Annotated in this window: 89 protein-coding genes and 7 tRNA genes; 47 read left to right on the top strand and 49 right to left on the bottom strand. The window is 75.3% G+C overall.

Translation table 11 applies throughout. The features are described from left to right. Nucleotides 1-217: 217 nt before the first annotated feature. Nucleotides 218-553 carry a DUF3039 domain-containing protein gene (locus tag ACPCUX_RS13400; protein WP_021482851.1) on the top strand — a complete coding sequence of 112 codons (336 nt, stop codon included), beginning with the start codon at nt 218-220 and terminating at the stop codon, nt 551-553. After that, nucleotides 550-2,403 carry a DEAD/DEAH box helicase gene (locus tag ACPCUX_RS13395; RefSeq protein WP_137280244.1) on the top strand — a complete coding sequence of 618 codons (1,854 nt, stop codon included), beginning with the start codon at nt 550-552 and terminating at the stop codon, nt 2,401-2,403. Before ACPCUX_RS13400 ends, ACPCUX_RS13395 begins: the two co-directional genes overlap by 4 nt. A gap of 55 nt (nt 2,404-2,458) precedes the next feature. Here ACPCUX_RS13395 and ACPCUX_RS13390 read toward each other — a convergent pair whose 3' ends face one another. Continuing rightward, nucleotides 2,459-3,889: a nicotinate phosphoribosyltransferase gene (locus tag ACPCUX_RS13390; protein WP_423388958.1), complete on the bottom strand. Its 1,431-nt coding sequence runs from the start codon at nt 3,887-3,889 to the stop codon at nt 2,459-2,461. Between the two features lie 113 nt (nt 3,890-4,002). Between ACPCUX_RS13390 and clpS the strand changes: the two genes are divergently transcribed. From clpS to rdgB, 6 genes are all read left to right on the top strand, one after another. After that, the gene (gene clpS, locus ACPCUX_RS13385) at nt 4,003-4,290 is read left to right on the top strand and encodes an ATP-dependent Clp protease adapter ClpS (RefSeq protein WP_423388960.1); all 288 of its coding nucleotides are present in this window, start codon (nt 4,003-4,005) and stop codon (nt 4,288-4,290) included. Continuing rightward, a complete protein-coding gene (locus ACPCUX_RS13380; protein ID WP_114553667.1) occupies nt 4,287-4,970 on the top strand; it encodes a DUF2017 family protein in 684 nt (227 codons plus the stop codon). The genes clpS and ACPCUX_RS13380 overlap by 4 nt, the downstream gene beginning before the upstream one ends. Nucleotides 4,971-5,058: 88 nt before the next feature. Further along, nucleotides 5,059-5,862 carry a glutamate racemase gene (gene murI, locus ACPCUX_RS13375; protein WP_031316087.1) on the top strand — a complete coding sequence of 268 codons (804 nt, stop codon included), beginning with the start codon at nt 5,059-5,061 and terminating at the stop codon, nt 5,860-5,862. Then, the gene (locus ACPCUX_RS13370; protein WP_034655785.1) at nt 5,862-6,692 is read left to right on the top strand and encodes an MBL fold metallo-hydrolase; all 831 of its coding nucleotides are present in this window, start codon (nt 5,862-5,864) and stop codon (nt 6,690-6,692) included. The genes murI and ACPCUX_RS13370 overlap by 1 nt, the downstream gene beginning before the upstream one ends. Nucleotides 6,693-6,784: 92 nt before the next feature. Further along, a complete protein-coding gene (gene rph / locus ACPCUX_RS13365) occupies nt 6,785-7,555 on the top strand; it encodes a ribonuclease PH (RefSeq protein WP_423388957.1) in 771 nt (256 codons plus the stop codon). Continuing rightward, a complete protein-coding gene (gene rdgB, locus ACPCUX_RS13360; RefSeq protein WP_423388956.1) occupies nt 7,552-8,238 on the top strand; it encodes an RdgB/HAM1 family non-canonical purine NTP pyrophosphatase in 687 nt (228 codons plus the stop codon). The genes rph and rdgB overlap by 4 nt, the downstream gene beginning before the upstream one ends. On the opposite strand, the gene ACPCUX_RS13355 is transcribed toward rdgB, so the two are convergent. Beyond that, nucleotides 8,227-8,676, bottom strand: coding sequence for a DUF3054 domain-containing protein (locus ACPCUX_RS13355; protein ID WP_081896078.1), 450 nt, complete (start codon nt 8,674-8,676; stop codon nt 8,227-8,229). The genes rdgB and ACPCUX_RS13355 overlap by 12 nt on opposite strands. Before the next feature lie 111 nt (nt 8,677-8,787). Between ACPCUX_RS13355 and ACPCUX_RS13350 the strand changes: the two genes are divergently transcribed. Next, on the top strand, nt 8,788-10,419 hold the full coding sequence (locus ACPCUX_RS13350; protein WP_423388955.1) for an ABC-F family ATP-binding cassette domain-containing protein: 1,632 nt from the start codon (nt 8,788-8,790) through the stop codon (nt 10,417-10,419). 66 nt (nt 10,420-10,485) lie between these two features. Here the strand turns inward: ACPCUX_RS13350 and ACPCUX_RS13345 are convergent, their stop codons facing one another. The 5 genes from ACPCUX_RS13345 to ACPCUX_RS13325 form a co-directional block, all read right to left on the bottom strand. Beyond that, nucleotides 10,486-11,028 (bottom strand): flavodoxin domain-containing protein, encoded by a 543-nt coding sequence (locus tag ACPCUX_RS13345; RefSeq protein ID WP_194522404.1) that lies wholly within the window; start codon nt 11,026-11,028, stop codon nt 10,486-10,488. Between the two features lie 144 nt (nt 11,029-11,172). Beyond that, nucleotides 11,173-11,835: a Pr6Pr family membrane protein gene (locus ACPCUX_RS13340; protein ID WP_255438214.1), complete on the bottom strand. Its 663-nt coding sequence runs from the start codon at nt 11,833-11,835 to the stop codon at nt 11,173-11,175. Continuing rightward, nucleotides 11,832-12,401, bottom strand: coding sequence for an NUDIX hydrolase family protein (locus ACPCUX_RS13335; protein WP_009863909.1), 570 nt, complete (start codon nt 12,399-12,401; stop codon nt 11,832-11,834). Before ACPCUX_RS13335 ends, ACPCUX_RS13340 begins: the two co-directional genes overlap by 4 nt. Before the next feature lie 71 nt (nt 12,402-12,472). Further along, nucleotides 12,473-14,074, bottom strand: coding sequence for a pyridoxal phosphate-dependent decarboxylase family protein (locus ACPCUX_RS13330; protein WP_423388954.1), 1,602 nt, complete (start codon nt 14,072-14,074; stop codon nt 12,473-12,475). Continuing rightward, nucleotides 14,067-15,551, bottom strand: a complete 1,485-nt coding sequence (locus ACPCUX_RS13325; protein ID WP_423388953.1) for an MFS transporter — start codon at nt 15,549-15,551, stop codon at nt 14,067-14,069. Before ACPCUX_RS13325 ends, ACPCUX_RS13330 begins: the two co-directional genes overlap by 8 nt. A gap of 113 nt (nt 15,552-15,664) precedes the next feature. Here ACPCUX_RS13325 and trxA point away from each other — a divergent pair, with 113 nt between their 5' ends. After that, the gene (gene trxA, locus ACPCUX_RS13320; protein ID WP_043652553.1) at nt 15,665-16,048 is read left to right on the top strand and encodes a thioredoxin; all 384 of its coding nucleotides are present in this window, start codon (nt 15,665-15,667) and stop codon (nt 16,046-16,048) included. Nucleotides 16,049-16,300: 252 nt separating this feature from the next. On the opposite strand, the gene ACPCUX_RS13315 is transcribed toward trxA, so the two are convergent. Continuing rightward, nucleotides 16,301-16,382: transfer RNA gene (locus tag ACPCUX_RS13315), tRNA-Leu, on the bottom strand. A 94-nt stretch (nt 16,383-16,476) separates the two neighbouring features. Then, complete coding sequence (bcp, locus tag ACPCUX_RS13310) at nt 16,477-16,953, bottom strand: thioredoxin-dependent thiol peroxidase (protein ID WP_423388952.1); 477 nt, start codon at nt 16,951-16,953, stop codon at nt 16,477-16,479. 73 nt (nt 16,954-17,026) lie between these two features. Here bcp and ACPCUX_RS13305 point away from each other — a divergent pair, with 73 nt between their 5' ends. The 4 genes from ACPCUX_RS13305 to ACPCUX_RS13290 all read left to right on the top strand — a co-directional run bounded on the left by ACPCUX_RS13305 (nt 17,027) and on the right by ACPCUX_RS13290 (nt 21,877). Next, a complete protein-coding gene (locus tag ACPCUX_RS13305; protein ID WP_423388951.1) occupies nt 17,027-17,407 on the top strand; it encodes a GroES family chaperonin in 381 nt (126 codons plus the stop codon). 105 nt (nt 17,408-17,512) lie between these two features. Further along, nucleotides 17,513-17,588, top strand: a tRNA-Lys gene (locus ACPCUX_RS13300). 124 nt (nt 17,589-17,712) lie between these two features. Further along, nucleotides 17,713-17,785, top strand: a tRNA-Lys gene (locus ACPCUX_RS13295). 351 nt (nt 17,786-18,136) lie between these two features. Next, nucleotides 18,137-21,877, top strand: coding sequence for a hypothetical protein (locus tag ACPCUX_RS13290; RefSeq protein ID WP_423388950.1), 3,741 nt, complete (start codon nt 18,137-18,139; stop codon nt 21,875-21,877). Between the two features lie 117 nt (nt 21,878-21,994). On the opposite strand, the gene ACPCUX_RS13285 is transcribed toward ACPCUX_RS13290, so the two are convergent. Next, nucleotides 21,995-22,756 (bottom strand): SDR family NAD(P)-dependent oxidoreductase, encoded by a 762-nt coding sequence (locus ACPCUX_RS13285; RefSeq protein WP_024842147.1) that lies wholly within the window; start codon nt 22,754-22,756, stop codon nt 21,995-21,997. A gap of 294 nt (nt 22,757-23,050) precedes the next feature. Here ACPCUX_RS13285 and ACPCUX_RS13280 point away from each other — a divergent pair, with 294 nt between their 5' ends. The 7 genes from ACPCUX_RS13280 (at nt 23,051) to ACPCUX_RS13250 (ending at nt 30,692) form a co-directional block, all read left to right on the top strand. After that, a complete protein-coding gene (locus ACPCUX_RS13280) occupies nt 23,051-24,370 on the top strand; it encodes a TrpB-like pyridoxal phosphate-dependent enzyme (RefSeq protein ID WP_085388190.1) in 1,320 nt (439 codons plus the stop codon). Nucleotides 24,371-24,427: 57 nt separating this feature from the next. Beyond that, nucleotides 24,428-25,243, top strand: coding sequence for a tRNA (guanosine(46)-N7)-methyltransferase TrmB (gene trmB / locus ACPCUX_RS13275; protein WP_423388949.1), 816 nt, complete (start codon nt 24,428-24,430; stop codon nt 25,241-25,243). 184 nt (nt 25,244-25,427) lie between these two features. Then, nucleotides 25,428-25,778, top strand: a complete 351-nt coding sequence (locus ACPCUX_RS13270) for a DUF485 domain-containing protein (protein ID WP_171467711.1) — start codon at nt 25,428-25,430, stop codon at nt 25,776-25,778. Next, the gene (locus tag ACPCUX_RS13265; protein WP_021482756.1) at nt 25,775-27,421 is read left to right on the top strand and encodes a solute symporter family protein; all 1,647 of its coding nucleotides are present in this window, start codon (nt 25,775-25,777) and stop codon (nt 27,419-27,421) included. Before ACPCUX_RS13270 ends, ACPCUX_RS13265 begins: the two co-directional genes overlap by 4 nt. A 112-nt stretch (nt 27,422-27,533) precedes the next feature. Next, nucleotides 27,534-28,094, top strand: coding sequence for an AAA family ATPase (locus ACPCUX_RS13260; protein ID WP_253705834.1), 561 nt, complete (start codon nt 27,534-27,536; stop codon nt 28,092-28,094). Between the two features lie 52 nt (nt 28,095-28,146). Beyond that, nucleotides 28,147-29,706 (top strand): dihydrolipoyl dehydrogenase family protein, encoded by a 1,560-nt coding sequence (locus ACPCUX_RS13255; RefSeq protein ID WP_423388948.1) that lies wholly within the window; start codon nt 28,147-28,149, stop codon nt 29,704-29,706. Between the two features lie 59 nt (nt 29,707-29,765). Then, nucleotides 29,766-30,692, top strand: a complete 927-nt coding sequence (locus tag ACPCUX_RS13250; RefSeq protein ID WP_043654090.1) for an ATP-grasp domain-containing protein — start codon at nt 29,766-29,768, stop codon at nt 30,690-30,692. 69 nt (nt 30,693-30,761) lie between these two features. On the opposite strand, the gene ACPCUX_RS13245 is transcribed toward ACPCUX_RS13250, so the two are convergent. The 4 genes from ACPCUX_RS13245 to ACPCUX_RS13230 form a co-directional block, all read right to left on the bottom strand. Next, nucleotides 30,762-31,685 (bottom strand): ABC transporter substrate-binding protein, encoded by a 924-nt coding sequence (locus tag ACPCUX_RS13245; RefSeq protein ID WP_085388186.1) that lies wholly within the window; start codon nt 31,683-31,685, stop codon nt 30,762-30,764. A gap of 79 nt (nt 31,686-31,764) precedes the next feature. Beyond that, nucleotides 31,765-32,496 (bottom strand): ABC transporter permease, encoded by a 732-nt coding sequence (locus tag ACPCUX_RS13240; RefSeq protein WP_423388947.1) that lies wholly within the window; start codon nt 32,494-32,496, stop codon nt 31,765-31,767. Continuing rightward, nucleotides 32,493-33,134, bottom strand: a complete 642-nt coding sequence (locus tag ACPCUX_RS13235) for an ABC transporter permease (protein ID WP_021482821.1) — start codon at nt 33,132-33,134, stop codon at nt 32,493-32,495. The genes ACPCUX_RS13240 and ACPCUX_RS13235 overlap by 4 nt, the downstream gene beginning before the upstream one ends. Beyond that, nucleotides 33,131-33,964: an ABC transporter ATP-binding protein gene (locus ACPCUX_RS13230; protein ID WP_034654058.1), complete on the bottom strand. Its 834-nt coding sequence runs from the start codon at nt 33,962-33,964 to the stop codon at nt 33,131-33,133. The genes ACPCUX_RS13235 and ACPCUX_RS13230 overlap by 4 nt, the downstream gene beginning before the upstream one ends. Before the next feature lie 251 nt (nt 33,965-34,215). Here ACPCUX_RS13230 and ACPCUX_RS13225 point away from each other — a divergent pair, with 251 nt between their 5' ends. After that, on the top strand, nt 34,216-34,857 hold the full coding sequence (locus tag ACPCUX_RS13225) for a LysE family translocator (protein WP_232322589.1): 642 nt from the start codon (nt 34,216-34,218) through the stop codon (nt 34,855-34,857). 87 nt (nt 34,858-34,944) lie between these two features. On the opposite strand, the gene ACPCUX_RS13220 is transcribed toward ACPCUX_RS13225, so the two are convergent. From ACPCUX_RS13220 to ACPCUX_RS13210, 3 genes are all read right to left on the bottom strand, one after another. After that, nucleotides 34,945-35,020 (bottom strand) — tRNA-His (locus ACPCUX_RS13220). 92 nt (nt 35,021-35,112) lie between these two features. Next, nucleotides 35,113-35,826: an oligoribonuclease gene (gene orn, locus ACPCUX_RS13215; RefSeq protein ID WP_171467715.1), complete on the bottom strand. Its 714-nt coding sequence runs from the start codon at nt 35,824-35,826 to the stop codon at nt 35,113-35,115. A 134-nt stretch (nt 35,827-35,960) separates the two neighbouring features. Further along, on the bottom strand, nt 35,961-36,101 hold the full coding sequence (locus ACPCUX_RS13210) for a hypothetical protein (RefSeq protein WP_157446647.1): 141 nt from the start codon (nt 36,099-36,101) through the stop codon (nt 35,961-35,963). A 236-nt stretch (nt 36,102-36,337) separates the two neighbouring features. On the opposite strand from ACPCUX_RS13210, the gene ACPCUX_RS13205 reads away from it, so the two are divergent. From ACPCUX_RS13205 to ACPCUX_RS13195, 3 genes are read left to right on the top strand one after another with little or no spacing between them, the layout of a single operon-like run. Next, nucleotides 36,338-37,063, top strand: coding sequence for a phosphatase PAP2 family protein (locus ACPCUX_RS13205; RefSeq protein ID WP_409141084.1), 726 nt, complete (start codon nt 36,338-36,340; stop codon nt 37,061-37,063). Nucleotides 37,064-37,110: 47 nt separating this feature from the next. Then, complete coding sequence (locus ACPCUX_RS13200; protein WP_409141085.1) at nt 37,111-37,734, top strand: ArsR/SmtB family transcription factor; 624 nt, start codon at nt 37,111-37,113, stop codon at nt 37,732-37,734. After that, nucleotides 37,731-39,029 carry an MFS transporter gene (locus ACPCUX_RS13195; protein WP_423388946.1) on the top strand — a complete coding sequence of 433 codons (1,299 nt, stop codon included), beginning with the start codon at nt 37,731-37,733 and terminating at the stop codon, nt 39,027-39,029. The genes ACPCUX_RS13200 and ACPCUX_RS13195 overlap by 4 nt, the downstream gene beginning before the upstream one ends. 97 nt (nt 39,030-39,126) lie before the next feature. Here ACPCUX_RS13195 and ACPCUX_RS13190 read toward each other — a convergent pair whose 3' ends face one another. The 5 genes from ACPCUX_RS13190 to ACPCUX_RS13170 form a co-directional block, all read right to left on the bottom strand. Next, on the bottom strand, nt 39,127-39,726 hold the full coding sequence (locus ACPCUX_RS13190; protein ID WP_085388179.1) for an energy-coupling factor transporter transmembrane component T family protein: 600 nt from the start codon (nt 39,724-39,726) through the stop codon (nt 39,127-39,129). Then, entirely contained in the window at nt 39,723-40,403 is a 681-nt protein-coding gene (locus tag ACPCUX_RS13185) for an energy-coupling factor ABC transporter ATP-binding protein (protein ID WP_061268581.1), read from the bottom strand. Before ACPCUX_RS13185 ends, ACPCUX_RS13190 begins: the two co-directional genes overlap by 4 nt. A 104-nt stretch (nt 40,404-40,507) precedes the next feature. Beyond that, complete coding sequence (locus ACPCUX_RS13180; protein ID WP_423388945.1) at nt 40,508-41,719, bottom strand: thiolase family protein; 1,212 nt, start codon at nt 41,717-41,719, stop codon at nt 40,508-40,510. Then, nucleotides 41,716-43,113: a class I adenylate-forming enzyme family protein gene (locus ACPCUX_RS13175; RefSeq protein ID WP_423388944.1), complete on the bottom strand. Its 1,398-nt coding sequence runs from the start codon at nt 43,111-43,113 to the stop codon at nt 41,716-41,718. The genes ACPCUX_RS13180 and ACPCUX_RS13175 overlap by 4 nt, the downstream gene beginning before the upstream one ends. A 20-nt stretch (nt 43,114-43,133) precedes the next feature. After that, the gene (locus ACPCUX_RS13170) at nt 43,134-43,847 is read right to left on the bottom strand and encodes a biotin transporter BioY (RefSeq protein WP_423388943.1); all 714 of its coding nucleotides are present in this window, start codon (nt 43,845-43,847) and stop codon (nt 43,134-43,136) included. Nucleotides 43,848-44,185: 338 nt separating this feature from the next. Between ACPCUX_RS13170 and ACPCUX_RS13165 the strand changes: the two genes are divergently transcribed. Further along, on the top strand, nt 44,186-44,671 hold the full coding sequence (locus tag ACPCUX_RS13165; protein WP_369824872.1) for an Hsp20/alpha crystallin family protein: 486 nt from the start codon (nt 44,186-44,188) through the stop codon (nt 44,669-44,671). Nucleotides 44,672-44,678: 7 nt separating this feature from the next. On the opposite strand, the gene ACPCUX_RS13160 is transcribed toward ACPCUX_RS13165, so the two are convergent. The 13 genes from ACPCUX_RS13160 to ACPCUX_RS13100 all read right to left on the bottom strand — a co-directional run bounded on the left by ACPCUX_RS13160 (nt 44,679) and on the right by ACPCUX_RS13100 (nt 59,863). Beyond that, nucleotides 44,679-45,647: an FHA domain-containing protein gene (locus ACPCUX_RS13160; RefSeq protein WP_423388942.1), complete on the bottom strand. Its 969-nt coding sequence runs from the start codon at nt 45,645-45,647 to the stop codon at nt 44,679-44,681. Next, on the bottom strand, nt 45,644-46,927 hold the full coding sequence (locus ACPCUX_RS13155) for a VWA domain-containing protein (protein WP_021483252.1): 1,284 nt from the start codon (nt 46,925-46,927) through the stop codon (nt 45,644-45,646). Before ACPCUX_RS13155 ends, ACPCUX_RS13160 begins: the two co-directional genes overlap by 4 nt. Before the next feature lie 70 nt (nt 46,928-46,997). Then, on the bottom strand, nt 46,998-48,296 hold the full coding sequence (locus tag ACPCUX_RS13150) for a PP2C family serine/threonine-protein phosphatase (protein WP_423388941.1): 1,299 nt from the start codon (nt 48,294-48,296) through the stop codon (nt 46,998-47,000). Beyond that, on the bottom strand, nt 48,293-50,644 hold the full coding sequence (locus ACPCUX_RS13145; RefSeq protein WP_076406678.1) for a serine/threonine-protein kinase: 2,352 nt from the start codon (nt 50,642-50,644) through the stop codon (nt 48,293-48,295). The genes ACPCUX_RS13150 and ACPCUX_RS13145 overlap by 4 nt, the downstream gene beginning before the upstream one ends. Further along, nucleotides 50,641-51,747 carry a hypothetical protein gene (locus tag ACPCUX_RS13140; RefSeq protein WP_363375395.1) on the bottom strand — a complete coding sequence of 369 codons (1,107 nt, stop codon included), beginning with the start codon at nt 51,745-51,747 and terminating at the stop codon, nt 50,641-50,643. Before ACPCUX_RS13140 ends, ACPCUX_RS13145 begins: the two co-directional genes overlap by 4 nt. Next, entirely contained in the window at nt 51,744-52,784 is a 1,041-nt protein-coding gene (locus ACPCUX_RS13135) for a glutamate ABC transporter substrate-binding protein (protein WP_423388940.1), read from the bottom strand. The genes ACPCUX_RS13140 and ACPCUX_RS13135 overlap by 4 nt, the downstream gene beginning before the upstream one ends. Continuing rightward, a complete protein-coding gene (locus ACPCUX_RS13130; protein ID WP_423388939.1) occupies nt 52,781-54,139 on the bottom strand; it encodes a hypothetical protein in 1,359 nt (452 codons plus the stop codon). The genes ACPCUX_RS13135 and ACPCUX_RS13130 overlap by 4 nt, the downstream gene beginning before the upstream one ends. Then, nucleotides 54,136-55,833 carry an AAA family ATPase gene (locus tag ACPCUX_RS13125; protein WP_423388938.1) on the bottom strand — a complete coding sequence of 566 codons (1,698 nt, stop codon included), beginning with the start codon at nt 55,831-55,833 and terminating at the stop codon, nt 54,136-54,138. Before ACPCUX_RS13125 ends, ACPCUX_RS13130 begins: the two co-directional genes overlap by 4 nt. Beyond that, nucleotides 55,830-56,396: a hypothetical protein gene (locus tag ACPCUX_RS13120; protein ID WP_061268560.1), complete on the bottom strand. Its 567-nt coding sequence runs from the start codon at nt 56,394-56,396 to the stop codon at nt 55,830-55,832. The genes ACPCUX_RS13125 and ACPCUX_RS13120 overlap by 4 nt, the downstream gene beginning before the upstream one ends. Nucleotides 56,397-56,449: 53 nt before the next feature. Continuing rightward, nucleotides 56,450-57,667, bottom strand: a complete 1,218-nt coding sequence (locus ACPCUX_RS13115) for a toxic anion resistance protein (RefSeq protein ID WP_423388937.1) — start codon at nt 57,665-57,667, stop codon at nt 56,450-56,452. A gap of 387 nt (nt 57,668-58,054) precedes the next feature. After that, nucleotides 58,055-58,426 carry a hypothetical protein gene (locus tag ACPCUX_RS13110; RefSeq protein WP_423388936.1) on the bottom strand — a complete coding sequence of 124 codons (372 nt, stop codon included), beginning with the start codon at nt 58,424-58,426 and terminating at the stop codon, nt 58,055-58,057. A 752-nt stretch (nt 58,427-59,178) separates the two neighbouring features. Continuing rightward, nucleotides 59,179-59,568 carry a hypothetical protein gene (locus ACPCUX_RS13105; protein WP_423388935.1) on the bottom strand — a complete coding sequence of 130 codons (390 nt, stop codon included), beginning with the start codon at nt 59,566-59,568 and terminating at the stop codon, nt 59,179-59,181. A gap of 219 nt (nt 59,569-59,787) precedes the next feature. Beyond that, nucleotides 59,788-59,863 (bottom strand) — tRNA-Arg (locus ACPCUX_RS13100). Between the two features lie 132 nt (nt 59,864-59,995). Between ACPCUX_RS13100 and ACPCUX_RS13095 the strand changes: the two genes are divergently transcribed. The 8 genes from ACPCUX_RS13095 (at nt 59,996) to ACPCUX_RS13060 (ending at nt 71,721) form a co-directional block, all read left to right on the top strand. Next, entirely contained in the window at nt 59,996-61,678 is a 1,683-nt protein-coding gene (locus ACPCUX_RS13095; RefSeq protein WP_423388934.1) for a GTPase, read from the top strand. Further along, nucleotides 61,675-63,261: an ABC transporter gene (locus ACPCUX_RS13090; protein ID WP_378224323.1), complete on the top strand. Its 1,587-nt coding sequence runs from the start codon at nt 61,675-61,677 to the stop codon at nt 63,259-63,261. The genes ACPCUX_RS13095 and ACPCUX_RS13090 overlap by 4 nt, the downstream gene beginning before the upstream one ends. A 44-nt stretch (nt 63,262-63,305) precedes the next feature. Continuing rightward, nucleotides 63,306-63,986, top strand: a complete 681-nt coding sequence (locus ACPCUX_RS13085) for a single-stranded DNA-binding protein (protein ID WP_423388933.1) — start codon at nt 63,306-63,308, stop codon at nt 63,984-63,986. Between the two features lie 135 nt (nt 63,987-64,121). Further along, a complete protein-coding gene (gene ettA / locus ACPCUX_RS13080) occupies nt 64,122-65,804 on the top strand; it encodes an energy-dependent translational throttle protein EttA (protein ID WP_021483138.1) in 1,683 nt (560 codons plus the stop codon). A 268-nt stretch (nt 65,805-66,072) separates the two neighbouring features. Further along, a complete protein-coding gene (locus ACPCUX_RS13075) occupies nt 66,073-67,026 on the top strand; it encodes a phosphotransferase family protein (RefSeq protein WP_423388932.1) in 954 nt (317 codons plus the stop codon). Nucleotides 67,027-67,170: 144 nt separating this feature from the next. Further along, nucleotides 67,171-69,285, top strand: coding sequence for a dynamin family protein (locus ACPCUX_RS13070; RefSeq protein WP_423388931.1), 2,115 nt, complete (start codon nt 67,171-67,173; stop codon nt 69,283-69,285). Further along, entirely contained in the window at nt 69,282-71,036 is a 1,755-nt protein-coding gene (locus ACPCUX_RS13065; RefSeq protein ID WP_085388165.1) for a GTPase, read from the top strand. Before ACPCUX_RS13070 ends, ACPCUX_RS13065 begins: the two co-directional genes overlap by 4 nt. A gap of 187 nt (nt 71,037-71,223) precedes the next feature. Next, on the top strand, nt 71,224-71,721 hold the full coding sequence (locus tag ACPCUX_RS13060; RefSeq protein WP_043658693.1) for an acyl-CoA thioesterase: 498 nt from the start codon (nt 71,224-71,226) through the stop codon (nt 71,719-71,721). Between the two features lie 34 nt (nt 71,722-71,755). Here ACPCUX_RS13060 and ACPCUX_RS13055 read toward each other — a convergent pair whose 3' ends face one another. The 5 genes from ACPCUX_RS13055 to ptsP form a co-directional block, all read right to left on the bottom strand. Beyond that, the gene (locus tag ACPCUX_RS13055; RefSeq protein WP_423388930.1) at nt 71,756-73,336 is read right to left on the bottom strand and encodes an SDR family oxidoreductase; all 1,581 of its coding nucleotides are present in this window, start codon (nt 73,334-73,336) and stop codon (nt 71,756-71,758) included. Further along, the gene (locus ACPCUX_RS13050) at nt 73,333-74,322 is read right to left on the bottom strand and encodes a DNA topoisomerase IB (RefSeq protein WP_423388959.1); all 990 of its coding nucleotides are present in this window, start codon (nt 74,320-74,322) and stop codon (nt 73,333-73,335) included. The genes ACPCUX_RS13055 and ACPCUX_RS13050 overlap by 4 nt, the downstream gene beginning before the upstream one ends. Before the next feature lie 33 nt (nt 74,323-74,355). Beyond that, the gene (locus ACPCUX_RS13045) at nt 74,356-75,204 is read right to left on the bottom strand and encodes an acyl-CoA thioesterase (protein WP_232322803.1); all 849 of its coding nucleotides are present in this window, start codon (nt 75,202-75,204) and stop codon (nt 74,356-74,358) included. 142 nt (nt 75,205-75,346) lie between these two features. Further along, nucleotides 75,347-75,778, bottom strand: coding sequence for a globin (locus tag ACPCUX_RS13040; RefSeq protein ID WP_044144497.1), 432 nt, complete (start codon nt 75,776-75,778; stop codon nt 75,347-75,349). 117 nt (nt 75,779-75,895) lie between these two features. Beyond that, nucleotides 75,896-77,599: a phosphoenolpyruvate--protein phosphotransferase gene (gene ptsP / locus ACPCUX_RS13035; protein WP_423388929.1), complete on the bottom strand. Its 1,704-nt coding sequence runs from the start codon at nt 77,597-77,599 to the stop codon at nt 75,896-75,898. Between the two features lie 207 nt (nt 77,600-77,806). On the opposite strand from ptsP, the gene ACPCUX_RS13030 reads away from it, so the two are divergent. Continuing rightward, entirely contained in the window at nt 77,807-78,088 is a 282-nt protein-coding gene (locus tag ACPCUX_RS13030; RefSeq protein WP_255181276.1) for a glucose PTS transporter subunit EIIB, read from the top strand. Between the two features lie 69 nt (nt 78,089-78,157). On the opposite strand, the gene ACPCUX_RS13025 is transcribed toward ACPCUX_RS13030, so the two are convergent. Beyond that, complete coding sequence (locus ACPCUX_RS13025; RefSeq protein WP_423388928.1) at nt 78,158-79,276, bottom strand: mechanosensitive ion channel family protein; 1,119 nt, start codon at nt 79,274-79,276, stop codon at nt 78,158-78,160. A gap of 90 nt (nt 79,277-79,366) precedes the next feature. Between ACPCUX_RS13025 and malQ the strand changes: the two genes are divergently transcribed. Then, the gene (gene malQ / locus ACPCUX_RS13020) at nt 79,367-81,544 is read left to right on the top strand and encodes a 4-alpha-glucanotransferase (RefSeq protein ID WP_114553362.1); all 2,178 of its coding nucleotides are present in this window, start codon (nt 79,367-79,369) and stop codon (nt 81,542-81,544) included. A 186-nt stretch (nt 81,545-81,730) separates the two neighbouring features. On the opposite strand, the gene pepN is transcribed toward malQ, so the two are convergent. Next, nucleotides 81,731-84,310, bottom strand: a complete 2,580-nt coding sequence (gene pepN, locus ACPCUX_RS13015) for an aminopeptidase N (protein WP_423388927.1) — start codon at nt 84,308-84,310, stop codon at nt 81,731-81,733. 207 nt (nt 84,311-84,517) lie between these two features. On the opposite strand from pepN, the gene ACPCUX_RS13010 reads away from it, so the two are divergent. After that, complete coding sequence (locus tag ACPCUX_RS13010; protein ID WP_369824871.1) at nt 84,518-85,162, top strand: DsbA family protein; 645 nt, start codon at nt 84,518-84,520, stop codon at nt 85,160-85,162. A 119-nt stretch (nt 85,163-85,281) separates the two neighbouring features. On the opposite strand, the gene ACPCUX_RS13005 is transcribed toward ACPCUX_RS13010, so the two are convergent. Next, on the bottom strand, nt 85,282-85,626 hold the full coding sequence (locus tag ACPCUX_RS13005; RefSeq protein ID WP_086151411.1) for a hypothetical protein: 345 nt from the start codon (nt 85,624-85,626) through the stop codon (nt 85,282-85,284). On the opposite strand from ACPCUX_RS13005, the gene ACPCUX_RS13000 reads away from it, so the two are divergent. Further along, entirely contained in the window at nt 85,613-86,557 is a 945-nt protein-coding gene (locus tag ACPCUX_RS13000; RefSeq protein ID WP_423388926.1) for a hypothetical protein, read from the top strand. The genes ACPCUX_RS13005 and ACPCUX_RS13000 overlap by 14 nt on opposite strands. A 69-nt stretch (nt 86,558-86,626) precedes the next feature. On the opposite strand, the gene ACPCUX_RS12995 is transcribed toward ACPCUX_RS13000, so the two are convergent. Continuing rightward, nucleotides 86,627-88,681: a M13 family metallopeptidase gene (locus ACPCUX_RS12995; protein ID WP_144722785.1), complete on the bottom strand. Its 2,055-nt coding sequence runs from the start codon at nt 88,679-88,681 to the stop codon at nt 86,627-86,629. Between the two features lie 60 nt (nt 88,682-88,741). Here ACPCUX_RS12995 and ACPCUX_RS12990 point away from each other — a divergent pair, with 60 nt between their 5' ends. Both ACPCUX_RS12990 and ACPCUX_RS12985 read left to right on the top strand, forming a co-directional pair. Then, entirely contained in the window at nt 88,742-89,203 is a 462-nt protein-coding gene (locus tag ACPCUX_RS12990; protein WP_021482425.1) for a ribose-5-phosphate isomerase, read from the top strand. 1 nt (nt 89,204) lies between these two features. After that, entirely contained in the window at nt 89,205-90,215 is a 1,011-nt protein-coding gene (locus ACPCUX_RS12985) for an Fpg/Nei family DNA glycosylase (protein WP_423388925.1), read from the top strand. 37 nt (nt 90,216-90,252) lie between these two features. Here the strand turns inward: ACPCUX_RS12985 and ACPCUX_RS12980 are convergent, their stop codons facing one another. Then, nucleotides 90,253-91,593, bottom strand: coding sequence for a GNAT family N-acetyltransferase (locus tag ACPCUX_RS12980; protein WP_423388924.1), 1,341 nt, complete (start codon nt 91,591-91,593; stop codon nt 90,253-90,255). A gap of 67 nt (nt 91,594-91,660) precedes the next feature. Between ACPCUX_RS12980 and ACPCUX_RS12975 the strand changes: the two genes are divergently transcribed. After that, nucleotides 91,661-92,053 carry an MGMT family protein gene (locus ACPCUX_RS12975; protein WP_423388923.1) on the top strand — a complete coding sequence of 131 codons (393 nt, stop codon included), beginning with the start codon at nt 91,661-91,663 and terminating at the stop codon, nt 92,051-92,053. A gap of 19 nt (nt 92,054-92,072) precedes the next feature. Here the strand turns inward: ACPCUX_RS12975 and ACPCUX_RS12970 are convergent, their stop codons facing one another. The 4 genes from ACPCUX_RS12970 to ACPCUX_RS12955 form a co-directional block, all read right to left on the bottom strand. After that, entirely contained in the window at nt 92,073-93,122 is a 1,050-nt protein-coding gene (locus ACPCUX_RS12970) for an LLM class F420-dependent oxidoreductase (protein ID WP_423388922.1), read from the bottom strand. 180 nt (nt 93,123-93,302) lie between these two features. Continuing rightward, nucleotides 93,303-93,932 carry a serine O-acetyltransferase EpsC gene (gene epsC, locus ACPCUX_RS12965; protein WP_051028395.1) on the bottom strand — a complete coding sequence of 210 codons (630 nt, stop codon included), beginning with the start codon at nt 93,930-93,932 and terminating at the stop codon, nt 93,303-93,305. A 1-nt stretch (nt 93,933) separates the two neighbouring features. After that, the gene (gene cysK / locus ACPCUX_RS12960; RefSeq protein ID WP_021482934.1) at nt 93,934-94,869 is read right to left on the bottom strand and encodes a cysteine synthase A; all 936 of its coding nucleotides are present in this window, start codon (nt 94,867-94,869) and stop codon (nt 93,934-93,936) included. Nucleotides 94,870-95,323: 454 nt separating this feature from the next. Then, a tRNA-Gly gene (locus ACPCUX_RS12955) sits at nt 95,324-95,394 on the bottom strand. 188 nt (nt 95,395-95,582) lie between these two features. Between ACPCUX_RS12955 and ACPCUX_RS12950 the strand changes: the two genes are divergently transcribed. The 6 genes from ACPCUX_RS12950 to ACPCUX_RS12925 all read left to right on the top strand — a co-directional run. Continuing rightward, a tRNA-Pro gene (locus tag ACPCUX_RS12950) sits at nt 95,583-95,656 on the top strand. A gap of 83 nt (nt 95,657-95,739) precedes the next feature. Continuing rightward, the gene (locus ACPCUX_RS12945; protein WP_083712041.1) at nt 95,740-96,696 is read left to right on the top strand and encodes a DMT family transporter; all 957 of its coding nucleotides are present in this window, start codon (nt 95,740-95,742) and stop codon (nt 96,694-96,696) included. A 167-nt stretch (nt 96,697-96,863) separates the two neighbouring features. Further along, nucleotides 96,864-98,273: a trigger factor gene (tig, locus tag ACPCUX_RS12940; protein WP_043659777.1), complete on the top strand. Its 1,410-nt coding sequence runs from the start codon at nt 96,864-96,866 to the stop codon at nt 98,271-98,273. A 242-nt stretch (nt 98,274-98,515) separates the two neighbouring features. After that, on the top strand, nt 98,516-99,163 hold the full coding sequence (locus ACPCUX_RS12935) for an ATP-dependent Clp protease proteolytic subunit (protein WP_044144211.1): 648 nt from the start codon (nt 98,516-98,518) through the stop codon (nt 99,161-99,163). Between the two features lie 37 nt (nt 99,164-99,200). Next, complete coding sequence (locus ACPCUX_RS12930; RefSeq protein ID WP_423388921.1) at nt 99,201-99,917, top strand: ATP-dependent Clp protease proteolytic subunit; 717 nt, start codon at nt 99,201-99,203, stop codon at nt 99,915-99,917. A gap of 202 nt (nt 99,918-100,119) precedes the next feature. After that, nucleotides 100,120-100,447 (top strand): ClpX C4-type zinc finger protein (locus ACPCUX_RS12925; protein WP_043659774.1); only part of this gene is annotated, 328 nt, incomplete at its 3' end.

Raw genomic sequence — 100,447 nt, 5'->3', positions numbered from 1 at the left:
GACCCGACGGGTCGACGACACCTCGCGGGAGCTCCCGCGACACCGAGCCGCCCGTCGGCGCGCGGTCCACGCCCCTGGACCGTGCGTCGGCGGGCTTCGTCGTCTCCCGTCCCCACGGCACGCGGCACGCGGTCCGCGCGGCGCGTGCCGCACGGCGCGCGGACCGGCGCGTCGACGGCCGCCCGACGTGTGGGCGTCGCGACGTAGACTTCACTCCATGATCGAACTCCGCGCGAGCACGCCACCCGGGGGTCCCGAGGACCCGTTCCGGACTCCTGCGACCGAGCCGACGACCGGCACGTCGACCGGGGTGCTCGAGCGCGAGGAGACGCGCGAGCAGACCGAGCCCGGCGACCACGAACGCTTCGCGCACTACGTGCGCAAGGAGAAGATCATGCAGTCGGCGCTCTCCGGCAAGCCGGTGATCGCGCTGTGCGGCAAGGTCTGGGTGCCCGGCCGCGACCCGAACAAGTTCCCCGTGTGCCCCACGTGCAAGGAGATCTACGAGGGACTGCGAGACCCGCAGGACGGCGAGGGTGACTCCGGCAAGTGAGCGCGGAGCACCACACGACGTCCACCGGTCACTCCGCCCCCGACTCCCGTAGCAGGACCTCGCCGCCGGCACCCCAGAGCCCGTCCTCCGCGGCGGCGTCGCACCTCTCGCCCGCGTTCCCGCGGCGCGCCCCGTGGGGCTCGGCGTCCAAGCTGCGCGCCTGGCAGGCCGAGGCGCTCGAGCTGTACCGCACGCGCGCGCCGCGCGACTTCCTCGCCGTCGCGACGCCCGGCGCGGGCAAGACGACGTTCGCGCTGCGTGTCGCGACCGAGCTCCTGGAGCAGGGCGTGGTGCGGCGCGTGACGGTCGTCGCCCCGACCGAGCACCTCAAGCACCAGTGGGCCGACGCGGCGGCGCGCGTCGGCATCCGGATCGACCCGAACTTCCGCAACAGCCAGGGCCGGCACGGCGCGCACTACGACGGCGTCGCGCTCACGTACGCGCAGATCGCCGCGAAGCCGGCGCTGCACGCGGCGCGCACGACGGCCGACCGCACGCTCGTCATCCTCGACGAGGTGCACCACGGCGGCGACGCGCTGTCGTGGGGCGACGCGGTGCGCGAGGCGTTCGAGGACGCGACCCGGCGCCTCGCGCTCACGGGCACGCCCTTCCGCTCGGACACCGCGGCCATCCCGTTCGTCGAGTACGAGCGCGGTCCCGACGGCATCCGACGATCACGCGCCGACTACACCTACGGGTACGGCGACGCGCTGCGCGACCACGTCGTGCGTCCGGTGCTGTTCCTGTCCTACTCGGGCAACATGCGCTGGCGCACGAAGGCCGGCGACGAGGTGAGCGCGCGTCTCGGCGAGGCGCTCACCAAGGACATGACGGGCCAGGCGTGGCGCACCGCGCTGGACCCGAACGGCGAGTGGATCCCGTCGGTCCTCGCGGCCGCGGACAAGCGGCTGACCGAGGTCCGGCGGGCGATCCCCGACGCGGGCGGCCTCGTCATCGCGACCGACCAGACGGACGCGCGCGCGTACGCAGGCCACCTCGCGCGCATCACCGGGAAGTCGCCGACGGTCGTCCTCTCCGACGACGACGGCGCGAGCAGCCGCATCGAGGAGTTCTCCGACGGCGACGCGCGCTGGATGGTCGCCGTCCGCATGGTGTCGGAGGGCGTCGACGTCCCGCGGCTCGCGGTCGGCGTGTACGCGACCTCGACCGCGACGCCGCTGTTCTTCGCGCAGGCCGTCGGACGGTTCGTGCGTGCCCGCAAGCGCGGCGAGACGGCGTCGGTGTTCCTGCCCAGCGTGCCGCACCTGCTCGAGCTCGCGAACGGGCTCGAGATCGAGCGCGACCACGCGCTGGACCGGCCGCTCACGGCGGAGGAGCAGGGGGAGGGGTTCAACCCCGAGGACGCGCTGCTCGCCGAGGCGAACCGCGAGGACAAGGCGTCGGGCGAGCTCGTCCAGGGCTCGTTCGAGGCGCTCGAGGCCCAGGCGTCGTTCGACCGCGTGCTGTTCGACGGCGGCGAGTTCGGCACGGGCGCGGACGTCGGCTCGGACGAGGAGCTCGACTTCCTCGGGCTGCCCGGGCTGCTCGACGCGGACCAGGTCACGACCCTCCTGCGCCAGCGGCAGGCCGACCAGATGAGCGCGCGTTCGCGCACCACCCAGTCCGCGGAGCGCGAGCGCGCCGAGATGGACCACCGGCGCGCCGCGGAGCTCCGCAAGGAGCTCCAGCAGCTCGTCTCCGCGTGGGCGCGCCGCAGCGGGCAGCCGCACGGGTCGGTGCATACCGAGCTCCGGCGCCGCTGCGGCGGGCCCGAGGTCCCGCTCGCGACGGTCGAGCAGCTCGACGCCCGGGTCGCGACGGTGCGCGGCTGGTTCGTCGGGAAGCGGTAGCCCCGGCGGCCGGACGCGCCCGCCCGGCCGCGACCGGGTCGCGGCCCGGGGAGAGTCAGGACAGCGTGTGCACGACCGTCGGGATCGCCGGGTCGCCGGCGGAGAGGCGGCGCGCGCCGCGGGGCAGCTCGGCGCGGGCCTCGCGGTGGCGGTGCGCGGCGTTCTCCACGCCGTACGACCCGACCCAGCGCGAGTCGACGGCGCCGTCGACGACGAGGGGCACCTGGAGCCGGCGCAGGTCGACGTCGTCGGGCTCCCACTCCTGCACGGCGAGGTCGGCACCCGTGACGACGACCTCCTCGACCGCGCGCCCGTCGGCGTCGTAGCGGCGGGCGGCGCACTTGCGTCCGCCCGTGCTCGTCTTGGCGGTCGACGCCTTGGCGACGGGCTGGAGCACGCCGCTGGAGTCGGCGCGGGCGACGAGCTTGTAGACCATGCCGCACGTGGGGGCGCCGGAGCCGGTGACCAGGGACGTGCCGACGCCGTAGGAGTCGACGGGCGCGGCGGCGAGCGACGCGATGGCGTACTCGTCGAGGTCGGAGGTCACGGTGATCTTCGTGTCGTGCGCGCCGAGGGCGTCGAGCTGGCGGCGCACCTCGACGGCGAGGACGCCGAGGTCGCCGGAGTCGAGGCGCACGGCACCGAGGTGGCCGCCGGCCGCCTCGACGGCGTTCTCGACGCCGCGGCGCACGTCGTAGGTGTCGACGAGCAGCGTGGTGCCGGGGCCGAGGGACGCGACCTGCGACGCGAAGGCGGACCTCTCGTCGTCGTGCAGGAGCGTGAACGCGTGCGCGGCGGTGCCGATGGTCTCGAGGCCGTACCGGCGGCCCGCCTCGAGGTTCGACGTCCCGGCGAAGCCGCCGACGACGGCGGCCCGCGCCGCGGCGACGGCCGCCTGCTCGTGCGCGCGCCGCGCGCCCATCTCGAGGCACGGGCGCTCGACGGCGGCGCTCGTCATGCGGGACGCGGCGGACGCGACGGCCGAGTCGTAGTTGAGGATCGACAGGACGAGGGTCTCGAGCAGCACCGCCTCGGCGAACGTGCCCTCGACCGTCATCACCGGCGACTGGGGGAAGAAGACCTCGCCCTCGGGGTACCCGGTGATCGTGCCGGTGAAGCGGTAGCCGGCGAGGAACTCGAGGGTGCGGTCGTCGACGACGGACTGCGCGTGCAGCCAGTCGAGCTCGGCCGCGGAGAAGCGGAACGACGACAGCGCCTCCAGGACCCGCCCGGTCCCGGCGAGGACTCCGTACCGCCGACCCGGCGGGAGGCGGCGCGTGAAGACCTCGAACAGGCAGTGCCGGCCCGCGGTGCCGTCGGCGAGCGCCGCCTGGAGCATCGTCAGCTCGTAGCGGTCGGTGAGGAGCGCGGTCGACGCGCCGGGCTGGTACGTCGGCTGGTACGACACCCGCTGCGTCGGCGAGGCGGAGGGGGCAGCGCTGTCGGTCGCGGGGAGGGCGACGCTGCCCGGGTCGGCGAGGCTCATGCGGAATACCGTAGGGCAGCGACCGCCGCGGTGGGCGCCGACAGGCCCGCGAATAGAGTGGTGACGTGAGACCCCACCCGATCTTCACCCGCCCCGCTGCCGCGCAGGCGTCCCTGACCGTGCCCGAGGAGGCGGTCCGCACCGAGGAGGGGACCCGGCTCGACAGCCCGTGGGTCACCGTCGTGTGGAACGACCCGGTCAACCTCATGAGCTACGTCGCGTACGTGTTCGAGTCGTACTTCGGGTACTCCACCGCGCGCGCCCACGAGCTGATGATGCAGGTGCACCAGGAGGGCCGGGCCGTCGTGTCGACGGGCGACCGCGAGCGGATGGAGGTCGACGTGCAGGCGATGCACTCGTTCGGGCTGTGGGCGACGCTCCAGAAGGACGGCGAGCAGTGAGGCCGTTCCGCGCGGAGGCGCACGGGTACGTCGCCGAGCTCGAGCCGTCGGAGCGGATCGTGCTGGCGCAGCTCGCGGGCGACGTCGCGCAGATGCTCCAGGAGGGCGTCCCCGGGCGGGCGTCGGACGCGCCGGGCCGGTCCGGGCCCGACGACGCGTGGTCGCCCCCGGGCTGGACGGGCCCGACGCCCGGTGGGGGCGGTTCGGACGCGACGCCGCCCCCGGACCCGGCCGTGCGCCGTCTGCTCCCGGACGCGTCGGACGACGTCGAGGTGGCGCGCGAGTTCCGGCGCTTCACGCAGGACGACCTCGCGGCGCGCAAGGTCGGTCGGCTGGTGCTGCTCGCCCGGATGCTCGTGGACTCCGAGCCGGCCGAGGCGGCGCCGTTCGTCGTCGGACGCGAGGAGGCGCAGGACGTCGCGGGCGCCCTGACCGACGTGCGCCTCGTCCTGGCCGAGCGCCTGGACCTGCGCACCGACGAGCAGGTCGAGGGCCTGTACGACGAGCTCGACCGGGAGGGCGACGACGGCCCGGACGACGGCGAGGTGGGGGGTGCGCCGCGCCGCTTCCTCGTGAGCGTGTTCCTCCTCACGGGGCTGCTCCAGGAGTCGCTCGTCGACGGCATGCTCGCGGACCTGCGGGCGGGGCGGGGCGGTCCGCGCCCCGAGCCGCGGGGCTGAGCGTGCCGCGGACCTGTGGGCGCTGCCACAGCGGCGTGCGCGTGGTTCGAGGCGCCTCGCGCGGGGCGGCGACAGTAGGCTCGGCCGGGTGAACGACGCTCCCATCGGGATCTTCGACTCGGGCGTGGGTGGCCTGACCGTGGCACGCTCGATCCTCGACCAGCTCCCGAACGAGGCCCTCCTCTACATCGGGGACACCGCGAACAGCCCGTACGGGCCGAAGCCGCTCGCGGCGGTCCGGGCGATGGCGCTGGCGATCATGGACCAGCTCGTCGACGACGGCGTGAAGATGCTCGTCATCGCGTGCAACTCCGCGTCGTCCGCGGTGCTGCGCGACGCGCGCGAGCGGTACACGCAGCGCCACGGGCTCCCGGTCGTCGAGGTGATCCTCCCGGCGGCACGTCGGGCCGTGGCCGCGACGCGGTCGGGCCGCATCGGCGTCATCGGGACGCGGGCCACGATCACGTCGCGCTCGTACGAGGACGCGTTCGCCGTGACCCCGGGCCTGACCCTGACGACGCAGGCGTGCCCCGAGTTCGTGCCGCTGGTCGAGCAGGGCGTGACGTCGGGCCCCGAGGTGCTGGAGGTCGCGCACCGCTACCTGGACCCGGTGAAGGCCGCGGGCGTGGACACGCTCGTGCTCGGGTGCACGCACTACCCGCTGCTGACGGGCGCGATCTCGTACGTGATGGGCGACGAGGTCACGCTCGTGTCGAGCGCGGAGGAGACCGCGAAGGACGTGTACCGCACGCTCGTCGCGCACGACCTCGAGCGCTCGCGCGACGCCGGGCCGCCGCGGCACCGGTTCCTCGCGACGGGGAGCGCGGAGCCGTTCGAGCACCTCGCGCGCCGGTTCCTCGGTCCCGAGGTGCTGAGCGTGGAGGCGGCCTGATGCGTCTCGTCACGGTCGGGTGCTCGGGGTCGTTCGCCGGCCCGGCGTCGCCCGCGTCGTCGTACCTCGTCCAGGTGCCGGCCGCGGAGGCCGCGGCCGCGGGGCTCGAGGCGCGCGACTGGAACGTCGTGCTGGACCTGGGCAACGGGTCGCTGGGCGCGCTGCAGCGGTTCGTCGACCCGCTCGACGTCGACGCCGTCGGCCTGTCCCACCTGCACCCCGACCACTTCGTCGACGTGTGCGGCCTGTACGTGTACCTGCGCTACCACCCGGTCCGCGGCTCGACCCGCACGGGCGTGCCGAGCCGGCTCACCGTGCTGGGCCCGGCGGGCACGGCCGCCCGCATCGAGGCGGCGTACGGCGCGGAGCCGGGCGACGGCGTGACGGAGGAGCTCGACGTGCGCGCGTGGGAGCCGGGCGCGCCGGTCCGGGTCGGCCCGCTCGTCCTCGAGCCGTACCGCGTGTTCCACCCCGTCGAGGCGTACGGGGTGCGCGTCACCGGGCCGTCGACGCTGCGCCCGGGGGAGAGCGCCGTCCTCGCGTACACGGGGGACACGGACGCGTGCGACGGCGTGGTCGAGCTCGCGCGCGACGCCGACCTGCTCCTTTCGGAGGCGGCGTTCCACGAGGGCCGCGACGACGGCGTCGAGCGGGGCATCCACCTCACGGGGCGACGCGCGGGCGAGGTTGCCACCGCGGCCCGCGCGCGCCGGCTCGTGCTCACGCACCTGCCCGCGTGGAACGACCCCGAGCGCTCGCGCGCCGAGGCGCGCGAGACGTACACCGGCCCGGTCGACGTCGCCACGACGGGCGCGGTCTTCGACCTCTGACCGCTGAGCGCGGGGACGAGCCGCCGTCGGCTCCGGAAGACGTGACCATCCACCGCGCTCAGCGGTGGGCCGGGGGTCGGTAGGGTGGCGGCATGACCATCCCCTCCTCGTCTCCGGGCACGGCCGCGCCCCTCCGCGCCGACGGCCGCACGCCCGACCAGCTCCGCCCCGTGACCATCACCCGCCACTGGCTCGACCAGGCCGAGGGCAGCGTGCTCGTCGAGTTCGACCGCACGCGCGTGCTGTGCGCGGCGTCGTTCACCGAGGGCGTGCCGCGCTGGCGCAAGGGGTCGGGCGAGGGCTGGGTCACCGCCGAGTACGCGATGCTGCCGCGCGCGACGAACGAGCGCAGCCAGCGCGAGTCGGTCAAGGGCAAGATCGGGGGGCGCACGCACGAGATCTCGCGCCTCATCGGCCGGTCCCTGCGCGCGATCATCGACGTCTCCGCGCTCGGCGAGAACACGATCGTGCTCGACTGCGACGTCCTCCAGGCCGACGGCGGCACGCGCACCGCCGCGATCACGGGCGCCTACGTCGCGCTCGCCGACGCCGTCGCGTGGGGCCAGCGGCACGGCCACATCAAGGGCGGCAAGCCCGTGCTGACCGACTCCGTCGCGGCCGTGAGCGTCGGGATCATCGACGGCACGCCCATGCTCGACCTCCCGTACGTCGAGGACGTCCGCGCCGAGACGGACATGAACGTCGTCGTCACGGGCTCCGGGACGTTCGTCGAGGTGCAGGGCACCGCGGAGCACGCCCCGTTCGACCGCGCCGAGCTCGACGCGCTGCTCGACCTCGCGGTGGCCGGCACCGCCGACCTCACCGCGATCCAGCGCGCGGCGCTCGCGGCGGACCCTCGATGAGCGGCACGTCCGAGACGGCAGGCGTCGTCGTGCCCGACGGCGCACGCCTCGTCCTCGCGACGCACAACCCGGGCAAGATCGCCGAGCTGCGCGCGATCCTCGCGGCCGAGCTCGACGCGCACCCGGGGCTCGAGCTCGCGCCGGAGGCGATCGTCGGCGCGGGCGACGTCGGCGCGCCCGAGCCGGTCGAGGACGGCGTGACGTTCGCCGAGAACGCGCTCATCAAGGCGCGCGCCCTCGTCGCGGCCACCGGGCTGCCGGCCGTCGCGGACGACTCCGGCCTCGCCGTCGACGTGCTGGGCGGCGCGCCGGGCATCTTCTCGGCGCGCTGGGCGGGGCGGCACGGCGACGACGTCGCGAACCTCGAGCTCCTGCTCGCGCAGCTCGGCGACGTGCGTGCCGAGCACCGCGCGGCCGGTTTCGTGTGCGCGGCGGCGCTCGTCACGCCCGACGGCACCGAGGTCGTGCGGACGGGGGAGATGCGCGGGACCCTGCTCACCGCGCCGCGCGGCGCGAACGGGTTCGGCTACGACCCGATCCTCCTGCCGGAAGAGCAGCCCGGTGCGGGGACGGCCCGCTCGGCGGCCGAGCTGAGCCCGGCGGAGAAGAACGCGATCAGCCACCGCGGCAAGGCGTTCCGCGCTCTGGCGCCGGACGTCGTCGCGGCGCTCTCAGCGCGGTAGGGGGCGGCCGGCGAGCTCGCGCTCGCGGCGTCGGCGGTCGCCCGGCCGCAGCACGCCGACGAGCGCGACCACGCCGCGCCAGCCGAGCATCGTCACCGCGAGGAACCCGAACGACACGAGCTGGAACGCCGGGGCCACGCCTTGGTCGGTGAGCACGCGCAGCAGGACGCCCAGCGCCCAGGTGCAGCCCCAGACCACGACGCCCGTCGGCCACAGGGCCCACGGGCGGCGCCACGCGCGCGTGACGAGCCAGCCCAGCGCGGCGCCCGCGGCGAACGGCCACGCCACGACGAGCAGCCGGGTCAGACCCTCGTCGGCGGAGTGCGTCGCGAGGCCGCCGGTCGCGAGCGCAAGGACGCACGCGACGTCGGCCAGCGCGGCGAGCACGACGAGCCCGGGGCGACGAGGACGCGGTCCGGTGGGCGCGAGGTCGGTCATGCTCCCGACGGTACCCCGCCCGCGGGACCGTCCCCGCACGGCCCGGACCGGCCCCGGCGGGTCGATCCCGGGACGCGGAGGGTCGATCCCCTGGAACATAGGGTGGTCCCCGTGCACCTCGCCGCCGACGACCTCGCCTTCGCCTACCCAGGACGCCCCGTCCTCGACGGGGTCGGGCTGCGCGTCGCCGCGGGGACGCGGCTCGGGGTCGTGGGGGAGAACGGCACGGGCAAGTCGACGCTCCTGCACGTGCTCTCCGGCGACCTCGCACCCGCCCGCGGGGAGGTGCGCCGCGCGGGCTCGCTCGCGCTCGTCGAGCAGGAGCTCGCCATCACGCCGGGCCAGACGGTCGGCACGCTCGTCGCCGCGACGCTGAGCGGGCTGCGGGCGGTCGCCGCCGAGCTCGAGGCGGCGGCCCGGGACTTCGACCACGAGGCGGGCGACCTCGCCGAGCTCACGGAGATCCTCGCCCGCGCCGAGCACCTCGCCGTGTGGGACGCGGACCGCCGGGTCGACGTCGCGCTCTCGCGCCTCGGTGCGTGCCGCGACCGGGACCGCGAGCTCGCGACCCTGTCCGTCGGCGAGCGCTACCGCGTGCGGCTCGCGTGCCGGCTCGCCGAGCGCGCCGACCTGCTCCTCCTCGACGAGCCGACGAACCACCTCGACACCGGCGGGATCGACTTCCTCACCGGCGAGCTCGTCGCGTGGCGGGGCGGCGTGGTGATGGTCACGCACGACCGGCAGCTGCTCGACGACGTCGCGACCGAGATCCTCGACCTCGACCCGGCGATGGACGGGAAGCCGGTGCTCTACGGGCAGCCGGGGTACCTCTCCTACCGGTTCGCGAAGAACCAGGCGCTGCACCGGTGGCGGCAGCGGTTCCGGGCGGAGCAGAAGCGCGCGGAGAAGCTCGCCGCGGTGCTCGACGCGTCGTACGAAGGGCTGTCCGACGAGTGGCGCCCGCCCAAGGGCAGCCAGAAGCACCGCCGCGCGACGCGCGCCCGGATCCACGTCAAGGCCGCGGACCGGCGCCTCCAGCAGCTCGAGGCCGAGGCCGTCGAGGTGCCCGTGCCGCCGCTCCAGCTCGTGTTCCCCGAGCTCCCCGCGATGTCGCCCGGTTGGGAGCCGGGCGACCCGGTGCTCGAGCTGCGCAGCCCGCGCGTCGGGCCCGACGGCGGCGCGCGCCTCGACCTGCCCGGAACCCGGGTCGCGCTCCCGCCCTCGGGGCGCCTGCTCGTGACCGGGCCGAACGGCAGCGGCAAGTCGACGTTCCTCGCCGCGCTCGCGGGCCTGGTGCCGCTCGACCGCGGCACGCGGTCCGTGGTCGACGGCGCGCGCCTGGGCGTCGTCGCGCAGGAGGGCCCGGCGCTGCCCCCGGAGGCGGAGGACCGTACCGGGTTCGACGAGTACGCGCGCGAGGCGCTCGACCTGCTCGACGCGGGCCGCCTCGACCCGGAGCACCTCGTCCCCGTCGCGTTCCTGGGCCTGCTCACGGAGGAGGACCTGGACCGGCCGCTGCGCGAGCTGTCCGCGGGGCAGCGCCGGCGGTTCGACCTCGCCCGCGCGCTCCTCGCGGCGCCGCACGTGCTGGTCCTCGACGAGCCGACCAACCACCTGTCGATCGACCTCGTCGACGAGCTCACCCAGGCGCTGCGCGTCACGCCCGCGGCGGTCGTCGTGGCGACGCACGACCGCCGCATGCGCGAGGACCTCGACGACTGGCCCCGGCTCGAGCTCGGCTGACCCGCAGCGCCCTCAGCGCCGGACCGGCCGGAGCGTCGTGGCCAGGGTGCGGGCGGGACCGGCTGGTCAGCGGCCCTCGGCCGGGCTCTCCGCCGGGACGAGCACCTTGCCCAGCGCGCGGCCCCACGCGCGCGCCCGGTCGAGCTCGCCGTCGTCCAGGGGTCCCTCGACGTCGCCGACGTAGAACGACGCGGACGGGACGACGAGCCGGAACCCCGCGCGGCGCATCGCCCTGGCGGCACCGCGGGCCGCCGAGCCCGGGAGCGAGCGGACCTTCGTCGCGCGCGTGTCGAACGTCGCGGCGAGCCGCTCCTCGTCCTGCGGCGGGAGGGACTCCACCCACTCGCGCAGCCCGGTCGCCCGGTCGGAGACCGGGCCCGTCGCACGCTGCACTGCTTCGGCGCGGGTCGCGGGGCGCGTCATGCCCAGGGCGTGGGTCGGGCCGCCGGCGACCACCAGCTGCACGTGGCGCAGGGCGTCCGGGTGGGCGGCCGGGTCGGTCACGTCGACGACCTCGACGCGCACCGTCTCGCACAGGCCCTCCGCGATGGCCTGCGCGACGCGCTCGCTGTTGCCGTACATCGACTCGTAGACCACTGCGGCGTCCATCGCGCTCACCCCTTCGTCGACCGCCCGTCCGGACCGGACGGGTCCCCTCCCTCCAGCGTCCGGCTCCGAGGGCGCGACGCCCAGGGCCGACGGGAACGAGCGTGCGGGCCCTTGGTCCCGGGGTTCCCGGCCGGGGCGAGAGGGTCAGGGCGCGGGGCGCAGGCGGGAGTCGACGACGCGCACGAGCCACGCGAGGGCGAGGAAGACGACCGCCACGACGCCCGTGTTGACGAGCGCCCGGCCGAGGCCGAGCTCGCCCACGTCGAGGAACGGGTAGGGGTACCAGCCCACGACGGCGCCCCGGACGAACGTGTACGCGATCCACGCGAGCGGGTACGCGACGGACCACCAGACCGTCGCGGTGTCGACCCGCGGGCGCGGGCCCACGAGTCCCCACGCGGCCACCGCGAGCAGCGGCGCGACGAGGTGCAGCAGGAGGTTCGAGACCTGGCCGGCGCTCGTCAGGTCCTGCAGGCCGCGCAGCACCGTGTTGTAGACGATCCCGGTCACCGCGATGCACAGCAGCGCGTCGAGGCGCGCGACGCGGAAGACGGTCCCGTCGCGCGCGGGTCGCGCCGCGAGCAGGACGGAGACGACCCCGACGAGCAGGTTCGACTGGATCGTGAAGTAGGAGAACAGGCGCACGAGGCGCTCGGCCTGGCTCGGGGCCGTGCCGGGACCGTCGACGAGCGCGATCGCGACCTCCAGGACGACGCCCGTGAGCGCCGCGACGGCGACGAGCGCGTGCAGGGTGCGGGCCACGACGTGCCGGCCCGCGTCGGCCCGGACGCGCGGCGCGTCGGTCACGGCAGGCGGCCGACGTACGCCATCGCCTGGCGCAGCAGCACCCCCTGGCCGCCGCGCATCTCGAGCTGGACCTCGTCGCTGCACGCCTGCTCGGGCGTGAGCCACGCGAGCTCGAGGGCGTTCTGCTGCGGCCGGCAGTCGCCCGTCACCGGCACGACGTACGCGAGCGAGACCGCGTGCTGGCGGGGGTCGTGGTAGGACGTGATGCCCGGCGTCGGGAAGTACTCGGCGACCGTGAAGGGCTGCGGGGACGCGGGCACCTGCGGCAGCGCGACCGGGCCGAGGTCCTTCTCGATGTGGCGCAGCAGCGCGTCGCGGATGCGCTCGTGGAACATGACCCGCCCGGAGACGAGGGCCCGCGTCATCATGCCCTCGGGCGTCACGCGCAGCAGGAGGCCGACCGCGACGACGTCGCCCGAGTCGTCGACCCGGACGGGGACGGCGTCGACGTAGACGAGCGGGAGCTGGGCGCGTGCGACCGCGATCTCCTCGGCGCTGAGCCAGCCCGCGGGGCGCGGGTTGTCGTGGGAGAAGTCGTCGGGCGGGAAGTCGGCGGTGTCGGTCACGCGACTGTTCTACCCCGAGCGGTGCGGCGGGGCGAGTCCGCCCCGGGCGCCGGGGCCCGGGCGTACGGCCGTCACGCCGTGCCGGGCGCCTCGGCGTGCGGCTCGGAGACGCGCGCCACGATCTCGACGAGCGCCTGCTCCGCGACCGGTGCGGGCAGCACTTCCATGAGGGCCATGAGCGGGGCGAGGCGGTCCGGCAGGACCGACGTGCGCGGGCTCGGGTCGTCGTCGCCCTCGGGCCCGCCGTCGTCCGCGGCGAGCACCCCGACGAGCGCGCCCCACATCTCGTCGGCGGTGGGGGCGCCGGCCCCCGGTGCGAACGCCCCGGCGAGCGCGGCGAGCACCCCGCTCACGTCGGGGCGCCCGGCGCCGCGGACGGCGTCGGCGCCCGCGCCGAGCGCGGCGACGAGGCCGTCGATACCGGCCTCGGTGACGGGCGTGACCGTGAGGTGGGTCGTGTGCGGGAGGCGCGTGCCCTCGTCCTGCACGAGCCCCGGCTGCGGCTGGAGCACCCACCCGAGGGACCGGACGGCGTCGGCCCAGAGGTGCGGGTCGACGCGCCGCTCGGGCGGCACGGACCCGTCGGTCGCCACGGCGACGAGCGGTCCGGTGGGGCGACCGACGACGCGGAGCCCGTCGATCGCGTCCACCGCCGCGCGCAGGGCGTGGGTCGCGCGCACGCACCGCGCGGTGAGGGCCGTGTACCCCGCGGTGCCGAGGGCCTGGCTCACGGCCCACGCGGCGGCGAGCGGCGCGGCGGAGCGCGACCCGGACAAGGTGGGGTTGACGACCGGGTAGCCCGGCCAGCCCGTCGTCGCGAAGAACTGCCGGCGCTGGCGGTCGCGCCCGCGCACGAGCAGGACGGACGCGCCCTTGGGCGCGTAGCCGTACTTGTGCACGTCCGCGGAGATGCTCGTCACCCCCGGTACGGAGAAGTCGAACGGCGGCACCTCCTCGCCCCCCGCCGCGGCCCAGAACGGCAGCACCCAGCCGCCGACGCACGCGTCCACGTGCACGGGCACGCCGCGCGCCGCGGCGGCCTCGGCGACCTCGGCGACCGGGTCGACGACGCCGTGCGGGTACGACGGCGCGGACACGACGACGAGCGCGACGTCGTCGGCGTCGAGCGTCGCGACGAGGTCGGCGGCGGCGGGTGTCCCCGTCGCCGGGTCGACGGGGACGAGCGTGAGGTCCACGTCGAGGTGCTGCGCGGCCTTGCGGAACGCCGCGTGCACGCTCACGGGGGCCACGACGCGGGGCCGCACGTCCGGGTGCTCGGCGCGGAACCCCTCGCGCGCGATCTTCACCGCGAGCAGGCAGCTCTCCGTCCCGCCGGACGTCACCGAGCCCACGACGGCGTCGGGCCCGTCGGCCGGGCCGTGCAGCATCGTGCGCGCGAACCCGAGGAGCTCGCCCTCCATGACGGCGACCGACGTGAACGTCGTGGGGTCGAGCCCGTTGACCGGCTGGACGGCCCGCGCGGCGGCGGCGGCGAGCTCGTCGAGCTCGGCGAGACCGGGGTCGTAGACGTAGGACAGGACGCGTCCGCCGTGCGTCGGGGCGTCGGCCGCGCGGAGCGCGGCGAGCCGGTCGAGGATCCCGTCGGTGCGCAGCGGCACCTCGTCGGCGGGCCGCGGCAGGGCGCCGGGGGCGGTCGATCGCGCGTCAGTCACGGGCTCGGTCGGTCGGGGCGTGGTCACGCGGCAGCTCCGGTGCTGTGTCGTCGATGTCCCCCCTGCGCAGACCGTATCGCACGAGCGGGACGAGGCTCAGCAGGACGAGCGCGGCGGGCACGACCGAGAAGGAGAGCGCGATCCCGTCCACCGCGGCGGCCGGCTGGGCGACCGTCTCGCCCGCCCGCGTGGACACGTACCCGGTGATCCCGAGGACGAGCGAGAGCACCGCGGCGCCGAGCGCCATGCCCGTCGTCTCGCCCGCCGTCCACACGCCGCCGAAGGCGCCGCCGCGGCCCTCGCCGTGCGCCCGCGCGTCGTGCGCGATGGCGTCGGGGAGCATCGCGAGCGGCAGCGCCTGCATGCCCGCGTACGCGACGCCGGCGAGCGCGGTGGGGACGTAGACCCACGCGCCCGGCGCCCACACGAGCGGGACCATCCCGAGCGCGGCGACCGCGAAGAGCACGGTCGCGACGACGAACCCGCGCTCCTTGCCGTCGCGGCGCGCGAGCCGGGTCCACAGCGGCATGCAGAGCAGCGCGGGCGCGACGAGCGCCGCGAAGAGGTAGCTGACGGCCGCCTCGTCGCGCAGCACGTACCGCGCGACGTACGCCGCTCCGGCGAGCATGAGCCCCGTCGCGACGGCCTGGAGCACGAACGCGGCGAGCAGGGTGCGGAACGGGCGCGAGCGGCGCAGGGCGTCGACCGCCTCGCGCACCGCGAGGGTCCAGGCGCGCGACGCCGAGGCCGGCGCCGTCGAGCCCGTGGTGGTGTCGGGTGAGGCAGTGGTCGCTCCGGTCGAGGCGGTGGTCGCGCCGGCCGGGGGAGCGGGCGTGCCGGCACCGCGCGGTGCGCGCGGGGCGACCCGCGCGGCGACGAGCATCCCGGTGCCGATGACGACGCCCGACACGATGCCCATGACGAGGTACCCCGACGTCGAGTCCCCGCCCCCGCGCAGCGCCGGTCCGCCCGCCCCGAAGAGGAGGATCGCGAACGCGAGCGTCGCGACGCGCCACGCGAGCAGGCGGGTGCGGCCGTCGTACGTGGGATCGAGCTCCGCGGGCAGCGCGATGTACGGCACCTGGAAGAGCGAGAACGCCGTCGCGGCGAGCAGGAACGCGACGAGCACCCAGATCGCGGCGGCGGTCGGCCCCGCGGCCGCCGGGACGGCGAACGTGAGCGCGAAGAGCACGGGCAGGGTGAGGGCGCCCACGGTCATGAAGCGACGGCGCGACCCGGTGCGGGCCAGGTCGCGGTCCGACCCGTAGCCGATGAACGGGTCGACGACGACGTCCCACACCTTGGCGCCCGTGACGATGAGCCCGGCGGCCGCCGCCGGCACCGCGAGCGCGTCGGTGAGGTACACGAGCAGGACCAGGCCGGGGAGGGTGCCGAACCCGCCGGTGCCGACGGACCCGGCGGCGTAGCCCGCGATCGTGGTGCGCGAGAGCCGGTGCGCGGAGGTGTCGTGCGTCACAGGGGCAGCGTAGAGGGTGCGCGGGTCGGGCCTGCGCGGTCGTGCGCGGGGAATACTCCGGGCAGGGTGTGTGCTCTACCTAGCAGACCCCCAAGCCCCCAGGAGGAACATCCATGGCCACGCAGACGCTCACCGAGTCCACGTTCGAGCAGACGATCAAGGAGAACGACATCGTCCTGGTCGACTTCTGGGCCGACTGGTGCGGACCGTGCAAGATGTTCGCGCCCGTCTTCGAGGCGTCCTCGGAGGAGAACCCGGACGTCGTGCACGGCAAGATCGACACCGAGGCCGAGCGCGGCCTGGCCGCCGCCGCTAACATCACGTCGATCCCGACGCTCATGGCGTTCCGCGAGGGCATCCTCGTGTTCTCCCAGCCCGGCGCGCTCCCGGCCCCGGCGCTCAAGCAGGTCGTCGACGCCGTGAAGGGCCTCGACATGGAGGACGTGCGTCGTCAGATCGCCGAGGCGAGCGACGGCTCCCCGGCGCAGGACGCCTGAGTCGGCACGACACCACGACGGCCCGGCACCCTCGGAGGGTGCCGGGCCGTCGTCGCTGTCGCAGGCCGTCACGCGCGCTGCGTGGCGGGTGTGGAGCCGGTGCCCGTACCGGCAGGGGGCAAGTGGTGCGGGCACCGGCTCTGCCACCACGGTAGACACCGAACTGGACGGTCGTCCAGATGGGGTGCGGGTGAATCCGGGGCGCGCTGCCGCGCCGTCACGACGGGGGGACTCCGGCAGGGCCGGGGAGGGTGCGCGAGGCGGGACTCGAACCCGCACGTCCGAGGACACCAGGACCTAAACCTGGCGCGGCTGCCAGTTACGCCACTCGCGCGCGGTGGTCAGTCTACGGCGCGGGCGGCGCGGCCCCGGCGGCCGGTGCGCGTCGCTCGACGCGCACCGGGCCAGGACCGAGCCGCCCGGGTGCGCTACTTCGGGTCGATGCCGAGGTCGCGACGGAGCTTCGCGACGTGTCCCGTGGCCTTGACGTTGTACTGCGCGAGCTCGACCTTGCCCTCCGGGTCGACGACGACCGTCGAGCGGATGACGCCCACGACCGTCTTGCCGTAGAGCTTCTTCTCGCCCCACGCGCCGTACGCCTCGAGGACGGACCTGTCCTCGTCCGACACGAGCGGGAAGGTCAGGTGCTCCGCCTCGACGAACGCGGCGATCTTGTCGACCGGGTCGGGGGAGACGCCGACGACCGAGTACCCCGCGCCCTGGAGCGAGGCGAGGTTGTCGCGGAAGTCGCAGGCCTCCGTCGTGCAGCCGGGCGTGCCGGCGGCGGGGTAGAAGTAGACGACGACGTGCTTGCCGCGCAGGTCGGAGAGCGTGACGGCGCTGCCGTCGGCGGCGGGCAGGGAGAAGTCGGGAGCGGTGTCGCCGACGGTGAGGCGCGTGGACATGGATCTCCTTCGGTCCGGCCAAGGTGTGGTTCGAGCGTAGGTGAGGGTGGGCGGCACCGGTAGCGTTGTCGCTGTGAGCAAGACGACGTCCGCCCCCGCCACCGCCTCGTCCCGCCCGTCGCCGTCCCGGCCGGCCGCCCGCGACCTCCCGATCCGGATGCTGCACGACCGCCTGCTCGTGGACCCGGAGGTCGACGCGAGCGAGCGGCAGAGCTCGGCGGGGCTCGTCATCCCCGCGACGGCCGTGGGCCCGAAGCGGCTCGCGTGGGCCGTCGTCGTCGCGGCCGGTGAGCACGTGCGACAGGTCGCGGTGGGGGACCGCGTGCTGTTCGACCCGGACGAGCGCGCCGAGGTCGAGCTCGGCGGCAAGGACCTCGTGCTGCTGCGCGAGCGTGACGTGCACGCCGTCTCGCAGGAGGTCGAGAAGGACGGCCCGACGGGGCTGTACCTCTAGCCGAGGCCGCCGCGCGGGCTCGCCGGGCCGTGTCGCCGACGTCACACGAGGGCGGGCGGAACGGATTTTCCCGGCGCGCCCGCGGCTGCTAGTGTTTTCTCTCGCGCGCCATTAGCTCAATTGGCAGAGCAGCTGACTCTTAATCAGCGGGTTCGGGGTTCGAGTCCCTGATGGCGCACCACCACCGATCGGGCCGTCCGCATGCGGGCGGCCCGAGCCGTGCCGGTCGAGAGCCGGCGCGGCGGGCGGGCCCGGTCTCCTCGCGGAGATCGACGGTCCTGGCCGCTGGTAGTGTTCCCTCTCGCGCGCCATTAGCTCAATTGGCAGAGCAGCTGACTCTTAATCAGCGGGTTCGGGGTTCGAGTCCCTGATGGCGCACCCTTCCTGACCAGGCCGTCCACCTCCGGGTGGGCGGCCTTCGTCGTCCGCCGCCCGGGCGATCCGCCCTTCCGCTCCACCCGTGCCGGTCGCCCGCCGCAACCGTCGCCGTCCGTTTCGCCGGAGTTCGCTCGGCACCGACCTCGCGTTCACCCCCGCCGGGAAGGGTCCGGTGCGGGCGTCGTCGCCGCTCGGCAGCGTCGCCCGTCGACCCGTTCGCCACGGAAGGGAACCACGATGGACACGTCCGTGCCCACGCACAGGACTTCGCGACGCACCGAGAGACGCACCCAGAGACGGACCGACGGCGGGGCGCGGCGCCGCGCCGCGGTCGCCGGGGCGCTCGGAGCGGTGCTGGTCGCCGGCCTGCTCGCGCCCGCCGCCGCCGCCGCGACCGCCCCGGGAGCCTCCCCGACCCTCGACCGGACGGCCGCCCGGTCCGCCGGGGCCGCCCCGGAGACGCGGCCGGTGCTGAGCCCGACGACCGGCACGTTCCTCGACGGCACGGTGCGCGTCGCGGCCGACCCCGTCCGCGCGGGCGACGCCGTCACGGCGCTCGCGGTCGACGGCACCGCCCTCGACGCCTCCGCGACGCCCGCGACGGCGCGCCTGCTGTTCGACGTCGGCAGCAACTCGATCGAGAAGCGGTACGGCAGCCACGTGCTCGTCAACGGCGAGCGCCTCGAGCTCGACCGGGACATGGTGTCCGAGCGCGTCGCGCTCGACGTGCCCGCGCAGTGGCTCGTGCCGGGCGAGAACCGGGTGCGGTTCGTCGTCGGCGCGGTCACGACGTCGTGCGGGACGAACTACGACGACTACGACCTCACGGACGTGTCGCTCGAGCTCCTGGGCGAGACGGCCGACGGCTCCGCCAACGGCTTCTCCTACGCGTTCGGCGACGGCTCGTGCGGCACGAACACGTCGCGCGTCCTCTCGGCGGACCTCACGTTCGACCTCGACCAGGACCCGGCCGCCACGACCGGCCTCGCCGCGGAGCTCGACACCACGACGCTCGAGAACGGCGCCCACACGCTCACCGCGACGACCGCGTCGGGCGCGACCGCGACGAGCGCGGTCACCGTGAACAACGGCGCCCCGGGGGCGCCCGTGATCCTCCCTGCGGACGGCGCGCTGCTGCACGGCCCGCAGACCGTGCTCGCCACGCCGCCCGCCGGGGGCGACGCTCCCGCCGGCATCGAGCTGGACGGCGCCCCGCTGACCACCGTCGCGACGCTCGGCACCGGCTCCTCCCGGTTCGTCTTCACCGTGGGCTCGAACTCGATCGAGGCCCGCTACACCAACCACCTGCTCGTCAACGGGCAGCGCATCGACCTCGTGGACCGCGACTACGTGAGCGAGACGGTGCGGATCGACGTCCCGAACGCCTTCCTGTCCCCGGGCCGCAACGTCGTGCGGTTCGTCACGGGCACGTACCCGACGGCGTGCGGCGACAACCGCGACGACTTCGCGATCTCCGGGATCGCGCTCGACGTGACGGACGGCACGGCGACCGGCGTGGGCATCGCGCCGTCGTACTCGATGGGCGACGGCGACTGCGGCACGAGCACGACGAAGCCGCGCGAGGTCGACCTCGCGTTCGACGTGACGCGCGACGCCGACGCGCCCGCGACCGGCCTGCGGGCCGACGTCGACACGACGACGCTCGCCGACGGCGAGCACACGATCACGTCGGCGACCGCCGCCGGTGCGGCCGCGCGCCGGACGGTGACCACCGACAACACCGGTCCGGCGATCGTGTCCAGCACGCCGGCGGCGGGGGCGGAGCTCGCGAGCGCGACGAGCCTCGCGGTCGAGCTCGCGGACGCGTCCGGCGTCCTGTCCGGCCCCGACGTCACGCTCGACGGCGAGCCGCTCGAGCTCGGCGCGCCCGTCGGCCCGGGTCTCGCCCCGGGTGCGCACACGCTCGTCGTCACTGCGACGGACGTGCTCGGGAACGCGAGCACGCACGAGATCGCGTTCACGAGCCTCGGCGTGCCGGACGTCCCGACCGACCTCGCGCCCGCGCACGGCACGCGCGACGTCGCGGGGAGCGTCGACCTGTCCGCGCGCGTCGCAGCGCCCGGCGGCGGCGACGTCACCGCGACGTTCTCCCGCGCCGACGTCACCGCCCCCGCGCTCGTCGCGCAGGGCGAGTCGGCCGAGGTCCCGACGACGCTCCCGGTCGAGGGCGAGCAGCCCGCCGCGGCGGACGCGCTCGCACCGGGCGACGACCTGACGCTCGACTCGCCCCAGAGCCGCGACGTCACCTACCAGCGCTTCGAGCTGCCCGCCGAGGGCTCGACCGCCGGCCAGGTCGTGCGCTGGGAGGGCGTCGTCGACCCGCAGCGGCTCGCGACGCTGCACGTGTGGGACGGGGAGCGGTGGGAGCCGCTCGCGTCCGCGCGCGGCGCGGTCGAGGGCACGACGTCCCTGAGCACCGTGCTCCGCGACGGCGCCGCCACCGGCGGGACCGTGCACGTCCTCGTGACGGGCACCGACCCCTTCGCCGACGACATCGCCGCGGGCGGGTCGCGCGACGAGACCGACTTCGCGCCCCGCGAGGACTACGACTTCTCCCTCGTCCACCTCACCGACACGCAGTACCTCACCGAGGGCGCGGTCGAGCAGGAGACTGCCGAGGAGCGCGCGGTGTGGGCGCAGGCCTACACGGACCTCACGCAGTGGGTCGTGGACAACGCCGAGGAGCGCGGGATCGCGTACGTCGGCCACACGGGCGACGTGAACGAGAACTACACGCGCCTGCCCGCCGACGACGCGATGGCCGCCCAGATCCGGGGCGAGTACGCGTTCTCCTCGTCCGCGCAGCAGATCCTCGACGACGCGAACATCCCGAACGGAGTCCTCGCCGGCAACCACGACAACCTCACGGGCCAGGACAACGGGCCCGGGGCGCTGTTCAACGAGTTCTACGGCCCCGAGCGCTACGAGGCGCTTTCCGCGGGGTGGGAGAACGCGTCCTACGGCGGCCCGTGGCGCGAGGGCGACAACCAGAACCACTACGACCTGTTCAGCGCGGGCGGGCTCGACTTCGTCGCTGTCTACCTGTCGTACGGGGTGACGGACGAGGAGGCCGCGTGGGCGGACGGCGTCCTCAAGCAGTTCCCCGACCGCAACGCGGTCGTGCTCACGCACGACTACCTCGTGCCGAGCTCGAACCCCGACGGTCGGGACTCCGAGATCTCGACGCCCGACGGCCGCCTCGTCCACGCCAAGGTCGTCGAGCCCAACCCGAACGTCTTCCTCGTCCTCGCGGGGCACCGGCACGGCGTGGGCATCAACGTGCGCCAGGACGTCGGCACGCCGGGCAGCGGCGTCGTCGAGCTGCTGGCCGACTACCAGTTCTACGAGGTCACGGCCGAGGAGGCGGGCCTCACCGAGATCGGCGGCTACGCGCCCGACGAGGGCCTGCGGCTCGGCGCGAGCTTCCTGCGCCTGCTCCAGTTCGACGTCGACCGCTCCGAGATGATCGTCGACACCTACTCACCGTGGCTCGAGAACTTCGGCGCCACCGAGTACGACGACGAGCAGCGCTACGACGGCCGCGAGGACGACTTCACCGTCCCCGTCGACCTCACCTCGCGCGTCACGAGCCTGGCGACCGACGCCGTGTCGCTCTACGCGCCGGGCGAGGAGGTCGGCAGCGTCACGGTGCCGTCGGGCGAGGTCGCGACCGTCACGTGGGACGGGCTCGAGCCGGGCGCCGCGCACGCGTGGACCGTCACGGTCACCAGCGCGGGCGGCGGCACCGCCGTCTCGCCGGTGAGCACGTTCACCACCGCGCCCGCCGAGGACGGCCTCGTCGTCGAGACGACGGCGCGCACGCAGTGCCTCGGCGGCACGGCCTACGTCGCCGTCCGGGCCCGCAACGCGGACACCGTCCCGGTCGACGTCACGCTCAGCACGCCGTTCGGCGAGCGCACCGTCACGGGCGTGCGCCCTGGCGCGTCGGCGTACCAGGCGTTCTCCGTCCGGGCGGCCGACGTCGCGGCGGGCACCGCGCACGTCGCCGCGAGCGGGGACGGCCGGTCGTTCGCCGCCGACGTCGCGTACGACGCGCTGGCGTGCGGCTGACGTGCGCTGACCGGCCGGCGTCGCGCCCCTGACGCGGTGCCGACGGCACGACGGCGGCCCCCGGACCGGACGGTCCGGGGGCCGCTGCGTCGCCCGCCCGGTCGGGGAGCGGGACGGTCAGACGGCGGCCCACCCGCCGTCGCTGTGCAGGACGGCGCCCGAGACGTTGGCCGAGTCGTCCGACAGGAGCCACGTGATCGCCGCGGCCAGCTCCTCGGCGCTCGCGGCCGGCGGGACGGTCGTCGCCATGACCGGGCCGAGCCGCTCGCCCGCGTACTGCGAGCGGAAGGGCGCCTCGATGCTCGTCGCGACGGCCCCGGGGGCGACGACGTTCGCCCGCACGCCCCGGGGCGTGTAGAAGAACGCCGTGCTCTTCGTGAAGCCGACGATCGCGTGCTTCGACGTCGCGTACGCGGTGCCCGACGCCGACGCGCGCGAGCCCGCCTCCGACCCGACGTTGACGATCGAGCCCTTCCCCGCCTCGAGCATGAGGGGCAGGACCGCGCGCGTGAGGCGCATGACCGCGGTGACATTGACGGTCATGACGAGGTCCCACGTCGCGTCGTCGAGCTCGGCGGTCGGCAGGAAGCCGTCCATGATCCCGGCGACGTTGGCGAGGGCGTCCACCCGGCCGCCCGCGGCGGCGACCACCGCGTCGACCGTGGTCTGCGCGCTCACGTCGCCCGCCACGGTGACGAGAGCGTCCGTGCCGACGTCGGCGACGAGCTTGTCGAGGCGGTCCTCCCGGACGTCGGTGGCGACGACGCGTGCGCCCTCCGCGAGCAGCCGCTCGACCGTCGCGCGGCCGATGCCGGCGCCCGCGCCGGTGACGATCGCCGTGCGGCCCTCGAACCTGCCCGGGACGTGGTTGCTGACCATGACGGCTCCTTCCGTCCGCGCCGGCACTGCCGTCGACCGGCGTCTGCTCCCATCCCAGCGCCCGCGCGCCCGCGCGCGCGAGAGCCGATCGTCCTCACCTGGGCGCCGGTGGTCCCGAGCGTGCGGACGGGGGTAGGGTCGGCGTCGTGACGCACCCGTCCGTGACCCCCTGGTGGCCGGCCGCCTGACGGCCGGTGACCTCATCCGGCCGTGCCCCGACGACGTGGGCGGCCTCGGTGAACCCGGTGCACGCGTCGTCGGCCCAGCGGCCGTCCCCCTGAGCTGGAGCCGAGCATGACGACACCGCAGACCCCGCCGACGGCCCTGCCCGTCCGGTCCCTCGAGCCGACGGGCGCCGAGGTGCCCTCGACCGTCCCGACGCACTGGTACAACCTCGCGGCCGACCTCCCCGAGCCCGTGCCCCCGCACCTGCACCCGGGCACGCGCGAGCCCCTCACGCCCGACGACCTCGCGCCGTTGTTCCCGCTCGCGCTCGTCCAGCAGGAGGTGACGACGGAGCGCTACGTCGAGATCCCGCAGACGATCCGCGAGATCTACGCGCTGTGGCGGCCGTCGCCGCTCGTGCGCGCGCGACGCCTCGAGCGGGCCCTGGGCACGCCGGCCCGCATCTACTACAAGTACGAGGGCGTGAGCCCGGTCGGCTCGCACAAGCCGAACACCGCCGTCGCGCAGGCGTACTACAACGCGCTCGAGGGCACCACAAGGCTGACGACCGAGACCGGCGCGGGCCAGTGGGGCGCCTCGCTGTCGTTCGCGGGCGCGCTGCTCGGGCTCGACGTCGAGGTGTGGCAGGTGCGCGCGTCGTACGACGCCAAGCCGTACCGGCGCGCGCAGATGGAGGTCTACGGCGGGATCTGCCACCCGTCGCCGTCGGACCTCACGGAGGCGGGGCGCGCGATGCTCGCCGCGGACCCCGAGACGACCGGCTCGCTGGGCATGGCGATCAGCGAGGCGGTCGAGACGGCCGCGAAGGACCCCGCGGCGCACTACGCGCTGGGCAGCGTGCTCAACCACGTGATGCTGCACCAGAGCGTCATCGGCCAGGAGGCGCTCGTCCAGCTCGACGAGGCGGGCGAGGGCGCGCCGGACGTCGTGTTCGGCTGCGCGGGCGGCGGGTCGAACCTCGCGGGCCTGACGTTCCCGTTCCTCGGCCGCAACCTGCGCGAGGGCACGACGACGCGGCTCGTCGCGTGCGAGCCGGCCGCGTGCCCGTCGCTCACGCAGGGCGAGTACCGCTACGACTTCGGCGACGTCGCGGGCCTCACGCCGCTGCTCAAGATGCACACCCTCGGCAAGGACTTCGTCCCGCCGGCGATCCACGCGGGCGGCCTGCGGTACCACGGCATGTCGCCGATGGTGTCGCACGCGGTGCACCTCGGGCTCATGGACGCCGTCGCCGTCGACCAGGACGAGGCGTTCACGGCCGGGACGCTGTTCGCGCGCAGCGAGGGCATCATCCCCGCGCCGGAGTCGACGCACGCCGTGGCGGCGGCGGTCGCGCACGCGCGCGCGGCGACGGAGCCCGAGGTGATCGTCCTCGGGCTGTCGGGCAACGGGGTGCTCGACCTGCCCGCGTACGCGGCGTACGTCTGACGGGCCGGGCGCCTCGCGCGGCACGACCCCCGCGCGAGGCGCCCGTACCCTGGTGCGGTGCCCGAACCGACCCCCGAGACCCTCGACGAGCCCGTGACCGGCGCCCCCTCCGCGACCCCGGGGACCGGCGACGCCCGACCGCGCTACCGCACCCAGCCCGTGTCGTTCGTGCGGCGCAGCGGTCGCCTCGCGCCGCGCCAGCAGCGTGCGTGGGACGCGTACCGGGACCGCTACGTCGTCGACGTGCCGCGCGACGTCGCGCGGACGTCCGTGGACCCGGACCACGTGCTCGACGTCGCCGCCACCTTCGGACGCGACGCGCGCCTCGTCGTCGAGATCGGCTCGGGCCAGGGCGAGGCCGTCGTCGCCGCCGCCGAGCGCGAGCCGGGCACGGACTTCCTCGCCGTCGAGGTCTACGCGCCCGGGCTGGCCCAGACCGTGCTGCGCGCGTCGCAGCGCGACCTGACGAACGTGCGGCTCGTCCAGGCGAACGCGGCCGAGGTCCTCGCCACCACGCTGCCCGCGGGGAGCGTCGACGAGCTCTGGGTCTTCTTCCCCGACCCCTGGCACAAGTCCCGCCACCACAAGCGCCGCCTCGTGACGCCGTCGTTCGCGGTGCTCGCCGAGCGCGTCCTGCGCGCGCCGGGGGAGGGCGACGACGGCCGCACCGGCGGGACGCTGCGGCTCGCGACCGACTGGGCCGAGTACGCGGAGCAGATGCTCGAGGTGCTGGACGCCGCGCCGGGGCTGCGCAACGTGCACGGGCCGGGGAACGCCGCGCCGCGCTTCGAGGGCCGGGTGCTCACCGGGTTCGAGCGCAAGGGCGAGGTCGCGGGGCGCGTCATCACCGACCTGGAGTACGTGCGCGTCTGACGCGCGGCACGGCGTCGCGACGGGCCGCGCGCGGTCCTTGCGGACAACAGTGATCTACGGCACATTGTGCCGGGGGTGGAAGGTCGCCCCGGGCACGCAGCGTCGCGTGCGGTCGCGTCGACAGGCGACCGTCCGCGGGGTGCGGGCTCTCTGTCTGTCCACGGAATGAGCCAACGGAGGCGTCATGACCGACGTGACGGCCGCCCCCGGACCGGGGCCCGCCGAAGAGACCGACTACCAGCGGGTGCAACGCTCGCCCGAGTTCCAGGACCTGCGCCGACGCTTCCGGAGCTTCGTGTTCCCGATGACCGCGCTGTTCCTCGTGTGGTACTTCGTCTACGTGCTGCTGGCGAACTACGCGCACGACCTCATGAGCGTCCGGGTGTGGGGGAACGTCACCGTCGGGCTGCTCCTCGGGCTCGGCCAGTTCGTGTCCACGTTCGCGATCACCATGATCTACGCGCACTGGGCCAACAAGCGCTTCGACGCCCAGGCGGACGAGCTCCGCCGGGAGATCGAGGAGGACGAGCTGTGAGCGCGCACCTCCTGGCCGCCGAGGCCACGGACGTCGGGAACCCCGTCGTCAACGTCGCGATCTTCGCCGTGTTCGTCGCGGTGACCCTCGTCATCGTGCTGCGCGCGTCCCGGCAGAACAAGTCCGCCGCGGACTACTACGCGGGCGGACGGTCGTTCACCGGGCCGCAGAACGGGACCGCCATCGCGGGCGACTACCTGTCCGCCGCGAGCTTCCTCGGGATCTGCGGCGCCATCGCGATCAACGGCTACGACGGGTTCCTCTACTCGATCGGCTTCCTCGTCGCGTGGCTGGTCGCGCTGCTGCTCGTCGCCGAGCTCCTGCGCAACACCGGCAAGTTCACGATGGCCGACGTGCTGTCCTTCCGGCTCAAGCAGCGGCCCGTGCGCATGGCGGCCGCGCTCGCGACCCTCGCCGTCGTGTTCTTCTACCTGCTCGCGCAGATGGCCGGGGCCGGCGGGCTCGTGGCGCTGCTGCTCGGCGTGGACTCCACGGCGGGCCAGAGCGTCGTCGTCGCGGTCGTCGGCGCGCTGATGATCCTCTACGTGCTGGTCGGTGGGATGAAGGGCACCACCTGGGTCCAGATCATCAAGGCCGTGCTGCTCATCGCGGGCGCCGCCGTCATGACCGTGTGGGTCCTCGCGAAGTTCGGCTTCAACCTGTCCGACCTGCTCCAGGGCGCGATCGACAAGGCGGGCCCGGGCGGCGAGGCGCTCATCGAGCCCGGCAAGCAGTACGGCGCCACCGGCACCACGAAGCTCGACTTCCTGTCGCTCGCCCTCGCGCTCGTGCTCGGCACCGCCGGCCTGCCACACGTCCTCATGCGCTTCTACACCGTGCCCTCCGCCAAGGAGGCCCGCCGGTCGGTCGTGTGGGCGATCTGGCTCATCGGCATCTTCTACCTGTTCACCCTCGTGCTCGGGTACGGGGCGGGCGCGCTCGTGGGGCCGGAGACGATCAGCTCCGCTCCAGGGGGCGTGAACTCCGCGGCACCCCTGCTCGCGTTCGCGCTCGGCGGCGAGATCCTCCTCGGCTTCATCTCCGCCGTCGCGTTCGCGACCATCCTCGCCGTCGTCGCCGGTCTCACCATCACCGCGGCGGCGAGCTTCGCGCACGACATCTACGCCAACGTCATCAAGCGCGGCGAGGTCAAGCCCGACGGCGAGGTCAAGGTCGCGCGCATCACCGTCGTCGTCATCGGGATCCTCGCGATCCTCGGCGGCATCTTCGCGCAGGGCCAGAACGTCGCGTTCCTCGTGGCGCTCGCGTTCGCCGTCGCGGCGAGCGCGAATCTCCCGACGATCCTCTACTCGCTGTTCTGGAAGCGGTTCAACACCGCGGGCGCGCTGTGGAGCATGTACGGCGGCCTGATCTCGTGCGTCGTGCTCATCGCGTTCTCTCCCGTCGTGTCCGGGAAGGTCGACCCGGTGACGGGCGCGAGCCTGTCGATGATCAAGAACACGGACATCGACTTCGCGATCTTCCCCCTGAGCAACCCCGGGATCGTGTCGATCCCGCTCGCGTTCCTCCTCGGGATCGTCGGGACGCTCCTCAGCAGGGAGAAGCCGCACCCCGAGAAGTTCGCCGAGATGGAGGTGCGCTCGCTCACGGGGGCGGGCGCCGAGAAGGCGACGGTGCACTAGCCCGACGGCGACCCCCGCGGCCCGTGCAGGACGCCCCCGGTCCCGACCGGGGGCGTCCGCGCGCGCGGCAATTCCGTCGCGCGGCACGCCGACGACGCCGTACGGTCGCGCCGTGACCTCCGCTACCCCGGCCCCCGTCGTCCCGGGCGAGGAGACGCCGGTCCTCGTCGTCACCGGGGCGATGGCCTCGGGGAAGTCCACGGTCGCCGACGCGCTCGCCCGCACGTTCCCGCTCGCCGCGCACGTGCGCGGGGACCAGTTCCGGCGGTTCGTGGTCAGCGGCCAGGCGTCGACGGCGCCGCCCCTGTCCGCCGCGGCCCGGGCCCAGCTCGACCTGCGGCAGGCGCTCGCGGCGCAGGCGGCCGACACGTACGCGGCCGCAGGCGTCACGGCCGTGGTCCAGGACATCCTGCTCGGCCCCGACCTCGCGCGGTTCACGGCGCGCGTGCGCACCCGGCCCTGCTACGCCGTCGTGCTGACGCCGGACGCCGCCACGCTCGCCGCGCGCGACGCCGGCCGCCACAAGCAGGCGTACGGCGCCTGGACCCCGGAGGAGTTCGCCGCCGCGGCCCGCGCGACGCCCGGCGGCCTGCACGTCGACACGACCGGGTGGACGGTCGCGCAGACCGTCCGGCGCGTGCTCGACCGGCTCGACGAGGCCCGCGTCGCCTGACCCGCCGCCGCACCGCCGGGCGGCGACCGGGCCGTCGCGCGAGGATGGGCCCATGACGTCCGACGCGCAGCCCGAGACCACCCCTGACGAGACGTACGACGTGATCGTGATCGGCGGCGGGCCCGTCGGCGAGAACGCCGCCGACCGCGCGTCGCGCACCGGCCTGAGCGTGGCGCTCGTCGAGGCCGAGCTCGTGGGCGGCGAGTGCTCGTACTGGGCGTGCATGCCGTCCAAGACGCTCCTCCGACCGGGGGCCGTGCGGGCGGAAGCCCGAGGTGTCCCGGGCGTCGCCGTCGGGGACGACCTCGACGTCGCCGCCGTCCTCGCGCGCCGCGACCAGATGGTCTCCGACTGGGACGACTCCGGCCAGGTCTCCTGGGTCGAGGGCGCGGGCCTCACGCTCGTGCGCGGGCTCGGGCGGATCGTCGGCCCGCGGCTCGTGGAGGTCGTCGCCGAGGAGCCCGACGCCGACCCGGACGACCTGCCGCGCACCCGCCGGCTCGCGGCCCGCCACGCGGTGATCGTGGCGACGGGCAGCGTGCCCGTCCTGCCCGACGTCCCCGGGCTGGCTGACGCGAACCCGTGGACGAGCCGCGAGGCGACCGCGGTCGAGGACGTGCCCGAGTCGCTCGCGATCGTCGGCGGGGGCGTGGTCGCCACCGAGATGGCGGTCGCGTTCGCCGACCTCGGGGCGCACGTGACCGTGCTCTCGCGCGGCGGCCTGCTCGGGCGCACCGAGCCCTGGGCGGGCCAGGCGGTCGCCGCGTCGCTGCGGGAGCTGGGGGTCGACGTGCGGCTCGGCGTGTCGACGGAGGCCGTCGAGCCCCTGCCCGACGGCGGCGTGCGGCTCGTCCTCGCGGCCGCCGGTCCCGCGGACGGCGGGGACGCGCCCGAGCTGGCGCCCGTCACGGCCGAGCGCGTGCTCGTCGCGACGGGCCGCGTGCCGCGCACCCAGGACCTCGGGGTCGACTCCGTCGGGCTCGCGCCCGGCCGCGCGCTGGAGGTCGACGACACGATGCTCGTCCAGGGGCTCGGGTCGGAGGCCGGCACCGGGTGGCTGTACGCGGCGGGCGACGTCACCGGTCGCGTCGCGACGACCCACCAGGGCAAGTACCAGGGCCGCGTCGCGGGCGACGTCGTCGCCGCGCGCTTCGGCGACCCCGACGCCGAGGACGCCCCGACCGCGGGCGAGCGGCCGCCCGCCGTCGGCGCCGACCCCGAGCCGTGGTCGCGGTTCGCCGCGACCGCCGACGCCGTCGCCTCGCCCCAGGTCGTGTTCACGCGGCCCGAGGTGGCGGCCGTCGGGCACACCGAGTCGTCCGCGCGCGACGCGGGCCTCGACGTGCGCGTCGTGCGCTACGACCTCGCGAACATCGCGGGCTCCTCGGTGCGCTCCGCCGACTACGCGGGCAGCGCGCAGCTCGTGGTCGACGCCGCGCGCGAGGTCGTCGTCGGCGCCACGTTCGTGGGCCCCGACGCGGCGGAGATGCTGCACGCCGCGACGATCGCCGTCGTGGGGGAGGTCCCGATGCGCAGGCTGTGGCACGCCGTGCCGTCGTACCCGACGGTGAGCGAGGTGTGGCTGCGGCTGCTCGAGGAGTACGGGCTGTAGGGACCACCCGGCGCAGGCCCGGCGCCCGCGCCGCGGCCCGGTCGCCTAGGCTCGGGGGCGTGACGACCGAGAACACCGCCCCGCGCGTCGCCCTCGCGACGTGCTCCGTCCTCCCGCAGCTCGACCCCGACGACGCGCCGCTCGTGCGGGCGCTCGACGCCCGGGGCGTCGCGGCGCAGCCCGCCGTCTGGGACGACCCCGACGTGGACTGGGCCGCGTTCGACGCCGTCGTCGTGCGCTCGACCTGGGACTACTCGGCCCGGCGCGACGAGTTCGTCGCGTGGGCGAGCCGGGTCCCCCGCATCCTCAACGCGGAGCAGGTGCTGCGCTGGAACACCGACAAGGGCTACCTGCGCGAGCTCGAGGGCGCGGGCATCCCCGTCATCCCGACGCTGTGGCTCGACCCGGCGCGCAACCTCTCCTCGCGCGCGATCCACACGCGCCTGCCCGCCCAGGGCGACTTCGTCATCAAGCCCGTGGTCAGCGCGGGCGCGAAGGACACGGGCCGGTACCAGGCGGGCGAGGCGCACTCGCGCGGGCTCGCGATCCAGCACGCCAAGAACCTGCTCGTCTCCGGGCGCGAGGTCATGGTGCAGCCCTACGTGACGAGCGTCGACACCGCGGGGGAGACGGGCCTCGTCTTCGTCGACGGCGAGTTCTCGCACGCCGTGCGCAAGAACGCCCTGCTCACCGGCCCGCACCGCCCGACGCGCGGCCTCTACCAGCAGGAGGAGATGAGCCCGTTCACCGCGTCGGACGAGCAGCTCGACGTCGCACGCCGCGCCCTGGCCGTGGCGGCCGACGCCGTCGGCGGCGGGGACCCGGCGAGCTTCCTCTACGCGCGCGTGGACGTCGTGACGGGCAACGACGACGGCGGCGTCGTCGTCATCGAGCTCGAGCTCACCGAGCCGTCGCTGTTCCTCGCGCTCGCCCCGGGGTCGCTCGACCGGTTCGCGGACGCGATCGCGGCGCGCGTCGCGCGCTGACCCGAGCGGGCTCGCCCACGACGACGGCGGCCCGTCCCGATCCCGGGACGGGCCGCCGTCGTCGTGCGGTCAGGCGAGGCCGTTCTCCGACAGCCAGTCCGCGGCGATGTCCTCGGGCGAACGCTGGTCGACCGTGGACTCCACGTTGAGGGCGACGAGGCCCTCGGGCGTGAGTGCCTCGCTCACCGGGTTGATGACGTCCGCGATCTCGTCGGCGATGTCCGCGTTGACGAGCGGCACGACGTTCGAGGCGAGGAACAGGCCCTCCGGGTCCTCGAGCGTGACGAGCTTCTCCGTCTGGATGCGCGGGTCGGCGCTGAACACGTTCGCGATGTTCACCGTGCCGGCGACGAGGTCCTGGACGGTCGTGTCGCCCGTCGCGACGAACGACACGTCGACGCCGTACACGTCCTTGAGCCCCTGCGGGCCGTACGGGCGCTGCTCGAGTTCGGCGGGGCCGCCGAGCGTGAGCGGCACGTCGAGACCGGCGAGGTCGGACAGGCTGGTGAGGTCGTGCTCCGTCGCGAACGCCTCGGTGACGTTGTAGGAGTCCTGGTCGGTCGCGGTCGACTGGTCGAGGACCGTGAGGCCGTCGGGCAGCGCCTCCTGGAGCGCCGCGTACACGTCGTCGGGCGACGTCGCCGTGGTCTCCGGGTCGAAGAACTGCAGCAGGTTGCCCGTGTACTCCGGGAAGACCTGCACCTCGCCGCTCTCGAGCGCGGGCATGTACGCGTCGCGCTGACCGATCGAGAAGTTGCGCTCGACCGTGAAGCCCTCGGCCTCGAGCGCCTGCGCGTAGATCTCCGCGATGATCTCGTTCGAGTAGTAGGCCTGCGAGCCGACGACGATCGTGTCGGACGAGGCGCTGCCGCCGCCGTCGGCGCTCGTGGTGTCCTCGGCGAGCGGGTCGGACCCGCCGCCGCAGGCGGTGAGGGCGAGGACGGCGGTCGCCGCGGTGGCGACGAGGGCGGCGGTGCGTCGGGTGGTGCGCATGTGTCTGCCTTTCTGAGGGCCGTCCCGGAGACCGGGAGGGATCGGTTCGGCGCGTGCGGCGGGGGAGCGGCCGTCCGCGTCAGGCGGTGGTGGGTTCGGGGGCGCGGCGGCGCCGCCGGGACGGGGAGTCCTCCACGGACCGTCCCGCCGTGACGCCGCGCGGCACGACGACCCGTTGGAGTATCGCGAACAGCGCGTCGAGCACGACGGCCAGCACCACGATGACGAGGGCCGCACCGAGGATCTGGGAGAAGTCGCGGATCTGGATGCCCTGCACGATGTAGAAGCCGAGGCCCCAGTTGCCGACGTAGCCGGCGAGCGTGACGGTCGCGACGACCTGGAGCGTCGCGGACCGCAGCCCGCCGATGAGCAGCGGGAGGCCGAGCGGGACCTCGGCCTGGAACAGCACCTGGCGACCGGTCATGCCGACGGACCGGGCGCCGTCGACCACGCGGCGTTCGACGGACTCGATTCCGGCGTACGCCCCCGCGAGGATCGGCGGGATCGCGAGGAGCACGAACGCTGTGATCGAGGCCGCGATCTTGTGCGTCACCCCGAGCACGAGCACGAGCAGCAGGACGAGCCCGAACGAGGGCACGGCGCGCGCCGCGCCCGAGAGGGCGACCGCGACCTCCCGCCCGCGCCCGGTGTGGCCGATCGCCCAGCCCGCGGGGATCGCGATCGCCGCGGCGATCAGGACCGCCACGAACGTGAACGCGAGGTGGGTCCAGATCGCCTCGGGCAGCGGGAGCGCGCCCGTGAGCCGGTCGGGGGAGAAGATCCAGGCGACCGCGTCGGAGAAGACGTTCATGCGCGCACCTTCCGGGACCAGGGCATGACCGCTCGTCCGGCGAGCACGAGCAGCAGGTCGACGAGCAGGGCGATGACGACGACCGCGACGACGCCGGCAAGGATCTCGGGGACGATCTGTCGCTGGTAGCCGTTGGTGAAGAGATAGCCGAGGTTGTCGATCCCGATGAGGATGCCGACCGTCGCGAGCGAGATGGTCGAGACGGCCGTGACGCGCAGCCCGGCGAGCACGACCGGGCCGGCGAGCGGGAGGTCCACCTGCCAGAAGCGCCGCCACGGCCCGTACCCGACGGCGAGGGCCGCCTGCCGGACCGTCGGGTCGACCGACGCCAGGGCGTCGGCGACGAACCGCGTCATGATCGCCACCGCGTAGATCGTCAGCGCGACGACCAGGTTGACCTCGGACAGGAAGCTGATGCCGAGGAGCGGCGGGAGCAGCGCGAAGAGCGCGAGCGACGGGATCGTGTAGAGCAGGCCGACGAGCGTGAGCACGAGGCCCCGCGTGAGGCGGAACCGGAACGCGAGCCAGCCCAGCGGGATCGAGACGACGAACCCCAGCACGATCGGCACGACGCACTGGCGCAGGTGCTCGACGGTCAGTCGGCCGATGAGGTCGAGGTTGTCCAGGACCCAGGTCATGCGCCGTCCTCGGGGGCGTCGCCGACGAGCACGCCCTGGGTCCGTCCCGCGCCGTCGACGAGGACCGTGCCGTGGTCCGTCCGCTTCGTGCGCAGCGCACGACGGCCGCGCTCGGCACCGATGAAGCTCGCGACGAACTCGCTCGCGGGGTTCTCGAGGATCTCGCTCGGGGACCCGATCTGCGCGATCTGCGCCCCCTTCTCGAGGATCACGACCTGGTCGCCGAGCAGGAAGGCCTCGTCGACGTCGTGCGTGACGAAGACGACCGTCTTCTCCAGCTCCCGCTGCAGCCGGATGGTCTCGGTCTGGAGCTCGGCCCGCACGATCGGGTCCACCGCGCCGAACGGCTCGTCCATGAGCAGGATGTTCGGGTCCGCGGCGAGCGCGCGGGCGACGCCCACGCGCTGCTGCTGGCCCCCCGAGAGCTGGCTCGGGTAGCGGTCCGCGAGCGCGCGGTCGAGGCCGACGGTGTCGAGGAGCTCGAGGGCGCGCTCGCGCGCCTGTCGCCGGGGCGTGCCCTCGAGGCGCAGGACCGTCGTCACGTTGTCGACGACCTTGTAGTGGGGGAGCAGCCCGCCGTTCTGCAGGACGTACCCGATGCTGCGCCGCAGCTTCACCGGGTCGCGGTCGAGGACGGAGCTGCCGTCGATCTCGATCGTGCCCGACGTGGGCTCGACCATCCGGTTGATCATGCGCAGGAGCGTCGTCTTGCCGCTCCCGGAGGAGCCGACGAGCACCGTGGTGCGGTGGGGTGGGATGACGAGGTCGAAGTCGGCGACCGCGGCCGTGCCGTCGGGGTACGTCTTCGTGACCGATCGGAACTCGATCATGGGGCGCTGCCTCCCGACAGTCGGTGAACGGCCTCCACCCAACCACGACCGCGGTTCGGCTCGTCGAGCGCAGTGCCGCGCGTCTCCCAGACCGTACGACGAACCACCGACACGCCGCACCCGGACTACGGGGGACGCCCGCCCGTCACGGCCACTCCGCGTCCGGCACCGTGGCCTGCTCGACCCGGCGTCGGAGCGGCGGGCTCGGATTCGCCCGTGACGCGCGTCACGCCGCGTCCTATCGTGGCGCTGTGCCGCACCTCGACGCCCTCCTCGCCTTCGCGCTCGCCTCCCTCGTGCTCGTCGCGATCCCCGGCCCGAGCGTGCTCTTCGTCGTCGGCCGCTCGCTCACGCTGGGCCACCGCGGCGGCGTGCTCAGCGTGCTCGGCAACGAGCTGGGCGCGCTCACGCTCGTGGTCGCGGTGGCGCTCGGGGTCGGGACGGTCGTCGCGACGTCGGTCGCGATCTTCACGGTCGTCAAGCTCGTCGGTGCCGCGTACCTCGTGTGGCTCGGCGTCCAGGCGATCCGCCACCGGCGCGACGGGACCGTCGCCGTCGACGACGCCCCCGTCCGCGAGCCCTGGTGGCGCGTGGTGCGGCAGGGCTACGTCGTGGGGGTGACCAACCCCAAGACGATCGTGTTCTTCGTCGCGGTGCTGCCGCAGTTCACCGACTTCCACGCGGGCCGCGTGCCCGGGCAGATGATGGTGCTCGGGCTCGTCTTCACCGTCATCGCGTTCGTGTGCGACAGCGTCTGGGCGCTGGCCGCGGGCGCGGCCCGCTCGTGGTTCGCGTCCTCGCCCCGGCGCCTCGGCACGGTGCGGGCCGCGGGCGGCGGGATGATGATCGGCCTCGGCGGCGTCCTCGCCGTCGCGTCGCACCGGGCGCCCTGAGCAAGCCCCGGAGCGCGCCGCCGTCGAGCGCGTCGGGCTCGGACGCGACGAGGGCCGGTCTCCGTCAGGAGACCGGCCCTCGCCGTCTGGGGTGAGTAACGGGACTTGAACCCGCGACCCCCTGGACCACAACCAGGTGCTCTACCAGCTGAGCTATACCCACCATGTGAGCCGTGCTCACGGACCGGCGCCTGGAGCACCGGCCGTCGAAAAGTGTACCCGGTCTGCGGGGTGCTCCCGGACGCCTTTCTCGCGTCAGGCCTCCGTGGCCCCTGTGACGGTCGCCACGGCGGCGTCGTCGGCGGTCGTGGCGGCGCTCTCGCCGGGCTCGTGCGGCCGCGTGCGTCCCCGGGTCACGCTCGTCGCGACGACCTGCTCCGCGATCTTGCGGGCGGTCGCCGAGTCCGGGCCCGGCGCAGGGACGAAGACGGCGGCGCGGTAGTAGCGCAGCTCGTCGATGCTCTCGAGGATGTCGGCGAGCGCGCGGTGCCCGCCGTGCTTCTCGGGCGAGGAGAAGTACGCGCGCGGGTACCAGCGGCGGGAGAGCTCCTTGACGGAGGAGACGTCGACGATCCGGTAGTGCAGGTGGCTCATGAGGGCCGGCATGTCGCGGTCGAGGAACGCCTTGTCGGTCCCGACGGAGTTCCCGGCGAGGGGCGCCTTCCCGGGCTCCGGCACCCAGGTGCGGACGTAGTCCAGGACGCGCTGCTCGGCCTCGGCCAGCGTCAGGCCCTCGTCGAGCTCGTCGAGGAGACCGGAGGTCGTGTGCATCTGGCGCACGAAGTCGCCCATCTGCTCGAGCGCCTCGGCCGGCGGGCGGACCAGGACGTCGACGCCGTCACCGAGCACGTTGAGCTCGGAGTCGGTGACGACCGCGGCGACCTCGACGAGGGCGTCGGCGCCCAGGTCGAGCCCGGTCATCTCGCAGTCGATCCAGACGATGCGTTCGTTCGCGTTCACAGGGCTCACGCCCACAGCCTAGTCGCGCACGACGAAGGCCCCGGCGGTCCGGTCCACGGAGGGTCCGGACGGCCGAGGCCTTCGACGGGTCGCGCTCTCGCCCGGCGGGGTGTGCCCCCGGCGTGACGAGCGCTCGGTGCGCGTCATGCGGTGCGGCGCGACAGGCGGGCCTGCCGGGTGTGCGCCGGGACGCGGGTCGTGGTGCGGCGCAGCTGCGACCGGCGCAGGGTCTGCTCCTGCAGCTGCTCGCGACGGCTGAGGGCCGCCACGTCGTACGTGATCAAGGGATGCATCGTGCTGTTCTCGTGACGCTGGGTTCGTGGGTCTGGCCGGACCCTCCACCGCCCGGTACGGACCGGACGGACGCCACCGCGGTGTGTGCTCATACGACCACGACGGGCGTCGGGGACGCACGGGTTTTTCGCCGGGGACCGTCCTGCTCCTCGCCGGGGTCTCGTCCGGGGGCCGTCCGCGACCGCGCCGCCCTGCGTCGTCGGCCCGCGTTCCGTAGCCTCCGGGGATGGGAGCGACGACGAGCGGGTCGAAGGAGGGCACGTCGCCGCGGGCGGTGCTCGCGAGCGTGTGGCCGGGGCTGCTCCTGGTCCTGGTCGGCGTCCTGGGCTTCGCCGGCCTGCTGGACTCGGTCCGGGAGCGGGACGACCTCTGGCGGTTCGACGAGCCGCTGCTGGCCTGGATGGTCGCGCACCGGACCCCCGGCGCGACGGGGGTGCTGACGGTCGTGACGACCGTGTTCGGCCCGTTCGTGCTGCCCCTCCTCGTGGCGGTCGGGTGCGTCGTGTGGGCACGACGCTCGGGGACCTGGTGGGAACCGGGCCTGCTGGCGGGGGCGATGGTGCTCGCGACCCTCGTCTCGAGCGTGCTCAAGGCCGTGATCGCCCGTCCGCGCCCGCCGGACGCCTCGATGGTCGTGGCCGGGGTCGAGCGGTCGTTCTCGTTCCCCTCGGGGCACACGATCGGCGCGGCGACCCTGGTGCTCGTCGGCGGCTACCTCGTGTGGCACCGCCACCGCGACGCTCGCGTGCTGACGGTCTGGGTCGTGGCGTCGGTGCTCGTCGTCGGGACCGTGGCGCTGAGCCGCCTCTACCTCGGCTACCACTTCCTCACCGACGTCCTCGCGGGCCTCGCGCTCGCCGTGGCGGTGCTCGGCGTCGTCGTCGTCGTGAGCCGGGTGCACGACCTCCGGGCGCGGGCGCGACCGGTCGAGGCGGGGCCTGAGGGCTCTTAGGAAAGAAGTCTTGCGCAAGATATCTTTCGTGAAGTAGCGTCGTCCCCATGACGACCGCCGCCGATCACCCTGGGCAGGGCGCCTCCGCAAGCACGTCCCCGCGCGGACCGGTGGTCGCGAGCGACCCCGCGAGCATCCGCGCCCTCGCGCACCCCCTGCGTCTGCGGATCCTCACGCTGCTCGACGACGAGGGCGAGGTCACGGCCACGCGCTGTGCCGAGGCGACGGGCGAGTCCGTCGCGAGCTGCTCGTTCCACCTGCGCATGCTCGCGAAGTACGGCTACGTCGAGCCCGCCGAGCGGCGGGGCAAGGAGCGCCCCTGGCGGACGGTCGGGCGCGGGCGCCAGACCCGCTTCGACCCCGACGTGCCCGAGTCGCTGCCCGCGGCGAGCGCCGTGGCCGACCTCGTGCTCGGCCAGGAGGCGGCGCGCGTGCGGGCGTGGCTCGCCGGCGCCGCGGCGGAGGACCCGCGGTGGCTGCTCGCCTCCACGCTCAGCTCGTCGTCGTTCTACGCGACGCGCGAGGAGCTCGACGCGCTCGCGCGCGAGGTCGAGGCGCTCACCGACCGGTTCGCCGGGCGCTGGGACGACCCGTCGCTGCGCCCCGAGGGGGCCCGGCCGGCGCGGCTGTTCGCCGTCGTCAACGCCGACCCGCCCGCGGACCACCGGTGACCACCCCGCCCGAGCCGGCGGCCGCGGCACCGACTGCGGACACCGCACCGACCGCACCGACCGCAACGGTCGCGCCGCGGAGCGGGGCCACGACGCCGGGAGCGGACGCGCGGGCCGCGCTCCGCGGGCGACCCTTCCGCCTGCTCTCGGTCGCGTGGGGGTTCACCAACTTCGCCGACTCGGTGCTCGCGATCATCCTCGCCGTGTGGGTCAAGGACCTCACGGGCTCGAACGGCGCAGCCGGGCTCGTGTTCGCCGCGCTGGGCCTGCCCGCCCTCGCGTCGCCGTTCCTCGGCCAGCTCGCCGACCGGGTGTCCCGCCGCCGGATGCTCGTCGCGACGTACCTCGTCGGCGCGGCCGTGCTGCTCGCGCTCCTCCTCGTCCGCGGCCCGGGACAGGTGTGGCTCGTGCTCCTCGTGACGGTCGTGTACTCGGGGGTCGGGTTCGCGACGTCCGCGGCGCAGTCCGGGCTCGTGCGCGACATGCTGCCCGACGACGCGCTCGCCGCCGCGAACGGCCGTCTCACGACGATCGACCAGGTGTTCCGCCTGCTCATGCCCGTCGTCGGCGCGGGCGCCTACGCGATGGCGGGCGTGTGGCCGCTCGTCCTGGCCGCGTCGGGCGCGTTCGTCGTCGCGGCCGCGGTGGTGGCGCGCGTGCGGGTGCGCGAGACACCGCCGGCCGACGAGCGCGAGCCGTACCTCGCCGAGGTGACGGCGGGCTTCCGGCACCTCGCGCGGACGGCCCCGCTCGGCGTGCTCACCGTCGCCCTCGTCATCGCGTTCGGGGCGGTGGGCCTGCTCAACGCCGTGAGCCTCGCGATCGTCGAGGACGGCCTCGGCCTGCCCGCCGCGCTGCTCGGCCCGGTCTCGTCCGTCCAGGCCGTGACCGCGATCGTGGCCGGCCTCACCGCCGCCCGGCTCGCGGCCCGGTGGGGCGCGCAGCGCCTCGTCGCGCTGGGGCTGGTCGTGCTCGCGCTCGGCATCATCCCGGCGACCGGCACCAGCGTGGTGGCGGTCGTCGTCGGGCTCGGCGGCGTCGGCCTCGGCGTCACGTGGGCGATCGTCGGGTTCGTCACCGAGCGCCAGCTCCGCACGCCGCCCGCGCTCCAGGGCCGGGTGGCCGCGGCGAGCACCATGCTGCTCAACGTGCCCCAGCTCCTGCTCACCGTGGTGGGGGCCGCGCTCGTCGGGGTCGTGGACTACCGGGCGCTGCTCGTCGTGACCGTGGCGGGCATCGCCGTCGCCGCGGCGCTCGCCCTGCGCGGCCGTCGCGCCGTCGTCGGCGCACGCTAGCGCTGCGGACCGGCGGGCACAGCGGCGGGGCGCAGCGGCGGGGCACGTCGGCAGGGCACGGCACCGGTCCTCCCGGCGAGACGACGCGCGGGCGGCCTCAGTCGTCGAGGCCGCGGGCGCGCAGCGCGTCGCCGAGCGCGTCCGCCTGGCGCAGGGCGCCCACGACGAGCGGGACGGCGAAGGCCCGGACGTCGTGCTCCCGGCCGCGCGCGCGGCACGCGTCCCGCACGCGCTGCGCGAGCGCCGCGACCACCGGGACGGAGCGCACGGCGAGCGAGAGGACGAGCGCGACCCGGCCGACGTCGACCCCCACCCGGCCGAGCGGGCGCAGGCCGCGCTCGATCGCCGCGAGCACTGCCGCCGTGCGGGTCGTGAGCAGCACGAGACCCGCGAGCGCGACGAGCGCCACGAGGCGGGTCGTGAGGACCACCGCGGCGGCGGGACCGAGCGCGAACCACTGCACCGCGAGGAGCACCGGCACGACCAGCCGCAGCGGTCGGACCTGCTCCCACGCCGCGCGGGCCCCCACCCCCGCGAGCGCGTAGAGCGCCGCGACCACGACGACCACGACCCCCACCGCGACCGGTGACGACACGAGCAGCACCGCGCCCGACGCCGTCGCGAGGCCGACGAGCTTCGCCCCGGCCGGGAGGCGGTGCAGCACCGAGGTGCCCGGCCGGTAGCCGCCCGGCGTCATCCCGGCCCCGCGTCGACCAGGCGCCGGTAGTGCGCGACGGCCGGGCCCGGCGCGTCGTCCGCGACGACCCGCCCGCCGTCGACCACGAGCACGCGGTCCATGGCGTCCATGAGCGCGAGGTCGTGCGAGACGAGCACGACCTGCTGGGGGAGGGACGCGAGCTCCGCGGCGACGCGGCGCGTGTTGCGCAGGTCGAGGAGCGTGGTCGGCTCGTCGGCCACGACGAGGCGCGGACCCGCCGCGAGCACGGAGGTGAGCGCGAGGAGCTGTTTCTGGCCGCCCGAGAGCAGGTGCGCGGGATGGTCCGCGTGCTCGGCGAGGCCGCGCGCGGCGAGGGCGCGCCGCACGACCGCGGCGCGCTCGTCCGCGGGGACGCCGCGGAGCGAGTACGCGACGTCCTCCGCCACGGTCGGCATGACGATCTGCGCGTCCGGGTCGGTGAAGACGAAGCCCACGCGCCGCCGCACCGCCGCGCCCTGGCGCCGCGTGTCCAGACCGTCGACGAGCACCCGGCCCGCGGTGGGCACGACGAGCCCGTTGAGCAGGCGGGCCAGGGTGCTCTTGCCCGAGCCGTTCGCCCCGACCACGCCGACCCGGCGCTCGCGCAGCTCGAGGCTCACGCCGCGCAGGACGTCGCGCTCCCCGAGCCGCACGTGCACGTCCTCGAGCCGCACCACGCAGCCCGCCGCGCCGTCCTGCGGCGGGAGATCCGGCACGGGTGCCGCGACCTCGGCCGGGCGGTCCCGACGTCGCCCCCGCACGGCGCGCGCCGCCCGCGCGATCACCGCGCCACCTCCACGAGCACCGCGACGCCCTGGCCGCCGCCGACGGCCGCCGTCGCGAGCCCGAGCGTCCCGGCCCGCGCGCCCCCGCGCACGAGCCGGGAGAACAGCCGGACCACGGACACCGCGCCGCTCGCGCCCCAGGGGTGGCCCAGCGCGAGCGCGCCGCCGTCGGCGCACACGCGCGCGTCGTCCGCCGGGTCGCCCAGCGGGTCGAGGCCGAGCGCGTCGGTGACCGCGAGCACCTGGGCCGCGAACGCCTCGACGACCTCGACCGCCGCGACGTCGTCGAGCCGCGCGCCGGCGCGGTCGAGCACCGTGCGCACCGCGGGCACCGGGCCCCACCCGGGCAGCGCCGGGTCGCAGCCCACGGTGGCCGACGCGACGACCCGCAGCCCCGCGAGCCCCCGGTCGCGGCGCACCGCCTCGGGGACGACCGCCACGACGGCGGCGCCGTCGCTCACCGGGCTCGACGTCGCCACCGTGACCGTCCCGCCGGGGGTGAACGCGGGGGAGAGGCGCGCGACGACGGCCGGGTCGAGGCGGCGCGCGCGCTCGTCGCGCTCCAGGCCACGGCCCGGCCGGCCGACGCGCACGGTCTCCGCGGCGAACCGCCCGGCGTCGTGCGCCGCGAGGGCGCGCGCGTGGCTGCGCACCGCGTACGCCTCCTGGCGCTCGCGGGTCACGCCGCGGCGCCGCGCGAGCTCGTCGGCGGCGGCGCCCATCCCCGGGTCCGCCCACGGCACGGGCGCGAACGCCGCGCGCGCGTACGGGACGTCGCCCCAGGGCGTGCGGTGGGCCCGCGCGGGCGAGCGCGTCGCGCTCTCGGTGCCGCCCGCGAGGACGAGCGCCGCCTCGCCCGCGCGGACCTGTTGCGCCGCGACGAGCACGGCCGCGAGGCCCGACGCGCACTGCCGGTCGACGGTGAGCCCCGGCACGCCGACGCCCGCTCCGGCGGCGAGCGCCGCGACGCGCGCGACGTCCCCGCCGGGGCCCGTGCAGCACCCGAGCACGACGTCCGCGACGTCGGCAGCGACGCCGTGCGCCCGTGCGTCGTCGAGGGTCGCGCGCAGCACAGCGGCCGCGAGGTCCACCTCGGTGAGCGCCCGGTGCCCGTGGCCCGCGGTGCCGATCCACGTGCGGCGCGCGGCGACCACCACGGGCGTCGCGTCCGTCGTGCCGCGCGTCGACGTGCTCGGGTGCCGGGTCACCGCAGCGGCTCCAGGCCCGACCGCGCGAGGTCCGTCCCGCCGAGGGCCTCGCTCACCGCGCCGCGCGCGGGCTTGCCCGACGGCGTCCGCGGCAGCGCGCGCGTGCCGTACCAGCGCCGCGGTCGCTGGGCCGGCGCGAGCGCCGCACGGGCGACCCGCTCGAGGTGCGCACGCAGCCCCGACCGGTCGTCGCACTCCACGACGGCGGTCACGACCGCCCCGAGGCGCCGGTGCGCCGTGCCGAGCACGACGACGTCGCGCACCCCGGGCACGGCCCGCAGCACGACCTCGACGTCCTCGGGCACGACCGTCGAGCCGCCCGAGAGGATCGCGCCGTCGCCCCGGCCGCGCAGCACGAGCGGCTCCGGCCCCGGGTCGGCGAGGTCCCCGACGGTGTGCCACGCGCCGTCGCGCCGCAGCGGCCCCGTGGCGCGCGCGAGGTAGCCGCGCGACACCCACGGCGAGCGCACCCACACCTCGCCGACGCTCGCCGACGGCAGCGGACGGACCGCCAGGTCCACGCCGGGGAACGCGCGCAGCCCCGACCCGTCGGGGTCGTAGGCGACGAACGACAGCTCGACGGCGCCGTAGTACGCGAGCAGGTCGACGCCGAGGCCCCGCGCCCGCTCCCGCGCCCCGGGCGCGAGCGACGCCCCGCCGACGACCGCGTGCCGCAGCCGCGAGGGCGCGCCCGCGGCGACGGCGTCGAGCACGTCGTCGAGGACCTGCGGCACGAGGTGCACGACGTCGCTCGTCGCGAGCGCCGCCGTCGTCGCGGCCGGCGTGCGGGTGAGGACGGCGCACGCCCCGACGGCGAGCGTGTGCACGGCGGCGAAGCAGTACAGCGACGACGCGAGCGGGCCGGGGACGAGGACCGCGTCGGTGGGTCGCAGCCCGAGGAGACGGGTGACCGCGTCGAACGACCCCGCCCACGACGCGCGCGTGCGCACGACTGCGCGCGGGCGGCCGGTGCTCCCCGACGAGAACCCGGCCCACGCGAGGTCTTCGGGGCCGGGGACGTGCGGCGGCGCGGGCTCTGCGCCGTCGGCGGTGCCGGTCCCGCGCGGCAGCGGCACCTCGACGAACGTGCGCGGTGCGAGCGTGCGCAGCACCTCGGCACGGTGGGCGCGCGGCCAGGCGGCGTCGCACACGAGCGGCGTCGCGCCCAGGTGGTCGACGGCCAGCATCGCCGTGAGCAGGTCGAGCGGCTCCGGCAGCGACACGGCGACGAGGTCACCCGGTCGCGTGCCCGACGCGCGCAGGTGCGTCGCGCCCGCGCGCACGTCCGCGGCGAGCGCGGCGTAGGTGCGCGACCGCTCGGGCGTGCGCAGGGCGGGACGGTCGCGCACCGCCGGGTCGGCGGCGTGCGTCAGGACCTGGTGGGCGACGGGCACGCGGACACTCTCGCAGGTGTTCAGGAGGCGGGGCGGCGGTCGGCCGCGGCACGGTCGACGCGGCCGGTGCGCCCGATCGGACGGGCCGCGGGGTAGGCCCGCACGACGCCCACCGTGATCGCGGCGGCAGCGAGCGCCTTGAGCAGGTCGCCGGGAAGGAACGCGAGCGAGAGCTGCGCGGTCGTGGGCAGCGGCACGCCCGTGACGAGCGCCTGCACGGGGATGCCGACGGCGTAGACGACCGCGATCCCGCCGACGAGGCACGCGACGAGCACGGGCGCGAACGTGACGCGCCGGAGCCGGTCGACGAGCAGGCCGACGACGGCCGCGCCGGCGAGGAACCCGACGAGGTAGCCCGCGGACGGCCCGACGAACGCCCCGAGCCCGCCGCGCCCGCCCGCGAGGACGGGGAGCCCGGCCGCGGCGAGCGCGAGGAACGTCGCGACGGCGAGCGAGCCGCGCCACGCGCCGAGGATCGCCCCCGCGAGCATGACGCCGAGCGTCTGGAGCGTCACGGGCACCGCGTTGCCGAACAGCGCGATCGATCCGGGCAGGCCGAGCGCGGCCAGGAGCGCGGCGAACGTCGCGACCCGCGCGGCGTCGCCGGCGTCGAGCGCGAACCGGCCGCGGCGACGGTCGGGCACGTCCCGCGGTGCGCCGCGCGGCGCGTCCGGGGCGGTGGGCGCCGTGGCGGACGGGGTGGCGGCGGGCGTCTCCGTGCGGGCGTCGGTCATCGCGGGCTCCCTGGTGTCGGTGGTCGGGCGTGTCCACTCTGGCCGGGACGGCGGCCCTCGGGCGACGGCGCTCGCGACCACCTCCGCGGCCCGCCGTGCACGGATCGCACAAGGCGTTGGAGGGATCCTCCAACCGCGCCGGGGCGCGGGTGCGGGGTCGGTGTGGGAGCCGCACAACGCGGCCCGCCCGGCCGGTCGACACGGCTCGTCGCACCTCTTGGCACTCTCGGGGGGAGAGTGCTAAAACAGGAGCTGTAGCCGCCCGCGGGGTGCCTGCCTCGCGGGAGCACCGACCGGTCCCGGACCGTCCGGGACCGTGCGACGAGGAGGTGAGAGGTGTGGCTGCGATGACCGACCCCTTCACGAGCACCTTCGACGCGATGGACCGTCTCGTCGGCCAGCTCGCGTCCGGCGCCCGCGCGACCGCTGCCTCGGCGGCCTCGGGCGGCATGCCGCTCGACCTGTTCCGCGCCGGGGACCACTACGTGCTGACGATGGACCTCCCGGGCGTCGACCCGGGCACGATCGACGTGTCCGTCGAGGACCGCACGCTGACCATCCGCGCCGAGCGCAGCCCCCGGACCGACCCGGACGTCCAGTGGCTCGCCCGCGAGCGGCCGTCCGGCACGTACGCGCGCCAGCTCACGGTGGGGCGCGGCCTGGCGCTCGACAAGATCACGGCGTCGTACGAGGACGGCGTGCTGACGCTGACGATCCCGGTGGCCGAGGAGGCCCGGCCCCGCCGGATCGAGGTCGCGCACCGCGCGGGCGGCGCGGCGACCCAGATCACGGCCGAGGCCGAGCCTCAGACGTCCGAGGGCTGAGCCGGGCTCACGCCTCGCCCGGGAGCGCCTTGCGGACGACGAGGCGCGTCCACGCCCCGAGGTACACGCGGTCCCCGTCGGCCAGCTCGCGTCGCTGGCCGGCGGGGATCGGGTCCGTCGGGAGCGGTTCGCCCGCGGGGCTCACGTAGGTGCCGTTCGAGGACTGCAGGTCCTCGACCCACCAGCGCTGCCCGTCCGTGCTGAGCTGGCAGTGCCGTCGCGAGACGCCGGTGTCCGCGCCGCAGTCGACCTGCGGGTGGATGCCGCGCGAGACCGACGGGCGCCCCACGAGCACGCTGCGCTCGCGCAGCACGACGAGCCCCGGCAGGCCCGCCGACGGCATGGGGTCCTCGGGCTGCTGGGCCGCGTACCAGTCCGGGTCGATCCAGATCTCGACGACCCACTGGTCCGGCCCGGGCACGGGCGGCGTCGGCAGGTGCGCGCCCGACGGCGCGGCCGGGTCCGCGGGCGCACCGGTGGGCTGCTCGACCGCGCCCGTCCCGGTGGCCGGCGTCGACGCCGGAGCCTCGAGCGGTGCGGAGGCGCCCGGCGGCGGGGACGCCGCGGACGCGGGGGACGCGGCCGGGAGCGGCGGCGGCGTCGCGCCCGACGCGACGCCTGCCTCCGGTGCGACGGGTGCGGCCGGGGAAGCCGCGGGTGCGGCCGGGGTGGCCGGCGTGGGACGCGACGGCGGGTCGAGCGAGAGCGCCGACGCAGGCTCCACCGGGTCGGGCAGGGCGCCGGTGGTGAAGTCGTAGCCGCAGTTCTCGCAGAACAGCGCGCCGGCAGGAGCGGGCGAGCCGCAGTTCGGGCACTCGAGGGCCTGCGCCGGTGCGGAGGCCCCGCCCGGAGCAGGAGACGCCGCGCCCGCCGCGGGCGCCGCGGGTGCCGACGCCGCGGCGATGGGCTCGCCGCACACGTCGCAGTAGTCGGTCGACTCCGAGGGGTGCCCGTTGGGGCAGACGACGGCGCTCACCGACGCACCCGCGTCGTCTTCGTCGAGGCGGTGTCGAGCGCCATCTCGTCGAGCGTCGAGGTGTTGCGCTTGAGCCGCACGGTGCCGTGCTCCTCGTCGTCGATCTCGACGACCTTGCGCAGGCGCGACGTCGCCTCCTCGTTCCCCGTCTGCTGCGCGAGCTGGACGGCGCGGCCGAGCTTGACGGTCGCCGTCGCCTCGTCGCCCGACGCCTTGGCCGCGAGGCCCTCCTGGATCGCCGCGGCGAGCTCGGTCTGGCCGGTGTAGTGCGCGACCTCGGGGTTGATGCGCGTGGTGAGCGACTCGTCGTCGGACCACTTCGCCTTGACCAGGCCCGAGGACACGACCTCGCCGTTCACGGCGAGCTGGACGCGCGCCGCGAGCTGCTCGGAGCCGACGGGCTTCGAGGCCACGCGCACCGCGACGTGGTAGTCGCGCGACTCGTCGCCCCACGACCCGGTCGGGTATGCGCCCGTGAGCGGGTTGACCTCGGCCCGGCGGTGCGTGAGGTCCTCGACGGTCGGGGCGACCTGGCGCACGAACAGCACCTGCGAGCCCTGCGGGGCCCACACGCGCAGGTCGGCCGAGGCGACGCCGCGCGCCATGGACGCCTGCATGAGCTTCTCGAAGTCTGCGGCGATCTCGTTCGGGTCCGCGATGAGGTCCACCGTGCCGAGCAGCGCGGTGGAGATCTCGCGCAGCTCGTCGACCTGCCAGCGCGAGCCGACGCCGCGCGCGTCGCACTGGAAGTGGCCCGTGACGTCCCGCACCGCGGCCGAGAGGTTGGCGCGGGGCTCGGACTCGTTCTTGCCGTCGGTGAGCAGGATCGCGTGCCGCTGCGTCGCCTGCGGCACCGTCGCGAAGAGCTGGTCCGCGAGGCGCAGCCACGTGCTCATCGCCGTGCCGCCGCCGGGCGTGAGCATCGAGATCGCGCGCTTCGCCTCGGCGCGCGCGCCCGGCTCCATCTGCACCATGGCCATGCGGGCGTTCGGGTAGGGGAACGCACGGTTCGCGACGTGGCTGCCGCCGACGATCGCGAACCACGTGCCGTCGAGGATCTGGTCGACCGCGACCTGGGCGGCGTGCTTCGCGGCCTCGATGTTGCGCCCCGACATCGACCCCGACGTGTCGACCATGATGATCTCGGCCACCCCGCCCGCGCCGCCGGCGCTCCCCGCGCTCCCGGCGCCGCGGCACGTCACGGTGACGATCGCGTGGACGTCCGTCGCGCCCTCGGACAGGAACTCGTTCTGGTAGACCTCGGCGGCGAACTCGGCCATGGGGGCTCCTTCGGTGGTGCGGGTGTTCGTGCAGGCTATCGGGTCGTCGGGGCCCGACGCGCGGTGCGCGTCAGGCGGTGGCGGGGTCCGCCGGGGGCGGCGGCGGGGTCGCGGACGACGCCCGGGAGAGCCGGGCGAGCGTCGCCGTGATGTTGTCGCGGCCGCCCTGGGCGTTCGCCCAGTCGACGAGCGCGCCCGCGAGCACCTGCGGGTCGTCGCCGACGCGGTCCTGCGTGCTGCGCACGAGGGCCGCCAGGTCGGCCGCGGGGGAGCAGTAGTTCCACAGGCCGTCCGAGCACACGAGCAGCCAGCCGTCGCGGTCGGGCAGGGTCGCGGCCGTGCGGGCCACCGGGTCGGGGGCGTCGGGGCCGAGCCAGCGCGTGATGGCGTGCGCCTGCGGCGACGTCTCCGCCTGGGCGCGCGGCACGCCCTGCGCGATCATCTCCTGCGCCCACGAGTCGTCCACGCTGAGCTGGTGCGCGTCGCCCTCGTCCGGGATCCAGTAGGCGCGCGAGTCGCCCACCCAGCCCGCCACGACGAGCGGCCCGTCGACGACGGCCGCGACGAACGTGCACGACGGCGGGTTCTCGCGGTCGGCCATCGTGCCGACGGTCGCGAGGATCGCGTCCTGCGCGGCGCGCGACGCGTCGCCGAGGAGCGCGGACCACGCGCCCATGCGCGCCGAAGCCTCGCCGGTCACGGGGTCGGGACCGTCGGGGCCGCGCGCCGCGAGCACGTCGCGCGCGGCGCGCGCCGCGGCGAGGCTCGCGACGTCGGAGTCGGGCGCGGAGGACACGCCGTCGCACACGACGAGCGCCGCGAACGCCCGCTCGGCGGTCGCGGACGGGCTCGCCGCCAGGGCCATCGCGTCCTCGTTGCGCGAGTGCCGCACGCCCCGGTCGCACACGCCGGCGACCCAGCTCGCGGGCCGCTCGGCCCAGTGGTCGCGCTCCGACGCCGCGGGTTCGCCGCACTCGGTGCAGTACCCGTCCTCGGCGACCAGGCCGCCGCAGCGCACGCACGGGCGCACGCCGCCCTCGGCCGCGTCGCCGCCGGTCTCGGTGGAGGCCTCGCCCGACGGCGCGGCGATCCTGTCGTCGGTCGCGCTGTCGGACCCGGGCCCGCCGTCACCGGTCCCGGCTGCTGCGGGGTCCGTCGCGGCGTCGGTCGTGAGGTCCGCGGCAGCTCCGGTCCCGGCGTCCGAGCCCGTCGCGGTCGGGAGCGGGGCGAGCGGGGTGCCGCACGCCTCGCAGAACCGGGCGCCCTCGGGCGACGGTTCCCCGCACGCCGGGCAGGCGAGCACGCCGCTCGGCTCCGCGACCGTGCCGCCGGGCACCGGTGCGGGCGCGGGCGCGGGAGAGTCGCTCATCGGATCGTCCACCGGCGCACCTCGTTCGCGCGGTCCACGAGCGTGATGCGCTCGTCCCGCGAGTCGGTGAGCGACGCGAGCTCGCGGTACGCGCCCTCGAGCGCGTCGCGCAGCGCGGGCTCGTCGGCGGGCACGCCCGCGATGCGTGTGGTCGGCTCCGGGCCGGAGGTCGTCACGGTGTCGAGCGCGGAGCGCAGGACGCCCACCGCGAGCTCGGCCCGCTCGCGCGGTGCGATCGCGACGGTCGAGACGCTCGCCATGGCGTCGGCGAGCGCGGGCAGCCCACGGCCCGACGCCGCGAGCAGGTGCGCGCGGAGCGTGCGGGACTCGACGTACGACCCGCGCGTCGGGCCGACGAGGTCGAGCGCGTGCAGCGCGCCGTCGAGGTCGCCGCGCGCCTCGCGCACGCGCATGAGCCCGAACGCGGCCGGCGCGGTGTAGTTCGCGTCGGTGCGCGCGCAGATCACGTAGAGCGACTCGGCGATGTCGGGCTCGCCGCTCAGCTCGCAGGCCGCGGCGAGCGCGAGCTTGGGCGCGAGCTCGCCCGGCACCTGCCCGTACACGGCGTTGAACGACGCGCGCGCCGCGACCGGGTCGCCCTGCGCGAGCTCGCCGAGGCCCCCGATCCACGCGGCGCGCCACTCCCACGGGTCGTCCGCGAGGATGGTCGCGATCGTGTCGCGCAGCACGTCGAACCGCTCCGCCTCGATCGCGGCGCGCGCCCGGGCGAGGCGCACCTCGACCGTGTCCTCGGGCGCGTCGGCGAGCGCGGCGAGGCGCGCGTCCGGGTCCACGACGTTGACCCCGGCGAGCCAGCTCGCCATGGGGTCGTGGTCGTCGCGCCGCAACGTCGGCAGCTCGTCCCAGGCGAGCGGGCGGGACGCGACGTCCGCGACCGGCGCCTCGAACAGGACCGAGGCCGCGGAGTGCAGCGCCGGGTTGCCCGGGCCGGCGTCCGCCGCCACGACCTCGCGCAGGACGCCGAGGAGCTGGGTGCGCATCTCGTCCGCGGTCGCGAACCGGTCGGCCGGGTCGAGCGCGCACGCCTTGGCGAGCAGGCGGTAGAACGAGTCGTACTGCTGGAACACCGGGGTGTCCGCGACGGGCGGGAGCGACGCGACGTACGTCGTCGTGTTCCCGCGGAAGTCGAGGACGAGCGTCGCGAGGGTGCGGCCGATCGTGTAGATGTCGGACGCGACCGACGGCCCGACCTCCGCGACCTCGGGCGCCTGGTAGCCGACGGTGCCGAAGATCGCGGACGTGAGGTCGTCGGTGCGGCGCACGCCGCCGAGGTCGATGAGCTTGACGCCGTCGCCCTGCTGGATGACGTTCTCCGGCTTGAAGTCGCAGAACAGCAGGTTGTGGTCGTGCAGGTACGCGAACGCGGGCAGGATCGCGAGCACGTAGGCGAGGGCCTGGTCCACGGGCATCGGGTCGATGACCCCGTTGTTGTCCTCCCGGCGCTGCTGGAGGATCTCCTTGAGCGACTCGCCGCCGACGTACTCCATGACGGTGTAGCCGGCGCCGTCGTGCATCGCGAAGTTGTAGATCTCGACGATGAGCGGGTGCTCGACCTCCGCGAGGAACTGGCGCTCCGAGATCGCCGCCGCGTACGCGTCGGGGTCGCCGGAGTTGAGCAGGCCCTTGAGCACGACCCACCGGCCGGACACGTTCTGGTCGCGCGCGAGGTAGATCCAGCCGAGGCCGCCGTGCGCGAGGCAGCCCACGACCTCGTACTGCCCGCCGACGAGGTCGCCCGGCTTGAGCTGCGGCGTGAAGTCGAACCGGTTGCCGCAGTGGGGGCAGAACCCGGAGGTGCGGCCGGGCTGGCCGTCGCGCCCGCGGCCGACCTTCTCGCCGCACGCGGGGCAGAAGCGCTTGCGCTCGGCGACCTCGGGCACGGCCATGACGGACTGCAGCGGGTCCCGGACGGGCACCGACGGGACCGTCGTGAGGCCCGCGCCGAGGCCACGCCCGCGCAGGCGCGTCGAGGACGTTCCGACGCGGCGGGTCGCCTTGGAGCCGGTCGCGGCGGTGCGCGCGGAGCCGAGGGCGGTCGACGCGAGGCGGCTCGAGCTCGTGCGGCCGGTGCGCGTGGAGCGCTCGGCGTCGGGGTCGCCCGCCCCGGCGGTGCCCGGGCGGCCCTGCACGAACCCGGTGCCGAGCATGGCGGACGGCGAGGCGGCGGCCGCGCTCCCGGGCGCGGGCACGCCGGTGGTGCCGCTCGCGGCGGGCGTCGGCGTGGTGCCGGAGCCGCCCGCGGGCGCGCCGCAGACGTTGCAGTAGCCGTCCTCGATGGTGCCCGGGCAGCCGGGCTCCGAGCACGGGACGGTCGCGGTGGTCGTCACGACGACGCTCCTTCCGGGGTGGGCAGGTCGCGGGTGAGGAACTGGTACTGCTCGACGAGGAACCGCGCGAGCGTCACGTCGCACGGCGTCGTCTCGACGGCCTCGCGCGCCTCAGCGAGGCCCGAGCGCACCGTGGGGGACGCCGAGCGGCCGTTGGCGTCGGCCCGCGCGGCGAGCCGCTCCAGGCTGTACCGCAGCTCGGCGCGGGCGCGCAGGGGACGGGTGTAGGCGTCCTCGACGGTCTCGACGGCGCGGGCCACGGTCGCGAGCCGGGCCGCGTAGGCGTCGAGCTCGAACCGCGAGTCGGGCACGGGGCCGAGGCGCGAGACGTCGGGGACGGCGAGCCGCGGCGGGTGCGCGATCTCGCGGCGGCAGCGCGCGACGAGCTCGCGCAGGGCGGGCTCGCGCGCCTCGAGCGCGGCGCGCTGCTCCTCGGTGCGGGAGCGGTCCCGGCGCAGCTCACGACGCTGCGCGGACGCGACGATGAGGTCGCGCTCGGCGCGCGCGACCTCCGTCTCGAGCTCCGCGAGCGGGCCCGACACGTCGGCGCCGCGCGCAGCCTGCGCGACGAGGTGGTCGAGGCGCCCGCGGAGGGTCTCGACGCGCCCGCGCGCATCGGCGTCCGAGCCCGCGAGGTCCTCGCAGCGCACGAGCTCGGCGCGCACGCCGCGCAGCCGCGCCACCTGGTCGGCCGTGTGCGGGTCGAAGGACAGGCGCGTGCGCAGCTGCACGACGAGCGCGTCGCACAGCTTGACCGCCTCGACGAGCGAGACGAGCGCGGCCCCCGAGCCCGAGTCGAGCCGGCCCCACAGGAGCTGGGAGATCTTCTCGCGCGCGACGGCGTCGGCCCGGCCCGAGTCCCACACGGGCCGGATCTCGTCGGCGCGCGAGCGGATCGCCTGCCACAGCGACAGCGCGAGCACGAGGTCGGCGGTGTAGGCGTCGGGCGTCGCGGCGGCCTGCGCGGCGGCGTCGAGCCGGTCGAGCTCGGTGCGGCGCTCGTCGAGCCAGGTCTCGAGCGCGCCGAGGTACGCCAGGAGGTCGGCGGCGGGGATCGCCTCGCCGAGCCGTCCCGGCGCCTCGGGTGCGGGGGAGCGCGTCACGGCGTGCGGCCGTACACCGCGGCCGGCGGGGTCGGGGCCGGGCCGAGGCCGCCGAGCCACTCGCCGTAGATCGCGGCCCAGCGCCCGTCGGCCTTCATCTGCTCCAGGACGCCGTTGACGAACCGCACCATGTCGACGTTCTGCGCCGGGACGCCGATGCCGTAGGGCTCGTCGCTGATCGCCTCGCCGACGACCTTCGCGTACGGGTCCTGGGCCGCGAAGCCCGCGAGGATCGTGTCGTCGCCGGTGATCGCGTCGACCTTGCCCTGCTGGAACAGCACGAGGCACTGCGTGTGCGTGGTCGCCGGGACGGGCTCGATGCCGGAGAACTGCTCGAGGCGCGTGAGCGTCGTCGTGCCCTCGGGCGCGCACACGCGCTGGCCCTCGAGGTCCGCGATCCCGTTCGCGGTCGAGTCGCGCGTGACGAGCACCTTCTGCCCCGCGTGGTAGTACTCCGCGGAGAACGCGATGGACTCCCAGCGCTCGCAGTTGATGGTGAACGCGCGCGCGACGAGGTCGACCTCGCCGTTCTCGAGCACCTCGAGCCGCTGCCCCGACGTGATGACGCGGAACTGCAGCCGGTCGGGGTCGCCGAAGATCGCGCGCGAGACCTCGTGCAGCACGTCGATGTCGAAGCCCTCGATCTGGCCGGACAGCGGGTTCCGCGCGCCCATGAGCAGCGTGTCCGCCGAGACGCCGACGACGAGCGCGCCGCGGTCGCGGATCGCGGCCATGGTGCTGCCGCCGGGCAGGGCGTCCGGGCCGGGCAGCGCGCCCTCGGGCGCGTACGAGGCGAGCGGGTCGGCACACTCGGCGGGTGCGGCGGGTGCCGCGGGGGACTCCGTGGCCGACTCGTCCTGCGGGGTGGTCGTCAGGCGCAGGTCCTCCGCGCCGGACGGCCCGGAGCAGGCGCCGAGCGTCAGCAGCGCGACGAGCGCCGAGGCCAGCCCGGTCGTGACGACGCCGGCGCGGCGCGCGCGCGTGCCGGTGCGGCGGGTCCCGGCGGGCCGGGCGTGGGGGGCGGGCGTCGTGGTCACCGGTACTCCTCCAGTCGTGCCGTCACGCCGCGCCACGCGAGCAGCGCCGCGACGAGCCCTGCCGCGAGCAGCAGCCAGCCCGCGACGGTGGCCGTCGTCGCCGCGCCGTCGAGGCGGTCGCTCGTCGCGGCGGCGTGGGTCTCGATGTCGTCGCGCGCCGCGGCCGAGAACGCGTCGAACGCGGCGTTGGGGCTCTCGGGGTCGGTCGCGGTCGCGAGGGCGACCGCGTCGTCCCACTGGCCGGCGTCGTCGAGCGCGCGGATCTCGGCGTGCCGCGCGACCCAGGCGTCGAGCGCCTGCGCCGTCGTCCCGTCGAGGTTGCCCTCGGCCGCCGCGGTGTCGAGGCGTGCCGCCGCGTCGTCCGTCGCGGCGACGAACGACTCCTCGTACGTCTGCCCCGAGCCGCGCTTGATGAGCGTGAACGCCTCCATGGACTTCGCGTCGTTCGCGAGCGAGTACGCCTGCGACGCGGCGAGCGTCGCGGCGTACGGGCCGGTCCGCACGTCGTGCGCGCGGGCGCTCGCCTGGGAGAGCAGGACCGTCGAGACGACGCCCACGACGAGCAGCACGGCCGTGGCGACGGTGAGCCCCACGTTGAGCACGCGGTGCGTGCGCCGCGCGAGCCAGACCTGGCTCGCGAGGAGCACGGCGAGGGCCAGCAGGCCGGCCGCGAGCACCCACAGCGCGTTGCGCACGCCCGAGAAGTCCGCGGCGACGCGGTCGGCGTCGTCGAGCACGACCTCGTCGAGCGCGGGGAGCATCTGCTCGCGCAGGATCGTCGAGGCCTGGTCGAGGTACGCGGACCCGACGGGGAAGCCCTGCCGGTTGGTGGCGCGCGCCTGCTCGACGAGGCCCGTGTAGACCGTGAGGTCGGCGGCCACCTGGCCCAGCAGCGCGGCGTCCGCCTCGTTGCTGCCCGAGAGCGTGGCGAGGCGGTTCGCGGCCTGGTCGACGAGCTCGTCGTACCGCGCGCGCTGGTCGGCGGGCTCGAGGCCCCCGACGAGGAACGCCCCGGTCGCGGTCGCGTCCGCGGCGACGAGCGCGTTGCGGACCTCCTGGACCCCGACGAGCTGGGCCGCGTCCTCGCTCGCCGCGGCGAGGGCGCGCGACTGGAGGCTGCCGGCCTGGAACCCGAGGACGCCGAGCGCGAGCGCGGCGAGCACGCACAGCGCCATGACGAGGCGCAGCTTGCCGGGCGTCCGTCGCAGCGCGCCGCGCGCGCGGGACACGGCGGCGCCCTGCGACCCCTGCGGGACGACGGCGCCCCCGCCCGGGGCGGTCAGGGCACCGCCCGGCGCGGGTCCGCCGGCCGGGACGATCTGCTGGCCCGCCGGGCGGACCGGGGTGGTCGTCATGCGTTCTCCTCGGCGCTGGAGGGTGCGGTGTCTGGTGCGTCGTCGGTGCCGTCGGTGCCGTCGGTGCCGTCGGTGGTCTTGGTGGCAGAGGGCTCGGCCGGCGCGTCCTCGGGTGCGGGCGGCTCGAGCGTCGCGAGGAGCGCGGGAGCGCCCTCGCCGTCCACGAGGTCGACGGGCAGGAGCAGGCGCAGCTCGTCGATCGTCGGGGCGTCGACGTCCTTGAGCCGCCACGCGTGGCGCGCGATCGCGGCGTCGAGCACGTTGCGGGCCCAGCGCGCGTTGCCGAACCCCTCGGTGCGCGGCTGCGCCGCGGCGAGCCGGGCGAAGACGTCGAGCGCCTCGGGGGTCGGCTCGAAGTCCGCCCGGGAGGCCATGCTCGCGAAGATGTCGCGCAGCTCGGCGTCGGCGTAGTCCTCGAACGTGATGGTCGTGGAGAACCGCGACTCGAGGCCGGGGTTCGTCGCGAGGAAGTCGGCCATCGGGCCGGGGTAGCCCGCGACGATGACCACGAGCTCGTCGCGGTGGTCCTCCATGTCCTTGACGAGGGTGTTGATCGCCTCGGCGCCGTACTGGTCCTCCGCGAGCCCGTACGCCTCGTCGACGAACAGGACGCCGCCGAGCGCGGTCGCGACGACCTCCGACGTCTTCACGGCCGTCTGCCCGAGATAGCCCGCGACGAGCTCCGAGCGGTCGACCTCGACGAGGTGGCCCTTCTCGAGCAGCCCGAGCGCGCGGTAGATGCCCGCGACGAGCCGCGCGACCGTCGTCTTGCCCGTGCCCGGGTTGCCGAGGAACACGAGATGGCGCGTGAGCGTCGGGCGGGTCAGGCCCGCCTCGGTGCGCAGCTTCTCGACGCGCAGCAGCTCGGTCTGGCGGTGGATCTCGTCCTTGACGCGCGTGAGACCCGTGAGCGCGTCGAGCTCGGCGAGCAGCTCCTCGATCGAGCGCGCGGGCTCCTCCGCGACCGCCGCCTCGCCGGCGGTCTCGGTGGCCGTCTCCGCGCTCCCGGCGGTCGCGTCCGCCGTCGTGCCCGACGCCGGGGCGTGCGTCGTGCCGGACGGCGCGCTCCCGGGCCCGCTCCCGCGCGCCCCGAGCGCGTCGAGGATCGACGCGACGGACGGCACTTCGGGGGCCGGGCGGCGCAGCGCGTCGAGCGAGCCCTGCGCGGCGAGCAGGTCGCCGAGGTCGAACGGGTCTGCACCGCCCGTCGTGCGGGGCGCGGCGAGCGGGCCGCCCGCGGCGGGCGTCGGGCCTGATGGCGCGTGGGTCGCAGCGGGGGCGGCCACCGGGCCGGCTCCGGCCTGTTGGACGGCGGCCGTCGCGGCGGCGGCCCCGGCGACGTGCGGGCCGGGGGAGCCGAGGCGCGCGGCCGCGCGGGCGACGTCGGCGAGCGCCTGCCCGTACGCGGTCGCGTGCTTCGAGCGCGCCGCCCCGAGGGCGGCGAGGACGTCGGTCGGGGACGTGCGCCAGCGCCGGGCGCTCGACGCCGCGGTGAAGAACGCGCCCGTGGCCGCCGGGTCGTGGCCCAGCGCGGCGAGCCACGCCGCCGGGGCGCCGGGGGAGGACTCGGCGACGGCCGCGGCGAGGCGCGCGCCCTCGTCGCGGGCGGCCTCCTCGTCGACGCCCGCGGCGCGCGCGGCGGCGTCCAGCGCGTCGAGCGCCGCCGCGAGGGTCGGGGTGTCCGGGGTGGTCACGGTGCCTCCAGTCGTCCGGGCTCCGACGGCGGACCAGGCTGCGGCGTGCCCCGGCCCGCGCCGGGGTCCAGCGCGATCGACGAGTCGCGGAACTTCTCCGCGAGGAACGCGCCGTGCGCGACGAGGGCCGCGGCGTCGGCCCGCGAGACGGCGTCGGAGATCTTGTCGAGCGTCACGCCGAGCAGGTCGAGCTGGTCGCACAGCAGCATGAGCGACGTCTTGCCCTGCGCGACGACCCGCCGGTCGGCGAAGTCGCGCGGCAGGCGCAGGTAGGCGCCGACGGCCTCGGGCAGGTAGCTCGTCGCCGTCGCGACGACCGTGTGCGCCTGCTGCGACCCGCCGCCGAGGCGGTCGAGGCGCGGGACCATCTCCTCGACCGTGCCGGTGATGCGGTGCACGCGCGCCGTCACGGCGGGCGGCACGCGCCCCTCGATCTGCTGCTCGACCCGCTCGACCGACGCGAGGATGTCGGTCGACGTCGGCGGGGCCGGGAGCTCGTGCTCGGGCTCGGGCGCGGAGGACCGGCCGCCGAGGCGGCCGATCACGTCGGAGAACCAGCCCATCTAGCTCGGGGTCCGATCTGTGGTGCGGGGAGGGGTGGTCGGGGGACGGCGCGTCACAGCCGACCGATGTCGAGCGAGCCGCTGCCCGCCTGCGACTGGTCGGAGCGGCGCGCGCGGTCCAGGTACTCGTTCGCCTTCGTCGTCTCGGTCTCCAGGACGCCGATCGTCTGCGCCATGGAGTCGAGGGCCTGCGTCTTGAACGTCGAGATCGAGTCGAGCGTCGCGTAGATGTTGGCGAACGCCTGCTGGAGCTGCGGGAGGCCGACGGTCGCGCTCGCGGCCTGCTGCTGGATGCTCGCCGACTGGTCCGCCAGCATCTTCGAGGTCGACGCGATCATGTTCGACGTCGTCGTGTTGAGCGCCGTGATCTGGTCGAGCACGAGCTTCTGGTTCGCGAGCGCCTGCGCCACGATGACGGCGGTGCGCAGCGCCGAGATCGTCGTGGTCGTCGCGCGGTCGACGCCCTTGATGAGCTCGAGGTTGTTCTTCATGATGATGTCCATCGCGAGGTAGCCCTGGATGGACACCGCGAGCTGCGTGAGCAGGTCCTGGTGCTTCTGGCGCACGTAGAACAGCACGTCCTCGCGCAGCGCCTGGGCCCGCTCCGGGTCGCTCGCCTCGATCTCCGCGATCTTCGTGGACAGCTCGGTGTCGAGGCGCTCGGCGATGAAGATGTACTGGTTGAGCCGCGCCATCGTGTCCCAGAGGTTCTGCTTCTCCAGGTTGAGCGCCGCGTTGTCCTTGCGGAGCTCGTCCTGGCCGTTGTACAGCGACTGGACGATCGCGTTGAGCTGCTTCTGCGAGCTCTCGTAGCGGCGGAAGTAGTCCTGGATCTTCCCGCCGAACGGGATGAGGCCCAGGAACTTCTTGCCGACGCTCGCCTCGCTCGGGTCGAGGTCCTCCACGGTGCGGCGCAGCTCGAGCAGCGACTTGCTCACCTTCGAGCTGTCGGACACGCCGCCCTCGCGCAGCTCCTTGACCGGCATCTCCAGCATGCGGTTGGAGACGTCGGCCGCGGCGCGGATGTCCTTGTCGCCCATCTTGCGGACGTCGTCCGCCTTCGCGCCGAACTCGGGGGAGCGGGTGTCCGTGGTCAGGAGCTGGTCGAGGTAGGACGACACCTTCGACTCGAGACCCGGGATGGCTGCCTCGTCGATGCGCGGCGCGAGCGCCGGTGCCTGGGTCGCCGCGACGGGCTTGACGGGCTCCGGGGCGCTGAGCGTGAGCGTCTCCGTCGGGGCGGGGGGCTGGAGCGGTGCTGCCTCGGTCATGTCGGTCCTTCGCTCGTGCGTGCCGTCGGACGCCGTCGGTGGCGGGTGGAGGACGCCCTCGCGGGCTCCCCCTCGACCCGGGCGAACCGGGTGGAACCGGCCTGCGCCGGTCGGGCGAGTATATCTACGACCGGTGGCCGGATCTTTACCCTTTCCGGGGATCGGGAGGGTGAGAACTCCCCATGTCAGACCAACGTTCGGGCCGTCCGCGAGTTCCGCCCCTCGGCTCGTGCGTCGGTGCGTCGGGGTGCTCGGCGAGAGCGTGCGCACGTCCTCAGCCGGGCGGCCGAAGGAAGTCCGCGGCGAGCTCTGCGGGGGTGGCGCCGGTGAACCCGGTGCCGTCCAGCGGTCGCGTGAGCTCCTGGGCGCGGGCGCCGTCGGTGATCGTCACGTGGAGCGTGTCCTCGTGCCAGCGGATCCGCGCGTAGGCCAGCGGCTGCCCGCGAAGTCGCGGAGCAGGTCCTCCCAGGTCCCCAGATCGACCAGGTAGGCGGCCCATCCGAGGCGCCGCGACCAGGGCGTGAAACCGCTCGCCCCCACTCCCGGGGCGGTCGGGCGTAGCCCGGGGACGCCGGCCGCGAGCGCGGCCCGGACGGCCCGCGAGTCCTGCGCCACGAGCAGGTCCACGCTCCCGCCCTGCACGGTCCGGACGCGCACGCCGCCCGGGAACGGCTCGAGCGCGAGCGTGACCGGGTCGGGGCCAGGCTGGCCCGCCTCGATCCGGCCGACCGCGGCGATCAGATCCCCGAGCGTGCTCACGTCCCTCTCCGTCCTGCGCCTCGCGCCGTCGCCGACCATGACCGGGTCCCGTGTCCCGTGTCCCGTCGTCCGTTCGGCGTCGGTGACCGCATTCTCCGCCTCGCCGGCCGAGGGTGAGTCCTGTCGCTGCGGGCTCGTGAAGGCCCCGATCACGAGCTCCGCCGCGCGCACGTTCTCCTGGGGCACGTGCCCGTCGTAGAACCAGGTGCGGCCTTCCCCGTCGAGCACGTGGCCGAGCTAGTGCCGCACCGTGGTGCGAACGTGCTGCTCGAGCATCTCTCCGTCGACGGTGTCGCCGTCGTCCGTAGGCGGCGACGTCCTCGACGATCCAGACCCGCAGCGCCTCCCCGGGCCGCACGGTCGCGTCGGAGAGCCCCACCACCCGACGCCGTGCGGGACGAACCGCCACCGCGTGTCGCACACCGGCAGCCCGCGTGTCCAGAGCCGCTCGATCTCCTCCCACGCGATCGCGTTGACGACTCCCGCGACGTCGTCGGGCACGCACGACGTCCCGGGCGTCACGGGGGAGTAGGCGGCGAAGCGGGGGACGGGACGGTCGCGGGCAGATCGGCGCTCGCGGTCGAGCCGACGGTCGTGGCCGGGACAGCCAGGACGAGCTGGCGCAGGCTCTGGGAGTGTCCCGGGTGCGGGGCGACCGCCGCGGCGGGGTGCGCCGACATCGGCCGATAGCAGTCCCACACGACCCCGATCGGCGGCCCCTTCGCGGCATTGGTCCGTCCGTCCAAGGGCGGCTAGATGAGTGCGATGAGTGCCGCACACACCGCACCGCATGTGCCGGCCCCGAGAACGGCCCATCGCTCGAAGGCCTCTCCGGTCGCCGACGCCACGTTTCGCCGACCCGATCTGCTCCTTTTCTCGAGGAGCTCAGTGACGAGCACAAGCACGGCGAACGCGCCGCAAGAGGCCCAGGCGAAGCCGCGCCCGAGTGGGGATCCCAGCAGGACGGCGAAGCCGACGAGCCATCCTCCAAGGCCTACGAGGATGAAGAGCGCCCCGACCACGTACATGGCAGCGACGGAACGTGGCCCGCGAAGCGACTTGACCCAGTAGCTTCCCACCCCGAAGAAGCCGAGTCCGCAGAGCGTCAGCCCTGTCACGGCAACGGCCTGGACGACGACCACCGACGACCTCCTCACCACATCAAACTCGCACGTTGCAGAAGGTCCTAGCGCGTCTGCCGAACACGATCGTGGTCCGTCCGTCCGTCCGCACGAGCACGGCTAGACCTCGGTGCACTCCTCGCCGTTCGACGTAGCAGATCGCCAGCAGCGGGCACTCCTGCGTGCCTCAGTGGTTCGGTGCTCGAGCCCTCGAACTGCTGGGATTCCGACGGTTCCGCGTGGTGCCCCGAGCAGGACTCGAACCTGCAACCTACGGATTAGAAGGCCGTTGCTCTATCCATTGAGCTATCGAGGCGCGCGCCCATCGTAGTGGGAGCCGGGCGTGCTCGGGAGGTGGGGCCGCGGTGGTGGAGCCGCAGGTCGGGTGGTCGTGCGTCGTCCGGCGCGTGCGTTTGGCGGGGCCCTCGACAGCGGTCACTATGAACCAGTGAGAACCCCAGACGCCGCCACGAGCGACGCGAGCGCCACCTCGGCCGGCCGGTCGCCGGGCTCGTGGCGTCCCGCTCAGGCGACCGAGGAGCTCGGTGTCACGGTCTTCGACGTCGCGCGCGACCTGCGCCGCGACGTGGCGGACGTGCGCCTCCCGCTCGCGATCGACGGCGCGACCGAGGCCGACGCCTCGCGCCGCCGTCTCCTCACCCAGCTCGACGAGCACCTGCTGCCGCGGCTGCGGGAGCTGTCGTCGCCCGCGATCGTGGTCATCGCGGGGTCGACGGGGGCGGGCAAGTCGACGCTGTACAACTCGCTGCTCGGCGAGGAGGTGTCGCAGGCCGGCGTGCTGCGGCCCACCACGCGCGAGCCGGTGCTCGCGTTCAACCCGCTCGACGCGGACGTCATCGTCGAGGGTCCGGTAACCCGCGTGGCGCGCGTGATCGACCACGACGGCGTGCCGCGCGGCACGGGCCTGCTCGACGCCCCGGACCTCGACTCGCTGCTGTCGGAGAACCGCGACACGGCCAGCCTGCTCCTCGAGGCGGCGGACCTGTGGCTGTTCGTCACGACGGCGTCGCGCTACGGCGACGCGCTGCCGTGGCAGGCGCTGTCGCGCGCGAAGGAGCGCGGGGCGAGCGTCGCGATGGTCCTCAACCGCGTCCCGCGCGAGACGCTCACGACGATCCGCGGCGACCTGCTCCAGCGGCTTCGCGACCACGGCATGGACGGCGTGCCGCTGTTCGTCGTGCCCGACGTCGGCCCGCACGAGGGCCTGCTCGACCGCTCGGTCGTCGCGCCGGTCGCGCGCTGGCTGACGATGCTCGCGGGCCCGGACCGCTCCCGCGCGGTGATCGTGCGCACGCTCAAGGGGTCGCTCGCGGCCCTGCCCGACTGGGTCACCGGCGTCTCGGACGCGGTGGAGGAGCAGGTCGAGGCCGCGGCGGACCTGCGCTCCGCCGTCGAGCGGGCGCTGCCGCCGGTGCAGGACGCCGTGCGCCGCACCGCGCTGGACGGCGCCGTCGCGCACGGGTCGCTCGAGGCGCGCTGGGCCCAGGTGACGGGCGCCGGGCGCGTCGACCGCGTCAAGGTGCGGGGCGGTGTCGTGCGGTCGTCCCGTCGCCGGGGCCGCGCGCGCGACCTGGTGCTCGCCCCGCTGCTCGACGAGACGCGCGACGCGGCGCGCCGCACGCTCGCCGCGGACGGGGTGCTCGCGTACGAGGCGCTGCGGGCGGCGATCGACGGCGACCGCCCGCTGCCCGGCGGGGCCGACGTCCTGCCCGCCGAGGACGCCGCCGCCGCGCGCCGTGAGGCGTCCGCGACGACCCAGGTGCAGCAGTGGGCGACGCGCGCCGAGCACGTGGTGGCCGCGCTCGGGGCGCCGTCGGCGTCGGAGGCGGGCCGTGCCGCGGTGAAGGCGTTCGGGGAGACGGGCGTCGCGGCGCTGCTCCTCGCCGGCGCGGCAGGGAACGACGACGCCGCCCGGCTCGTGCGGACCGTGCTCGCCGACGAGGGCGACGAGGCGGTCACCGCGCTGCGCGACGACCTCGCCGACCGGGCCGCGACCATGGTCGAGCGGGAGGCGGAGCCCGTCCTCACGACGCTCGCCGACCCCGCGCTCGCCGCGGACGCCGCCGTCGGCCTGCGCCTACGACTCGCCGAGCTGAGGAGGCTCATGTGACGTCCCACGACGCCCAGCTGCGCGCCCGGGTCGACGACCTCGCGCGCGCGGTGGACCTCGCGGGCGACCGCCTCGACCCCGCCGTCGCGGCCCAGGTGCGCGACGCGATCGGCGGCGTGCGCGAACGCCTCGCGCTCGGCGTCGACCACACCGTCGTCGCGCTCGCGGGCGGCACCGGGTCGGGCAAGTCGAGCCTCTTCAACCGGGTGTCGCGCCTCGACTTCGCGGACGTCGGCGTCAAGCGGCCCACGACGGCCCGGGTCACGGCGTGCTCGTGGAGCGACGCCGCGACAGCGCTGCTCGACTGGCTCGACGTCGACCCCGAGCGTCGCATCACGCGCGACGGCGAGCTCGACGCCGAGGACGAGTCGGCGCTCGGTGGCCTCGTCCTGCTCGACCTCCCGGACCACGACTCGATCGAGCCCGCCCACCGCGCGGTCGTCGACCGGGTGCTGCCGCTCGTCGACCTGCTCGTGTGGGTCGTCGACCCGCAGAAGTACGCCGACGACGCGCTGCACTCGGGCTACCTGCAGAAGTCGACCGGGCTCGAGGGCTCCATGGTCGTCGCGCTCAACCAGATCGACACCGTCCCCGAGGCACGCCGCGCGTCGCTCGTCGAGGACATGGACCGCCTCCTGCAGGAGGACGGGCTCGACGGCGTCTACGTCACCACCGTCTCCGCGCGCACCGGCGAGGGCCTGGACGAGCTGCGGTCGCTGCTCGAGCAGGCGGTCGCGCGACGCAGCGTCGCCGCGAGCCGCGTCGCGGGCGAGCTCGACCGCGCCGGGGCGCTCCTGCTGGAGCAGCTCCCGGGCGACGTCCCGTGGACGATGAGCACGGCCGTCGAGGAGGAGGTCGACGCGCTCGCCGACGCGACGGGCCTCGCCGCGGTCGCGGGCCAGGTCGGCGCGGCCGTGCGCAACGGGTACGGGCGGCCCGAGTTCTCGCCGCCGCAGCCCGACGCCGTCGCCCTGTCGCGCTCGCGCTGGCTCGCGCGCGCCGGGCGCTCGCTGCGGTCCGGCTGGCAGAAGGCCCTCGACGAGGCCGTCGCGCCGTCTCCGCGCGTCGCCGAGGCGACGCGGTCCGCGCTCGCGAAGATCCCCCTCGACACGCGCGGGCCGTCGTCCTCGCGCCCCACGCGGCGCGCGGCCTGGTCGGCGCTCGCGGTCGGGGTCGTGGCGGGGGTCCTGGCGGTGCTCGGGTCGCTGCGCGTGCTCGACCTCGGGCGCACGCTCGTCACGGTGTGCGCGGTCGTGGCGGCGGTCGCCGTCCTGGGCGCCGTGGTCGCGTTCCTCGTCGCGCTCCAGGTGCGGCGCACGCTCGCCCGACGCCGGGAGCAGCAGGTCCTCGCCTCGGGGCGCGGTGCGATCGAGCGCGTCGTGCAGGACGCGATGGGCCGGCCCACCCAGGAGCTCCTCGACCTGCACCGGCAGGTGCGCGAGCTGGCGCAGTCCGCGCGGGACAAGACGCCCGCCGCGCCGCTCACCGGGGCGCTACGGCTACCCCCAGGCATGGACGGCGCAGGCTCGTCCACAGGCGAGGGCCCGACGCCGGACGGCACCGCCGCTCCCACCGCACCCTGAGGCGGTGGCCGGGACCAGCCCGGCCGTCGACCTCAGGAGGAACCATGCCCGGTGACGTCACGGTCACGCTGTCCGGCTTCGTCGCGACCACGCCCACGCTGTTCCGCTCGCAGTCGGGCAACGACTTCACGAGCTTCCGGATCGCCCAGACCCGGCGCTACCTCGACCGCGAGCGCGGCGAGTGGGTCGACGGCCGCACGCTGTGGTTCACGGTCAAGGTGTGGAAGAACACCGCGCGCAACGTCGCGCTCTCGCTCCACAAGGGCGACCCGGTCGTCGTCACGGGCCGGCTCTCGCTCGACGAGTGGGACGGCCCGGACGGCCCGCGCACGAGCCTCGTCGTCGAGGCGACGGCGCTCGGCCCCGACCTCACGCTCGGCGAGGCGCGGTTCACCCGCACGGTGCACCGCCGCGACGACGACGCCACGCGCCGCACCGAGGGCGGCCCCGCCGACGCGGTCGACGGCGTCCCACCCGCTGCGGCCGGCACGCTCGACCCGAGCGGCGTGCCTGACGCCGCGGGTGGGGGCGAGGCGGGCGCGGGGCCGGGCGACCGCGGCGGTGAGTCCGCCCCCGGCGAGCCCGCTCTCGACGAGCCTACCGCCGACGACCCCTGGGCGACGGCGGACGTCGCGGCGGCGCTGGGCGGGGAGCCCGACGCGTCGGGCGCCCGTGCGCCGCGTGCCCGCACCGCCCGGAAGGGGAGCGCGACGGCGGCCGCCTGAGCCGTGGGACGGGACGGCGTCGTGACCTTCGACCGGTCGCGGCGCCGTCGGGCGCGTCCCGGCGGCCCGACCGCGTAGGCTGAGTGGTCGACGAATCCCGTACCTCTCCCGACCGAAACGGTGGAACGACAGGCTGTGGCTGAGTTCATCTACTCCATGTACAAGGCGCGCAAGGCGCACGGAGACAAGGTCATCCTCGACGACGTCTCCCTGAACTTCCTGCCCGGCGCCAAGATCGGCGTCGTGGGCCCCAACGGCGCCGGGAAGTCCACGATCCTCAAGATCATGGCCGGCCTGGACACGCCGTCGAACGGTGAGGCGCGCCTCTCCCCGGGGTACAGCGTCGGCATCCTGCTCCAGGAGCCGCCGCTCAACGAGGAGAAGACGGTCCTCGGCAACGTCCAGGAGGCCGTGGCCGACATCCTCGCCAAGAAGCAGCGCTTCGACGAGATCTCCGCGCTCATGGCGGAGCCCGACGCGGACTTCGACGCGCTCCTCGCCGAGATGGGCACGCTCCAGGAGGCGATCGACGCCGCCGACGCGTGGGACCTCGACTCGCAGCTCGAGCAGGCGATGGACGCGCTGCGCTGCCCGCCGCCGGACGCCGACGTGTCGGTGCTCTCCGGTGGTGAGCGACGCCGCGTCGCGCTGTGCAAGCTGCTGCTCGAGAAGCCGGACCTGCTGCTGCTCGACGAGCCCACGAACCACCTGGACGCGGAGTCCGTGCTCTGGCTCGAGCAGCACCTCGCGACGTACCCGGGCGCGATCCTCGCCGTCACGCACGACCGCTACTTCCTCGACCACGTCGCGGAGTGGATCTGCGAGGTCGACCGCGGGCGCCTCTACCCGTACGAGGGCAACTACTCGACGTACCTGGAGAAGAAGCAGGAGCGTCTGCAGGTCCAGGGCAAGAAGGACGCCAAGCTCGCCAAGCGCCTGAAGGACGAGCTCGAGTGGGTCCGCTCGAACGCGAAGGGCCGCCAGACCAAGTCGAAGGCGCGTCTCGCCCGCTACGAGGAGATGGCTGCCGAGGCCGAGCGCACGAGGAAGCTCGACTTCGAGGAGATCCAGATCCCGCCGGGCCCGCGCCTGGGCAACCTGGTCCTCGAGGCGTCGAACCTCCAGAAGGGCTTCGACGGGCGCCAGCTCATCGACGGTCTGAGCTTCACCCTGCCGCGCAACGGCATCGTCGGCGTCATCGGCCCGAACGGCGTCGGCAAGACGACGCTGTTCAAGACGATCGTCGGGCTCGAGCCGCTGGACGGCGGCGAGCTCAAGGTCGGCGAGACCGTGTCGATCTCCTACGTCGACCAGTCGCGCGGCGGCATCGACCCGAAGAAGACGCTGTGGGAGGTCGTGTCCGACGGCCTCGACTTCATCAAGGTCGGCAACGTCGAGATCCCGTCGCGCGCGTACGTCGCGTCGTTCGGGTTCAAGGGCCCGGACCAGCAGAAGCCTGCGGGCGTCCTGTCCGGTGGTGAGCGCAACCGTCTCAACCTCGCGCTGACGCTCAAGCAGGGCGGCAACCTCCTGCTGCTCGACGAGCCGACGAACGACCTCGACGTCGAGACCCTGGGCTCGCTCGAGAACGCGCTGCTCGAGTTCCCCGGCTGCGCCGTCGTGGTGTCCCACGACCGGTGGTTCCTCGACCGCGTGGCGACCCACATCCTCGCGTACGAGGGCACCGAGGAGAACCCGGCGAGCTGGTACTGGTTCGAGGGCAACTTCGCCTCCTACGAGGAGAACAAGGTGGAGCGTCTCGGCGCGGAGGCGGCCCGCCCGCACCGTGTGACGTACCGCAAGCTCACGCGCGACTGAGCGACCGTCGTCGTACGGATCGGCCACGACGCCGGGCGGGACCCGTTCCCGCCCGGCGTCGGCGCGTTCGGGCCCGTCCTGACCGGCCGAGCCGGCGGGAAGGTTGTGCCGTCGGGCTCGCGAGCCGTCGGCCCGTCCAGACCTCCAGGCGCCCCGCCGTCAGGACCTCGGCGGCCCAGCGGGACGGACGGTCCTCGCCGTCCGTGGCTGCTCGGCGACGCGGAAAGGCGTTGACGCCGCCCGTCGGAGGTCGCGAGGATCCCTCGGCATGACCCTCGACCTCGCCCCCTCGCGCGTGCGCCCTTCCTGGCCCGACCTCCCGGCGGCGGTCCGCGCCGCCGTCGAGACCCGGCTGGGTGCCGGCGCCTCGGGCTGGACGAGCCACGACGGCGGCTACTCGCAGGGGCTCGCGTCGACGCTCCGGACCGACGCGGGCGACGTGTTCGTCAAGGCGATCGGGCCCGAGCACCCCTTCACCGCCGACCTGTACCGGCTCGAGGCGCGGACCGCGCGGGCCCTGCCCGCCGGGACGCCGGCGCCCGCGCTCCGCTGGGTGCTCGACGACGACCTCGACGGTGCGGGGACCTGGGTCGCGCTGGCGTTCGACGCCGTGCCCGGCCGGGCCGTCGCCACGCCGTGGCGCGACGACGAGCTCGCGGCGGTCGCGGACCTCGCCCGCCGCATCGGCGAGGTCGAGGTGCCCGCCGACTCCCCGCTCCCGCGCTTCGCGGACACGGTGGAGTGGCGCGAGTGGGAGGACCTCGCGGACCGTCGTCCGGCGGGCCTGGGCGCGTACGACCCGTGGGTCGCGGCCCGCCTCGACGGCCTCGCCGCGCTGGCGGAGGCGTGGCCCGAGGCCACGGCGGGCGACCACCTCGTCCACGGCGACCTCCGGGGCGACAACACGGTGCTCGTCGACCGTGCCGCCGTCGCGGTCGACTGGCCGTGCGCCGCGCGGGGTGCCGCGTTCTGCGACGCGGTCGGCATGCTTCCGGCCGTGCAGGTCGAGGGTGGTCCGCCGCCCGAGGAGGTGCTGCGGCGTCACCCTCTGCCGCGCCACGTCGAGCCCGACGCCGTGACCTCCTACCTCGCCGCGCTGACCGGCTACTTCCTCAAGTCCTCGCTCGACCCGGCGCCGCCAGGGATCCCGCACCTGCGCGCGTTCCAGCGGGCGCAGGCCGAGGTCGGCGTCGCGTGGCTCCGCCACCGCCTGGGGGAGTGACCCTCCGCGAGACCGGCTCGTGCGGTCGCGGTCGACCCTCGCAGGGGCGGTCTCGACCCGTGCGCGTCGATCTCGCCGGGTGCGGGGGACGGGCCTGCCGTGTCCCATCGGGCCTGGCCAGCGGCATTCCGGCAGACTGACGGGATGACGGCCAGCGGTGACTCCGGAGACGACGCGGTCCGTCCGGACGCGTCGACCCCCGACGGCCTGCGCTCCGACGGCCCGCGCCCCGACGGCCTGCCCGCCGACGGCCCGCGCGCCGGTGGGGTCGCGGCGGGCGCCTCGGCGACCACGGGGCTCGTCGAGGCGCTGGAGATCCTGCGGGGGCGGCTCGCCGCCACGCGGCTCCCGCTCGACCTGCCCGGCGCGGCGCTCGCGCGCGAGGACCTCGGCCTGGCGGTCCACCAGCTCGACGACTACCTGCTGCCCCGGCTGCGCTCGCACGCGGCGCCGCTGCTCGTCGTCGTGGGCGGGTCGACCGGAGCGGGGAAGTCGACGCTCGTGAACTCGCTCCTCGGCGAGCACGTCTCAGCGCCCGGCGTGCTCCGCCCGACGACGCGCGCGCCCGTCCTCGTCCACCACCCGCTCGACGAGCGCTGGTTCTCGACCGACCGCGTGCTGCCCGGGCTCGCGCGCGTGAGCGAGCACGGCGCGCGGCCCGCAGCCCCCGGCACCCCGACCGGCACGGCGACCGGTCCCGGTAGCGGGACCAGGCCCGGCGAGCCCGCCACGCCGCCCGACCCGACGCGCACGCTGCGCCTCGTCGCGAGCGACGCGCTGCCGCAGGGCCTCGCGCTCGTGGACGCGCCCGACGTCGACTCCGTGGAGACGGCGAACCGCGAGCTCGCCGCGCAGCTCCTCGCCGCAGCCGACCTGTGGCTGTTCGTCACGACGGCCGCCCGCTACGCCGACGCCGTCCCGTGGGACCTCCTGCACCGAGCCGCCGAGCGCCGCGCGCAGGTCGCGATGGTCCTCGACCGGGTCGACCCGGGCACCGAGGCCGTGGCGGACGACCTGCGCGGGATGATGGACGAGAACGGCCTCGACGCCGCGACGCTCTTCGTCGTGGGGGAGTCCGAGCTCGTCGACGGCTTCCTCCCCGAGCGGGCGGTCGCCGCGGTGGCGTCGTGGCTCTCCGCGCTGGGTGCGGACGGCGACGAGCGGGACCGGGTCGCGACCGCGACGCGCGACGGGGTCGTGGACGACCTCGTGCGCCGGGCGGTCCTCGTGGCGGGCGCCGCCGACGCGCAGGCGGCGTCGGACGCGCGCCTTCGCGGCGTCGTCGAGCGCGCGTACGACGAGGCGGCGACGACCGTGGACGCCGCGACGAGCGACGGCGCGCTGCTGCGCGGCGAGGTGCTCGCGCGCTGGCAGGACTTCGTGGGCACGAGCGAGCTGTTCCGCTCCGTCGAGCAGGGCGTCGGCCGGGTCCGCGACGCGCTCGCGGCGTTCTTCCGCGGGCGTCCGGCGCAGGCGCCGCAGGTCGAGCAGGCGATCGCGCACGGGCTGGAGGCGGTGATCCTGGACGCGACGGACGTCGCGGCCGAGCGCGCCTACGGCGGGTGGCGCGCGGACCCCGCGGGGTCGGCCCTGCTCGACGGGCTCGACCTGGCGCGGTCGTCCGCGGGCGTGCGGGCGCGCGTCGCGGAGGAGATCCGGGGCTGGCAGTCCGACGTCCTCGACCTCGTGCGCGAGCAGGGTGCGGGCAAGCGCGGCGCCGCTCGGGCGCTGTCCTTCGGGATCAACGGGCTGGGGCTGAGCCTCATGGTCGTCGTGTTCGCCTCGACCGGCGGCCTGACGGGCGCCGAGGTCGGGATCGCGGGCGGGACGGCGATCCTCGCGCAGAAGCTCCTGGAGGCCGTGTTCGGCGACGACGCGGTGCGGCGCCTCACGCGGACCGCGCGCGAGCGGCTCGCGGAGCGGGTGCGCGTGGTGCTCGACGACGAGGCGCTGCGCTACACCGCGCAGCTCGACGCCCTCGGGACGGCCGACGCCGACGAGACCGCCCGCTCGGTCCTCGAGGCGGCGCGCGCGGTCGAGGCCGCGGCCCGGGTCGAGCGGTCCGCACGCCCCGCCGTCGCGGCCGGTGCGGACGGCGGCCGGACCGCCGTGGGTCGGCACGCCGCGCGTCTCCTGCGCGGCGCGGGGTGGACCCCGCCGCCTCCGGACGAGTCCGCGGTCGCGCCGGGGGACGAGGCGGCAGAGCCGGCCCGGCGGCCGGGGTTCTGGCGCCGCCTGCTGGGGGGTGAGCAGGCATGACGATCGACCTCGCGGCGCGCACGACCGCGCTGGAGACCGCCGTGCGCGCGGGGGAGGGGCGCGTCGACGCCGACCTGCTCGCCGACGCGCGGACCGTCGTCGCCCGCGCGCGCGAGCGGGCCGGGCTGTCGGCCGACCACACCGTCGTCGCGCTCGCGGGTGCGACCGGCTCCGGCAAGTCGTCGGTGTTCAACGCGCTCGCGGGCACCGAGCTCGCGACGGTCGGGGTGCAGCGGCCCACGACGTCCCACCCGCTCGCCGCGGTGTGGGGCGCGTCGGGACCCGCCGCCGGCCCGGCGGGACCGGCCGCCCTCCTCGACTGGCTCGAGGTGCGGCGACGGCACGAGATGGGCACCCCGCTCACCTCCGGGGACCCGGGCGACGCGCGCGCGGGCGGCGGCCTGCGCGCGCTCCTGCGCGGTCGCCGCGCGGGCGAGCTGACGAGCGGCCTCGTGCTGCTCGACCTGCCCGACCACGACTCAGTCGTCGTCGAGCACCGCGTGCGCGCGGAACGCCTCGTCGAGCGCGCCGACCTGCTCGTGTGGGTCGTCGACCCGCAGAAGTACGCGGACGCCGCGCTGCACGAGCGCTACCTGCGCCCGCTCGCGGGGCACGGCTCGGTCGTCGTCCTCGTGCTCAACCAGGTGGACCGGCTCACGCCCGCCGACGCCGACGCGTGCCTCGCCGACCTGCGCCGGCTCGCGGCCGAGGACGGGCTCGCCGACGCGCGCGTGCTCGGCGTCTCGGCCCGCACCGGCCAAGGGCTGGACGAGCTACGGGGGCTGCTCGCGGACGCCGCGGCCCGGCGGCGTGCGTCGAACGACCGGCTCGCGGCCGACGTGCGCGCGGTCGCGCGCCGCGTCGCGGCGGCGTGCGGCGAGCCCGTCCCGGAGCGCGCGGCGCGCCGCGCTCGCGACGGCCTCGTCGACGCCCTGGAGGCCGCGGCGGGCGTCCCGACGGTCGTCGCCGCCGTGCGCGGCTCGGCCGTGCGGGACGCGCGCGCCGCGACGGGCTGGCCCGTGACGCGCTGGGTCGGACGGTTCCGGCCCGACCCCCTGCGCCGCATCGGGCTGCGCACCGGGCCTGCGCCGGGCTCGGCCCGCGCGCGGGCGGCGAAGGAGCTGGGGACGGCCGAGACTGCGAGCCGGCCCGAGCTCGCGCGGACCTCGCTCCCGGCGGTCGGTGCCGCGCTGCGGGCCGGCGCCCAGACGGCGGTGCGCGACTACGCGGCCGAGGCCACCGCGGGCGTGCCGGACGACTGGGCGCTCGCCGTGCGCCGTCGGGCGTCCGAGGGTGCGGCGGACCTCGCCGACGCGCTCGACCAGGCCGTCGCGGGGACGGAGCTCGAGGCGGCCCGCCGTCCGGTGTGGTGGCGCGTCGTCGGCGCGTTCCAGTGGCTCGTGCTCGCGGCGCTCGTCGTGGGCCTGCTGTGGCTCGCCGCGCTGTGGGGGTTCACCTACCTGCGCCTGCCCGAGCCGCCGACGCCGGTCCTCACGCTCGGCGGTCCCGGAGCCCCGGAGCTGCCGTGGCCGACGTTGCTCGCGCTCGGGGGGATCGTCGTGGGCGTGCTCGTCGCGCTCGTGTCCCGCGCCGCGGCCGCGGTGGGCGGACGACGGCGGGCGGCGCGCGCCCGACGGCGGCTGCGCGACGCCGTCGGCCAGGTGGCCGACCGACTCGTGCGGCTCCCCGTGGGCGAGGAGCTCTCCGCGCTCGCGAGCTGCCGCGCCGCGGCTCTCGTCGCCGCGTCCTGACCGTCCGACCTCCAGTCGCCGAGCACGAGGTTGCTGTCGTCCTGGGCGCCAGGACGACGGCAACCTCGTGCTCGGCGCGGAGGAGCCTCGTGGTCGGCGGGCCGGTGGAGAATGGACCCGGTCCGGTGACCGGGGCACCTGTCCCGCCGGTCGCGCCGGGCCGCACCGTCGAGCGAGAGGACCCTCCATGACCCGTCTGCACGTCCCCGTCTCCCTGCGGTGGTCGGACCTCGACGCGTACGCGCACGTCAACAACGTCGAGATGTTCCGCCTGCTGGAGGACGCCCGCATCACCGCGTTCTGGACCCACCCGGACGCGGGGGAGGACGCCTGGCCGACGGCCGTCCTGGAGACCGGCCCGCACGCGACGAGCCACACGCTCGTCGCCCGGCAGGAGATCGAGTACCTGCGCCCGCTCGGGTTCACGCGCACGCCCGTCCGCGTCGAGCTGTGGATCGGGCACCTCGGCGGGGCCAGCCTGGAGGTCTGCTACGAGGTGCACGACGGCGCCGCGCGCTTCGAGCGCACCGGCCCCACCTCGGGCGGCGCCCCGTACGCGAAGGCCGCGACGACGATCGTCGTGGTCGACGCCGCGACGGGCTCGCCCCGACGCATCAGCGAGGCCGAGCGCGCGGCGTGGGAGCCGTTCGTCGAGGAGCCGCTGACGTTCCGCCGGCGCCGCTGAGCCCTCGGAGCGGCGGCGTGCGTCGCCGCTCCGGTCAGCCCGCCTCTCGGCCGTCCCGCGGCCGGTCCGCGGAGGGGCGACCGCTGCGCGCGGCGCGCTCGGCGGCCTCGGCGACGTTGCGCTGCATCCCGCCGAACACCACGCCGTGGAACGGCTTGACGGCCCACCAGTAGAGCTGGCCCGCGAGCCCGTGCGGGTGGAACAGCGCGCGCTGCGCGAAGTAGGTCCGGCCCGGCCCGCTGGCGTCCTCCGGCGAGGGCCCCGGGGCGTCGGGGTCCGTCGCGTCGGGGAGCTCGGCCGCCGCCTCGTCGACGCGCAGCTCGAGCCACGCGAGGCCCGGGAGCCGCATCTCGGCGCGCAGCAGGAGCCGACGCCCGGGCTCGATCGCCTCGACGCGCCACCAGTCGAGCTCGTCGTCGACGCGGAGGTAGCGCTCGTCGCGCCGGCCGCGGCGCAGGCCCGGCCCGCCGACGACCCGGTCCATGAGGCCGCGCACGCGCCACGCGAGCGACCACGAGTACCAGCCGCCCTGCCCGCCGATCTCCTCGATCACGCGCCAGAGCACCTCGCGCGGCGCGTCCACGACGGTGCGGCGCTCGTCCACGTAGAGCGAGCCGCCCGCCCAGTCGGGGTCGCTCGGCAGCGGGTCCGACGGCGCCCCGGGCACCGACGCGGACGACCAGCGCGTCGTGACCTCGCCGTCGTGGATGCGCTCCAGCGCGAGCTCGACGGCCCGGTCGAACCCGATGAGCCCCTCGGGCGGGTCGGGCACGTACTGCGCGATGTCGTGCTCGTGGCACACGACCTCGTGCTGGAGCGACTCGACGAGGGGTCGGGCGATGCCGCTCGGCACGGGCGTGACGAGCCCGACCCAGTGCGACGACAGCCGGGGCGTGAGCACCGGCACGCTGACGATGCGCCGCCGGGGGAGGTTGGCCACGCGCGCGTACCGCTGCATCATGTCGCGGTAGGTGAGCACGTCGGGGCCGCCGATGTCGAAGCCGCGCGACACGTCGTCGGGCATCGAGGCCGAGCCGACGAGGTAGCGCAGCACGTCGCGGACCGCGATCGGCTGGATGCGGTTGTCGACCCACTTCGGGGTCGTCATGGCCGGGAGCCGCTCGGTGAGGTACCGCATCATCTCGAACGACGCCGAGCCCGAGCCGAGGATGACCGCGGCGCGCAGGACCGTCGTCGGGACGCCCGACGCGAGCAGGATCTCCCCGACCTCCTTGCGCGACGCGAGGTGCGGCGACAGCTCGCCCTCCGGCACGTCGGGGAACAGCCCCCCGAGGTAGACGATGCGCCGCACGCCGGCCTCGCGCGCCGCGCGCGCGAACGTCAGCGCGGTGCGCCGGTCGCGGACCTCGAACGTGCGCCCGGTGCCGAGCGAGTGCACGAGGTAGTACGCCACGTCGGCGCCCTCGAGCACCGCCCGGATCTGGTCCAGGTCGCTCGCGTCCGCCTCGACGAGCTCGACGTCGTCCGCCCACTCGCGGCCCGCGAGCCGCTCGGGGTGCCGGGCGAGCGCGCGGACCTCGAAGCCGGCGCGGAGCAGCTCGGGCACGAGCCGCCCGCCGACGTACCCGGTGACCCCGGTGACCGCGGCCCTCATCCGAGGAGCTCCAGGACCTCGCGCTCGGCACGCGTCTGCGAGCGCGTCGACCCGATGGTCTCGCCCCGCTCCCACAGGTCGAACAGCCGCGGGTCGATGTACGACGACCGCGCCACGGCGGGCGTGTTCCCGAGCTCCTCCGCGACGTCCTTGACGATCCCCGTGACGACCCGGCGCCGGGCGCGCTCGGACGCGGGCGCCGTGCCGGCGTCGGCCAGGGCGCGCGCCGCGAGCACCGTCGCGTGCCACGTGCGGAAGTCCTTGGGCGTCGCGTCGTCGCCCAGGCGCTCCTTGATGCCGGCCTGGACGTCGGCGCTCGTGACGTCGTGCCACACCGCGCTGCCGGTCGCGTCCGCATCGCGCCACGCGAGCAGCTCGACGCCTCCCCGGCGCCGCTTGAGCGTCGTCACGAGCTCGGCGACCACCGGGTCGTCGACGATCACGTCACGCACCTGGCCGGACTTCGCCGGGTAGTGGAAGTGCACGCTCCCGTCGCGGCGGACGCGCGCGTGCTCCTTGCGGATCGTGGCGAGGCCGTAGCTGTTGTTCTGCTTCGCGTAGATCTCGCCGCCCGCCCGGAAGTACGCGAGGTCGAGCAGCCGGAACGCGAGCGCCAGCACCTTGCCGCGCGGCATGCCGGGGAGCTCGAGCTCGCGCGCGACCCGGCGCCGGGCGGCAGGCAGGCGACGGCCGACGTCGAGCACGTGGTCGTGCTTGCGGCGGGCCCGCCGCACCTGCCACTGCTCGTGGTAGAGATACTGGCCGCGCCCGGCGAGGTCCCGGCCGAACGCCTGGATGTGCCCGTTGGGATACCGGCAGATCCAGACGTCGGACCACGCGGGCGGGACGGCGAGGCGCTCGCAGCGCGCGACCTCCTCCTCGTCGGCCAGGGGCAGGCCCTCGACGTCGAGGAACACCCACGCGTCGCCCTTCGGGCGGCGGGTGTACCCCGGCGAGGTCACGGTCACGCGGCGCAGTCGCACCAGGACAGTGTCGGGCCGACGCGCGTCCGTCGCCCGTCAGAGCGCGGGGAGGCGGACCATGCCCTCCTGGGCGATCGACGCGACGAGCGTGCCGTCCTGCGCGAACACCCGCGCGGCGCCGAGCCCGCGGCCGCCCTGGGCGCTCGGGGCCGACTGCACGTAGAGCAGCCACTCGTCCACGCGCACGTCACGGTGCCACCACATCGCGTGGTCGAGGCTCGCGATCGACATGTCGGGCGTGACCCAGCTCGTGCCCGCCTGGCGCAGGATCGGCTCGAGCATGACCTGGTCGCACGCGTACGCCATGAGCGCTCGGTGCAGCAGCTGGTCGTCGCCGACGTCGCCCCGCGCCCGCATCCACACCATCTGGTGGTCCTTGGGCTCGTGGTCCGGGTGCAGGTAGAGCGACCCGCCCACGTGCCGCAGCTCGAACGCCGAGTGGTGCGACCAGAACCGCGCGATGGGGTGGTCGATGCCGCCGAGCACGTCGAGCGCGGACGGCACCTCTTCGGGGGCCGGGGCGTCGGGCATCTCGGACGCGTGCTCGATGCCGCCCTGCTCCTCCTGGAACGAGGAGATCATCGACAGGATCGGCTTGCCGTGCTGGATCGCGTGCGTCCGGCGGGCGCTGAACGAACGCCCGTCGCGCAGCCGCTCGACCGCGAAGTCGATCGGCACGTCGAGGCCGCCGGGTCGCAGGAAGTACCCGTGCAGGGAGTGGGGGAGCCGGCCCTCGGGGACCGTGCGGCCCGCGGCGAGGACCGCCTGCGCGAGCACCTGCCCGCCGTAGACGCGGCCCGTCGGCTGGTGCACGGAGACCCCGCGGAAGTGCTCCGGGTCGGCGGCCGACCCGTCGCCGTCGCCGACCCGCTCGAGGCGCAGCACGTCGAGGAGGTGGTTCAGCGGGTTCGGGACCTGCTCGCGCGGGGCGGCGTCCGACGTCGGGCCGGGGGAGGCCGAGGAGGTCGACGGCGGGGTGGGCTCGGGGGTCACGGGTGGGGGCTCCTTCGCTCGGGCGGCGGGTCGGTCAGTCCTCGAAGGTGTTGAGGAGGGAGTGCGCCGCGCGCTCCAGATAGTCCCACAGCGTCGCCTCCTGGATCGGCGGCAGGTCCAGGGTGTCGACGGCGGCGCGCATGTGCGCGAGCCAGCGGTCGCGCGCGTCGGGGTTGACCTTGAAGGGCGCGTGCCGCATGCGCAGGCGCGGGTGGCCGCGCTGCTCGCTGTACGTCGTCGGGCCGCCCCAGTACTGCTCGAGGAACGCGGTGAGCCGCCAGCGCGCCGGGCCGAGGTCCTCCTCGGGGTACATGGGCCGCATGACCGGGTCGTCCGCGACGCCCTCGTAGAACGCGTCGACGAGGCGCACGAACGTCTCGTGCCCGCCGACCTCGTCGTAGAACGTGCGGCTCGGGCGGACCGGCGCGGTCGCGCCCGCGGGGCCGGCCGGCGCGCCGTTCGACAGGCCGGCGACGGGCAGTGTCGGGCGGGGGGTGGGCTCGGTCGTCACCGGGCCATCATCGCACCGGCCGCGGCGCGCTCCCGAGCCCGGAGCCGCCGCCCGGTACGGTCCGGGCGCACGTCACAGCCCGAGCTCGGCGAGCACCGGCAGGTTCTCGCGGACGACGGCGCGCGCCTGGGCCGCGCTCTCCGCGTCGACCGCGAGGCGCGCGAGCCGTCGGCACTCGTCGACGTCGACCTCGCGCAGGAGCGCCGCGACGTCGGGGATCGCACGCGCTGTCATGGACAGCGACGACACCCCGAGCCCGACGAGCACGACGGCGAGCACCGGCTGGGACGCCGCCTCGCCGCACACGCCCACGGGACGGCCCTGCTGGGCCCCGCCCGCGCACGTCGCCTCGACGAGCCGGAGCACGGCGGGCTGCCACGGGTCGCTCAGCTCCGCGAGCGACCCGAGGAGGCGGTCCGCGGCCATCGTGTACTGCGTGAGGTCGTTGGTGCCGATCGACGCGAACGCCGCGCGCGCGAGGATCGGCCCGGAGAGCAGGGCGGCGCTCGGGACCTCGACCATGACGCCCGCCACGTCGAGGCCGTGCGCGCGGCAGCGCTCGACGAACCACTCGGTCTCCCCGACGGTCGAGACCATGGGCGCCATGACCCACACCTCGGCCTCCTCGGCCGCGGCGGCCTGCGCGATCGCGTCGAGCTGCTGCTCGAGCAGCTCCGGCCAGCGCGCGGCGGTGCGGAGCCCGCGCACGCCGAGCGCCGGGTTCTCCTCGTCGTCGACGGTGAGGAAGTGCAGCGGCTTGTCCGCGCCGGAATCGAGGGTGCGGATCACGACCTTGCGCCCGCCGAACTCGCGGAAGACGGTGCGGTAGGCGGCGACCTGCTCCTCGACCGTCGGCGGCTGCTCGCGGTCGAGGAAGCAGAACTCGGAGCGGAACAGCCCGACGCCCTCGGCGCCGGACGCGGCCGCCGCCGCGGCGCCCGCCGGGTCGCCGACGTTCGCGAGGAGCTGCACGCGGTGCCCGTCGCGCGTGCGGCCCGTGCCGTCGAACGTGCGCACCTGCTGCGAGCGGGCCCGCGCCGCGGCCACCTGCTCGGGCGACGGGTGCACGACGACCGTCCCGGCCGCGCCGTCGACCAGCACGACGTCCTCCGGTGCGAGCGCCGCGCTCGCTCCCGTGGCCGCGACGACCGCGGGGATGCCCTTGGCGTTCGCGACGATGGCGGTGTGCGACGTCGGCCCGGCGCCGTCGGTGACGATCGCCAGCACGCGCGCGGGGTCGAGCGCGGCCGTGGCCGACGGCGCGAGGTCGTACGCGACGAGGACGAACGGCTCGGTGTGCTCGGGCACGCCGGGCGCGGGACGGTCGGTGAGGGCCGCGACGAGCCGGTCGCGGACGTCCGCGACGTCGCGGGCGCGCTCGGCGAAGTACCCGCCGAGCTCGGTGAACTGCCGCACGACCTCCTCCGCGGCCTCCCACACCGCGCGCTCGGGCACGAGGTGCTCGTCGAGCACGCGCCGCCGCGCGTTGGCCGCGAGCGTGGGGTCGGCCGCCATGGCTGCCGTCGCCTCGAGGACGTCGCGCGCGTCGCCGTCGGCGGCGTCGGCGGCGCGCTGGAGGTCGCCCGCGACCTGCTCCGCCGCGGCGTCGACGCGCCGCGCCTGCGCCTCGTGGTCCTCGCGCGGACCCATGCGCAGCCCGGGCGCCGGCTCGTCGATGGCCTCCGGCATGAGCACCACCGGCCCGACGACCGTGCCGGGGCACACGCCGATGCCCGTGATGACCTGCCGTGCCTCGTCCTCGGTTCCGCCCGTCACGACCCTCGCTCCTCGTCCGCCTCGGGCGTGCGACCCGGGTGCCCGGGCCGGTGCGCACGCGTGCCCGTCACGGTCCGACCGCCAGGCGCCGCGCACGTCCCTGTTGCGGGGGCGTTGCGGGGCCGCGTCGATCCGGTGACAACCTCGCCAGGAGACTAGGCTGTTCCCAGGTGCTCGGCACCCCGACACCCCGGATCCCCCGCGCGGATCCCCACCCGCGACTCGCCTCAGGAGACACTTTCGATGAGCACCCCCTCGGACCAGAAGGCACAGAACATCCTCGACGCCCTCGGGGGTCAGGGCAACGTGGTCGACCTCGAGCCGTGCATCACGCGCCTGCGCGTCGAGGTCACGGACCCGCAGCTCGTCGACGAGGCGCGCCTCAAGGCGACGGGCGCGTTCGGCGTCGTGCGCTCGGGCCGCGTCGTCCAGGTCATCGTCGGCCCGGAGGCCGACAACCTCGCCGCGGAGCTCGACGGCCTGCGCTGAGTCCCCACCGGGTCCCTCCGCGCGGAGGGACCGGCGCCGTCGTGGTCGTGCCCGACGGCGCCGCGCGGCTCAGGACGCCGGGCCGCCCGCCGCGTCCTGCACCACGGTCGCCGCGGCGGCGCCGCGCCTCTCGCGGGCCGCCTGCGCGGACCGGTCGCCCGTGTCGTCGGGCCGCGCGTCGGTTCGGTCGTCGGGCAGCGACGGCGAGTGGTCGAGGACGACCACCTGCTGCGCCCCGGCCAGCGGGATGCGGGCGTCGGACAGCGCCTGCCGGACGCGCGAGCGCAGCGCGCGCGCCACCTCCCACTGCATCGCGGCCTGCGTCTTCACCTGCACCCTGAGCTGCAGCGCCTCGGCCGTCATGGCCTCGATGCCCGTGACCTCGGGCGGCTCGAGGAAGTACGTGCCGAGCACCGGGTCGCTCCCGACCTCCTCCGCGGCCGCGAGCAGCGCCGCGCGCACGGCCTCGACGTCGGCCCAGTACGCGACGCGCACGTCCACCACCGCGCGACCCCACTCCTGGGTCTTGTTGCCCGTCCGCAGGATCTCGCCGTTGCGGACGAACCACAGCGTGCCGTTGCCGTCGCGGACCTTCGTCACGCGCAGCGCGACCTCCTCGACGGTGCCCGTGACCTCGCCGAAGTCGACCGTGTCCCCGACGCCGTACTGGTCCTCGAGGAGCATGAACGTGCCCGAGAGGAAGTCCTTCACGAGGCTCTGCGCGCCGAAGCCCAGCGCGACGCCCGCGATGCCGGCCGACGCGAGGAACGGCGCGATGTTCACGCCGAGCTCGGTGAGCACCATGAGCACGATCGTCGCGCCGATGACGATGTTCGCCGTCGAACGCAGGACCGAGCCCACGGTCCGCGCCCGCTGGGCCCGGCGGGCGCTCGCGAGCGGGTTCGCACGCAGCAGCACCGTGCCGACCTCGGACCCGCCGAGGCCCTTGAGCCGCTTGCCGCGGAGCGTGGGCGTGCCCTCGGCGATGTGCTCGGAGACGCGGCGGATGAGCCGGCGCACGACCGCGAGGACGAGCGCGCCGATCACGACGATGAGCAGCACGCGCAACGGGAGGCCGACGAACCACTCGAACCAGTCGTCGGGGTTGCTCGCGTCGAAGCCGTTGGCGAGCTCCTCCGGGACCTCCGCGGGCGCGCGCACGGCAGGAGCGAGAAGGGGGAGGGACATGCGGGCAGGGTACCCGGGGCACATGAGAGCGACCCGGGCACGCCGGGCGATCGTCCTGCCCGCAAGGCCCTGGTCTGGCAGGATGCAGGCGTGAGCGAACCCCCGCAGACGGACCTGCCCGAGCCGTTGGTGCAGCTGGCCGACGCCCACGGCGTCGCGTCCGACTTCTGGGACTTCGACGGGACGCGCCGCCAGGTCCGGGCCTCGACCCTCGTCGCCGTGCTGGAGGCCCTCGGCGTCCCCGCGTCGTCCCCGGAGAAGGTCGCCGTCAGCCTCGAGCACTCGCGCGACGACGCGTGGCGGCAGATGCTGCCCCCGACCGTCGTCGTCCGGCAGGGCGACGCCGTGCCGGTCCCCGTGCACGTGCAGGACGGCGCCGCCGTCGACGTCTGGGTCGAGCTCGAGGCCGAGCAGGGCCGCACCGGCGTCGCCGGGCACCACGCCGCGCGCGCTCCCCGGGAGCGCCGCGACCTCGGCCAGCTCGATGTGTTCGTCGAGCCGCGCACCGTCGACGGCCGGCGCGTCGGCCGCGCGACGTTCGAGATCCCGGCCGACCTGCCCCTCGGGTGGCACGACCTGCACGCCGAGAGCGACGGCGCCCACGCGCGCGCGACGCTCGTCGTGACGCCGCAGCGGCTCGAGCTGCCCGCCGCGGTCGCGGAACGGCGCGCGTGGGGCTTCATGGCCCAGCTGTACTCGGTGCGCTCGCGCGCGTCGTGGGGCGTCGGCGACCTGGCCGACCTCGCCGACCTCGCCTGGCTCGCCGCGCACGAGGCCGGCGCGGACTTCGTCCTCGTCAACCCGCTGCACGCCGCCGAGCCGCGCACGCCGATGACGCCCTCGCCCTACCTCCCGACGAGCCGGCGCTTCGTCAACCCGCTGTACATCAGGGTCGAGGACATCCGCGAGACGGGGTACCTGTCCGCAGCCGACCGCTCGCTCGTCGAGTGGGCGTTCGACCCGGTGCGCGACCTCGACACCGACCCCGGGCCCATCGACCGCGACGCCGCGTGGGAGGCCAAGAAGGCGGCGCTGGAGGTCGTGTTCACCGCGCCCCGGTCCACCGCCCGGCAGGCGTCGCTCGACGCGTTCCGCGCCGAGCAGGGCAAGGGGCTCGAGGACTTCGCCACGTGGTGCGCGCTCGCCGACCACTACGGCGACCGGGACTGGCCGCCCGGCGCGTCCGACCCGAACGGCCCGACCGTCGCGGCGCTGCGCGAGCAGCTCGCCGACCGCGTCGAGTTCTACTGCTGGCTCCAGTGGGTCGCCGACGAGCAGCTCCGCGTGGCGCAGCGCACCGCGCGCGAGGCGGGGATGTCGGTGGGGATCATGCACGACCTCGCGGTCGGCGTGCACCCCGAGGGCGCCGACGTCTGGTCGCACCGTGGCGTGCTCGCCACCGGGGTGTCCGTCGGGGCGCCGCCGGACATGTACAACCAGCAGGGCCAGAACTGGTCCCAGCCGCCGTGGCACCCGCGGGCGCTCGCGCGGGCCGGGTACGCCCCGTACCGCGACATGCTGCGCACCGTCCTGCGGCACGCGGGCGCGATCCGGATCGACCACGTCATCGGCCTGTTCCGGCTGTGGTGGATCCCGGGCGGTGCGCGCGCCGACGCGGGCGCGTACGTCCGCTACGACCACGAGGCCCTCGTCGGCATCCTGTGCCTCGAGGCGCACCGCGCGGGCGCGATGGTCATCGGCGAGGACCTCGGCGTGTTCGAGCCCTGGGTGCGTGACTACCTCGCGGACCGCGGCGTCCTCGGCACGTCCGTCCTGTGGTTCGAGAAGACCGACGACGGCCGTCCGCTGCCCCCTGAGGACTACCGGCGCCTCGCGCTCGCGACCGTCACGACGCACGACCTGCCGCCCACGGCCGGGTACCTCGCGGGCGAGCACGTCGAGCTGCGGGACCGTCTGGGCGTGCTCACGGAGGACGTCGCCGACGTGCGACGGGCCGCGCGCGCCGAGCGGGACGCGATGATCGCGTTCCTGCGCGAGCGCTCGCTCGTGGGCGAGGACCCGTCCGAGCGCGAGCTCGTCGAGGCCCTGCACCGCCTCGTCCGCAGCACCCCGGCGGTGCTGCTCGGCGTCTCGCTGGCCGACGCCGTGGGGGAGCGCCGCTCGCAGAACCAGCCGGGCACGGACCAGGAGTACCCGAACTGGAAGGTGCCCCTCGGCGACTCGTCGGGCAACCTCGTCCTGCTCGAGGACCTCTTCGACTCCGCCCGCCTGCGCTCGCTCGCCAAGGCGATGAACGACTCCCTCTGACCGGCCGAGCCGGCCGAGCCGGCCGAGCAGGCCGTCCTGGCCCGTCCTGGCCGCCGCACGCGTCGGGATCGCCTGCTCGCGGCGCCGGTTCCGCCTGGTCGCGGACCCGCGCGGGACGACGAGCGCCGGGCCGCTCCGTCGGACGGAGCGACCCGGCGCGGTCGTGAGGGGTGCTGACCCGAGGGGTCAGGCGTCGGCGGCCTGGGCCGCGAGGGCGCGCTCGACGCCGGCGAGGTTCTCCACCACGAGCCGGCGCAGCGCGGGAGCGGCGTCGGCGTTGGCGTCGAGCCACTCCTGCGTCGCGTCGCGCAGGACCGTGCTCGCGAGCGGGGCCGGGTAGAGGCCCGTGACGAGCGCCTCGGCGATGTGGTACGACCGCTGGTCCCACAGGGGGAGCAGCGCGTCGAAGTACGCGCCGACGAGCGGGGCGAGCGACTCGGGGTCGTTGACGTGCTGGAACCCGAGCGTGGTGGCGCGGACGATCGCGTTGGGGGCGTCGTCCGAGCCGACGAGGCGGTCGAACGCGGCGCGCTTCGCCGCGGCGGTGGGCACCGTCGCGCGGGCCCGCGCGGCGGACTGCTGGCCCGTCGCGGTCGAGTCGGCGTCGAGCGTCGCCTCGATCTCGGCGTCGTCCGCGAGGTCGAGCAGGACGAGCCCCTCGAGGATCTCCCAGCGCAGGTCGGTATCGATCTCGAGCCCGTCGAGGGCGGCGGAGCCGTCGAGCAGCGACCGCAGCGCCTCGCCGTGCGCGGGCGTCGACGCGAGGTGCGCGAAGAACTTCACGAGCTGGAACTGCAGGTCCGAGCCGGGGGCCGCGTCCTGCGCGAGCGACCAGAGCACGTCGCCGACGTGCGCGAGCGTCTCCTCGCGGCGCTCCGGGGCCACGTACGTCTTCGCGGCGAGCGCGAGCTGGTTGAGGGTGGTGCGGATCGTCGTCGACTCGGTCTCGCGGGCGATGTTGCCCAGCACGAGGCGCACGTAGTCGCTCGCCGGCGTCTCGCCGTCGCGCGTCGCGTCCCACGCGGAGCCCCAGACGAGCGAGCGGGCCAGCGGGTCGGCGAGGTCCGCGAGGTGCTCGGTCGCGACCTGGAGGGACACGGGGTCGAGGCGGATCTTCGCGTACGCGAGGTCGTCGTCGTTGAGCAGGACGAGCTGCGGGCGGTCGAGGCCGAGCAGCTCGGGGATCTCGGTGCGCGGCCCGGCCACGTCGACCTCGGTGCGGTGCACGCGCGTGAGCACGCCGTCAACGAGGTCGTAGAAGCCGATCCCGAGCCGGTGCGGGCGCAGCGTCGGGTGGTCGGCCGCCGCCGTCTGCACCACGGAGAACGTGGTGAAGCGGCCGTGGGCGTCGAGGTCGAACTCGGGCCGCAGGGTGTTCACGCCCGCGGTCTCGAGCCACAGCGCGGACCACTCGGTGAGGTCGCGGCCGCTCGTGGCCTCGAGCTCGACGAGCAGGTCGCGCAGCTCGGTGTTGCCCCACGCGTGCTTGCGGAAGTACGCCGCGACGCCGGCGAGGAACTGCTCCTTGCCGACCCACGCGACGAGCTGCTTGAGCACCGACGCGCCCTTGGCGTAGGTGATGCCGTCGAAGTTGACGAACACGTCCTCGAGGTCGTTGATCGTCGCGACGATGGGGTGCGTCGAGGGCAGCTGGTCCTGGCGGTAGGCCCAGGACTTCTCCATCGCGGCGAACGTCGTCCACGCCTCGCGCCACTCCGTCGCCTCGGCGGTCGCGAGCGTCGACGCGTACTCCGCGAACGACTCGTTGAGCCACAGGTCGTTCCACCACTTCATGGTCACGAGGTCGCCGAACCACATGTGCGCGAGCTCGTGGAGGATCGTCACGACGCGACGCTCCTTGACGGCGTCGGTGACCTTGGACCGGAACACGTACGTCTCGGTGAACGTCACGCACCCGGCGTTCTCCATCGCGCCCATGTTGTACTCGGGCACGAAGAGCTGGTCGTACTTGTCGAACGGGTACGGGTGCTCGAACGCGGACTCGAAGAACGCGAAGCCCTCGCGCGTCTTGTCGAACACGTAGTCGGCGTCCATGTGGTCGGCGAGCGACGCGCGGCAGAAGACCCCGAGCGGGATCGTGCGGCCGTCGGACGACGTGAGCTCGCTGCGCTCCACGACGTACGGGCCTGCGACGAGCGCGGTGATGTACGACGAGATGCGCGGCGTCGGCTCGAACGCCCAGCGCGCGACCTCGACGTCGCCGGCGCCCGTGCCGGTCGGGTCGGCCTTCGTGCCGAGCGCCTCGGGCGCGGGCGTCGGCTGGTTGCTCACGACCTCCCACGCCGCGGGCGCGGTGACCGTGAACGCGAACGTCGCCTTGAGGTCGGGCTGCTCGAAGACGGCGAACACGCGCCGCGAGTCCGGGACCTCGAACTGCGTGTAGAGGTAGACCTCGCCGTCGACCGGGTCGACGAACCGGTGCAGGCCCTCGCCCGTGTTGGTGTACGCGCAGTCGGCGACGACGCGCAGCTCGTTGTCGGCCGCGAGGCCGTCGAGCGCGATGCGCGAGTCGGCGAACACCTGCGCCGGGTCGAGCGGACGGCCGTTGAGCACGACCTCGCGCACGGTCGGCGCGACCAGGTCGACGAACGTGCTCGCGCCCTCGGTCGCGGTGAACCGCACCACGGTCGTCGACGCGAACGTCGTCGCCCCCGTCGTGAGGTCGAGGTCGACCTCGTAGGACTGGACGTCGACGATCGCCGCGCGCTCGCTCGCCTCCGCGCGGGTGAGGTTCTCTCCGGGCACTGCATCTCCTCGGTCTCGTGGTCGGGCCGGTCGGCCTCGACGGCGGCCTGTGGGCCACGGACGATCATCCCACGCGTGCCCGCGCCCGCTCCCGGGAATACGCTGCGGTCGCGCGGTGTCGGAACGGGGTGGGGACGCCGTCGGCCCGGCCGCCGCGCCCCGGCGACCCGGACCCCGGGCGCGCCCGACGACGAAGGAGACCGCCCCGTGACGCTCACCGCGACGACCGACCCCACCGCGACCGAGGACGACCTGCGCGTCGCCGACTTCTGGTTCGACCCCGTGTGCCCGTGGGCGTGGATGACGAGCCGCTGGATGGGCGAGGTCGAGCAGGTGCGCGACGTCACCGTCCGCTGGCACGTGATGAGCCTCGCGGTGCTCAACGAGGGCCGCGACCTGCCGGAGGAGTACCGCGAGCTCATGGCGAAGGCGTGGGGCCCGGTGCGCGTGGTCACCGCCGCGCGCGTCGAGCACGGCGAGGACGTCGTCAAGCCCCTCTACGACGCGATCGGGACGCGCCTGCACCCGGGCGGCCGCACCGACTACGACGCGGTGCTGCTCGAGGCGCTCGCGGAGGTGGGCCTGCCCGCGTCGCTCGCCGACGCCGCGGGCTCCGACGCCTACGACGAGCAGCTGCGCGCGTCGCACGCCGAGGGCATCGGCCGCGTCGGCGAGGACGTCGGGACGCCCGTCGTCGCGTTCGGCGGGACGGCGTTCTTCGGCCCCGTGGTGACGCCCGCGCCGAAGGGCGAGGCCGCCGGGCGGCTGTGGGACGGGTGCGTCCTGGTCGCGAGCACGCCGGGCTTCTTCGAGCTCAAGCGCACGCGCACGCAGGGCCCGGTCTTCGACTGACGTCGGGCACTGCGCCGCCGTCGTGCGGACGCCGTGCGGACGTCGTGCAGACCCCGGGGGCGGGGGCGTCGTGGGGCTCCCGGGGTTCGACCGGTGCGGGTGGCTCGTGCCATGCTTCGTCAGTTCGCGGGCGGTTCCAGGAGCGCCCGCCGCCCGGTCGCGCCGGGCGAGTCCGCCGAGGAAGCCCGCGAGGAGCCGAGCATGTCCCCGAACGCACCCGTGCCACCGCCGCCGCCGCCCCCCGGCGGCGTCCCGGGGGCCGCGGTCGGTCGTGACGACGCCCAGCCGACCACGGCGTTCGCCCCCGTGCCCGCGCACGCGACCTCGGGGCCGCCCTCGTTCGCCCCGACGAGCGGCCCGACGGCCCAGGCGCCGCGCGCGACGCCCGCGGACGGCCAGCCGACCGTCGTCGCGTCGGCGGCGTCCTTCCAGGCGACGACGGTCCAGCACGTGACGCCGATCACCCAGCTCCCGACGGCCGCGCAGCCCGCGGTCCCGGCGCCCTCGCCGTCACCGGTGCCGCCGCAGCGCGTGCGCTACGCGACCGAGCAGAACGGGTTCGGCGTCGCGGCCCCGGTCGGGACGGCCGCGGGCCGTCCCGGCTACGCGCCGGGCGACACGGCGGCCGGTCACGCTGCGGCCGGTCCGTACGCGGGCGGTACCGCGGCGTACGAGCCGACCGCCCAGCCCGCCTACGCGGCCGCCACGCCGCCCGCGCAGCAGCCCGCCTACCACCCGCCGGCCTCGGCAGCCCCGGCCGCCGCCGCCCCGCGCGCCACGTCGGGAGGGACGGGCGCCCCGTCCGGCCCGTCGACCGGCCGGCGCGACGGGCGCAGCGGGGACGGCGGCGGTCGCGGCTCGAACCGGCTGGGCGCGGGGTGGATCGCGTTCATCGTCGTCGACGCGCTGCTCGTCCTCGGGGCGATCGTCTTCGCGATCTCGCTGCTCGGCGGGGGCGACGAGGAACCGCTCGGCGGGGCGTCGACGTCCCCGGCGGCGACCGCCACGGACGGCGCCGAGGAGCCGGCCCCGGCCGAGCCCACGGTGTCCGAGACGTTCGCGTCGGAGTCGCGGAACATCACGTGCGAGGTGACCGACGTCAGCGCGACGTGCGTGATCGCCCAGCTCGGCACGCAGCCCGCCCCGGTCGACGGGTGCGACGGCACGGTCGGCTACAAGGTCGTCCTGGACGCCGACGGCAGCGTCGACCAGCCGTGCGTGCCCGGCGCCGAGCAGCCGCAGCCCGCGCCGGGGGACACCGCGATCCTCGACTACGGCACCTCGAAGACGGTCGGCCCCTTCACATGCGACAGCGCCGAGACCGGCATGACGTGCCGCGACGACGCCACGGGCAAGGGCTTCACGATCGCGCGCGCGGGCATCCGGACGCTCTGACCGGCCCGACCACCACGCAGGAGGGCCCGCGGCGGGACGACCCGCCGCGGGCCCTTCGTGCGTCCGGCGTCACCAGATGCGCACACGCTCCTCGGGGGCGAGGTAGAGCGCGTCGCCCGGCTGCACGTCGTAGGCGTCGTAGAACTCGTCCACGTTGCGCACGACCCCGTTGCAGCGGAACTCGTTGGGCGAGTGCGGGTCCGTCGCGATGCGGCGCACGACCTCCTCGTCCCGGCCCTTCGACTGCCACACCTGGGCCCAGCCGAGGAACACGCGCTCGATGCCCGTGAGCCCGTCGACGACGGGCGCGTCCTCCAGGGGACGGCCGAGCGCGATGCGGTACGCCTTGAGCGCGATCGACAGGCCGCCGAGGTCGCCGATGTTCTCGCCGATGGTCAGCGCGCCGTTGACGTGCGGGCCGTCCTCGCCGAGCTGGGCGGGGCGGTACGCGTCGTACTGGGCGACGAGCGCCGTCGTGCGCTTCTCGAACTCCTCGCGGTCGCGCGCCGTCCACCAGTCCTCGAGGCGGCCCGCGCCGTCGTACTTGGAGCCCTGGTCGTCGAAGCCGTGACCGATCTCGTGGCCGATCACCGCGCCGATGCCGCCGTAGTTCACGGCGTCGTCGGCCTCGGGGTCGAAGAACGGGGGCTGCAGGATCGCGGCGGGGAAGACGATCTCGTTCATGCCCGGGTTGTAGTAGGCGTTGACCGTCTGGGGCGTCATGAACCACTCGTCGCGGTCGAGCGGGCGCCCGATCTTGCCGAGCTCGCGGTCCTGCTCGAACGCGTGGGCGCGGCGCACGTTGCCCACGAGGTCGTGCGCGTCGACGACGAGCGCCGAGTAGTCGCGCCACCGCACGGGATAGCCGATCTTCGGCGTGAAGGCCTCGAGCTTGGCGAGCGCCTTCTCCTTCGTCTCGTCCGTCATCCAGTCGAGCGTCGTGATCGACTCGCGGTAGGCGGCCACGAGGGAGGCGACGAGCTCCTCCATGCGCGCCTTGTGCGCGGGCGGGAAGTGCCGCGCGACGTACTGCGCGCCGACGGCCTCGCCGAGCGCGCCCTCGACGACGGAGACGGCGCGCTTCCAGCGCTCGCGGACCTCCTGCGCGCCCGACAGGGTGCGCCCGTAGAAGTCGAAGTTCGCCTCGACGAGGTCCTCGGAGAGGTAGGGCGCCCGGGCGGTGACGAGGTGGTACACCATCCACAGCTTCCAGTCCTCGAGCGGCTCGCTCGCCCAGAGCTCGGCGAACCCGGCCGCGAAGTCCGGCTCGCGGACCACGACGTCGTCGAGCGAGCCCTGCGGCGCGCCGAGCGCGAGGACCCACGCGCGCCAGTCGAACCCGGGGGCCTCCTCGACGAGCGCGGCGAGCGTCCGCGGGTTGTAGGTGAGGTCGGCGTCGCGGTCGCGCACGACGTCCCAGTGCTTCGCGGCGAGCCTCGTCTCGAGCGCCATGATCCGCTCGGCGGCGTCCTCGGGCGTCGCGCCCCACGTCTCGGACGTGACGCCCGCGAGCGCGAGCATGCGCGCGACGTGCGGCACGTACTTCGCGCGGACGGGGGCGTACTGGTCCTCGCGGTAGTACGCCTCGTCCGGCAGGCCGAGCCCGGACTGGTAGAGGTAGGCGACGTACCGCTCGGGGTCCTTCGCGTCGTTGTCGACCCAGAAGCCGACGGCGCCCGCGCCGCCCGTGCGCTGGAGGGCGCCGAGCGCCCCGGTGAGCTCGGCCTGCGTCGTGGCGGACGCGACGAGCGCGAGGTCGGGCTGCAGGGGCGTGGTGCCGAGCGCCTCGATCCGCTCGGTGTCCATGAAGCTCGCGTAGAGGGCCCCGACCTTCGCCGCGTCCGGCTCGACGTCTGCGCCGCCCGCCGCGACCTGCTCCCCGAGGTCCGTGATGATCTCGCGGACGTGCACCTCGGCCTGGTCGTAGAGCGCCCGGAACGCGCCGTCCATCGCGCGGTCGGCGGGGATCTCGTGCGTCGCGAGCCAGCGGCCGTTGACGTGGCGGTACAGGTCGTCCTGCGGGCGGACCGCGGGGTCCAGCGCGTCGAGGTCGATGCCGGAGCGCGCCGCGTCGGCCGGGCCGGACGAGGACGGAGGCGTGGACGTCGGGGAGGTCTGTGTCATGCGTCTCAGGCTACGGCCTCACCCCGGCGGCGAGGGGGCCCGCTGGGGCATGATGAGCCCATGCGCGTTCACATCGCCGCGGACCACGCCGGCTACGAGCTCAAGACCCATCTCGTCGAGCACCTGGGGGCGGCGGGTCACGACGTCGTCGACCACGGTGCCCACACCTACGACGCGCAGGACGACTACCCGTCGTTCTGCTTCGCGGCGGGCGAGGCGGTGGCTGCGGAGCCCGGCTCGCTGGGCGTCGTCATCGGCGGCTCGGGCAACGGCGAGCAGATCGCGGCGAACAAGGTCGTCGGCGTGCGCGCGGCGCTCGCCTGGAACCTGGAGACCGCGCGCCTCGGGCGCCAGCACAACGACGCGAACGTGGTCGCGGTGGGCGCGCGCCAGCACTCGGTGGACGAGGCGGTCGCGCTCGTCGACGCGTTCCTCGCGGAGCCGTTCAGCGGCGACCCGCGCCACCAGCGCCGCATCGACCAGCTCGCGGCGTACGAGGCGGCGCGCGGCACCTCGGCCTGACGTGCCCGAGGGCCACACCGTCCACCGCCTCGCGCGCGCCTTCGGCGAGCTGTTCGCGGGCGAGCCGCTCGCGGTGAGCAGCCCGCAGGGCCGGTTCGCCGCGGGAGCCGCCCTGCTCGACGGCCGCGTGCTCGTCGCGAGCGAGGCGTGGGGCAAGCAGATGTTCCTCGGCTTCGCCGGGCCGGGCGGCGCGTCCGACGACGTCCGCTGGCTCCGCGTGCACCTCGGCCTCTACGGGGCGTGGACGTTCGCGGGCGACGGCAGCACCGCCGTCGTGCACGCGATCGGCGCGCCGCGGCGCCGGATCGGTGAGCGCGAGACCGTCCCGGCGGCCCCGGGTGGTACGCCGTCGCAGAGGCCCGACGACGCCTGGTCGCCCCCTCCGCCGCGTGGCGCCGTGCGCGTCCGGCTCGTCGGCGCGCACGCGGTCGCGGACCTCACCGGCCCGACGGCGTGCGAGGTCGTCACGGACGACGAGAAGCGCGCGGTCGAGGACCGGCTCGGGCCGGACCCGATCCGCGACCCGGGCCCGGGCGAGCCCGACCCGCGCGACGCGTTCGTCGCCGCGGTGCGGCGCTCGCGCAGCCCCGTCGGGCTGCTCCTCATGAACCAGGACGTCGTCGCGGGCGTGGGGAACATCTACCGCGCGGAGGCGCTGTTCCGGGCCGGGCTCGACCCGATGCGCCCCGGTCGCGACGTGCCCGCGGAGGACCTGCGGACCCTGTGGGACGACCTCGTCGTGCTCATGCACGACGGCGCGCGCACGGGCGCGATCGTCACGACGCGCCCCGAGCACCGCGACGACGGCGCGGGGGAGGCCCCCGACGAGGCGGCGACCGGGCGGCGGCGCGTGCGGCAGAACACGGACGTCGCTCCCGACGCCGTGCCCGCGGACGAGGCGTTCTACGTGTACCACCGCGACGGGCTGCCGTGCCGGGTGTGCGGCACGCCGGTGCTCCTCAAGGAGCTCGCGGGGCGCAACCTCTTCTGGTGCGGCGTCTGCCAGACGTGACGGCGGGCGCACCCGGGACCCGGGTGCGCCCGACCGGTCAGAACACCCAGCTGCACACCGGGGCGACGGGCCAGCCGAGGGCCGCGCTCGTGCGCGCGAGCGCGCCGGGGGAGTGCTCGGTGACGAGACCTGCCGCGCCGAGGGCCGCGAGCGACGTCCCGCCCAGGTAGGTCGCGCCGAGCTCGCGCACGTCGAGGGAGACGTCCGCCGCGTCGTCGGTCCGCTCGGCCGTCGCCGCGCCGAAGGCCTCCGCCCGCAGCCGCCAGCGTCCCGCGTTGTCGGGCAGGCGCTCGTCGGTCACGTGCAGCACGACGTCGACGTCCGCCGCGTACCGGCGCGCGGCGAGCGCGCCGGGCACGTCCACGACCCGCACCCAGAGGTTGTCCGCGAGGCGCGGCGACGCGGAGCGCGGGTCCACGAGCAGGCTCGTGACGACGTCGTCCACCGGCAGCATGAAGGGCGTCACCTCGTGCGTGAGGTCGAGGTCGGTGAGCACGCCCCACAGCGCGCGGGCGGCTGCGGCGTCGAGCGCGACGACCTCGCCCGTGCTCACCGGGCCGCGCGGGCCCGTGGCCTCCCACGAGAGCTTGCGGTGGAAGCGCGCGTACCCGCGCGGCTCGCCGTCGAGCTCGACGATCGCGATGCGCGTGGGCTCGCGGTCCTTGCGCCAGACCTTGGCGTCGTCCCAGAACGTCGCCTGGAGCTCGGGGGTCTCGCGCGTCGCCCACCCCGGACGGTTGAGACCGGCGCCCTGGCCCGTCGGGTCGGCGCCCGCGCGCTCGTGGATCGTCGCGACGAGCTCGCCGTGCCGCGCGCGGTCCGCGCGCTCGATGCGGACGGTGTGCCGCTCCGCGCCCGGGACGTCGCGCAGCGCGACGCCGCGCGGGACGGTGAGGCGCACGTCGTCGGCCGCCTTGCCGTACCCGAACCGGCCGTAGATCGCGGCCTCCGCCGCGAAGAGCGCCGAGACCGGCTCGCCCCGCTCGCGGCACCGGGCGAGGTGCGTGTCGATCATCGCGCTGAGGATGCCGCGCCGTCGGTGCGCGGGGTGGACGCCCACCCAGGTGAGGCCCGCGACCGGCGCGGTCGCGCCCGGGACCGGGAAGCGCGCGAACGGGTACGACGCGTGCATCCCCACGAGCTCGCGCCGCACGGGGCGCGCGCCGTCGACGGGCGGCGCGTCCGCGTCCTCGCGCTCGACCGTCACGCCGAGCGCGCGCTCCCAGGTCAGCGGGAACGGGAGGTCGACGAGCTCGTCGACCTCGACCGGCGAGGGGAACGTGGTGGTGTCGAGGTCGAGCACGTCGCGCAGGTCGGCGGACGTGAGGGGGACGAGCTCGTAGCCGTCGGGGAGGCGTGCGGGTCGGTGGTCGCTCATGCCCCCGATCCTCCTGTCCCGGGCCGTGCTCGCGCCAGGACATTCGCGACGGCTAGGGTCGGGCGCCATGGCACGACGCACCCCCGGACGCGGCGGCGACGACGACCGCGCCGACCCCCGCGCGCTCGCGCAGGAGTACGCGACCGCGGTGCTCGACCTCGTGCGGCGCGTCCCGCCCGCACGGGCCATGACCTACGGGCTCGTCGCGGAGATCGTCGCGGAGTCGCTGGGGCGGGGCGGCCCGCGCCAGGTCGGGCAGGTGCTCGCCGGGTCGTCCGGGGTGGACGACGAGGGCGCCCCCGTGCCGTGGTGGCGGATCGTCAACGCGGCGGGGTCGCCGCCCGCGCACCACCTCGACGCGGCGCTCGCGGAGCTCCGCGCCGAGGGGTGCCCGCTGTCGCGAGACGGGCGTCGCGTGGACCTGCGCCGGGCCGTGTGGTTCCCCGGCGCCGACGGCTGACCGCGCGGCGCCCGTCCGGTCAGCCCGGGGTCGGTGCCGCGAGGAGCGGGGCGAGCGTCTGCACGGCCGTCGCGTCGCCCTGGACGAGGAGCGTCGTCACCGCCGTCTCCCGCCACGCCGCGAGGTCGCGCGCGATCTTCTCGGGCGGGCCGACGAGCGCGACGTCCTCGACCATCGCCGTCGGGACGGCGGCGGCCGCGAGGTCCTTGCGGCCCGCGAGGTAGTGCGCCTGGATCTCGTCGCACGCCTCGGCGTACCCGAGGCGGTCGAGCGCGTCGCGGTGGAAGTTCGCCCCCTTGGCGCCCATCCCGCCGACGTACAGCGCGAGGAACGGGCGCACCTGGTCCGCGGCCTGCTCGACGTGCTCGCGCACGACGACGGGGACGGTCGCGCTCACCTCGAACGCGGACTCGGGCGAGCGCTCCGGCGCGCGGCGCGCGAAGCCGTCCGCGAGGAGCTCGCGGAACGTCGCGTCCATGCGCGGCGAGTAGAACAGCGGGAGCCACCCGTCCGCGATCTCGGCGGCGAGCGCGATGTTCTTGGGCCCCTCGGCCGCGAGGTGGATCGGGAGGTCGGCGCGCAGCGGGTGGACGGTCGAGCGCAGGGGCTTGCCCAGCCCCGTCCCGACGCCGTCGGGCACGGGGAGGGGGTAGTGCGGACCGGACGACGTCACGGGCGCCTCCCGGCGCAGGACGTCGCGCACGACCTGCACGTACTCGCGGGTCCGTGCGAGCGGCCTCGCGTACGGCTGGCCGTACCAGCCCTCGACCACCTGCGGCCCGGAGACGCCGAGGCCGAGGACGAACCGGCCGCCCGAGAGGTGGTCCATCGTCAGCGCGGCCATCGCCGTCGCGGTCGGGGTGCGCGCGGAGACCTGCGCGACGGCGGTCCCGAGGCGGATGCGGGTCGTGCGCGAGCCCCACCACGCCAGCGGCGTGAACGCGTCGGAGCCGTAGGCCTCCGCGGTCCAGACGGAGTCGACGCCGAGGCGGTCGGCCGCGACGACCGCGTCCTGGATGCCGTCGGGGGGACCGGCGGACCAGTAGCCGGTGTGGATGCCGAGGCGCATGCGCGCTCCTCCTCGTCGAGGGTCGTGGTGCCGGGACCGGCTGCCACGGACGGGCGGCTGCGGCCGGCGGTGAGCGGGCGGTACCCGAGGGCGCACCGGGCAGGGGGTATCCGGTACGCGCGGTCTCAGGTACCGCCCACGACCACACTAGCCGATCCGGGGTCGCACTCGGCGTCCTCCTCAGATGACGTACTCGATGAGGAGCGACGGGTCCTCGACGGCCTCCCGCGCGGCGGGCGCGCCCGCCGGCATCCGGACGGTGGCCGGCACGCCGACGGCGACCGCGCCCGCGGGCACGTCCTTGACGACGACGGCGTTGGCCCCGACCTGGACGTCGTCGCCGACCCACACCGGCCCGAGGATCTTCGCCCCGGCGCCGACGACGACCCGGTCGCCGAGCGTGGGGTGCCGCTTGCCCCGCTTCATCGAGCGCCCGCCGAGCGTCGACGTGTGGAACAGCACGACGTCGTCGCCGACCACGGCCGTCTCGCCCACGACGACGCCCATCCCGTGGTCGATGAACAGCCGTCGGCCGATGCGCGCGCCGGGGTGGATCTCCACGCCGGTGAGTGCACGCGCCGCCTGCGACACGAGCCGCGCCGGCAGGCGCAGCAGCGGCTCGCGCCACATGCGGTGCGCGAGCCGGTAGGCCCACACGGCGTGCACGCCGGGGTACGCGAGAGCGACCTCGAGGCGGCTGCGCGCGGCGGGGTCCCGCCGTCGGGCCGCCTCGAGGTCCTCGCCGAGCACGCGCACGAACCGGCGCAGCCGGTGGCCGGCCGTCCGTGCGCGGGGGTGGGGGTCGGTCACGTCAGTCCAGCAGGTCGGCGTAGAGGACGGAGGACAGGTAGCGCTCGCCGAACGACGGGATGATCGTCACGATGAGCTTGCCCGCGTTCTCGGGACGCGCGGCGAGCTGCAGCGCGGCCGCGATCGCGGCGCCCGACGAGATCCCGACGAGCAGGCCCTCCTCCTTGGCGGCGCGGCGCGCGTACTCGACGGCGGTCTCGGCGTTGACGTCGATGACCTCGTCGTAGACCGAGGTGTCGAGGATCTCGGGCACGAAGTTCGCGCCGATGCCCTGGATCTTGTGCGGGCCGGGCTGGCCGCCGTTGAGGATGGCCGACTCCTCCGGCTCGACGGCGACGATCTGCACGCCGGGCTTGCGCTCCTTGAGCACCTGGCCGACGCCAGTGATGGTGCCGCCCGTGCCGATGCCCGCGACGACGATGTCGACCGCGCCATCGGTGTCGGCCCAGATCTCCTCGGCCGTCGTGCGGCGGTGGATCTCCGGGTTCGCCTCGTTCGCGAACTGGCGGGCGAGGATCGCGCCCTCGCGCTCGGCGACGATCTCGTCCGCGCGGCTGACCGCGCCCTTCATGCCCTCGGAGCCCGGCGTGAGGATGAGCTCGGCGCCGAACGCGCGCAGCAGCGCGCGGCGCTCCTTCGACATCGTCTCCGGCATCGTCAGCACGACGTCGTACCCGCGCGCCGCACCCACCATCGCGAGCGCGATGCCGGTGTTGCCGGACGTCGCCTCGACGATCGTCCCGCCCGGCTTCAGCTCGCCGGACGCCTCGGCGGCGTCGATGATCGCGACGCCGATGCGGTCCTTGACCGAGTTGGCGGGGTTGTAGAACTCGAGCTTGCCCACCACGGTGGCGCCGAGCCCCTCGGTGAGCTTGTTGAGCCGGACCAGCGGGGTGTTGCCGACGAGCTGCGTGACGTCGTCGTAGATGCGTGCCATGTCTTCCTCTTCTGTCGACGGCTCGGGGTGAGCCGGGTGGGGGTACCGATGGGGAGCGGGGCGCGCCCGGTGGCCGGGGTCCAGCGTCTCGCGGGGGCGGCGCGGGCGCGCGCGGGCGACGGGACGGGCTCGGGCGGGACGAGGGGCGTGCGCGAGCGTGCCGGGGCACGCAGGGACGGCCGTCGTCAGCGGCAGCCGAGACAGCGACAACAGGAGGTGCGCGGCGCGGCGCGGTGCAGCGATGCAGGACGCGCGGTCGTCGCGGTCATTCCTCGCTCCTCCTGGTCGGTCGCGCCGGGGGAGTCGCCCGGAGCTCCGGGCGGGCCGACGGCGCGCGTGCCCCGAGGCTATCGGTCCGCGGCGCGGCCCTGCAACGCCGTCCGCGGGGCCCCGGGAACGACGACGGGCGCCGCGCCGGGGAGGCGGGGCGCCCGTGGGGTCGTGGGACGAACGGAGCGGGCGACGGGAATCGAACCCGCGTAGCCAGTTTGGAAGACTGGGGCTCTACCATTGAGCTACGCCCGCGCGGGCCTCGGCTCGCCCGGTGGTCGGCCTGTGCGGCCGCCCGGGACGGCGTGCCACCGACCTGCGGCCGCCACCCTAGCAAACGTCGGCGGGCCGCCCGTGCCGCGGCGTTCCCCAGGCGGTGGCCCGTCGGTCGCGCCCCGTCCCGCCAGTACACTTGCCCCTGGTCCGCCCGCCGTGGCGGACGACGGGGTGTGGCGCAGGTTGGTAGCGCGTCCGCTTTGGGAGCGGAAGGTCGCAGGTTCAAATCCTGTCACCCCGACCTTCGCGCGGCGCCCTGCGGGGCGCCGCGGGACGTCGTCGACGTCCGGGCCGCCGTGGTGGTCCCGTCCTGGGAGGTGCCCGTTGACCCCGTCCTCCGCGACCGCCGGTCCGGCAGCCCGCGTGACCCTCGCCGCGCTCGTCGCCGCGGGCAGCGGTGCGGTCCTCTCGCTCCAGGGACGCCTCAACGGCGACCTCGGAGCGGCCGGCACGGGGCCCGTCCTCGCCGCGTGGCTCTCCTACGTGGGCACCCTCCTCGCGACCGTGCTCGTGGTGGTCGCCCGCCGCCGCGTCCGGTCCACGCTCGCCGTCGTGCGCTCGTCCGCCTCGTGGTGGTGGTTCGCCGTCGGGCTGTGCAGCGTGCCGATCGTCGTCGCCATGGCTGCCGGGATCCCCCTCGTCGGGGTCGCGGTCGCGTCCGTCTGCTCCGTGGCCGGCCAGACCGTCGCCGGGCTCGCGCTCGACGCGCGGGGCGTCGGGCTGCCCGCGCCGCTGCGGCTCACGCCGCGTCGTGCGGGCGCCGGCCTCGCGGCGCTCGCCGGTCTGGGCATCGCGGTGCTCGGGAGCAGCGCGGGCGGTCCCGGGTGGGCGGTCGTCGCGGCCGGTGCGGCGCTCTTCGTGGGCGGCGCGGTGCTGTGCGGGCAGCAGGCGGGCAACGGCCGCGTCACGCAGCTCACGGGCGACCCGGTCGTGGCGACCCTCACCTCGGTCACGGGCGGGCTCGCCGGGATCACGCTCGTGTGCGCGCTCGGCGTCCCGTTCGGCGTGCTCGACGGCGTCGTGCTGCCCCCGCAGTGGTGGCTCTACCTGGGCGGCCCGCTCGGGACGGTCGTCACCGTCGCGGCCGCGTTCGCCGTGCGCCACCTCGGCACGTTCGTCCTGACGCTGACCGTCGTCGGGGGACAGATGGTCATGGCGGTCCTGCTCGACGTGCTCGGCGTGGTGGGGCTGCGGTGGCCGACCGTCGTCGCGACCGCGGTCGTCGCGCTCGCGGTGCTGCTCGTCGTGCCCCGGCCGGGACCGCGGCCCGGGTCGAGGTGAGGATCGGGGTCGGGACCACCGTTAGGTTCGGGGCGAGGATCGAGGTCGGGTCCGCGCGTCGGGCGCGCTTGACCGCTCGCGTACGATGGGACGGTTGCCCGTACGCCCGCGTGCGGTGCCGTCCCCGGCCGCCCGCGGCCCGCCCCGATCAGTTGGAGATCATCGAAGTGAAGAGCGCCGTCGAGACCCTGGACCCCACCAAGGTCAAGCTGACCGTCGAGGTGGAGTACGACGAGCTCAAGCCGAGCATCGACCACGCCTACAAGCACATCGCGGAGCAGGTGAACATCCCCGGCTTCCGCAAGGGCAAGGTCCCGCCCCGCGTCATCGACCAGCGCGTCGGCTGGGGCGCCGTGATCGAGCACGCCGTCAACGACGCGCTCTCCGGCTTCTACCGCCAGGCCGCGAGCGAGGAGAACCTGCGCCCCCTCGGCCAGCCCGAGGTCGAGGTCACCGAGATCCCGGCCAAGGCCGGCGAGGGCCAGCTGGTCTTCACCGCCGAGGTCGAGGTCCGCCCCGAGATCACGCTGCCCGCGCTCGACTCGCTCGCGATCACCGTCGAGCCCGCCGAGGTCACGGACGAGGACGTCACCGAGCGCCTCGACGCGCTGCGCGAGCGCTTCGGCACCCTCGTCGGCGTCGACCGTCCCGCGGCCGAGGGCGACTTCGTCGTGCTCGACCTGAAGGCCGAGATCGACGGCGAGGAGGTCGACTCCGTCTCCGGCGTGAGCTACCAGATCGGCTCGGGCAACATGCTCGAGGGCCTGGACGAGGCGCTCACCGGCCTGTCGGCTGACGAGACGACCACGTTCAACGCGCCGCTGGCCGGCGGCGAGCACGAGGGCAAGGAGGCGGCGGTCACCGTCACCGCCACCTCCGTGAAGCAGCGCGACCTCCCCGAGGCCGACGACGACTTCGCCCAGCTCGCCTCCGAGTTCGACACGCTCGAGGAGCTCACGGCGGACCTGCGCGAGCAGGTCGCGAGCATCAAGACGTCGAACCAGGCCGTCGCCGCGCGCGACGAGCTCCTCAAGGCGCTCAACGACGCCGTCGAGATCCCCGTCCCCGCGGGCGCCGTCGAGGCCGAGGTGCACCGCCACCTCGAGTCCGAGGGCCGCCTGGAGGACGACACGCACCGCGCCGAGGTCACGGTCGAGGCGACGGACGCCCTGCGCAACCAGATCCTGCTCGACACCCTCGCCGAGCAGCTCGAGATCAAGGTCGCGCAGAACGAGCTCCTCGAGTACCTCGTGAGCGCCTCGCGCCAGTACGGGATGGACCCGAACCAGTTCATCCAGTCGCTCGACCAGGGCGGGCAGATCCCCGCGATGGTCGGCGAGGTCGCGCGCTCCAAGTCGCTCGCCGTCGCGCTGCGCCAGATCGAGGTCAAGGACACCGCCGGCAACGTCGTCGACCTGACCGAGTTCATCGGCTCGGACGACGAGGACGCCGCCGCGGACGAGTCCGTCGAGGACGTCGCGGGCGAGCCGGTCGAGGAGGCGCTCGTGGACGACTCGGCCGCCCCCGCCGCCGACGCCCCGGTCGAGGACGACGAGAAGGACGCGACGAAGGCCTGACGCGTCGCCGGCCCCCGGCCGGACGGTCCCCACGACGGCCCGCACCCTCCGCGCGAGGGTGCGGGCCGTCGTCGTCGGGGAGGGGCGTGGTACCTGGTGCGCCGTCAGCGAAAACGCGGCCTGCCGGGACGAACGGCGGGCACGGACCGCGTTAGGGTCACTGCAGCACGGCTGGACCGGGACGCCGTCCCGGCCGGCCAGGGCAGCGCAGGCGGGGGCGACCCGCGGGAGCGACGAAGGAGATGGATGTGAACGAGCTGTACCTGCCGTCCGACGCGACGGCCCCGGTGAACCGCGCCGAGGGTCCGGGCCTCGGACTCAACGACTCCATCTACAACCGGCTCCTCAAGGAGCGCATCATCTGGCTCGGCTCGGAGGTGCGCGACGAGAACGCGAACGCCATCTGCGCCCAGATGATGCTGCTCGCCGCGGAGGACCCGGACAAGGACATCTGGCTCTACATCAACTCGCCCGGCGGCTCGATCACGGCCGGCATGGCGATCTACGACACGATGCAGTACATCCAGCCCGACGTCGCGACGATCGCCATGGGCATGGCGGCGTCGATGGGGCAGTTCCTGCTGTCGTCCGGTACCAAGGGCAAGCGGTACGCGACGCCGCACGCGCGCGTCATGATGCACCAGCCGTCCGGCGGCATCGGCGGCACGGCGACCGACGTGCGCATCAACGCGCAGCTGATCATGCACATGAAGCAGGTGCTCTCCGAGCTGACGGCCGAGCAGACCGGCAAGCCGCTCGAGCAGATCCTCAAGGACAACGACCGGGACAGCTGGTTCACCGCGCAGGAGGCGCTGGAGTACGGCTTCATCGACCACGTCGTCACCAACGCGTCGTCCGTGACCGGCGGCGGCGGCACCACGGGTTCCTGACCCCGCACCGGACACCAGACTTCACCGAGGAGAACCCGTGAGCTTCAGCCCCGAGTCCCAGTACCTGTCCACCGCCCAGCGCCTCGCCGGCCCCGCGGCCCGCCCCGGCGGTATCGCCCTGCCGGGCGGTGCGCCGTCCGCCCGCTACGTGCTCCCGCAGTTCGAGGAGCGCACCGCCTACGGCTTCAAGCGCCAGGACCCCTACACCAAGCTGTTCGAGGACCGCATCATCTTCCTGGGCGTCCAGGTCGACGACGCGTCCGCAGACGACGTCATGGCCCAGCTCCTCGTGCTCGAGAGCCAGGACCCGGACCGCGACGTCATCCTCTACATCAACTCGCCGGGCGGGTCGTTCACCGCGATGACCGCGCTCTACGACACGATGCAGTACATCAAGCCCCAGATCCAGACGGTCTGCCTCGGCCAGGCGGCCTCCGCCGCGGCCGTGCTCCTCGCTGCGGGCCAGCCGGGCAAGCGTCTCGCGCTCCCCAACGCGCGCGTGCTCATCCACCAGCCCGCGATGGAGGGTGGCGGCTACGCGCAGGCGTCCGACATCGAGATCCACGCGAACGAGCTCATCCGCATGCGCGAGTGGCTCGAGGACACCCTCGCGCTGCACTCGGGCAAGTCGGTCGAGCAGGTCCGCCAGGACATCGAGCGCGACAAGATCCTCACCGCCGAGCAGGCGAAGGAGTACGGCCTCGTGGACCAGGTCCTCGAGAGCCGCAAGGCTGTCGCGGTCAACAAGCCGTGACCCGGTCCGCCTGACCACGCGCCGCGCCGCCGTCCCCGCCGGGGTCGGCGGCGCGACACGTTGCACCCCGTGCGGAGAGCCCACCTGACAACGGGGGCCCCGTGGTGTGGAATGGGGAGCAGGACCCGCTCGGCCGTGCCCGGGCCCCGCGCCGTCGAACCCGACGGGCGGAGGACCGGTCACCGGGACAAGGAGACGCGTAGTGGCTCGTATCTCAGACGGTGCCGACCTGCTGAAGTGCTCGTTCTGCGGCAAGTCGCAGAAGCAGGTCAAGAAGCTCATCGCGGGCCCCGGCGTGTACATCTGCGACGAGTGCATCGACCTCTGCAACGAGATCATCGAGGAGGAGCTCGCCGAGGCGACGGAGCTCGGTCTCACGGAGCTGCCCAAGCCCAAGGAGATCTTCGAGTTCCTCGAGCAGTACGTCATCGGCCAGGACGCCGCGAAGCGGGCCCTGGCCGTCGCCGTCTACAACCACTACAAGCGCGTGCAGGCGGGCGAGCAGGCCAAGCCCTCGAACCCGGACGACG

The sequence above is a fragment of the Cellulosimicrobium sp. AB352 genome, from assembly GCF_049538415.1.
Taxonomy (GTDB): domain Bacteria; phylum Actinomycetota; class Actinomycetes; order Actinomycetales; family Cellulomonadaceae; genus Cellulosimicrobium; species Cellulosimicrobium funkei.
This window is presented reverse-complemented; position numbering and strand designations above follow the sequence as displayed.

Bases quoted from the DNA above. Each gene is read 5' to 3' on its own strand.
- ACPCUX_RS13245 (WP_085388186.1), bottom strand. From the start codon at position 31,685: ATGCGCACCACCCGACGCACCGCCGCCCTCGTCGCCACCGCGGCGACC.
- cysK (WP_021482934.1), bottom strand. From the start codon at position 94,869: ATGGCACGCATCTACGACGACGTCACGCAGCTCGTCGGCAACACCCCG.
- rph (WP_423388957.1), top strand. From the start codon at position 6,785: ATGACCATCCCCTCCTCGTCTCCGGGCACGGCCGCGCCCCTCCGCGCC.
- ACPCUX_RS13370 (WP_034655785.1), top strand. From the start codon at position 5,862: ATGCGTCTCGTCACGGTCGGGTGCTCGGGGTCGTTCGCCGGCCCGGCG.
- ACPCUX_RS13390 (WP_423388958.1), bottom strand. From the start codon at position 3,889: ATGAGCCTCGCCGACCCGGGCAGCGTCGCCCTCCCCGCGACCGACAGC.
- ACPCUX_RS13150 (WP_423388941.1), bottom strand. From the start codon at position 48,296: ATGAGCGACTCTCCCGCGCCCGCGCCCGCACCGGTGCCCGGCGGCACG.
- ACPCUX_RS13115 (WP_423388937.1), bottom strand. From the start codon at position 57,667: ATGACCGAGGCAGCACCGCTCCAGCCCCCCGCCCCGACGGAGACGCTC.
- ACPCUX_RS13070 (WP_423388931.1), top strand. From the start codon at position 67,171: ATGACGGCCAGCGGTGACTCCGGAGACGACGCGGTCCGTCCGGACGCG.
- ACPCUX_RS13155 (WP_021483252.1), bottom strand. From the start codon at position 46,927: ATGGCCGAGTTCGCCGCCGAGGTCTACCAGAACGAGTTCCTGTCCGAG.
- ACPCUX_RS13200 (WP_409141085.1), top strand. From the start codon at position 37,111: ATGACGACCGCCGCCGATCACCCTGGGCAGGGCGCCTCCGCAAGCACG.
- ACPCUX_RS12980 (WP_423388924.1), bottom strand. From the start codon at position 91,593: ATGAGCGACCACCGACCCGCACGCCTCCCCGACGGCTACGAGCTCGTC.
- ACPCUX_RS13025 (WP_423388928.1), bottom strand. From the start codon at position 79,276: ATGTCCCTCCCCCTTCTCGCTCCTGCCGTGCGCGCGCCCGCGGAGGTC.
- ACPCUX_RS13230 (WP_034654058.1), bottom strand. From the start codon at position 33,964: ATGATCGAGTTCCGATCGGTCACGAAGACGTACCCCGACGGCACGGCC.
- ACPCUX_RS13120 (WP_061268560.1), bottom strand. From the start codon at position 56,396: ATGGGCTGGTTCTCCGACGTGATCGGCCGCCTCGGCGGCCGGTCCTCC.
- ACPCUX_RS13345 (WP_194522404.1), bottom strand. From the start codon at position 11,028: ATGGACGCCGCAGTGGTCTACGAGTCGATGTACGGCAACAGCGAGCGC.
- ACPCUX_RS13285 (WP_024842147.1), bottom strand. From the start codon at position 22,756: ATGGTCAGCAACCACGTCCCGGGCAGGTTCGAGGGCCGCACGGCGATC.
- ACPCUX_RS13060 (WP_043658693.1), top strand. From the start codon at position 71,224: ATGACCCGTCTGCACGTCCCCGTCTCCCTGCGGTGGTCGGACCTCGAC.
- ACPCUX_RS13190 (WP_085388179.1), bottom strand. From the start codon at position 39,726: ATGACGCCGGGCGGCTACCGGCCGGGCACCTCGGTGCTGCACCGCCTC.
- ACPCUX_RS13355 (WP_081896078.1), bottom strand. From the start codon at position 8,676: ATGACCGACCTCGCGCCCACCGGACCGCGTCCTCGTCGCCCCGGGCTC.
- ACPCUX_RS13240 (WP_423388947.1), bottom strand. From the start codon at position 32,496: ATGAACGTCTTCTCCGACGCGGTCGCCTGGATCTTCTCCCCCGACCGG.
- rdgB (WP_423388956.1), top strand. From the start codon at position 7,552: ATGAGCGGCACGTCCGAGACGGCAGGCGTCGTCGTGCCCGACGGCGCA.
- ACPCUX_RS13085 (WP_423388933.1), top strand. From the start codon at position 63,306: ATGCCCGGTGACGTCACGGTCACGCTGTCCGGCTTCGTCGCGACCACG.
- ACPCUX_RS12990 (WP_021482425.1), top strand. From the start codon at position 88,742: ATGCGCGTTCACATCGCCGCGGACCACGCCGGCTACGAGCTCAAGACC.
- ACPCUX_RS13130 (WP_423388939.1), bottom strand. From the start codon at position 54,139: ATGACGACCACCCCGGTCCGCCCGGCGGGCCAGCAGATCGTCCCGGCC.
- ACPCUX_RS12970 (WP_423388922.1), bottom strand. From the start codon at position 93,122: ATGCGCCTCGGCATCCACACCGGCTACTGGTCCGCCGGTCCCCCCGAC.
- ACPCUX_RS13065 (WP_085388165.1), top strand. From the start codon at position 69,282: ATGACGATCGACCTCGCGGCGCGCACGACCGCGCTGGAGACCGCCGTG.
- ACPCUX_RS13205 (WP_409141084.1), top strand. From the start codon at position 36,338: ATGGGAGCGACGACGAGCGGGTCGAAGGAGGGCACGTCGCCGCGGGCG.
- ACPCUX_RS13255 (WP_423388948.1), top strand. From the start codon at position 28,147: ATGACGTCCGACGCGCAGCCCGAGACCACCCCTGACGAGACGTACGAC.
- ACPCUX_RS13235 (WP_021482821.1), bottom strand. From the start codon at position 33,134: ATGACCTGGGTCCTGGACAACCTCGACCTCATCGGCCGACTGACCGTC.
- bcp (WP_423388952.1), bottom strand. From the start codon at position 16,953: ATGTCCACGCGCCTCACCGTCGGCGACACCGCTCCCGACTTCTCCCTG.
- ACPCUX_RS13075 (WP_423388932.1), top strand. From the start codon at position 66,073: ATGACCCTCGACCTCGCCCCCTCGCGCGTGCGCCCTTCCTGGCCCGAC.
- ACPCUX_RS12995 (WP_144722785.1), bottom strand. From the start codon at position 88,681: ATGACACAGACCTCCCCGACGTCCACGCCTCCGTCCTCGTCCGGCCCG.
- trxA (WP_043652553.1), top strand. From the start codon at position 15,665: ATGGCCACGCAGACGCTCACCGAGTCCACGTTCGAGCAGACGATCAAG.
- ACPCUX_RS12975 (WP_423388923.1), top strand. From the start codon at position 91,661: ATGGCACGACGCACCCCCGGACGCGGCGGCGACGACGACCGCGCCGAC.
- ACPCUX_RS13170 (WP_423388943.1), bottom strand. From the start codon at position 43,847: ATGACCGACGCCCGCACGGAGACGCCCGCCGCCACCCCGTCCGCCACG.
- ACPCUX_RS12935 (WP_044144211.1), top strand. From the start codon at position 98,516: ATGGATGTGAACGAGCTGTACCTGCCGTCCGACGCGACGGCCCCGGTG.
- ACPCUX_RS13270 (WP_171467711.1), top strand. From the start codon at position 25,428: ATGACCGACGTGACGGCCGCCCCCGGACCGGGGCCCGCCGAAGAGACC.
- ACPCUX_RS13400 (WP_021482851.1), top strand. From the start codon at position 218: ATGATCGAACTCCGCGCGAGCACGCCACCCGGGGGTCCCGAGGACCCG.
- ACPCUX_RS13280 (WP_085388190.1), top strand. From the start codon at position 23,051: ATGACGACACCGCAGACCCCGCCGACGGCCCTGCCCGTCCGGTCCCTC.
- ACPCUX_RS13055 (WP_423388930.1), bottom strand. From the start codon at position 73,336: ATGAGGGCCGCGGTCACCGGGGTCACCGGGTACGTCGGCGGGCGGCTC.